The organism is Cytobacillus sp. MT66, assembly GCF_058792595.1.
On sequence record NZ_JBXAFB010000001.1, the window covers coordinates 280222 to 395564 of the forward strand.

At 40.2% G+C, this 115343-nt stretch carries 118 protein-coding genes, 1 pseudogene and 1 riboswitch (2 of these 120 only partly in view); of the genes and pseudogenes, 66 read left to right on the plus strand and 53 right to left on the minus strand.

The window, feature by feature from the left end:
- The 4 genes from pepF to AC1Q59_RS01375 all read left to right on the plus strand — a co-directional run.
- Positions 1-26, plus strand: the 3' end of a protein-coding gene (pepF, locus tag AC1Q59_RS01360) for an oligoendopeptidase F (protein ID WP_492363971.1). It extends 1762 nt beyond the left edge of the window; only the last 26 of its 1788 coding nucleotides appear in the window; the start codon falls outside the window, past its left edge; its stop codon occupies positions 24-26.
- 29 nt (positions 27-55) lie between these two features.
- Positions 56-1051, plus strand: a complete 996-nt coding sequence (locus AC1Q59_RS01365; RefSeq protein WP_492363972.1) for an LLM class flavin-dependent oxidoreductase — start codon at positions 56-58, stop codon at positions 1049-1051.
- A gap of 126 nt (positions 1052-1177) precedes the next feature.
- Positions 1178-2413: a DUF438 domain-containing protein gene (locus AC1Q59_RS01370; protein ID WP_492363973.1), complete on the plus strand. Its 1236-nt coding sequence runs from the start codon at positions 1178-1180 to the stop codon at positions 2411-2413.
- Positions 2414-2561: 148 nt separating this feature from the next.
- On the plus strand, positions 2562-3215 hold the full coding sequence (locus tag AC1Q59_RS01375) for an NUDIX hydrolase (RefSeq protein ID WP_492363974.1): 654 nt from the start codon (positions 2562-2564) through the stop codon (positions 3213-3215).
- 4 nt (positions 3216-3219) lie between these two features.
- Here AC1Q59_RS01375 and AC1Q59_RS01380 read toward each other — a convergent pair whose 3' ends face one another.
- Complete coding sequence (locus AC1Q59_RS01380; RefSeq protein ID WP_492363975.1) at positions 3220-4047, minus strand: MBL fold metallo-hydrolase; 828 nt, start codon at positions 4045-4047, stop codon at positions 3220-3222.
- 100 nt (positions 4048-4147) lie between these two features.
- Between AC1Q59_RS01380 and AC1Q59_RS01385 the strand changes: the two genes are divergently transcribed.
- The 32 genes from AC1Q59_RS01385 (at position 4148) to AC1Q59_RS01540 (ending at position 36343) form a co-directional block, all read left to right on the plus strand.
- Complete coding sequence (locus tag AC1Q59_RS01385; protein WP_492363976.1) at positions 4148-4792, plus strand: hypothetical protein; 645 nt, start codon at positions 4148-4150, stop codon at positions 4790-4792.
- Between the two features lie 118 nt (positions 4793-4910).
- On the plus strand, positions 4911-5714 hold the full coding sequence (locus AC1Q59_RS01390) for an IclR family transcriptional regulator (protein WP_492363977.1): 804 nt from the start codon (positions 4911-4913) through the stop codon (positions 5712-5714).
- 531 nt (positions 5715-6245) lie between these two features.
- Complete coding sequence (locus AC1Q59_RS01395; RefSeq protein WP_492363978.1) at positions 6246-6698, plus strand: MaoC/PaaZ C-terminal domain-containing protein; 453 nt, start codon at positions 6246-6248, stop codon at positions 6696-6698.
- Positions 6699-6743: 45 nt separating this feature from the next.
- Entirely contained in the window at positions 6744-7949 is a 1206-nt protein-coding gene (locus AC1Q59_RS01400) for an ABC transporter substrate-binding protein (RefSeq protein ID WP_492363979.1), read from the plus strand.
- A gap of 12 nt (positions 7950-7961) precedes the next feature.
- Positions 7962-8831, plus strand: a complete 870-nt coding sequence (locus tag AC1Q59_RS01405; RefSeq protein WP_492363980.1) for a branched-chain amino acid ABC transporter permease — start codon at positions 7962-7964, stop codon at positions 8829-8831.
- A 12-nt stretch (positions 8832-8843) separates the two neighbouring features.
- Positions 8844-9776, plus strand: coding sequence for a branched-chain amino acid ABC transporter permease (locus tag AC1Q59_RS01410; RefSeq protein WP_492363981.1), 933 nt, complete (start codon positions 8844-8846; stop codon positions 9774-9776).
- A complete protein-coding gene (locus tag AC1Q59_RS01415) occupies positions 9773-10525 on the plus strand; it encodes an ABC transporter ATP-binding protein (RefSeq protein WP_492363982.1) in 753 nt (250 codons plus the stop codon). Before AC1Q59_RS01410 ends, AC1Q59_RS01415 begins: the two co-directional genes overlap by 4 nt.
- Before the next feature lie 18 nt (positions 10526-10543).
- Complete coding sequence (locus AC1Q59_RS01420) at positions 10544-11233, plus strand: ABC transporter ATP-binding protein (protein WP_492363983.1); 690 nt, start codon at positions 10544-10546, stop codon at positions 11231-11233.
- A 12-nt stretch (positions 11234-11245) separates the two neighbouring features.
- A complete protein-coding gene (locus AC1Q59_RS01425) occupies positions 11246-11848 on the plus strand; it encodes a flavin reductase family protein (protein WP_492363984.1) in 603 nt (200 codons plus the stop codon).
- 6 nt (positions 11849-11854) lie between these two features.
- Positions 11855-13462, plus strand: coding sequence for a class I adenylate-forming enzyme family protein (locus AC1Q59_RS01430; protein WP_492363985.1), 1608 nt, complete (start codon positions 11855-11857; stop codon positions 13460-13462).
- A gap of 42 nt (positions 13463-13504) precedes the next feature.
- Positions 13505-14284 carry an enoyl-CoA hydratase/isomerase family protein gene (locus AC1Q59_RS01435; RefSeq protein ID WP_492363986.1) on the plus strand — a complete coding sequence of 260 codons (780 nt, stop codon included), beginning with the start codon at positions 13505-13507 and terminating at the stop codon, positions 14282-14284.
- Between the two features lie 61 nt (positions 14285-14345).
- Complete coding sequence (locus AC1Q59_RS01440) at positions 14346-15104, plus strand: SDR family NAD(P)-dependent oxidoreductase (protein WP_492363987.1); 759 nt, start codon at positions 14346-14348, stop codon at positions 15102-15104.
- Between the two features lie 91 nt (positions 15105-15195).
- Entirely contained in the window at positions 15196-16179 is a 984-nt protein-coding gene (locus AC1Q59_RS01445) for an NAD(P)H-dependent flavin oxidoreductase (protein WP_492363988.1), read from the plus strand.
- Positions 16180-16488: 309 nt separating this feature from the next.
- Positions 16489-17229 (plus strand): 3-oxoacyl-ACP reductase FabG, encoded by a 741-nt coding sequence (gene fabG / locus AC1Q59_RS01450; protein ID WP_492363989.1) that lies wholly within the window; start codon positions 16489-16491, stop codon positions 17227-17229.
- Between the two features lie 142 nt (positions 17230-17371).
- Positions 17372-17824, plus strand: a complete 453-nt coding sequence (locus AC1Q59_RS01455; protein WP_492363990.1) for a MaoC family dehydratase N-terminal domain-containing protein — start codon at positions 17372-17374, stop codon at positions 17822-17824.
- Positions 17825-17842: 18 nt separating this feature from the next.
- Positions 17843-18280 (plus strand): MaoC family dehydratase, encoded by a 438-nt coding sequence (locus AC1Q59_RS01460; protein ID WP_492363991.1) that lies wholly within the window; start codon positions 17843-17845, stop codon positions 18278-18280.
- On the plus strand, positions 18280-19443 hold the full coding sequence (locus AC1Q59_RS01465; RefSeq protein WP_492363992.1) for an acyl-CoA dehydrogenase family protein: 1164 nt from the start codon (positions 18280-18282) through the stop codon (positions 19441-19443). Before AC1Q59_RS01460 ends, AC1Q59_RS01465 begins: the two co-directional genes overlap by 1 nt.
- 1 nt (position 19444) lies before the next feature.
- Positions 19445-20620: an acyl-CoA dehydrogenase family protein gene (locus AC1Q59_RS01470; RefSeq protein WP_492363993.1), complete on the plus strand. Its 1176-nt coding sequence runs from the start codon at positions 19445-19447 to the stop codon at positions 20618-20620.
- 48 nt (positions 20621-20668) lie between these two features.
- A complete protein-coding gene (locus tag AC1Q59_RS01475) occupies positions 20669-21838 on the plus strand; it encodes an acetyl-CoA acetyltransferase (RefSeq protein ID WP_492363994.1) in 1170 nt (389 codons plus the stop codon).
- Positions 21838-22251 carry a Zn-ribbon domain-containing OB-fold protein gene (locus AC1Q59_RS01480; protein WP_492363995.1) on the plus strand — a complete coding sequence of 138 codons (414 nt, stop codon included), beginning with the start codon at positions 21838-21840 and terminating at the stop codon, positions 22249-22251. Before AC1Q59_RS01475 ends, AC1Q59_RS01480 begins: the two co-directional genes overlap by 1 nt.
- Positions 22252-22622: 371 nt before the next feature.
- Entirely contained in the window at positions 22623-23825 is a 1203-nt protein-coding gene (locus AC1Q59_RS01485) for a TAXI family TRAP transporter solute-binding subunit (RefSeq protein WP_492363996.1), read from the plus strand.
- Positions 23826-23934: 109 nt separating this feature from the next.
- Positions 23935-25845 carry a TRAP transporter permease gene (locus AC1Q59_RS01490; protein ID WP_492363997.1) on the plus strand — a complete coding sequence of 637 codons (1911 nt, stop codon included), beginning with the start codon at positions 23935-23937 and terminating at the stop codon, positions 25843-25845.
- 2 nt (positions 25846-25847) lie between these two features.
- The gene (locus AC1Q59_RS01495) at positions 25848-27995 is read left to right on the plus strand and encodes an acetate--CoA ligase family protein (protein ID WP_492363998.1); all 2148 of its coding nucleotides are present in this window, start codon (positions 25848-25850) and stop codon (positions 27993-27995) included.
- Between the two features lie 105 nt (positions 27996-28100).
- Positions 28101-28529 carry a PaaI family thioesterase gene (locus AC1Q59_RS01500; RefSeq protein ID WP_492363999.1) on the plus strand — a complete coding sequence of 143 codons (429 nt, stop codon included), beginning with the start codon at positions 28101-28103 and terminating at the stop codon, positions 28527-28529.
- Positions 28530-28564: 35 nt separating this feature from the next.
- The gene (locus AC1Q59_RS01505) at positions 28565-29338 is read left to right on the plus strand and encodes a citryl-CoA lyase (protein ID WP_492364000.1); all 774 of its coding nucleotides are present in this window, start codon (positions 28565-28567) and stop codon (positions 29336-29338) included.
- A 101-nt stretch (positions 29339-29439) separates the two neighbouring features.
- A complete protein-coding gene (locus AC1Q59_RS01510) occupies positions 29440-30219 on the plus strand; it encodes an enoyl-CoA hydratase/isomerase family protein (RefSeq protein ID WP_492364001.1) in 780 nt (259 codons plus the stop codon).
- 184 nt (positions 30220-30403) lie between these two features.
- Entirely contained in the window at positions 30404-31324 is a 921-nt protein-coding gene (locus AC1Q59_RS01515; protein WP_492364002.1) for a hydroxymethylglutaryl-CoA lyase, read from the plus strand.
- A gap of 22 nt (positions 31325-31346) precedes the next feature.
- Entirely contained in the window at positions 31347-32147 is an 801-nt protein-coding gene (locus AC1Q59_RS01520; RefSeq protein WP_492364003.1) for an enoyl-CoA hydratase/isomerase family protein, read from the plus strand.
- Between the two features lie 62 nt (positions 32148-32209).
- Positions 32210-33379 (plus strand): acyl-CoA dehydrogenase family protein, encoded by a 1170-nt coding sequence (locus AC1Q59_RS01525; protein ID WP_492364004.1) that lies wholly within the window; start codon positions 32210-32212, stop codon positions 33377-33379.
- A gap of 76 nt (positions 33380-33455) precedes the next feature.
- The gene (locus AC1Q59_RS01530; RefSeq protein ID WP_492364005.1) at positions 33456-34670 is read left to right on the plus strand and encodes a CaiB/BaiF CoA transferase family protein; all 1215 of its coding nucleotides are present in this window, start codon (positions 33456-33458) and stop codon (positions 34668-34670) included.
- Between the two features lie 107 nt (positions 34671-34777).
- Positions 34778-35485 (plus strand): MOSC domain-containing protein, encoded by a 708-nt coding sequence (locus AC1Q59_RS01535; protein WP_492364006.1) that lies wholly within the window; start codon positions 34778-34780, stop codon positions 35483-35485.
- A gap of 66 nt (positions 35486-35551) precedes the next feature.
- Positions 35552-36343 (plus strand): HAD family hydrolase, encoded by a 792-nt coding sequence (locus tag AC1Q59_RS01540; RefSeq protein WP_492364007.1) that lies wholly within the window; start codon positions 35552-35554, stop codon positions 36341-36343.
- 43 nt (positions 36344-36386) lie between these two features.
- Here AC1Q59_RS01540 and AC1Q59_RS01545 read toward each other — a convergent pair whose 3' ends face one another.
- Genes AC1Q59_RS01545 through AC1Q59_RS01555 form a run of 3 tightly spaced genes read right to left on the minus strand, consistent with a single transcriptional unit; the run spans position 36387 to position 40244 of the window.
- On the minus strand, positions 36387-37493 hold the full coding sequence (locus AC1Q59_RS01545; RefSeq protein WP_492364008.1) for a GerAB/ArcD/ProY family transporter: 1107 nt from the start codon (positions 37491-37493) through the stop codon (positions 36387-36389).
- The gene (locus AC1Q59_RS01550) at positions 37490-38671 is read right to left on the minus strand and encodes a Ger(x)C family spore germination protein (RefSeq protein ID WP_492364009.1); all 1182 of its coding nucleotides are present in this window, start codon (positions 38669-38671) and stop codon (positions 37490-37492) included. Before AC1Q59_RS01550 ends, AC1Q59_RS01545 begins: the two co-directional genes overlap by 4 nt.
- Positions 38658-40244, minus strand: a complete 1587-nt coding sequence (locus AC1Q59_RS01555) for a spore germination protein (protein WP_492364010.1) — start codon at positions 40242-40244, stop codon at positions 38658-38660. Before AC1Q59_RS01555 ends, AC1Q59_RS01550 begins: the two co-directional genes overlap by 14 nt.
- 198 nt (positions 40245-40442) lie before the next feature.
- On the opposite strand from AC1Q59_RS01555, the gene AC1Q59_RS01560 reads away from it, so the two are divergent.
- Both AC1Q59_RS01560 and AC1Q59_RS01565 read left to right on the plus strand, forming a co-directional pair.
- Positions 40443-40835, plus strand: coding sequence for a hypothetical protein (locus tag AC1Q59_RS01560; protein WP_492364011.1), 393 nt, complete (start codon positions 40443-40445; stop codon positions 40833-40835).
- Positions 40825-40977 carry a hypothetical protein gene (locus tag AC1Q59_RS01565; RefSeq protein WP_492364012.1) on the plus strand — a complete coding sequence of 51 codons (153 nt, stop codon included), beginning with the start codon at positions 40825-40827 and terminating at the stop codon, positions 40975-40977. The genes AC1Q59_RS01560 and AC1Q59_RS01565 overlap by 11 nt, the downstream gene beginning before the upstream one ends.
- A 35-nt stretch (positions 40978-41012) precedes the next feature.
- On the opposite strand, the gene AC1Q59_RS01570 is transcribed toward AC1Q59_RS01565, so the two are convergent.
- Positions 41013-42428: a LysM peptidoglycan-binding domain-containing protein gene (locus AC1Q59_RS01570; RefSeq protein ID WP_492364013.1), complete on the minus strand. Its 1416-nt coding sequence runs from the start codon at positions 42426-42428 to the stop codon at positions 41013-41015.
- A 129-nt stretch (positions 42429-42557) separates the two neighbouring features.
- A complete protein-coding gene (locus AC1Q59_RS01575; RefSeq protein WP_492364014.1) occupies positions 42558-44159 on the minus strand; it encodes an FMN-binding glutamate synthase family protein in 1602 nt (533 codons plus the stop codon).
- A gap of 170 nt (positions 44160-44329) precedes the next feature.
- Here AC1Q59_RS01575 and AC1Q59_RS01580 point away from each other — a divergent pair, with 170 nt between their 5' ends.
- The 7 genes from AC1Q59_RS01580 to AC1Q59_RS01610 all read left to right on the plus strand — a co-directional run bounded on the left by AC1Q59_RS01580 (position 44330) and on the right by AC1Q59_RS01610 (position 49897).
- Entirely contained in the window at positions 44330-44713 is a 384-nt protein-coding gene (locus AC1Q59_RS01580) for a VOC family protein (protein ID WP_492364015.1), read from the plus strand.
- Positions 44714-44728: 15 nt separating this feature from the next.
- Entirely contained in the window at positions 44729-45502 is a 774-nt protein-coding gene (gene hyi, locus AC1Q59_RS01585) for a hydroxypyruvate isomerase (RefSeq protein WP_492364016.1), read from the plus strand.
- A 4-nt stretch (positions 45503-45506) separates the two neighbouring features.
- The gene (locus AC1Q59_RS01590) at positions 45507-46403 is read left to right on the plus strand and encodes an NAD(P)-dependent oxidoreductase (protein WP_492364017.1); all 897 of its coding nucleotides are present in this window, start codon (positions 45507-45509) and stop codon (positions 46401-46403) included.
- 157 nt (positions 46404-46560) lie between these two features.
- Positions 46561-47499, plus strand: a complete 939-nt coding sequence (locus AC1Q59_RS01595) for a ring-cleaving dioxygenase (RefSeq protein ID WP_492364018.1) — start codon at positions 46561-46563, stop codon at positions 47497-47499.
- An 18-nt stretch (positions 47500-47517) separates the two neighbouring features.
- Entirely contained in the window at positions 47518-48135 is a 618-nt protein-coding gene (locus tag AC1Q59_RS01600) for an alpha/beta hydrolase (protein ID WP_492364019.1), read from the plus strand.
- A 129-nt stretch (positions 48136-48264) separates the two neighbouring features.
- Entirely contained in the window at positions 48265-48876 is a 612-nt protein-coding gene (gene wrbA / locus AC1Q59_RS01605) for an NAD(P)H:quinone oxidoreductase (protein WP_492364020.1), read from the plus strand.
- Positions 48877-48967: 91 nt separating this feature from the next.
- Positions 48968-49897: an LAGLIDADG family homing endonuclease gene (locus AC1Q59_RS01610; RefSeq protein ID WP_492364021.1), complete on the plus strand. Its 930-nt coding sequence runs from the start codon at positions 48968-48970 to the stop codon at positions 49895-49897.
- A 583-nt stretch (positions 49898-50480) separates the two neighbouring features.
- On the opposite strand, the gene AC1Q59_RS01615 is transcribed toward AC1Q59_RS01610, so the two are convergent.
- From AC1Q59_RS01615 to AC1Q59_RS01635, 5 genes are all read right to left on the minus strand, one after another.
- Positions 50481-50615 (minus strand): hypothetical protein, encoded by a 135-nt coding sequence (locus tag AC1Q59_RS01615; RefSeq protein WP_492364022.1) that lies wholly within the window; start codon positions 50613-50615, stop codon positions 50481-50483.
- Positions 50616-50707: 92 nt separating this feature from the next.
- The gene (locus tag AC1Q59_RS01620) at positions 50708-51187 is read right to left on the minus strand and encodes a staygreen family protein (RefSeq protein WP_492364023.1); all 480 of its coding nucleotides are present in this window, start codon (positions 51185-51187) and stop codon (positions 50708-50710) included.
- Between the two features lie 93 nt (positions 51188-51280).
- Complete coding sequence (locus AC1Q59_RS01625) at positions 51281-52048, minus strand: YybI family spore inner coat protein (protein ID WP_492364024.1); 768 nt, start codon at positions 52046-52048, stop codon at positions 51281-51283.
- A 120-nt stretch (positions 52049-52168) separates the two neighbouring features.
- Complete coding sequence (locus AC1Q59_RS01630; RefSeq protein ID WP_492364025.1) at positions 52169-53608, minus strand: alanine/glycine:cation symporter family protein; 1440 nt, start codon at positions 53606-53608, stop codon at positions 52169-52171.
- A gap of 197 nt (positions 53609-53805) precedes the next feature.
- Positions 53806-54651, minus strand: a complete 846-nt coding sequence (locus AC1Q59_RS01635) for a hypothetical protein (RefSeq protein ID WP_492364026.1) — start codon at positions 54649-54651, stop codon at positions 53806-53808.
- A 111-nt stretch (positions 54652-54762) separates the two neighbouring features.
- Between AC1Q59_RS01635 and AC1Q59_RS01640 the strand changes: the two genes are divergently transcribed.
- The gene (locus AC1Q59_RS01640; protein WP_492364027.1) at positions 54763-54930 is read left to right on the plus strand and encodes a hypothetical protein; all 168 of its coding nucleotides are present in this window, start codon (positions 54763-54765) and stop codon (positions 54928-54930) included.
- Positions 54931-54932: 2 nt separating this feature from the next.
- Here the strand turns inward: AC1Q59_RS01640 and AC1Q59_RS01645 are convergent, their stop codons facing one another.
- Positions 54933-55412, minus strand: coding sequence for an Hsp20/alpha crystallin family protein (locus AC1Q59_RS01645; protein WP_492364028.1), 480 nt, complete (start codon positions 55410-55412; stop codon positions 54933-54935).
- 73 nt (positions 55413-55485) lie between these two features.
- Here AC1Q59_RS01645 and AC1Q59_RS01650 point away from each other — a divergent pair, with 73 nt between their 5' ends.
- Positions 55486-55755 carry a hypothetical protein gene (locus AC1Q59_RS01650; RefSeq protein WP_492364029.1) on the plus strand — a complete coding sequence of 90 codons (270 nt, stop codon included), beginning with the start codon at positions 55486-55488 and terminating at the stop codon, positions 55753-55755.
- Between the two features lie 36 nt (positions 55756-55791).
- A complete protein-coding gene (locus tag AC1Q59_RS01655) occupies positions 55792-56028 on the plus strand; it encodes a hypothetical protein (protein ID WP_492364030.1) in 237 nt (78 codons plus the stop codon).
- 62 nt (positions 56029-56090) lie between these two features.
- Here AC1Q59_RS01655 and parC read toward each other — a convergent pair whose 3' ends face one another.
- The 20 genes from parC to AC1Q59_RS01755 form a co-directional block, all read right to left on the minus strand.
- Entirely contained in the window at positions 56091-58535 is a 2445-nt protein-coding gene (gene parC, locus AC1Q59_RS01660; protein ID WP_492364031.1) for a DNA topoisomerase IV subunit A, read from the minus strand.
- Positions 58532-60511 (minus strand): DNA topoisomerase IV subunit B, encoded by a 1980-nt coding sequence (parE, locus tag AC1Q59_RS01665; RefSeq protein WP_492364032.1) that lies wholly within the window; start codon positions 60509-60511, stop codon positions 58532-58534. Before parE ends, parC begins: the two co-directional genes overlap by 4 nt.
- Positions 60512-60827: 316 nt before the next feature.
- Positions 60828-61241 (minus strand): CoA-binding protein, encoded by a 414-nt coding sequence (locus AC1Q59_RS01670; RefSeq protein ID WP_492364033.1) that lies wholly within the window; start codon positions 61239-61241, stop codon positions 60828-60830.
- A gap of 108 nt (positions 61242-61349) precedes the next feature.
- Positions 61350-62687 (minus strand): 5'-deoxyadenosine deaminase, encoded by a 1338-nt coding sequence (locus AC1Q59_RS01675; protein WP_492364034.1) that lies wholly within the window; start codon positions 62685-62687, stop codon positions 61350-61352.
- The gene (locus AC1Q59_RS01680) at positions 62684-63859 is read right to left on the minus strand and encodes a M20 family metallopeptidase (protein ID WP_492364035.1); all 1176 of its coding nucleotides are present in this window, start codon (positions 63857-63859) and stop codon (positions 62684-62686) included. The genes AC1Q59_RS01675 and AC1Q59_RS01680 overlap by 4 nt, the downstream gene beginning before the upstream one ends.
- Complete coding sequence (locus AC1Q59_RS01685; RefSeq protein WP_492364036.1) at positions 63859-64482, minus strand: DUF1989 domain-containing protein; 624 nt, start codon at positions 64480-64482, stop codon at positions 63859-63861. Before AC1Q59_RS01685 ends, AC1Q59_RS01680 begins: the two co-directional genes overlap by 1 nt.
- A gap of 18 nt (positions 64483-64500) precedes the next feature.
- A complete protein-coding gene (locus tag AC1Q59_RS01690; RefSeq protein WP_492364037.1) occupies positions 64501-65184 on the minus strand; it encodes a cyclase family protein in 684 nt (227 codons plus the stop codon).
- Between the two features lie 101 nt (positions 65185-65285).
- Positions 65286-67094 (minus strand): adenine deaminase, encoded by a 1809-nt coding sequence (gene ade, locus AC1Q59_RS01695; RefSeq protein WP_492364038.1) that lies wholly within the window; start codon positions 67092-67094, stop codon positions 65286-65288.
- A gap of 3 nt (positions 67095-67097) precedes the next feature.
- The gene (locus AC1Q59_RS01700) at positions 67098-67376 is read right to left on the minus strand and encodes a EutN/CcmL family microcompartment protein (RefSeq protein WP_492364039.1); all 279 of its coding nucleotides are present in this window, start codon (positions 67374-67376) and stop codon (positions 67098-67100) included.
- Positions 67377-67390: 14 nt separating this feature from the next.
- Positions 67391-68131 (minus strand): hypothetical protein, encoded by a 741-nt coding sequence (locus tag AC1Q59_RS01705; RefSeq protein ID WP_492364040.1) that lies wholly within the window; start codon positions 68129-68131, stop codon positions 67391-67393.
- A 2-nt stretch (positions 68132-68133) separates the two neighbouring features.
- Positions 68134-68412 carry a BMC domain-containing protein gene (locus tag AC1Q59_RS01710; RefSeq protein ID WP_492364041.1) on the minus strand — a complete coding sequence of 93 codons (279 nt, stop codon included), beginning with the start codon at positions 68410-68412 and terminating at the stop codon, positions 68134-68136.
- A gap of 34 nt (positions 68413-68446) precedes the next feature.
- The gene (locus AC1Q59_RS01715; RefSeq protein WP_492364042.1) at positions 68447-68887 is read right to left on the minus strand and encodes a BMC domain-containing protein; all 441 of its coding nucleotides are present in this window, start codon (positions 68885-68887) and stop codon (positions 68447-68449) included.
- 24 nt (positions 68888-68911) lie between these two features.
- Positions 68912-69898 carry a hypothetical protein gene (locus tag AC1Q59_RS01720; RefSeq protein ID WP_492364043.1) on the minus strand — a complete coding sequence of 329 codons (987 nt, stop codon included), beginning with the start codon at positions 69896-69898 and terminating at the stop codon, positions 68912-68914.
- Positions 69899-69912: 14 nt separating this feature from the next.
- A complete protein-coding gene (locus tag AC1Q59_RS01725; protein WP_492364044.1) occupies positions 69913-70176 on the minus strand; it encodes a BMC domain-containing protein in 264 nt (87 codons plus the stop codon).
- 93 nt (positions 70177-70269) lie between these two features.
- Complete coding sequence (locus AC1Q59_RS01730; protein WP_492364045.1) at positions 70270-71610, minus strand: UbiD family decarboxylase; 1341 nt, start codon at positions 71608-71610, stop codon at positions 70270-70272.
- A complete protein-coding gene (locus AC1Q59_RS01735) occupies positions 71607-72185 on the minus strand; it encodes a UbiX family flavin prenyltransferase (protein WP_492364046.1) in 579 nt (192 codons plus the stop codon). Before AC1Q59_RS01735 ends, AC1Q59_RS01730 begins: the two co-directional genes overlap by 4 nt.
- Positions 72178-72768, minus strand: a complete 591-nt coding sequence (locus AC1Q59_RS01740; RefSeq protein WP_492364047.1) for a cysteine hydrolase family protein — start codon at positions 72766-72768, stop codon at positions 72178-72180. The genes AC1Q59_RS01735 and AC1Q59_RS01740 overlap by 8 nt, the downstream gene beginning before the upstream one ends.
- A gap of 84 nt (positions 72769-72852) precedes the next feature.
- A complete protein-coding gene (gene allB / locus AC1Q59_RS01745; RefSeq protein ID WP_492364048.1) occupies positions 72853-74316 on the minus strand; it encodes an allantoinase AllB in 1464 nt (487 codons plus the stop codon).
- Positions 74317-74402: 86 nt separating this feature from the next.
- Positions 74403-75728, minus strand: a complete 1326-nt coding sequence (locus AC1Q59_RS01750; RefSeq protein WP_492364049.1) for a nucleobase:cation symporter-2 family protein — start codon at positions 75726-75728, stop codon at positions 74403-74405.
- Positions 75729-75970: 242 nt separating this feature from the next.
- The gene (locus AC1Q59_RS01755; protein ID WP_492364050.1) at positions 75971-76318 is read right to left on the minus strand and encodes a Na-translocating system protein MpsC family protein; all 348 of its coding nucleotides are present in this window, start codon (positions 76316-76318) and stop codon (positions 75971-75973) included.
- A gap of 134 nt (positions 76319-76452) precedes the next feature.
- Positions 76453-76550: riboswitch (purine riboswitch) on the plus strand.
- A gap of 251 nt (positions 76551-76801) precedes the next feature.
- Between AC1Q59_RS01755 and AC1Q59_RS01760 the strand changes: the two genes are divergently transcribed.
- The 8 genes from AC1Q59_RS01760 (at position 76802) to ade (AC1Q59_RS01795) (ending at position 85439) form a co-directional block, all read left to right on the plus strand.
- Positions 76802-77293 carry a (2Fe-2S)-binding protein gene (locus AC1Q59_RS01760; RefSeq protein ID WP_492364051.1) on the plus strand — a complete coding sequence of 164 codons (492 nt, stop codon included), beginning with the start codon at positions 76802-76804 and terminating at the stop codon, positions 77291-77293.
- The gene (locus AC1Q59_RS01765; protein ID WP_492364052.1) at positions 77293-77904 is read left to right on the plus strand and encodes a nucleotidyltransferase family protein; all 612 of its coding nucleotides are present in this window, start codon (positions 77293-77295) and stop codon (positions 77902-77904) included. Before AC1Q59_RS01760 ends, AC1Q59_RS01765 begins: the two co-directional genes overlap by 1 nt.
- A gap of 11 nt (positions 77905-77915) precedes the next feature.
- Entirely contained in the window at positions 77916-78791 is an 876-nt protein-coding gene (locus tag AC1Q59_RS01770) for an FAD binding domain-containing protein (RefSeq protein WP_492364053.1), read from the plus strand.
- Positions 78788-81103 carry a xanthine dehydrogenase family protein molybdopterin-binding subunit gene (locus tag AC1Q59_RS01775; protein WP_492364054.1) on the plus strand — a complete coding sequence of 772 codons (2316 nt, stop codon included), beginning with the start codon at positions 78788-78790 and terminating at the stop codon, positions 81101-81103. Before AC1Q59_RS01770 ends, AC1Q59_RS01775 begins: the two co-directional genes overlap by 4 nt.
- 4 nt (positions 81104-81107) lie before the next feature.
- The gene (locus AC1Q59_RS01780) at positions 81108-81923 is read left to right on the plus strand and encodes an XdhC family protein (protein ID WP_492364055.1); all 816 of its coding nucleotides are present in this window, start codon (positions 81108-81110) and stop codon (positions 81921-81923) included.
- Positions 81920-82234, plus strand: coding sequence for an XdhC family protein (locus tag AC1Q59_RS01785; protein ID WP_492364056.1), 315 nt, complete (start codon positions 81920-81922; stop codon positions 82232-82234). The genes AC1Q59_RS01780 and AC1Q59_RS01785 overlap by 4 nt, the downstream gene beginning before the upstream one ends.
- Positions 82235-82298: 64 nt before the next feature.
- Positions 82299-83663 (plus strand): NCS2 family permease, encoded by a 1365-nt coding sequence (locus AC1Q59_RS01790; RefSeq protein ID WP_492364057.1) that lies wholly within the window; start codon positions 82299-82301, stop codon positions 83661-83663.
- 24 nt (positions 83664-83687) lie between these two features.
- Positions 83688-85439, plus strand: coding sequence for an adenine deaminase (ade, locus tag AC1Q59_RS01795; RefSeq protein ID WP_492364058.1), 1752 nt, complete (start codon positions 83688-83690; stop codon positions 85437-85439).
- 52 nt (positions 85440-85491) lie between these two features.
- Here ade (AC1Q59_RS01795) and AC1Q59_RS01800 read toward each other — a convergent pair whose 3' ends face one another.
- Entirely contained in the window at positions 85492-87213 is a 1722-nt protein-coding gene (locus AC1Q59_RS01800) for a glycosyl hydrolase family 18 protein (RefSeq protein WP_492364059.1), read from the minus strand.
- A gap of 223 nt (positions 87214-87436) precedes the next feature.
- On the opposite strand from AC1Q59_RS01800, the gene plsY reads away from it, so the two are divergent.
- From plsY to AC1Q59_RS01820, 4 genes are all read left to right on the plus strand, one after another.
- Positions 87437-88021: a glycerol-3-phosphate 1-O-acyltransferase PlsY gene (plsY, locus tag AC1Q59_RS01805; RefSeq protein ID WP_492364060.1), complete on the plus strand. Its 585-nt coding sequence runs from the start codon at positions 87437-87439 to the stop codon at positions 88019-88021.
- Between the two features lie 283 nt (positions 88022-88304).
- Positions 88305-89048 (plus strand): ATP-binding protein, encoded by a 744-nt coding sequence (locus AC1Q59_RS01810; protein WP_492364061.1) that lies wholly within the window; start codon positions 88305-88307, stop codon positions 89046-89048.
- 457 nt (positions 89049-89505) lie between these two features.
- The gene (locus AC1Q59_RS01815; RefSeq protein ID WP_492364062.1) at positions 89506-90663 is read left to right on the plus strand and encodes a CapA family protein; all 1158 of its coding nucleotides are present in this window, start codon (positions 89506-89508) and stop codon (positions 90661-90663) included.
- 48 nt (positions 90664-90711) lie between these two features.
- The gene (locus AC1Q59_RS01820; protein ID WP_492364319.1) at positions 90712-91518 is read left to right on the plus strand and encodes a CPBP family intramembrane glutamic endopeptidase; all 807 of its coding nucleotides are present in this window, start codon (positions 90712-90714) and stop codon (positions 91516-91518) included.
- A gap of 33 nt (positions 91519-91551) precedes the next feature.
- Here AC1Q59_RS01820 and AC1Q59_RS01825 read toward each other — a convergent pair whose 3' ends face one another.
- The 8 genes from AC1Q59_RS01825 to acnA all read right to left on the minus strand — a co-directional run bounded on the left by AC1Q59_RS01825 (position 91552) and on the right by acnA (position 99040).
- A complete protein-coding gene (locus AC1Q59_RS01825; protein WP_492364063.1) occupies positions 91552-91854 on the minus strand; it encodes a hypothetical protein in 303 nt (100 codons plus the stop codon).
- A 27-nt stretch (positions 91855-91881) separates the two neighbouring features.
- Entirely contained in the window at positions 91882-92313 is a 432-nt protein-coding gene (locus tag AC1Q59_RS01830; protein WP_492364064.1) for an acyl-CoA thioesterase, read from the minus strand.
- Positions 92307-94643 carry an AAA family ATPase gene (locus tag AC1Q59_RS01835; RefSeq protein WP_492364065.1) on the minus strand — a complete coding sequence of 779 codons (2337 nt, stop codon included), beginning with the start codon at positions 94641-94643 and terminating at the stop codon, positions 92307-92309. Before AC1Q59_RS01835 ends, AC1Q59_RS01830 begins: the two co-directional genes overlap by 7 nt.
- Before the next feature lie 117 nt (positions 94644-94760).
- A complete protein-coding gene (gene tlp / locus AC1Q59_RS01840; RefSeq protein WP_492364066.1) occupies positions 94761-95009 on the minus strand; it encodes a small acid-soluble spore protein Tlp in 249 nt (82 codons plus the stop codon).
- A gap of 152 nt (positions 95010-95161) precedes the next feature.
- The gene (locus AC1Q59_RS01845; RefSeq protein WP_492364067.1) at positions 95162-95305 is read right to left on the minus strand and encodes an acid-soluble spore protein N; all 144 of its coding nucleotides are present in this window, start codon (positions 95303-95305) and stop codon (positions 95162-95164) included.
- A gap of 64 nt (positions 95306-95369) precedes the next feature.
- Positions 95370-95501 (minus strand): FbpB family small basic protein, encoded by a 132-nt coding sequence (locus tag AC1Q59_RS01850; protein WP_492364068.1) that lies wholly within the window; start codon positions 95499-95501, stop codon positions 95370-95372.
- Between the two features lie 202 nt (positions 95502-95703).
- Positions 95704-96216 (minus strand): peroxiredoxin family protein, encoded by a 513-nt coding sequence (locus AC1Q59_RS01855; protein WP_492364069.1) that lies wholly within the window; start codon positions 96214-96216, stop codon positions 95704-95706.
- Between the two features lie 115 nt (positions 96217-96331).
- Positions 96332-99040, minus strand: coding sequence for an aconitate hydratase AcnA (gene acnA / locus AC1Q59_RS01860; protein ID WP_492364070.1), 2709 nt, complete (start codon positions 99038-99040; stop codon positions 96332-96334).
- 325 nt (positions 99041-99365) lie between these two features.
- On the opposite strand from acnA, the gene sspO reads away from it, so the two are divergent.
- The gene (gene sspO, locus AC1Q59_RS01865) at positions 99366-99515 is read left to right on the plus strand and encodes a small acid-soluble spore protein SspO (RefSeq protein ID WP_492364071.1); all 150 of its coding nucleotides are present in this window, start codon (positions 99366-99368) and stop codon (positions 99513-99515) included.
- A 115-nt stretch (positions 99516-99630) separates the two neighbouring features.
- Here sspO and AC1Q59_RS01870 read toward each other — a convergent pair whose 3' ends face one another.
- A complete protein-coding gene (locus tag AC1Q59_RS01870; protein WP_492364072.1) occupies positions 99631-99891 on the minus strand; it encodes a hypothetical protein in 261 nt (86 codons plus the stop codon).
- 110 nt (positions 99892-100001) lie between these two features.
- On the opposite strand from AC1Q59_RS01870, the gene AC1Q59_RS01875 reads away from it, so the two are divergent.
- Positions 100002-100145 (plus strand): small acid-soluble spore protein P, encoded by a 144-nt coding sequence (locus tag AC1Q59_RS01875; RefSeq protein ID WP_492364073.1) that lies wholly within the window; start codon positions 100002-100004, stop codon positions 100143-100145.
- A gap of 199 nt (positions 100146-100344) precedes the next feature.
- Here AC1Q59_RS01875 and selA read toward each other — a convergent pair whose 3' ends face one another.
- Positions 100345-101748 carry an L-seryl-tRNA(Sec) selenium transferase gene (selA, locus tag AC1Q59_RS01880; RefSeq protein WP_492364074.1) on the minus strand — a complete coding sequence of 468 codons (1404 nt, stop codon included), beginning with the start codon at positions 101746-101748 and terminating at the stop codon, positions 100345-100347.
- A gap of 151 nt (positions 101749-101899) precedes the next feature.
- Positions 101900-102091, minus strand: a pseudogene (locus AC1Q59_RS01885) (SelT/SelW/SelH family protein); the annotation flags it as partial.
- A gap of 260 nt (positions 102092-102351) precedes the next feature.
- On the opposite strand from AC1Q59_RS01885, the gene selD reads away from it, so the two are divergent.
- Positions 102352-103413 carry a selenide, water dikinase SelD gene (selD, locus tag AC1Q59_RS01890; RefSeq protein ID WP_492364075.1) on the plus strand — a complete coding sequence of 354 codons (1062 nt, stop codon included), beginning with the start codon at positions 102352-102354 and terminating at the stop codon, positions 103411-103413.
- Between the two features lie 18 nt (positions 103414-103431).
- Here selD and AC1Q59_RS01895 read toward each other — a convergent pair whose 3' ends face one another.
- A complete protein-coding gene (locus AC1Q59_RS01895; protein WP_492364076.1) occupies positions 103432-104373 on the minus strand; it encodes an L-threonine 3-dehydrogenase in 942 nt (313 codons plus the stop codon).
- Positions 104374-104416: 43 nt separating this feature from the next.
- On the minus strand, positions 104417-105607 hold the full coding sequence (locus AC1Q59_RS01900; protein WP_492364077.1) for a glycine C-acetyltransferase: 1191 nt from the start codon (positions 105605-105607) through the stop codon (positions 104417-104419).
- Positions 105608-106018: 411 nt separating this feature from the next.
- Between AC1Q59_RS01900 and katA the strand changes: the two genes are divergently transcribed.
- The 3 genes from katA (at position 106019) to AC1Q59_RS01915 (ending at position 110177) form a co-directional block, all read left to right on the plus strand.
- A complete protein-coding gene (gene katA, locus AC1Q59_RS01905; protein ID WP_492364078.1) occupies positions 106019-107476 on the plus strand; it encodes a catalase KatA in 1458 nt (485 codons plus the stop codon).
- A gap of 141 nt (positions 107477-107617) precedes the next feature.
- Positions 107618-109177 (plus strand): ABC-F family ATP-binding cassette domain-containing protein, encoded by a 1560-nt coding sequence (locus AC1Q59_RS01910; RefSeq protein WP_492364079.1) that lies wholly within the window; start codon positions 107618-107620, stop codon positions 109175-109177.
- Between the two features lie 148 nt (positions 109178-109325).
- Entirely contained in the window at positions 109326-110177 is an 852-nt protein-coding gene (locus AC1Q59_RS01915; RefSeq protein WP_492364080.1) for a DegV family protein, read from the plus strand.
- Positions 110178-110204: 27 nt separating this feature from the next.
- Here the strand turns inward: AC1Q59_RS01915 and AC1Q59_RS01920 are convergent, their stop codons facing one another.
- The 7 genes from AC1Q59_RS01920 to ltaS form a co-directional block, all read right to left on the minus strand.
- A complete protein-coding gene (locus AC1Q59_RS01920; protein WP_492364081.1) occupies positions 110205-110699 on the minus strand; it encodes a hypothetical protein in 495 nt (164 codons plus the stop codon).
- Positions 110700-110768: 69 nt separating this feature from the next.
- Entirely contained in the window at positions 110769-111137 is a 369-nt protein-coding gene (locus tag AC1Q59_RS01925) for a hypothetical protein (protein ID WP_492364082.1), read from the minus strand.
- Between the two features lie 175 nt (positions 111138-111312).
- Positions 111313-112185 (minus strand): L-serine ammonia-lyase, iron-sulfur-dependent, subunit alpha, encoded by an 873-nt coding sequence (gene sdaAA, locus AC1Q59_RS01930; RefSeq protein WP_492364320.1) that lies wholly within the window; start codon positions 112183-112185, stop codon positions 111313-111315.
- Positions 112186-112217: 32 nt separating this feature from the next.
- Positions 112218-112880 (minus strand): L-serine ammonia-lyase, iron-sulfur-dependent subunit beta, encoded by a 663-nt coding sequence (gene sdaAB, locus AC1Q59_RS01935; protein WP_492364083.1) that lies wholly within the window; start codon positions 112878-112880, stop codon positions 112218-112220.
- Between the two features lie 38 nt (positions 112881-112918).
- A complete protein-coding gene (locus tag AC1Q59_RS01940) occupies positions 112919-113602 on the minus strand; it encodes a helix-turn-helix transcriptional regulator (RefSeq protein WP_492364084.1) in 684 nt (227 codons plus the stop codon).
- Positions 113603-113831: 229 nt separating this feature from the next.
- Entirely contained in the window at positions 113832-114068 is a 237-nt protein-coding gene (locus tag AC1Q59_RS01945) for a hypothetical protein (RefSeq protein WP_492364085.1), read from the minus strand.
- A 123-nt stretch (positions 114069-114191) separates the two neighbouring features.
- Positions 114192-115343, minus strand: partial view of a lipoteichoic acid synthase gene (ltaS, locus tag AC1Q59_RS01950; RefSeq protein ID WP_492364321.1) — the 3' portion only. Its footprint extends 792 nt past the window's final position; the window shows 1152 of its 1944 coding nt (coding positions 793-1944); its start codon lies off the right edge, out of view; its stop codon occupies positions 114192-114194.

Here is a 115343-nt window from a genome sequence, read left to right on the forward strand (position 1 = left end):
TTGTTGAGGAATTTTCAAAGCTGTAAAGAGCCAGTATGGAAAGAAGGGCAGTACATTGAAAATTAGTATTTTAGATCAATCACCTATATCTTCTAACCAAACAGCCCAGGATGCCCTGTTACAATCCATGAAGCTTGCCCAGGCAGGTGAAAAGCTAGGGTACACAAGATATTGGATTGCAGAGCATCATGATTTGTCTGGTCTGGCATGCTCCGCACCAGAAGTTATGCTCAGCTATATTGGCGCACACACATCAACGATCCGCCTTGGGGCTGGGGCGGTTTTGCTGCCGCATTACAGTCCCTATAAGGTTGCTGAAGTTTACAACATGCTTGCCACTCTATTTCCAGGACGGATGGATCTTGGCATTGGCCGGGCACCTGGAGGTTCAGCGGAAGCAACCGAAGCGCTCTCGGGGAACTTTTTGCAAAGGGTATGGAAAATGCCTGAGCTTGTCAGCGATTTGCTTCATTTTTTAGAAAATGATTTTCCAGAGGGGCATTTATTTTCAAAGGTGCAAGCTTCTCCGCTGCCGCCTGTTCCTGCTGTTACGTGGCTCCTGGGCACGAGTAAAAAAAGTGCTATTCTTGCAGCGGAAAATGGGATGAACTATGCATTTGGGCAGTTTATGAGCGACAAAGACGGGGCAGAAATCATTGGCCAATATAGAGAAAACTTTAAACCAAGAAAAGATGGGCAAAAACCCCAGGTGATCATTACGATTTCTGCTTTCTGCGGGGAAACGCAAGAAAAAGCTGAAGAAATTGCCCTAAGCTCGCTTATCTGGTCTATCCAAAAAGGAAAAGGCGAGGGAAGCCGAGTGCCATCCTTTGAAGAAGCAAAAAACTATGTGTTAAACGATCTGGAGAAAGAAAAGATTTTAAAAATGAAAGAAAAAATACTGATTGGTAATCCACAACAAGTCAAGGAAAGACTCGTCCAGATTCAGGATGATTGCCATGCAGATGAAATCATGATTGTGACTATCACACATGATTTCAAAGACAAAATACAGTCGTACAAATTAATAGCAGAAGAAGTACTTTCTTAATGGAACAGCAATATAGCTGTTCCATTTTTTATATAACTCGTGATGGGCATCACAATCCCTTTTAGGATTACATGGTACTTTATGTATAAGTTATTTGGCCATTGGCAATTTGAAGGAGGATCCATTATGAGTGAAATCATTAATAATAGAGAGCATCAAACCTTTAGAAATACTGACCGTAGCGCGAAACTGAAACAGATTTTTCTTGATCTACATAATGGCAAAAACGTGCATGAGCTTAAGGCACATTTTGATGCCTTTATCGGAAAAGTAACCATTGATGAAATTACTCAGCTGCAGCATGATCTTTTTGAGGAGTTTGACATTCCGCTGGCAGAATTGCAGCGGACCTATTCAGCCCATACTGAAATATTTAGAGGATCGATTGAACAGCCAGAAAGACACCAAAGACCAGAAGATGAGCCAGGCCACCCGGTCCATACGTTCAAACTGGAAAATCGTGCACTGGAAAACCTTATTGATACCAAGGTAAAGGGTCATTTAGATGCATTTGTTAAAGAAGATTCTTCTGAAAATGTTCTTAAGCTCCTTGAAGATTGCAATCTTCTTCTTGATATCGATAAGCATTACAGCAGAAAGGAAAATCTGATTTTCCCATTTTTAGAGAAATACGGCATATATGGGCCAACAAACAATATGTGGAGAATTGATGATTTTATCCGCGATGCAATCAAAGAAGCTAAGCAGAAATTAACCAATTATCCAGATTCTGCTAACAAACAGGAAATCACACATATTATGAGTTTTGTCATGAATGAAGTGATTGACATGATTTACAGGGAGGAAAACATTCTTTTCCCAATGGCCTTGAAAAATTTGACAGAGGACGAATGGGTAAAAATTGCTCATGAAAGCGACGAAATCGGCTTTTGTCTCACAAGTCCAACAGAAGTATGGAAGCCTGAAAGAATGCCAATTGGCGAAAAAGCCATTTCTGAAGGTTTTATTAAAATGGAAACAGGAATTCTTTCCTTAAAGCAGCTGGAACTTGTCTTAAATCATCTGCCAGTCGATATAACCTTCATTGATCATGATGATGTTGTGCGCTATTTCTCTCACGGCAAGGAAAGAATCTTTGCCCGAACAAAAGCTGTAATTGGGCGTACTGTGCAAAACTGTCACCCGCCAAGAAGCGTGCATGTTGTCGAAGACCTATTAAACGACTTCAAATCAGGGAAAAAGGATAGCGAAGATTTCTGGATTCAGGTTCGCGGCAAATTTGTCTACATTCGCTATTTTGCTGTTCGTGATGAAAACGGCAAATACATCGGGACGATTGAATTTACGCAAAATATCGGTCCTATTAAAGAAATTACCGGTGAAAAAAGAATATTATCTTAATAATTATCAGGGCTGCCAATGCAGCCCTGTCTTTTTTTACCTCATCTTCGTTTTTCAAAATTAAAATTAAAGGATATCTGCGATCCATATTGAATAACTATTTAATAAAAATTTTTAGTATATGAAAAATCAAAAGGTGGGACATACAGTGCCAGTCATTCCAAAACCTGCGTCAACGGTAATTTTAATGGATCATCAATCAAAAGTGTACATGACGAAACGGCCAAAAACGATGAAGTTTTTAGGCGGTTTTTACGTTTTTCCCGGCGGACAAGTGGACGTATCAGATGAAATTAAAGATAGTTCCTATATTCATAACTGTCCAAAAGATATAGACTTTAGTATTGGTCATTATATTGCGGCAGCAAGAGAACTTTTTGAGGAGGTTGGTATATTGCTTGCCGAAAGCTATGATGGTTTCCCCGCTCAAATAAATCATGAGAAAGCATGGGAATACCGAAGCAAGCTTGTTCAAGGAAAAATTAGTTTTCTAGATTTACTAGCAGAGGAAGACATCTATCTAAATTTAGACAGCCTGAAATATTTTGGGCACCGGATTACACCTAAGGAAAGACCATATCGCTACGATACTCGCTTTTTTATCGCCACACTTCCCAAGGAACAAACACCGCTGCCAGACCCTAATGAAATAGACGAAGCCTTTTGGATTGAACCGCACGAGGCAATCACAGCCTTCGAAAATGGCGAAATGCCAATGGCCCGGCCGACGATTTTATCTCTAAGAACAATTGAACAAAACAAAAAAGGCTTCCCGCTAATGATGCCGGAAAGCAGCTGGTAATTCTTTATTTCAGAAGGTAATCTTCATCTTGTTTGTGTACCATGCCATCTTTCGCTAACTTTATCAGATGGGCCTCAGTCGTCTTTGCAGCAACAGGGAATACGCTAGGGTGAATGGTATCTTTATAAATCATTTCCGTCAGGCGGTCTGGCCCAAGTGGACCATGTTCTTTTAACAATGAAAGAATTTGCTTTTCTCTTTCATTGCGGCGATTTAGCACAAAATCAATGTGTTCATATGGGCTGTCCACCCAATCACCATGCCCTGGACCAATTTTTTTAAGCTTTAAGCTTTTTAAACGTTTTAATGTTGTCATATAGTCTGCCATATCTCCATCAGGCGGGCCAATCCATGTTGTACCCTTCGCAACGATATTATCGCCTGAAATCAGAATTTCCTCAGACGGGATATACAGGCTTAAATGGCCAGGCGTATGTCCAGGGGTGTGCATGCCAAGGATTTCTGTATCTGCTATTGTAATGGCTTCAAGATCTTGAAGATATGATAATTCCTGGAGAGGGGAGATAGCTGCCAAAATCCCATTTTTTTCTTCCTCATGACAATAAATGGCTGGTTTTGAATTCCAATCCACCAATTGACGGACGCCTGGTGCGTGGTCTCTATGTGAATGTGTTAGAATAATCAGTTTTGGAAGGGCAAGCTGATTTTCCCTTATGACACGATCCAATTCTGTTCTTGTTACCTGCTGATCATAGGCAGCATCCACAAGAATACTTTCATGCTCATTTCCTATTAAGTAGCTATTGGTTGTCGTATGCGGCCACAATGTAGGTGAAGGAATGGGCACACGTATTACCTTAATTGTTTTCAACAAACTCATCCTTTCATGTCGTAAAGAAATACTCGTTCTAAACTTATTCAGCATGATTCGGGAAAATCCTCTATAATTTTCTGAAAAAGGAGGCGTATCTATGAAAATAGCCTTAATTCACGCAATGACCGAGTCAGTTAAGCCCATCGAACACGCCTTTTTAAGGGTAGCGCCTGAGATTGAGCTGCTTCATTTTATGGATACTGGCTTATTAAAGATGGTACAGGAGGGCGGGGAGATTACACCGGCAATCATCAGGAGATTTTCAAAACTCCTCGGTACTGCTGCTGAATCAGATGCTGATATTATTCAGCTGACCTGTTCAGCTTTTAATGATTTGGCCAAAGTATTACAGCCTTTACATACGGCAAAAATTTTTCGCTCAGATGAAGCCATGCTGGATGAAGCACTAGTCTATAAAAATATCAGTCTTATTTCAACAGTTGAAGCTACTCCAATAGCCTTGCAAAATTATTTATTTGAAAAAAATAAGAATATCCAGGTAAAATCTTTTGTCAATACTCAAGCACTTCAACTTATGAAACAGGGCAAACAGTCTGAACACGATCAGCTCATTCAGGGAATGATCCGTGAGGCAGAGAGCGGGGGGGATGTGATTGTTTTATCGCAATACAGCATGGCTCATGTGGCTCAACAGGTGAACTGTTCTATTCCTATTTTGACTGGGCCTGAGTTAACAGCAAAAAGGTGCCAAAACTACCTATTAACTATTAAAAATACTTAAACCACAGGAAACTGTGGTTTTTTTACTGGTAAAAAATATTTTCATTGACAAAAATCATTTCCCTATATAAAATAAATTCAAATAATTCTAAAATAGCACATCTTTAAAGGAGGGGCAAATGGAAAATAAAGCAAAAGAGACTGAAGGCAAGGGAAAACGAAAATACAATGTTCCAGCCGTTGACAGTGCTTTTCGTATTTTAACTCTATTAAGTCGCAAGAAATTCAGTAAAAGCAACTTAACTGAAATAGCTAAAGCGCTTTCACTGACCCCGACTACCTGCTATCGGATCCTGCAAAAGTTAGAGGAGCTTTCCATTGTTCGTTTTGATAAAAGCTCCAAGCGCTACAGCCTTGGACCGTATCTTGTAGTCCTGGGAGAAAGAGCGAAGGAAAATCAGTTTGATATTTCGGTTATCATTCCTTATCTTGAAGCCCTATCAGAACAGACAGGCTTGACTTCATTTCTGGTCAGCAGGATTGGCCAAAGCCGCTCCACTATTATAGCCAAAGCCGAAGGCGAAGAGTTTGGGATCAATGTATCAGTTGGAAGACACTTTTCCGTTGTTGACGGTTCGTACGGAAAATGTTTATTGGCCTATATGAACGACGACGAAGCGGAAGAGCTCCTTCGAACACACCATAAATTACGTCCATTAACAGAAAAAGAAATCCAAGAGCTTCTTGAGGAATTTCCGCTGATCCGTGAGAAGGGATACTCAACAACCTTTGGTGAGTATATTGAAGGGGTCGTCGGGATTTCTGCACCGATCTTCAATAATGATGAAAGTGTGGATATGGTTATCTCTCTTATTGGCATGACCGCACAATTCGAGCAAAAGGACATCGATAAGCTAGGGGTTTTAATTAAAAATACGGCTAATGAAATAAGTTTAAAGCTAAACGGGGCGTATCCCAATTAACCTATTAAACAATACTCCTAAGAATCTCCTATTATTTTGGATAGACTATGCATTTCTCATCCAGAAAAGAGGGGATTTTTTTTATCGTCAGAAAAAAATCAACAAAGAAAATACATATATTTAATAATCTAAATTTTCATACTTTTTATTGACAAAATCTTTTTTCTTATATAAAATTTTACTCAGGTAAAAACGCTTTCAAAATTGATAACCTTAAAAGTATTTACAAGACTATTTAATGGGGGATACTGCTATGAGAAATGAATGATGATTATTTATAACGTAATAAAATGCCTCAATGATTTCTTTCAAAAAGGATATACCACTAAAAGATCTCATATTTCTAGCTCCGGGATTAACACCAATTTTTTAGAAGAATTGTTTTCACCTCATAAATATTTAGTGCTTTCACACACCGAACATAATATGAAAATGCAAAAATAAGAAAAGTATGTCGAAATTTATCAGAATTTTCAGATTTAGGTAAATTACAATAAGTCAATTTTGAATTAAACAATGGAGGGATCATTTATGGAAGGGCTGTATTACGAAGATTTTGAAGAAGGAATGACCTTTACTACACCTGGACGAACAATTACTGAAACCGATCTTGTTTTATTTACTGGGATATCAGGGGATTTAAGTGAACTTCATACCAATGAGGAATTTGCCAAAACAACGGTCTTTGGACAAAGGTTATGTCATGGGATGCTGGGTGTCTCTGTAGTTACAGGGTTAATGACACGCTCTGGTGTTTTTGAAAGGGTTATCGCCATGCTTGGAATTAATAACTGGAAATTTCTCAAACCGCTATTTGTAGGTGATACCGTTCATGTAAGGTTTCAAATAACAGAAAAGAGGCTTTCAAATTCTAATCCAAAAGCAGGAATTATCGGCCGTTATTATGAGCTTATTAACCAAAACAATGAAGTTATTCAAAAAGGAGAAATTCCTGCTATGGTCTTAAGGCGTAATACCCTGTAACCATACATTGTTTTACTAAAGCCATTAAATTTAGGAGGAACAAATATGAAAAGGAAAATTATTCCGATATTAGTAATTGTTTTGCTTATTATCCTTTCAGCTTGCGGTAACCAGCAATCTAGCAGCAATTCTAGCAGCAATAATAGCAATAGCAGCAATAGTAATAGCAACAATGAAGCTGAAAAGGCAGAAGATACAGGAAATAAAGATGACGGGGATTCTATTACAATTGGAGCCATACTGCCATTAACCGGACCTGGAGCAACTACTGGAGAAAATATGAAAATGGGAATTGATTTTGCTGTTGAAGATATCAATAATGCAGGCGGGGTTAACGGAAAACAGCTAGTAGTTGATTATCAGGATGGAAAAGGGGACCCGAAGGCATCTGTTTTGGCAGCACAGAACCTTACAGCAAAAGGATATAGCTTTGCCCTTACAACCTACAGCAGTGCGACGCTTGCTATTCTTCCTGTTGCAGAACGCGGCAAGATGACGTTAGTTAACGGCGGTGCACAAAGTGATGCGCTTGCAGGAGCGAGTCCCTATCTCTTTAATACGATTCCACTTTTAGGTCATGAAGTTGATGTACTCGCAAAGTATGCTGCTGAAGAAGGAAATATTAAAACGGCCTTTATTATCCACAATGATGAAGATGCCGGGCATTCAGGACTCGAAAAATTCACAGAGCAATTTGAAAGTAATGGAGGAAAAGTAGTTGGCAGTGCAACTCATAGAGTTGGAGAAACAAATTTCCGATCCATTATTTTAAAAGCTAAAAGCTCAAACGCAGATGCAATTTATATTGCTTCTTATGACCAAGATGCAAAGATGATTATTGACCAAATTCGTGAGCTTGGATTAAAACAACAAATTCTTGTTACATCGTGGGTTATTTTTGAGGACCTAATTAAGAGCCCGAATGGACAGGGAATCATTTACTCGCAATTAGCTTTAGATCCTGAAAAGGAATGGATGGACAGATTCAGTAAAAAATATAATACCGAAATGGCCCAGCTCTTCAATGTCACCTATTACGATTCTGTTATGGTCTTCAAAGAAGCCTATGAGTATGCAGTCGAAAAAGGATATGGAACAGATGGAGATGCGCTTAAAAAGGCCATTTCTGAAATTAAAAAGTTTGATAGTATCAGTGGTTCGATTGAGTTCAATGATGATGGAACATCAATAAGACCCGTCAATATTGCTGTTATTAAAGACCAGAGTACACAAATTATTAAAGAATATTAGGAGTGTGGATAAATGGACATTTTTTGGCAATTATTCCTCCAAGGTGTCATATTAACTGTAGAATATGCCTTGATTGCCACTGGGTTCGGAATAATTTTTAGCACTACTCGCCACTTCCATATTGCCCATGCCGGGGTTTTTACCCTGGCAGGGTATACCCTTTTTATATTTGTTAGCCTTCTTAATATACCTATAATAGGCAGTCTGATCCTTGCAGTGTTGATTGCTGCATTGGCAGGAATTGGCATTTATAGGGGGATTTATGATCAGGTACTTAAACGTGGCGGAACAATGATGACTCTGTTTATTGCAGCGCTAGGAACACTTGCAGTTATTGAAAATGGTTTTCAGGCAATTTTTTCAGCGACTCCACAAGCTGTAGAATCTGAAAGTATGTATAAAATTATTACAATTTTTAACGGAACTATTACCCTAGCACAATTAATCTTTGTCATCGTTGGAATTATCGTTTTATTAGGTCTTCAATTCTTTATGCTTAAAACGAAAACAGGAAGATTAATACGGGCGGTGGCAGTAAACCCATACCTTTCGCAAATTGTAGGGATCTCTATTAAAAAAATAAATATGATTTGCTATGCCGTTGGTTCTGCTCTTGTCGCCATTCCAGCTTGCTATATAACGATAGATGCTGGTGCACTATCAGGTAGAGGCCTGGAGTTAGTTATTATAAGTATGATGGCTGTAATAATGGGCGGAATTGGAAGTTTTGTCGGAGGCTGGATTGCTGCCCTTTTCGTAGGCATGTTCTTTAACCTATCAGTCCTTCACGTTGAGCCGCATTGGCAGTCTGCTGTTATTTTTGTCATTTTCCTAATAATGATTATGGTGAGACCAAGAGGCTTATTTGGTCAGCGAGCATAGGAGGGATATCATTTGGAAATCGTTATCGGGTTTGCGATTATTGCAAGTATCTATGTGATTTTAGCCGCTTCCCTTAACATCTTAATGGGATATACAGGTATATTTTCAATGGCACAAGGAGCGATATTTGGGGTTGGTGCCTACACTGCAGCCATCCTGCAAACCCAGTTCAACTTTAATTTTATCTTTGCATTAATTGGCGCAATTATCGTTGCGGGTATCGCAAGTGCAATAATGGCTATTCCATCGCTAGGTGTGTCAGGTGACTACTTTGTGGTCGCTTCATTTGGAATGCAAATGCTTTTGTTTTCCTTCTTTATGAATCTAACAGATATCACAAACGGATCTGCCGGAATCCAAAGGATCCCTCGGCCAGAGTTTTTCGGATTTGTTGTTGGCTCAGATATTGCCTATTTAATTTTATCAGTAGTTTTAACTGTATTGGTTTTATTATTTTTAATATCAGTAACAAAGACTGGATTCGGAAGAGTCCTCCGTGCGGTAAAAGAAGATGAGTCTGTTGTCATGTCCCTTGGAAAGGACCCGAAACGCGCAAAAATTGTAGCAACAGTTCTTTCTGGATGTGTTGCTGCAGTGGCTGGTTCCTTATATGCAGGATATGTAACCTATGTTAATCCAAACAGTTTTACTGTTCATGAATCTGTATTTATTACCACATTAGTTATCTTGGGCGGATTAGGCTCTTGGAAAGGTGTAACAGTCGGTACTATTATCCTATTGGGACTGCCGGAGCTATTAAAACTCCTGCCGATTTCAGATTCTCATGCCGCTCCCATTCGTCAAGTTTTATATGGATTATTAATGATTGTCTTTATGATCGTAAGACCTCAAGGAATTTTCGGAGCTACCCCAAAGTCAAGCATACAGGTAATACCAGATGAAAAGGATACAGCTGCCGTGATAGGAGAGGAGGAAAAGGCATGATACTTCAGCTAGATTCAATAGAAAAGCGTTTTGGCGGTTTACAGGCAGTCAAAAATTGTACCTTTAATGTTGAAAAGGGGAAAATAATTGGATTAATCGGACCAAATGGTGCAGGAAAAACGACTATATTTAATCTTATTACCGGAGCTTTAAAGTCTGACGGTGGTACCGTTCATTTTAAGGGTAAAGATGTTACAAAACTCCTTCCCCACCAGCGCGTTAAATTAGGGCTGGCTAGATCTTTTCAAGATGTAAGGGCTTTGTCGGAAATGACTATATTAGAAAATATTATTCTAGCTTGTCCAAGTAAATATGCAGAATCACCTCTTCTTTCTCTATTCAGACCAGATCAAGTAAGAAAAGAGGAGAAGGAGAACATACAAAAATCCCTGGATATTTTAAATTATGTCGGCCTTAAGGGGAAAGAGAACGAAATGGCAGGGAGTTTATCCTATGCTGAGCAAAAATTACTAATTATTGCCAGACTTCTTGCAACAGAAGCGGAATTACTCTTACTGGATGAGCCAACTTCTGGTCTAGACCCTACGTCATTGGCTAGGTTTATAGAACTTATTCGAGACTTAATTAATAAAGGGAAAACGATCCTAATAGTTGAACATAACGTTTCACTTATTAGTGAAATAGCCGATAAAATTATCTTTTTGCATCAAGGGGAGCCTATTGCAGAAGGACATCCAAAGGAATTAGCTAAAAACAAGGACCTGCGTAATATATATTTTGGAGGTTAGCTCATAGGGGGTATATTAATGCTGCAAATAGATGACTTACAAGTTTCTATTGGTTCTAAAAGTATTCTGCAGGGAGTCTCTCTTCAAGTAAATGAAGGGGAAATCATTGCACTTATTGGCCATAACGGAGCAGGTAAAAGTACAACATTAGAAACGGTTGTTGGCATTCGCCAGCCTAATGCTGGAACCGTTTCCTTTAACGGAGAAATTATTTCTAATAAGCCCACAACAGAAATTGTCAGCAAAGGAATATGTCTTGTACCACAGTCAAATAATGTATTTTCAAATCTTACTGTTGAAGAAAATCTTGAACTAGGTGCTGAAGTTGTTAAAGGGAATAGTAAGTTTACTAGGGAAGCCATTTTCGAACTATTCCCAATACTTTCAGAACGTAAAAAACAGCTGGTTGGAACGATGAGCGGCGGGCAGCGCCAGATGGTTGCCTTAGGAATTGGACTAATGTCTAATCCGAGTTACTTATTATTAGATGAACCATCCGTAGGAATTCAGCCTAATCTGGTTGATAAAATAATGGAACAAATTGTGACAATCAATCAGGAATTCGGCGTTAGCATTATTGTCGTTGAGCAAAACATAAATAAAGTATTAGAGATTGCAAATCGAACCTATGTTATGAGCAGAGGGGCGGTTATTAAAGAGTTTGCATCAGGCGAAGTTGATTCTGAAGAGCTATGGCATTTAATGTAAGGAGTGATGCGGGTGCAAATTAATCCTTCTGAGATTACGGAAAGGGAGGTTTATAAATTACTAACTGGGAGCGTCCTTCCAAGACCCCTTGGTTTTATCTCTACTGTAGGAAGGGAAGGACCTAATCTAGCCCCTTTTAGTTTTTTCAACTGTGTATCATCCAGTCCGCCAATGGTTGCCTTTAGTTTGCAGCCTGGTACAAACGGACCAAAAGATACCCTGCGAAATATCCAAGAAAATAGTGAATTTGTCGCAAATATCATATCACGCTCATTTCTTGAAAAAGTAAACATAACTGCGGAAGATTTTGCTCCAGAAGTGAATGAATTTAATGTATCCAGGTTAACTGAGACTCCTAGTAAAGTTGTTAAACCTCCAAGTGTAAATGAGTCCAAGATAAAACTGGAATGTAAGCTTCACACGATTCTTCCATTAGGCAAGGATACTCTCGTTATTGGTGAGGTTATTTTATTTAACGTAAATGACGATGTGTTACTGGAAAGATACCGGATTGATATAGATAAACTTGATCCAATTGGTCGCTTGGCAGGCAGTCTATATTCAACCTGTGAAAATAGGATCATTATTAAGAGACCAAAGAAAGGTGGTTTATAACAAATTATGGAAACGGTATATGATTTGTTGCTTCATCTCCAAAAAAATGAACATAGAACAGCAGTGATTCACAAGGATAAAACATACACATACGGAGATTTGATCAAAAAGACAAGTAAACTTGCAAGGGGGCTAAAAAGTCATATCTCTTACGGTGATAGGATTGCCGTCTGGGTTCCAAACTCTGTTGATTGGATTGTTATAGAACTGGCAGCAGGTTTAATTGGTGCAACCGTTGTAAATTTAAATATGCGCTATAAAGCCCATGAATTGAATTATATTCTCCAGCATTCAAAGAGCAAGATGATGATTTTTCAGCCTCAATTGGATTCCTATAATTATAAAGAAATTCTAGAAGGCGTAATTGGCAAAACAGAAATCGATCACACTGCATTCCCTTCCTTAGAGTATATTGTATCCACTACATCACTTCATGACGACTCAACAAGTTTTTATAAGACCTTAGATGACTTTTACGTAAATGAAGATGTTCGTTTAGAAGAGTTCAAAGGACTATCTTCCCCCGAATCCGTATTTAATATTTTATATACATCCGGTACCACTTCGAATCCAAAAGGCGTTATGCATTCGCAAAGAATGGCATTGTTACACGGATATAACGCTGGCAATCATATAAAAATAACAAAAGAGGATATTCTCATTGGCGGACTTCCTTTTTGTGGAATATTTGGGTATATTGCTTTATTTTCGGTATTAACACATCAAGCGAAAGTTATAGCAATGGAACGATACAATCCGCTAGAAACAATAAAAATCATCGATAAATATAAGGCAACCATTTTCTTTGGTCTAGATAATATGTGTATACCGTTTTTTGACATGGATTTATCAAATTACGATTTGTCCTCATTAAGAGTCGGGGTTGTCTCAACCATGATCATGGATACGTTAGAATTCGTTAAGGCCATGGAAAACCTATTTGAAAACGTTACTATGGTCCAAACATATGGAATGTCAGAGGTTGGATCATTCGCTTGTGTTGGGAGTATTGATGCACCTTTAGAAGAACGCGTACTTGCGGGTGGACCGCCCATACATCCTGACATTCATGTAGAAATTATTGATCCTGAAACAGAGGAAATCCTCCCTCCTGGAAATGAAGGTGAAATGATCATGAAAGGCTACAATGTGATGTTGGGTTATTTAGATGCTCCTGAAATTACAAGAGAGTCTTTTACAAAAAATGGGGAGTTCTTCAAAACAGGTGATTTAGCTATAAAACTGGAAAATAGATCTGTTATTTACTATTCAAGGATGAAAGACTCCCTTCGATTAAAAGGATTTTTAGTCTCTCCAAAGGAAATTGAAGATTATATCTTATTATTACCGGAAGTAGACATTGTTCAAATTGTTGGTGTGAAACATGATGGCCAGGAGACTCCTATTGCTTTTATGAGGCTGAAAGAAAATGAAAATCTTAAAAAAGAGGACATTATTGAGCATTGCAAAAATGGCCTGGCTGATTTCAAGGTACCAAAAGATGTTATCTTTATTGATTCATTCCCAACCACCCCTGGGCCTAATGGAGATAAAATTCAAAAAGCTAAATTAAGGGAAATGGCTGAAGAGTATATGACATTAAAAAAGCAATAGAAAATAGTTCATTTTATGAATATTAAGGGATGAGGTGATTGGATGAATTATGAAAATATTATTGTTAAAAGACATAATGGAATAGGCATTCTAATTATGAATAGGCCAGAGATCCGCAACGCATTTATTACGGAGATTAAAGAAGAATTATTATATGCACTTGAGGATATGGAAAAAGACAAAGATATAAAATGCATTGTCATAACCGGTGAAGGCCGTGCCTTTTCAGCCGGAGGGGATCTTAGTGCCTTAAGTGAAATTAAACCATTAGGCGGAAGAAAAAGATTAATAGATGGCGTTAAGCTATTGCACAAAGTACTAGAAATTGAAAAACCTATTATTGCTGCTGTCAATGGACCAGCTGCTGGATCTGGATGCAGTTTTGCGTTGGCCTGTGATATGGTGCTGGCATCTGATAAGGCTTTTTTTGTGCAAAGCTTTGTGAACGTAGGCTTAATTCCTGATTTCGGAGCTATTCATTTTCTTCCATTACTAATTGGGCCACAGCGTGCAAAAGAAATGATGTTTCTTGGGGAAAAGGTTTCCGCTGAAGAAGCTTTACAAATAGGGCTTATCAATAAAATCATTCCAAGCGATAAATTGATGGAAACAACCATCTCGATTGCAGAAAATTTGGCAAAGAAATCTCCGATATCGATAGGTTTAACAAAACGAATGATGAACCAGCATGTAAATGGTCAATTAAAAATGTTATTAGAGATAGAAGCAACGACTCAAGATATTTGTCTTCAAACAAAGGATTTTAAAGAAGGTGTCGCTTCTTTCTTTGAAAAAAGGCAGCCTATGTTTATTGGAAAATAATTTGATTTAAAAATTAATTTTAGAGTAATAGTATTTTCAATTACAATTGGGGGTTTGGCTTTTGAGGTTAAAAGATAGAGTATGCATTGTCACCGGAAGCGGTCAAGGAATTGGTGCTGAAGTTGCTAAACGATTCGCCGAAGAAGGCGGGAAAGTGGCCGTAGTTGATTTAAATGGCGAAAGAGCAGAGCAAGTGGCGAGAGAGATAACTGATAAAGGCGGAACAGCAATCCCAATCTGCTGTGATATATCGGATTACAATGCTGTTGAGAAAATGGCTGATATTACACGAGAAAAATTAGGACCAATAACTGTCTTAGTAAATAATGCAGGCATTACTAGACCAGCAATGATTCACAAAATGGAGGAAAGCCAATTTGATGAGGTCATCGCTGTTCACTTAAAAGGGGCTTGGAATTGTGTGAGACACGCCGTTGGAGATATGATTGAACAAAAATATGGGAAAATTATCAATGTCACGTCAGCAGCAGGTTTAATGGGTACCCTCGGGCAGGTTAATTATGCTGCCGCAAAAATGGGGTTAGTAGGAATGGTAAAAGCTTTGGCGACAGAGTTAGGTATATATAATATTACCGCAAACGCGATTGCTCCATTAGCCTCTACGCCTATGACAGAAAAAATACGTACGGATCCTAAAATGCTAGAGACTAATCTAAGAAGATATGTTATAAAGCGTTTCCCAGAACCAGATGAATTGGCAGGTACGTTTGTTTATCTTGCTTCTTCCGATTCAGATCTAGTAACTGGAGTAGTTATCAATGCTGATGCTGGATGTTCCTCTGCAACTGCAATGAGGTGAAACCGTAATTTTTGTTGAAATTCACCTTAATAATTTTTGCCCCAATTAATATGACCAGAGTGTTCAAACAGTATAGAAATTGGAGGGTATTATGGAATTAAAAACGGAGATCACCAAATTATTAGGAATTAAGTTTCCTATTATTCAAGGGGGATTACAAGGATTAGGTAAAGAACCACTTGTCTCAGCCGTCTCCGAAGCGGGGGGATTAGGTTTAATTACTGCCGGCTCATTTCCGAGCAAGAAGGAAATGCAGGAGGATATTGAAAGAGTACGAGCAAATACTGATAAACCTTTTGGTGTAAACATCGCTATCGGCATTAGGAAACCGATGGATGAGTATGTTGAGGGTGTTATTGAATCTGGAGTGAAAATTGTTTTTACTTCTGGATATAGCCCAGCTAAATATATGGATCAATTGAAAACAGCCGGAATAAAGGTTATTCATGTTGTACCTTCTGTGAAGTTCGCAAAAAAAGCGGAGGAATTGGGCTGTGACGGAGTTGTTATTGTCGGTTATGAATGCGGGGGTCATCCAGGGGTTGATGAAGTAACTTCTATGATTTTAATTCCTGAAGTTGTAAAAGCTGTCAAGATCCCTGTCATTGCTGCCGGGGGATTTAAAGATGGCCAAGGATTGCTTTCGGCCTTATCACTGGGGGCACAAGGTATCCAAATGGGAACAAGATTTGTTATGAGTAAGGAATCACCACTCCCAAACTTAATAAAAGAACAATTAATAAACGCGAAGCTTAACGATACAGTAATGGTTAAACGTTCAATTAATAAACCGAATAGAGTCTATAAAAATAAGGCTGCACTTCAAACATTAGAGTTAGAGAAAAGCGGAGCTTCCATTGATCAATTACTGCCTTTAATTGGAGGGGAAGCATATAAAAAATTGCTGGAAACCGCAGATATAGATGCGGGAATCTTATCTATTGGACAGGTAATTGGAAGAATTGATGATTGTCCAAGTGTAAAAGAAATAATTGATTCGATACTTAACGAGGCTGACCAAACTTTAAAAATAGTAAATTCATACTTTAAAAAAGAAGATGTGAGTATTATATAGGAAATAATTCAATAAAAACTCTGATTAAAAGGAATTCTCTAGTTTTTAAAAACCACAGTTTTCTGTGGTTTTTTACTGAAGAAAAAATTTTTATTTGGCGAGATCATATTGCTTTTCTTCTGTAAACTGCACTTCTGTGCAAGGAATATAGAGAAATCAAATAGCAAAACACAATAATTCAAATTTTCCGAATTTTTATTGACAAAAAAAGTTTTCTTATATAAAATTTAACCAGGCATTACTCTATAGCTATCACTAGAAGAACATAAAAATTAAATTAAAATTACCCAGTGAGGAGAGTTGTTTATTATGAACTTAAATGGAAAAATTGCTGTAGTAACTGGAGCGGGCCAAGGAATTGGCCGAGAGATTTCTTTATTATTAGCAAAACATGGAGCAAATGTCGTTGTGGGAGATCTTAACCTGGATGCGGCCCAAACTGTCGTCCATGAAATTGAAGAAATCGGAACGAAGGGCTTAGCTGTCCAAGTAGATGTCGCCAAAAAAGATAGTGCACATGGCTTAATTCAGGCTGCCATTGATTCATTCGGTGATATTGATATTTTAGTAAATAATGCGGGAATTACGAGAGACGCCATGCTTCATAAAATGACCGAAGAGCAGTTTGACCAGGTCATAAATGTTCATATGAAAGGAACGTTCTTCTGCATGCAGGCTGCTGCTGTACACATGCGCCAGCAGCAAAAAGGAAAAATCGTCAATATTTCTTCCATTGCCGGCAAGGTCGGAAATATGGGCCAGGTCAACTATGCAGGGGCAAAAGCAGGAATTGTCGGCATGACAAAGGCTGCAGCGAAAGAATTAGCGAAATTCCAAGTAAATGTAAACGCTATCCAGCCCGGCTTTATAGATACAGATATGACGCGTGCAGTACCAGAAAAGGTTCGCCAGATAAAAATTGCAGAGATCCCAATGCAAAGAGTAGGCCAGCCGCTCGATATCGCAAAGGCGGTTATTTTCCTAAGCTCAGAGTACTCTGACTATATGACTGGTAATATTTTAGAGGTTACTGGCGGACGGTTTATGTAATTTTGCAGGATTATAGAATTTATAAAGCGAATGAATAGGTAGAAAATATTCAAAAAATCTATATATAGTATTTTTGGAATATTTTAAATTTTATATTAAGTGTTATGATTGTATTGCAAAATGATAAAAAGCGGGTGAAAAAATGAGCGCAGTAAAGGAATTAGCAGGACTAAAGCTGGAACCATACAGCTTTTCCGTTGAAAAAGGAAAGATTAGAGAATTAGCAGCAGCCATCGGAGATCCAAACCCTATTTATTATGATGAAGAGGCTGCAAAAAAAGAAGGGTATGAGGGAATTCCAATTCCGATTACATTTCTTCAAGTAATTGATTTATGGGGCGGTTTCACCTTTGAAAAGAAATGCAAAATGCTAAACCTAAACCCTGTTATGGTTTTACACGGGGAACAAGGATACTCATTTTTCAAACCAATATATGCCAATGACACATTAACCGTATCTGGAGAAGTTGTCGATGTGCAAGTAAAAAAAGGCTCCACAGGCGGGATGAACCTGATTACTTTGGAGTTCGAATACCGAAATCAGCATAATGAACTTGTGGCAAAATCAAGAAATGTAACCATTGAAAGACACTAAAAAAGGCTGTGATAAAGAATGTGGGAATATTTTGAGGATCTAAATGTTGGCGATGTTTTTCCAACGGTAACAAAAGAACCAATCACAAGAGTTCAATTGGTCAAATTTGCCGGTGCTTCAGGAGATTTTAACCCGCTCCACACAGTTGAAGAGGTCGGTGAAAAGGCTGGAACCGGGGTGATTGCACACGGAATGCTGATTATGGGAATGGCGGCCCAAGGTGTAACGAGCTGGATTCCCCGCAAATATGTCAATTCCTTGCAGATCCGTTTTCGGAAAATGACCAAACCAGGCGAACAAATTCATGTGACTGGAAAGGTAATTGAAAAGAAGGAAAACAACTGCATTGTCTGTGAAGTTAAAGCTATGAATGATGAAGGAGAGATTAAAGTATCAGGGACGTTTGAAGCAGCATTACCTTCAAAAATAATGACTGGATCGGGAGGTAATCGTTAATGGATTTTACATATTCACAGGAGGCTGAGTCTTTCCGCAAGGATTTTCGATCCTGGCTGGAGGCTAATTATCCAGGCGAATGGAATCATGAAGTGACAGGTGACCAGCATGTACAAAGGAGAAAAGCCTGGGGCAAAATGCTTGGACAAGGGGGCTGGGTTGCACCAGCATGGCCAAAGGAATATGGCGGTCTAGGCCTTTCCATTGAACAGCAATTAGTCTATATCGAAGAGCTTGTCCGCATTAACGCACCGGAAGTCCTAAACTCAAATGGAATCGGCATCTTTGGCATGACCCTGATCCGCTATGGTACAGAAGAACAAAAAAGATACTATCTTCCAAGGATGCTAAATCATGATGACATTTGGTGCCAAGGTTTCTCTGAGCCAAACGCTGGATCCGACTTGGCTGGACTTCAGACAAAAGCTGAGGATAGAGGCGATCACTATGTTTTAAATGGACAGAAAGTTTGGACGTCCTATGGCCCCTATGCTAACAAATGCTATATCCTTGTTCGCACAGGCGAGTCACGATACAAAGGCATCAGCATGATGATTTTAGACTTAGATCAGCCCGGTGTTACGGTAAGACCTATTAAAAATATCGCCGGGGAATCCGAACTTGCTGAAATTTTCCTTGAAGATGCGGTCATTCCTAAAACCGATGTTGTTGGGGAAATCAACAATGGCTGGGAAATGGCAAACTATGCTCTTGCCCATGAACGCGGGATCCATTTTGCCCAGCGCGCGTTGAAAATGCAGCAAGAATTCCAGCAGCTTGCAGCTTTATTCCAGGAGCAAAGCAAAAATGACCATTCACCAGCAAATAGTCCAGTCATGCAAACCAAGCTTGTCGAAGCCTATTTAGCTTGTGAAGTATTAAAAAGCGTGTCTTTAAGAAACATTGCTCTTATTGCTCAAGGTGAGGACACAGGGCCGCTTCCAGCTATAGCCAAATTAGCTTGGAGTGAAAGTCACCAGGATCTGCTTAATGTTGGTGTTGAGGTTCTTGGGGATGAGGCATTAATCAAAGGCAATAACCGGGTTTGGATGGAGAAGTTCCTCTTATCCCGTGCTGAAACCATATATGCAGGAACCACACAAATCCAAAAGAATATTATCGCAAAATCGCTAGGACTGCCAAGTTCGAAGGGAGGAAGATAACATGGAATATCGCTTCTCGGAACAGCAGCAAATGCTAAAAAAAGGGCTTGAAGCCTTTCTAAAAAAGGAATTGCCCTTTGAAACTTTTACTAGTATTACAGAAAATGAGAATGGTTTCTCTAAAAAGCTATGGAAAAAGCTTGGTGAAAACGGCTGGCTCGGAGTACTAGCTAAAGGTGAATTGCAAGCTTTGGAAGATGCTGGGCCCCTGGATTTAATGTATCTGGGAGAATCGATCGGAGAAAAGATCTTCCCTGGTCCATATACTCTTACTGCCGGATTGATTGTTCCTTTTCTTAGCCAGCTAAAGCTATCCGAAAATCAGCTGGAACTTCTTAATGAGCTTATTGGCGGGGAAAAGCTTATTACTTGCGCCTTGCCTCTATTCGGCAAAGCTGATGGACAGTTTGATTTCATCTGGCCAGATTTAACCATCAATGAAGACAGCGAACAGCTTCAGTTATCTGGAACAATCCAAAACGTCCCATTTATTCAGCATGCCGACGCTGTTTTACTCCCATTTAAAAATCAGTCGGGCGCTATTTCTGCAGTTATTTTGCCAACTGATTCAAGAGGAATGAAGATTGAATCCGACCAAGCTATCAATTTAGCAAAACCGCAAGGAAGCATGATCTTAGACGAGGTTCCTGTACGCAAAAACGACTTAATCGAAGGAACAGCCAGTAATCATCAAGCTTTATTGAACGAACAGCTTATTAATTACTTCATTTCATTAAATGGCGAGATCATTGGCGGAGCTGATGAGGTACTTAAAAGAACGATTCATTATGTTAAAGAACGCAAGCAATTTGGCGTCCCAGTTGGTTCTTTCCAAGCTGTAAAGCATATGATTGCTGAAATGCATGTAGAGATTGAAAAAGCACGAAGCTATTGCGTGTATACTGCCGCCAAATTAAGCGATAATCCTTCTGAATCATTCATGCAGGCCATTTCAACCCGCCTGTTTACGGCAAATATGTATAAACAAGTATGCGAAACCGCCATCCAGCTTCACGGAGGGATGGGCTTTACTTGGGAGGAAAGTATTCATTATTGGTATAAGGAATCCATGTACCAGCTTGCCCATATTACCCATCCTTCCATGATGAATGATTTCCTTTTAACCCGATTGCTTTCTCAAGAGGAATTATCAAAAGAGCTGCAAAGCCATTTGTAATATATCTAGTCATTCTATCCACTTAATAATAAAAAGGTTGGTGAAACCATGTCTATAAATCGAGCTGCCGCCATCGTTGGAGTTGGTGATGTTGAACTCGAAAACGGAAAGGTAAGGGACGGTCTTTCCGTACTGCAAATTCAAGCCATTGCAGCAAAAAGAGCCTTGGAGGATGCTGGTCTGACAAAAGACGATGTAGATGGAATTTTTGTTGCAGGTCTCTGGGGATTACCGGGAGTGGGTTCTTTCCCTTCTGTGATTTTGTCAGAATACTTAGGAATCCAGCCGAAATTTTCAGACTCCACTCAAATTGGCGGCTCTGCATTTGAAGCCCATGTTGGACATGCCGCAGCAGCAATTCAATCAGGTCTTTGCGAGGTTGCCCTTATCCTTTATGGGAGTACACAGCGTTCGGAACGTTCACGGACGTTAGCGGGAAGACCCCCAGTTTTGACAGCACAATTTGAAACACCTTATGGCCTGCCATCTCCAGCCGGTTCCTATGCCATGGCTGCACACCGCCATATGCATCAATATGGAACCAAGCCCGAGCATTTGGCGGAAATTGCTGTTGCAACACGTAAGTGGGCTCAATTAAACCCGCATGCAACCATGAGAGATCCTTTAACAGTTGAGGATGTCTTAAATTCTCCAATGATTAGTGATCCACTGCATCTATTAGATTGCTGTCTGGTAACAGATGGAGCGGGAGCATTAGTTCTCGTATCTCCAGAAAGAGCAAAAGATTGCCGTAAAAAACCTGTATGGGTGTTAGGTCAAGGCGAATCACACAGCCATTGGTCTATTCAGGCAATGCCTGATTTAACGGTAACATCTGCAGCACAGTCTGGAAAAACCGCATTTGAAATGGCTGGTGTCACCCATAATGACATTGATGTTGTGCAAATCTATGATTCTTTCACTATTACTGTCCTGCTGACCCTTGAATCTCTTGGATTCTGTAAACCTGGTGAGGGAGGGGACTTTGTAGCCAATCAGCGCACAGCCCCTGGCGGAGATTTTCCGATGAACACCAACGGCGGAGGCTTGTCTTATGCACACCCTGGCATGTACGGAATCTTTTTATTGATTGAAGCCGTTCGTCAATTGAGAGGGGAATGCGATGAGCGTCAGGTGAAGGACGCGAAGCTCGCCCTAGTTAATGGGACAGGCGGAACCCTGTCATCCACATCCGTCGTAATTTTAGGGAGGGATTAATGATGTCTGACCAAATGAAGCCACTGCCAATACCAGATGGTGACTCCCGGATTTATTGGCAGGGATGCAAGGAAGAAAAACTCCTCATACAAAAATGCGGGGACTGCTCAAAGCATATTTTTTATCCGCGTGTTGTATGTCCGCACTGCCTTTCAGAACAAATAGAATGGGTGGAAGCCTCTGGAAAGGGGACCATTTACTCTTATACAATTGCACGCCGCGCCGGAGGCCCTGCCTTTAAAGAAGACGTGCCATATGCTGTCGCACTTGTTCAATTAGATGAGGGTGTGCGCATGTTTGCTAATATTATCAATACGGATATCGAGCAAATTTCATGTGACATGCCTGTTGAGGTTATATTTGAGGAAAGAGGCGACTTCAAACTGCCGATGTTTCAGCCGACTATAAAATAATGCCTTAATATTCTGATGGAGCATCAAGCGGTGTTCCATCCTCCTCTTAAAAATTTGTATTTTCACCTGCGTATTTGAAAGATTGTCATCACGTACATCCACCCTCTTAGAATTCCAGCATCCCGCCAAACAAAGAAAAACCCGATGATAAAATTGAAAAAATAAACGGACGATCTGCAGAAGTACACATCTAAAAAATTATAGTTGCAGAATATACAGAATTTTTTAATTTTTCATTGACGAAATTTTATTTTATATATAAAATAAAATTCAGACGAAGGATGTAAGCGATTTCCTTAGAAGGTGTGGAATTTTCTTGTTTTTCGTTTCTGCAAAATCTAGAAGCTTTACTTTAAAAGGAGGATTTAAAAATGCTGAAAAAACCGCTAAAAATCTTTGTTATGTTTTTCCTATTAGCCATTCTTTTAATTGGATGCAGCAGCAATAGCAGCACCAGCGGCAGCAATCAGGAACAGGGCAATGCCGGCAGCAGCGGAGCTTCTGAAGGAGGAGCTAAAAGCAGTGGAGATGGTCCGCTCCCAAAACAAATGACTTGGAGTGTATATGATGTCGGTTCTGGCGGTTATGCAGAAATGTCTGCCATCGCTAACACGCTGACAAGCAAATATGGTTCTCAAATCAGAATGCTTCCTTCAGCAAGCGGCGTTGGCCGAATGATTCCCCTTCGGGATAAAACAGCTTCTATCGGAAAACTAGGGGATGAAATCCAATTTTCCTTTGAAGCGATTGAAGAATTCTCACAGCAGGATTGGGGTCCGCAGGATGTTCGCGCGATTTGGGCACCAATTAGTCAATTCGGATTTGCTGTTCGTGCAGATTCCGATATTAAAACAATCGCAGATTTAAAAGGGAAAAAGATTCCTAAAGTTACAGGAAACGCTTCTGTAAATATCAAGAATGAAGCGATTTTAGCATTTGGCGGTCTTACATGGGATGATGTGGATGTCGTTGACATCACTTCCTATGGCGGTCAAGGTGATGCACTCATCCAGGGCCAAATAGATGCAGCAGGTATTAACCCAACCGCTTCAGCTATGTTTGAAGCTGACAGTAAAGGCGGTATCCGCTGGCTGGAAATGGATCCTAATGATGCTGAAGGCTGGAAGCGTGTCGAAGAGACAGCACCTTGGCTATTCCCATATACATTAGACAATGGTGCGGGTATGAAAGAAGCGACAGATGTCATGGGACATGGATATCTTGTTGGAGGCTATGCTGATCTTGATGCAGATTTGGTGTATGAACTAGTTAAGGCCATGCATGAAAACTTTAATGATTTTAAAGACGCCATGCCAAACCTAGCCCTTTATGCCATTGATCAAGTATTAACGGATCCTCGCGGTGTGCCATTCCATGAAGGTACCATTAAGTTTTTTAAAGAAAACAACCTTTGGGATGATGAAAAACAAGCGAAAAATGATGCTTTAGTAGAAAGATATGGAAAGCTTAAAGCTGCTTGGGATCAAGTAACAGAAGAAGCAAAAAAAGAAGGTATCTCTAAAGATGACTTCCCAGCCTACTGGCTAGAAAAGAAAGCAGAACTTGTTAAGTAAACAATCCTGGAATGTCAGCCGCATTAGCTGGCTGGCATTCTTCCTATGTTTATAGAAAGGAGCGCATTGTATAAGGTCAAAATAAAAAAAAGGCAGGGGAGAATTGTGTATGAAAACAGGAAGACTTAATTTATTCTGGAAAATTGTTGTCGTTTTATCTACACTCGTCGGGATTTTCCTATCGATAAACATGCTGTTTTACTTAGAGCTATTTGGCATCAATCCCATTCAAAATGCTTATCTTATCTACTTGCTGGCCTGCTTCTTGCCCATTGCATTTTTAATTTTCCCAGCAAGAAAAACACATACCACCTCAGTCAAATGGTTTGATATTTTATTTTTTGCCCTATCTTTAGTATTAACTGTCTATATCGGACTAAATGGAGAACGCATCATTATGGAAGGCTGGGATTGGAATGCTCCTCCCATTCCGACATATTTCAGTATTATTTTATGGGTACTTTTGCTTGAAGCCCTGCGGAGAACCGCTGGACTGGTTTTGGCCATTATTTGTTTAGTCATTTCTCTCTATCCAATGTTTGCTTCTGACATACCAATTAGTATTTTACAGGGTCAATCTTATGACTTTATGACATTAGCAAGAAACCATATCATGAGTTCAAATAGTGTATTTGGCATTGCTTATACAACAATCGGTAATTTGCTGCTTGGATTTCTTGTCTTTGGTGTTGTCATCACGCGCACTGGCGGAGGAGATTTCTTCTTCAAATTAGCGCTTTCACTGTTTGGGAAGTCACGCGGCGGTTCTGCAAAGGTTGCGGTAGTAGGAAGTGCCTTTTTCGGAATGTTAAGCGGAAGTGCTGTTTCAAATGCCGTAACCATTGGCGCAATGACAATTCCGGCGATGAAAAAGTCTGGCTATAAGCCGCACTATGCTGCAGCCATCGAAGCAACTGCATCAACTGGCGGAACAATTACCCCGCCAATTATGGGTTCAGCAGCCTTCATCATGGCCTCATTTTTAGCGACGCCATATTACCAAATTGCTTTAGCTGCCGCCGTTCCAGCAATTTTGTATTATATTGGTCTGTATGTGCAAATTGATGGGTATGCTGCGAGAAACAATTTAAAAGGCATGGATAAATCAGAAATCCCATCTTTCTGGGGTACATTGAAAAACGGCTGGTTTTACATTTTTGCCATCGTCCTTATGATTGTGTTTTTAGGATTCCTTAACTCTGAAGGGCAGGCACCATACTATGCGAGTTTGGCCTTAATCGTCATTGCGATGATTAAAAAAGAAACAAGAATGAACGGAAAACAGCTTTTTGACATGTTTGTCGAAATAGGAAAAGTTTTAGCAGACATTGTGGTCATCATTGCCGGGGTTGGATTTATTGTCGGAGCATTATCAGCAACAGGGGTTTCATTTTCTTTCTCAAGAGAATTAGTTGCTGCAGCCGGCGATAGTACTTTCCTCATACTTCTGGGCGGTGCATTAACCTGTTTTATTTTAGGAATGGGAATGACCGTATCTGCAGTCTATGTATTTTTGGCGATTATTATGGCCCCAGCCTTAGTAGCAGTGGGCATTGATCCGATTGCTGCACACCTTTATGTCGTCTACTGGGCTACGGTCTCCTATATCACACCGCCAGTGGCATTAGCCGCTTTTGCAACTGCAAGCATCGCTGGAGCTAGTCCAATGAAAACTGGTTTTCAGGCAGTACAGCTAGGTTCGGTTAAATTTATCGTGCCATTTTACATGATATATAATCCTGCCATTCTTATTGGCCGCGGGGAGCCAATGGACACGGTGGTTAGTATCGCTGTTTCCATCATCGGGATTTTCGTCATTGCCTCAGCACTTGAAGGCTATTTGTTAGGCTCCGGCACAATAAATGCTGTTGAACGGATTTTATTATTTGCAGCTGGAATTCTCATGTTCTTCCCGAATCTTTATATGCCAATTATCGGGTTTGTCATAACCGTACTCATTTATTTGTATAAAAGATTTGTACCTGTCCAGGTAGAAAAAGACCAACAACAGGAGGTATAAAAATGTCAAAGATAACTGCGATTGATCGATTATTGAACCCAAAATCTGTAGCCATTGTCGGTGTTTCAAAGGATTTCACATCTATTAGCGGTAAGCCATTTAAAAATCTGATTAACCATAAGTACCAAGGAAAAATTTATCCTGTTAACCCTAAATACGACGAAATTGAAGGAATCCCATGTTATTCAAGCCTTTTGGATATACCGGGACCTGTCGATGTTGCTCTAATCGCTGTTTCAGCCAAAAGAATGATGCAGATCCTTGATGATTGCGAAAAAAAGCAGGTTCATCATTTAGTTTTATTTAATTCGGGGTTTGCTGAAGTAGGCGAGGAAGGTAAAGAACTTCAGGAGAAAGTTTTAGAAAGAGCCAAGCAAGCTGGGATTTCCATTCTTGGTCCAAACTGTGTCGGACTCCTTAACGTGAAAGAAAGCATTCCACTAGGATTTGCAACATCATTTGAAACAGAAAAAGGGTTTAAAGCCGGACCAGTCGGCTTTTCCTCCCAGAGCGGCGCCATAGGCTTTTCACTATTCGGATTGGCCCAAGAAAGGGATATTGGCTTTTCCTACATTATAAACTCAGGGAATCAAATGGATATTCATTCTCTTGATATCATTGAATATATGCTTGAAGATCAGGATACAAAAGTTGTAGCAGGGTATCTTGAAGGAATCCCGGACGGAAAAATGCTGATAGATTTATCGAAATCTTCTAAATCCAAAGGGAAACCTATTATTCTATTAAAGGCTGGCCGTTCTGCAATCGGAAGACAGGCTGCATTATCCCATACCGCTTCCTTAACGGGGTCTGAGGAGACCTTCCGTGCAATCGCCAAACAATATGGGCTGATTACCGTAAACGATGTCGATGACATGATCGATTTGATGCAGGTCTTTTCTAGAGGCAAAAAAGCAAAAGGCAATAAGATTGTGACGATTTCCAATTCCGGTGCAGCTGGCATCGCCATGGCTGATTACAGTGAAGAATTAGGCCTGGATATGCTCCGCATGACAGCGGAAACATCTGAAAAAATCACATCAATTATTCCGCCTTACGGTTCAGCCTTAAATCCGATCGACGTTACCGCACAGGCTTTAAAAGAGCAGCACATTTTAACAGATACCTTAGAGGTTCTTATTAACGATGATCAGGTAGACGCCATTGTTTTCCAAACAACCTTTGGCGGAGAGCTTGGCAAAAATATCTGCCAAAAAATCGTTGATATTGACCGGAGAACAGATAAGCCAATTCTGGTCACCATCACGGGAACGGATGAATTAACAGGTCCAGGGCGCAGAATTTTACAGGAGGCAGGGGTCCCAGTTTACCCAACATCCTATAAAACAATGGCTGCACTTAAACATTTAGTAGATTTTTCGCTGTTCTGCAATAAGGAAGATGAGGCAGAACCTGCTATAACCAGCACTATTAATAATAGTGAGGAAAAGATCGGCGTTTGGACTGAAGAGCAGGTGAAACCACAGCTTTCCTCTTTAGGAATTCGTGTTCCAAACGGAGTGGTCATTAGAGATGACAGGCATTTGGCACAAGTAAAGAATGAACTTCAGTACCCGGTTGTATGTAAAGTTATTTCAAAGGATGTCCTTCATAAAACAGATGCTGGTGGAGTGAAAATCAACATTCATAACGCACAGCAATTGGAAACTGCTTTTGAAGAGATCCTGAAATCTGTTAAACAATATAACCCGCAAGCACATATTGAAGGGATTCTTGCCGAGGAAATGATTAAGGACGACAGTGTCGAAATGTTTATCGGCATTAAGGAAGATCCTCAATTTGGCTCATTAGTTGTTTGCGGACTTGGCGGCATTTTTATTGAAGTCTTAAAGGATGCTTCCATTCGCAGAGCACCGGTAAATCTTGCAGAAGCCAATGAAATGCTAAAAGAATTAAAAGGATTCCCGCTGTTAGAGGGTATAAGAGGCAGCAAACCTAGGGATATCAAGGCTCTTGCAGACGCCATTGTAAACGTTTCCCAATTTGCCGCTATGAATGATGGAAAAATTGCCGAAATGGATATCAATCCTATTTTGGTCTTCGAAGAGGGAAAAGGAGTTGCAGCCTTAGACGGAATTATTGTCTGGAAAGATGGAGAAAAGGCCGACGTTTCTATTGCATCAATTTAATATTCAAACTGTGTTAATGTTTCAAAATAAAGAACCTAATTAATTGGATTGAAATCAACGGCTTCGTTTAACAGAGCCAATTTTCAAGAAATAGGGGAGAAAAGGGTGAAAGAAACGAATTCAAACACATACTTGCAGTGGCTGCGAGAACAATTTGAAGACTCCCCATTTTGGCAGCATATGGGGATGTCCATCGAGAAGCTCGAGCCTGGAGATGTCATTGTAAAAATGCCAGTCAAAGGCGAACTGGTCAACTCTAATGGGATGCTGCACGGAGGGGCACTGACCTCCATTTTAGACACCATAGGAGCTGTGGTCATCCGCTCAGAAAGGGAAGTTAGAGTGGCAACCGTCTCTTTAACGACTCAGTTTGTTGCCCCTGTGACAGAAGGAGCGTTACATGCAAGCGCAAAAATCGTGAACCCAGGGCGACGCACCGTATTTGTCGAGGCAAAGGTTGTGAATGACAGCGGGGATATCATTAGCACAGCAATTGGCACATACGCCATTATTGGTAACTTAGAGTCTAAATGAAATGATCATCTATTATGAAAATTCGGAGGGATAACATGCAATTTCCAACTAAAATTGGCAAGTCTACACCTGATAAAATTTATATCCATGGCTACGATTTAACTGAAGATTTAATCGGCCATATTACTCTTGCAGACATGGCTTTTCTTGGTGCCATGCATAGGAAACCAACACAAAATGAATCAAAAATGCTTAATGCTTTATTAGTGGCTATTTGTGAACACGGGTATACACCAAGCTCGATTTCCACACGCTTAACATACCTTGGAGCCCCTGAATCTGTTCAATCTGCTGTTGCAGCGGGTCTTCTCGGGGCCGGAACCGTCTATCTAGGCGCAATGGAATACGTGGCTGAAATGCTGCAGAAGGCCTTTCAAAAATATGGGGATGACATGAACATCATTGAATTAGCATCCCTTATTATTCATGAGAGACAAGAAAACAAACAGCAGCTCCCTGGATTTGGACATCCTATTCATAAACCTGAAGATCCACGGACAACAAGATTGTTCCAAATCGCAAAAGAATTGGGCTTCTACGGAAATAATTCACAGCTGCTAGTCGAAATTCATAAACAATTCTGCGAGAAAAAGGGCAAGACTATCACTTTAAATGCCGTTGGTGCAATTGGTGCCATTATGGCAGATATGGGACTCGACTACCGTGTTGTAAAATCGCTTGCCGTTGCCTCTAGGGCAGTTGGTCTAGTTGCTCATATTGTTGAAGAAATAGAGGTTGGCAGAAAGGAAAGCTTCGGCCAGCAATTATATGAATTTGTAGAAGAAAATGCTGATTATCAGCCCAAATAGGCATCTTAAAGTTCATTCCCTTCTATAGGGAATGAACTCATTTTTTATCATTTAACGTTAAATGATCTAAATAGACTTATGAAAACGGGGGTGAGGTAAATATGAAATACGAATATCTATTAGAAGAAAAGATTGGCGGTACATACATCCTTTATCTCAATAAGCCGGAGGTACGAAATGCCTTAGTCATGGAAATGAGGCTTGAGCTTCTAGATGCACTTGAAAGGGCAGAAAAGGATGAGGATATTAAATGTATTGTTCTTACCGGCAACGGCAAAGCTTTTTCAGCCGGTGGAGACTTATCAGCCTTAAAGGAAATAGGCCTTATCGAGGGGAGAAAAAGACTGCAGCAGTCACATCCTCTTTTGATGAAAATGCTTGAAATTGAAAAGCCAATCATTGCTGCTGTTAATGGAGCTGCAGCAGGAGCGGGATTTAGCCTTACTTTATTGTGTGATTTAATTATCGCTTCTGATGAAGCATTTTTTGTGCAAAGCTTTGTTAATGTTGGCCTGATTCCCGATTTTGCTGCCATTCATTTTCTCCCGATGCTTATAGGCCCTCAGCGGGCAAAGGAACTGATGTTTTTAGGAGACAGGATCACAGCAGAAGAAGCCCACAAGCTCGGAATTGTTAATCAAGTTGTCCCTGCTGAATCCTTGCTTGAGGAATCAATTATCCTTGCTCAAAAACTAGCAAAGAAGTCACCGATTTCGATAGGTATGACGAAAAAAATAATGAATCAGCACGTGAATGCACAATTAAAAATTCTTTTAGAATTAGAAGCTCAAGCTCAGGGTATTTGTTTTCAAACAGAAGATTTTAAAGAAGGTGTCACAGCTTTCTTTGAAAAAAGGCCACCTGTTTTCACAGGAAAATAAAAGATTGCTAATATTAGTATAAAAACAAGAGCTGCATTCAATTTTAGCTCTTGTTTTTCAATGTCTTTAAAAAAAGCAGCAAAAAAGTTTTTCTAAAATTCATAATAATATTGATAATGCACTTTGGATACAGTATCCTATTTATAGAATATTAATTTTATTCCAACAATGGAGGAATGGGAAAATGCAACTACAAGATAAGGTGACCATTTATGAAGTGGGTTTAAGAGATGGTCTCCAATTGGAGGACAAGATCCTTACTGTTGATGAAAAACTTGAAATCTTTGGATTACTGCACAAGGCAAATGTAACCGAATATGAATTTGGTTCCTTTGTCCATCCAAGAGCGGTTCCGCAAATGGCGAACACAGCAGAATTCTTTTCCCAGATTGCAGATAATCAGGAATTAAACCTGACAGCTCTTATACCGAACCTAAAGGGTCTGGAAAATGCAAAAAAGAGCGGAGTAACATCTGTCAATTATGTGTTCTCAGCCAGCAACACACATAACCTGCAGAATGTCCGCCAGACAACTGACCAATCCCTTGAAAACTTAAATGTTTTATCCCAATTTGCTGCAGAAAATAATATAAACCTTAACGTGGCCATTGCAACCTCTTTCGGCTGTCCATTCGAAGGTGAAATCCCGGAAGACAGAGTATTAGGGATCATCGAAAAAGTCATGCAGCATGATATTAAAAGAATTACCCTAGCCGATACAACAGGAATGGCTAATCCAAAGCAAGTCTATAATTTGACAAGAAAAGTGGTAAATGAATGGAAAGACTTTGAATTTGGCTGCCATTTTCATAACACAAGAGGAATGGGACTAGCTAATATTATTGGCGGTATGGAAGCAGGCATCAGAATCTATGATGCTTCATTAGGCGGCATCGGCGGCTGTCCGTTTGCACCTGGTGCCACTGGGAATGTTTGTACTGAAGATGTAGTTCACATGCTTGAAGAAATGGGAGTACATACAGGGATCGACCTTGACCAGCTAATCGCAGCATCGAAAAAACTAAGTGATGTACTAGGTCACGAACTGCCTGGACAGGTGATGAAAGCAGGGAAAAGTTCCCGCAAATATCCAGTACCAAATTAATTAATAGAAAGGAGATTTTAATATGACGGTAAAAACATATGAAACTATTAAAGTTGAAAAAGCACCATCCCACAAAGGAATTACCATTGTTACTTTAGATCGCCCTCAATCGATGAATGCGTTAAACACAAAAATGGCGATCGAACTCATCGATGTGCTGACAGAACTAAAATATGATGAGGATATTAGAGTCCTTATTATCACTGGCTCTGGAACAAAGAGCTTATGTGTCGGCGCTGATTTAAAAGAGCGAAATGGCATGTCACAGAAGGACTGGAAAATCCAGCATGATTATTTCGAGAAGGTGACAGAGGGAATGCGCGAATTCCCATTCCCAGTAATCTGTGCTGTTAACGGTTACGCGCTTGGGGGCGGCATGGAAATCGCCCTTAGCTGCGACATCAGAACAGCTGCTGCACATGCTCAATTAGGCTTGCCTGAAGCAAAACTTGGCTTAATTCCGGGAATTGGCGGATCCCAGCTAATTGGCCGTTTAATCCCTGTAGGCATTGCAAAGGAGATCTTATTCTCCGGCAAAAGAATCACAGCAGATGAGGCACAAAAATGGGGATTAGTAAACCATGTCTATGATAGTGAAAATCTCTTAGAAGAAACAATTAGACTGGCAGAAACCATCGCCAGCAATGCACCACTTTCATTAAAGGCATTAAAGAAAGCGGTTAACAAAGGAACCGAAACAGATTTAGCAACAGGTATAGCTCTTGAATTGGAATCCTACTATACTTGTGCAAATTCAGAAGACCGCTTAGAGGGGATATATGCATTTAATGAAAAGCGGGCTCCTGAGTGGAAGGGTAAATAATAGTTTTTCTTATAAGCATTCTATAAAAAATAATAAACTAATATTTTTGGAGGTTATACCATATGTCAAATGCTAAAATGATGGAAAATACTGAACACGAAATGATTAGAAAAAGTGTGAGATCCCTTTGCGAGCGTTTTCCAGAGGAGTATTGGAGAGAAACAGACGAAAAAGAAGAATACCCAACAGCATTTGTTCAAGCTTTAACTCAAGAAGGATGGCTTTCCGTTCTGATTCCTGAAGAGTACGGCGGTGCAGGACTCGGCATGAAGGAAGCAGCTATTATTCTTGAAGAGATTAACCGTTCCGGCGGTAATGCTGGTGCATGCCACGCACAAATGTATACAATGGGTGCCGTATTGCGACACGGAAACGATGATCAAAAGCAAAGATATCTTCCTAAGATCGCCAGCGGCGAGCTACGTCTTCAAGCTTTCGGTATTACTGAGCCAACAGCAGGAAGTGATACAACAAGCATTCAGACTTTTGCTGAAAGAAAAGGAGACAAATATGTTGTTCATGGTCAAAAAATCTGGACATCTCGCGCAGAACATTCTGACTTAATGCTGCTTCTTGCCAGAACAACACCTAAAGACCAAGTAAAAAAGAAGACTGACGGCTTAAGCTTATTCCTCTTAGATATGAAGGAACAAGCTGATAAAATTGACATCCGCCCGATCGATACAATGGTTAACCATGCGACAACAGAAGTATTCTTCGAAGGTGCAGAAATTCCGGTAGAAAACCTGATCGGTGAAGAAGGAAAAGGCTTCCGTTATGTACTAAGCGGCATGAATGCAGAGCGTATTCTTATTGCTTCTGAATCTGTCGGTGATGGGTTGTATTTCACTGATAAATCTGTTCAATATGCTAATGAGCGTGTGGTATTTAACCGTCCAATCGGTCAAAACCAAGGGGTACAATTCCCGATTGCTAAAGCCTATATGGACATTCAGGCTGCTAAATTAATGAGAGATAAAGCTGCTGATTTATTCGAAGCCGGTTTAGATTGCGGTGCCGAAGCTAACATGGCTAAATACCTTTGTGCTGAAGCGACATGGCGTGCTGCGAATGCTGCAATGGACACATATGGCGGTTACGGATTTGCTAAAGAATATAATATTGAAAGAAAGTTCCGTGAAGCACGTCTGTTCATGGTAGCACCAATTGCCAATAATCTAGTTGCGAGCTTCGTTGGACAGCACGTACTGGGCATGCCAAGATCTTACTAAGAGGGAACCAGATTTTCACTAAAATGCATGGGGCTGTCATACGACAGCCTCTCTTAATAAAGAAGGAGGTTTTACCATGCCAGGACCACTAAGCGGTGTTAAGGTAGTGGATATAACAACAAATATTTCCGGTCCAAGCTTAACGATGATTCTTGCCGATCTTGGGGCAGAAATTATTAAAATAGAAAGACCAAATATCGGTGATGATTCAAGAGGAATGGGCCCATTCTGGGAAGGTGAAGGTGTATACTTCTTAGAAATAAACCGAAATAAAAAATCCATTGTCGTCGATTTAAAACAGGATAGCGGCAAACAAATCGTCTATGACCTGGTGAAATCAGCAGATGTATTTGTTGAAAACTTTCGCTTTCAAAAAGCAGAGAAAATGGGATTGGGCTATGAGAAATTAAAGGAGCTTAACCCCTCATTAGTATATTGTGCTTTATCTGCCTATGGACAAACCGGCCCGCTCCGCGAAAGACCAGGCTATGACGCGATTGCCCAGGCTGATGCAGGCATTATCGGCATCAATGGAGCAGAGGGTTCAGAAATTGCCCGTGTCCCAGTGTCTGTATTGGATCAGGGCAGTGCGATGTGGGGAGCGATTGGCATTATTTCTGCCTTGCTGCATAAACAAAAAACAGGTGAAGGACAGCTTGTAACGACCTCCTTATATGAAACAGGTGTTTTCTGGACGGGTTATCACATGCTTTCTTATCTGGCTACAGGCAATGAGCCGAAGAAAAATGGGGCTGGTCATACTGCATTTGCTCCTTATGGTGCTTTCCAAGCTGGTGATTCACATATCATGATCGGAATTTCAAACAACTCCCTGTTTAAACGTCTTTGTGGGGTTCTTGGAAAAGAAGATTGGATACAGGATCCAAGATTCGAAAACAATCCAAATCGCGTAGAGAATCGAGAAGAACTGAAGGAAGCCATCGAAAATATCCTGCAATCCAAATCTGGGGATGAATGGGTAAAGCTACTTGCTGATGCAGGGGTTCCAAGTTCTAAGATTAAGAAAATCTCTGAAGTTGTTCAGGACCCTCAAGCGCAAGCACTAAACATGTGGAAAGAGCTGCCTCATACCAATATTGAAAATTTCAAACTGCCGCGTTTGCCATTCGAATTAAGCGGGTCTCCAGCTGAGATCAGAACCGCTCCGCCAAAATTGGGGCAAAATACTGATGAGATATTATCAGCGCTTGGATATGACCAGGAAAAAATTGAACAGCTAAAGACTAGCGGAACGATTCAATCAGAAAATAAAAAACTAGAAACACGATAAAACATAAAACCAAGGGGAATTGAACTTATCAATTCCTCTTTTTTTCTGTGGGCCAATCCAAATTTTTGTTATAATGGGATTAAATTTAATACAGGGAGACGACAGCTATGAGTACTCCATTCATTGAGCAAATTTTAATTGGCAAACCTCAAAGTTTTGGGCAAAAGGATGCAAACCGGCCGATGGATCGCGAATGGGAAAGCGCTATTGTTAAGCAGCCCGTCAAAGGTGCTGTCTATGCTAGCAAAACAAATATACAGGGTGATGGACAAGCAGACCTTGTCAATCACGGTGGAACAGAAAAAGCGATCTTTGCTTATCCAGCGGTCCATTATGATTACTGGCAAAAAGAACTTGAACTAAAGAATTTCACTATTGGTGCTTTCGGCGAAAATTTTGCCATAGGCAGCATCAACGAATGGGATCTTTCCATCGGAGATATTTTTCAAGCCGGCGAAGCCATCATTCAAGTGTCCCAGCCTAGACAGCCTTGCTGGAAGCCTGCAAGAAGGTGGAAAGTGAAAGATCTCGCTCTAAGGGTGCAAAATACAGGGAAGACAGGCTGGTATTTTCGTGTCCTCAAAGAAGGAAACGTTCAAGCAGGGGATTCTCTCATACTGCAAGAACGCCCATATCCCGAATGGACTATAGCCAAGTGCAATGACATCATGCACTTCCAGAAGGATAACATGGAGCTATCTGCAAGACTGGCAAAATGTGAACTCCTTGCTCCAAGCTGGCAGAACACCCTGCAAAAACGGGTGAACGGAGAAGCATCCAACATCCGCAAACGGGTCATCGGGCCAAACGAATAAATAGATTAGGCTGAAATATCTTAAAGATTCATATATTTATAGAATAAATGAAAAGCGAGGCACACCATGATAAAAGCTATTTTTTTCGATTTAGATGATACCCTTTTATGGGACCAAAAAAGTGTGAAAGAGGCATTTTCAGCAACATGCAGGGCTGCACATGAGAGATACAGCAGCATTGATCCTTCTGAACTTGAAGTAGCTGTTCGCGAAGCAGCAAGAAATCTTTATTCCTCCTACGAAACCTATGCTTTTACGCAAATGATTGGCATTAATCCGTTTGAAGGATTATGGGGTAATTTTTTGGACGATCATGATGAGTTTAGAAAAATGAAGGAGATTGTTCCGAACTATCGCAGGGATGCATGGACATTGGGGCTTAAAAAAATAGGAATTGATGACCCTGATTTTGGCTGCGAATTAGGCGAGCGCTTTCCTGAGGAACGCAGAAAAGCACCTTTTATTTACGAAGATACCTTTGAGGTTTTGGATAAGCTTAAAGGTAAATATCAATTACTTCTATTAACCAACGGCTCACCCGATTTGCAAAATACGAAATTAACGATTACCCCTGAGCTTGTACCATATTTTGATCAAATCGTCATTTCAGGGTCATTCGGCAAAGGAAAACCGGATGCATCGATTTTTGAACATGCTTTGAAACTTATGTCCATTGAGAAAGACGATGCCATTATGGTTGGCGATAATCTAATGACGGATATACTCGGTGCTAACCGTGCTGGTATCAGGTCGGTTTGGATAAATCGTCATAACAAGGTAAGAAATGAAGTAGTCCCTGCTTATGAAATCCAGCATTTGGAACAAATTTTTACCATTTTAGATGAATTGAATAAATAATTGGAATAAGCCCTGGTATTTTTTATGCAAATACCGGGGCTATTTATGTACTAACAGATTTATTGCTGTTTTTCTTTTTGCGTATACTGCCAATGACCAGCATTAAAAGGGGAAGACCAATCATATTAATGGGCATCACATACGGTATCCAAAACCGATGAAGGAAGTTTGCGCCAAAATAAGCATATTGGGCATCAAGTATACTTAGAAAAGTGGTAGTACCTCCCACAACCCAAATGATTTTTCGCCAATCTTTCATTTTAAAAAATTTCGCCGTCCCATAGGAAGCAACAAAGACATATACGGATAGTTTGATAAATACACTGATGATCCAAATAAGCACAGCTAAAATCTCCAGATTCTGAATAAAGTCCATTAAAGAAATCACACTTGCCGCATCAAAAGCAGGGAATCGCAAATTTCCTGCCACTTGCCCGCCAAAAATAAATAAGACCGCTAGCGCCATAAACGTCACGAGCATCGAAGAGATAACCAAGGCGATAACAGCTATCTTTGGGCCTTTTTTGGGTTCTGCCATAAAGGAAATAAGCATCAGCACAACCACTGACTCACCAAAAAATGATAACGGCGTTAAGCCGCCATGAAAGATAGCCCCAAAATCTTTGTCCGATAATATTGGCATAATCCGATTAACGTCCATGTTTGAAATTGAGAGAACAAGCATACAAAGAATTGATAAAAATATGATTGGACCAAACACTTCACTGCAGCGGCTAATTCCTTCAATGCCGCCAATATAGCACCCATAAATAATGAGCAAGACCATTGTAATAATTAACACCCATGGCGGTGTAGATTCCAAAAGAATAATTTTGGTGAACTCGACAAATTCACCCATAATATTTGGAAGGACCAAATACCATTGAATAATGTAACATAGGACAATGGCTTTCCCGAGCCATTTGCCAAAAATCTTCTGACTGAATTCTATCAATGTATGATCTGAATAGAGGAGACCTGCTTTTGCTGCGACAAACACAATCATTATTCCTAAAACCGAAGCAAGGATAAAGGAAATCCATGCGTCATGTTTTGCCCTAAATATAGCTGGACTAATTGTAATTAAGATCGTATTGCCGGTTTCAAAGCAAAAAAGAAGCCAAAAAAGCTGCAGATTTGAAATTTTCATTTTGACTTCCCACTTTCATTGACAAATAAATTTGGCCCTGTCATCCCTTTTTCGTTAATCTTAATCTTTACTCTAATAGCGATTTCTGCTTCTGGGAAGACCTGATCCCATTCCTGTCGTATCGATTGCCACTCTTTTGGCTTTTTTCGAGAAAATACTTCACCAAAACCAAAGATATCAGCACCATATTCTTTTTGCACTTTTGTAATGGTTTTCATCACTTGCTTTTTTGCCTGTTTTTCAATTTTCCTCTCTATTAATATTTGATTTCCTAATTTACGCGTATCTAAATTCGTATTGTTTTCATAAATAATTCCTTCACCAGTTAGACTTATATTGATTTTTGCTTTCTTGCTTTTCTGAAGTTCAGGTTCAATCTTGCTATTGAGTTTTGTCAAAGTAACACTGACTTTCCCTTTTTTTAATGGAACAGAAATGTTCACTTTTTTTAAAAGCCCCACTACCCAAAGCTGATTGCGATTTTCCTGCACATTTAAGAATCCCTTAAGCTTCAAATCACGGTCAAGGATTCCGACACCGCCCATTTCTAATATTTCATCCGATTTTTTCCCGCCTTGACCTTCTTCAAGCGTTGTCTTTTTCACATATGGGCTTGTTGGCCAGAGGGATTCGCTGCTTACTGCCCTAAGGAGGCTTAAATATGTTTTGCCTGCTCGGCCGCTAAAATTCTCATGCTCTTTAAGTGTTGCCATGGAAGATATGTTCTCCAGGGGATAGGAGAAATTCAGCGCTTCTTGAGCGGTCATGTCTTTAACAATAAATATATCTGTACGCAAACTAACATCAGCGCTGCGGTTATTAGCATCGAATTTATATTTGAACCCATGTTTGGCAAACTCTTCACTTATAAATATCACCCTCCGCTGGCCAAAGAATGCGTTCCTTGAAAGCTTCGCCTGTAAATTTTGTAATGCGTCCCCTAAGTCATCCCCTTTTGCTGAAACAACAAATGAGTTTTGTTTTCCACCAGGACTGCTTTGTGTTTGTGCATTTGTCGGTGCTACGATTTGCCCGCTAATAATAATTTTCTCATCTTCTCCAAAATCCCAGCCTGTTGCCAGCCAGATCGCTCTGTCATTTAATTCTTCCCGGTCCCAGCAACCAGATAATACTAAAATGGATAATATTACAGGCAGGTATAAGTTAATTTTCATCATCACTCTTCCCTTGGCTTGGACTAGGCATTTGCCCTTTTGGAATACGTTTGTCGTTCTCCCCAGCTATCAACGCAGGACGTCTGTAAAACGACCACCTTGGCGCTCTGATTAACACATCCTTAAAACCTTGTGGTATTTGCGGAGCAATGGGGCTAAAATAAGGAACGCCAAAAGAACGAAGATTGACAAGATGGATGATAAGAGCAATAAAGCCAAGGACAATTCCATAAAGACCCAGAATACCCGCTAAAAGAAGCATGATAAATCTGATCATTCTAAAGGCTGTACCCAGGCTGTATCGCGGTACAGCAAACGATGCAATCCCTGTAGTCGCTACAACAATGACCATAGGAGCTGAAACAATGCCAGCCTGAACTGCAGCCTGTCCAATAACAAGGGCACCTACAATACTAACCGCTGAACCTACTGCTTGAGGGAGCCTAATTCCCGCTTCCCGCAGTCCCTCAAAAACAAACTCCATGATTAACGCCTCAATTGCTGCAGGAAATGGCACACCTTCTCTGGCAGAAGCAATGCTGATTAAAAGCGGAGTAGGGATCAGCTTCGGATGAAAGGTCGATAGAGCAACGTATAATGATGGCAAGAACAAAGCAATATTAAATAAGATATAGCGGACCCAGCGGATAAAGGTTGTATAGAATGGCCGCTCATAATAATCCTCTACAGCCTGCAAACCGCTCCAAAATGTGGTGGGGATAACGAGAGTAAAAGGGGTATTATCAACAAATATAGCCACCCTTCCTTCCATCAGATTCCCAGCAACAATATCTGGCCTTTCTGTATTTTGAATTTGCGGAAAAGGGGAAAGGGGAGCATCTTCAATAAATTCTTCAATAAATTCAGACCCCAAAGCCGCATCAATTCGAATCCTGCTGATTCTTTCACGTATTTCTTTTAGAAGTGATTCAGGGGCAATCCCTTCGATGTAGGCCATTTCTACTCTTGTTTTTGTGTATTCCCCAATTGAAAAAGCTTCAATTTTTAGTTTGGAGCTGCAGATTCTTCGGCGAACAAGTGTTGTATTGGTTCTTATCGATTCCGTAAAACTATCCTTAGGTCCGCGAATCGTCACTTCTGTTGTCGGGGCTTCGATCGACCTTTTTTCAAAACCCTTTAAATCAGCAAGTAAAGCATTATTCTCGCCGTCCACAATCATTCCAATCTGTGCCTGCAGAATGCCGGTAACGAGATCTTCCATATTTGAAGCAGTCTTAACCTGTGTGATGGACAGGAGCTCTTGTTCAATATGCCTGTATATCGATTCATGTTCATGATGACCTTTTGGAAACTGCTTTAAAACAAGAGGTTTTAGAATGAATTCATCAAGGGTTTTAATGTCCACTAAGCCATCAAAATAAAAAAGTCTTATGGTGCATTGGTCCGAAATATCAACCTGTTTAGCTACAAAATCTGAACAGTTTTGAAAAAGTTCTTTAATCTTCTCACCATTTGACTCGCCATTGGCAGTTAAAATTTCTGATTTTTTGTCAGAAGGGATTGGGTCTATTTTTTTTAATTCTTGCAGTCTTTTCGGTTTACGAAACTTGTACATGTCCAATCGCCTCCAGCCAATACATATATGTATATATTTCCAAATCACTGAACTTGTATGTACCTATTCTTTAACTATGGATAAAAAGCTTTGCCGAAACGAAAACTTTGCCAGGATGAACACTTTACTGCATGGGGAAAATACCTATGTGAAAGGGAGAACTCTCTTTCCAAAATTCTCTATAGAGGAAGTGCAAAAATGGACATGATCAAATCACTGATTGCGCTTTTGAATACAGGGAAATTGAAAGAAATGACCCAAATGATGGGTATGCAAAAGAAAAAGAAGAGCAGAAGTATGATTTGGACCCCGCTGATAGGGCTTGGTTTGAGTGCTGCTGCTGTAATGGTCAATAAGTTTTTAAGCAGCAAGGCAGCGGCCCCAGTTCAAAAAGCGATGCAGCCCGTTAAAAATGCAATGAATAAAGCTCCAACTACTGGGGCAGGCGGTCAAATTCCAGCGGCCTTACTAGCGGAGTTTGCCAGTGAGCTTGATCCGAAACAAAAACCTGGTGCCAATAAGAATAAAGCTCCAACCCCACAGGTGGACCAGCTAATGAATGCATTAGGAGATAAGAACAGTGGAAAATAAAATAGAAAATACGAAGCCAATTATAGCTCCAGGCATGGATGACCATGAAGAATTAGACATAGAGGCAACTAATGAAGAAGTTAAAAAAGGTGAATATACGAAGGTTGTTACATTATCTTATGATGAAGCAGACCCGAGCTAATAAGAGAAAGCAGCTTTTTGAGCTGCTTTCTCCATTTAAATCAATTTTTTCGCTGTGAAATTTTCGTCCTGAACGAGCCAAACTTGCGGGAATGGATTTCCTAGCACCCAATAGCTTACGCCGCGCAGTCCATATTGTTTAACCGTATCAAATTTAGCCTGAACACTTCTGGCATCTTCAAACCATACCTCATGCTGCTGTCCATTTTCATCAGTGTAGCGGAAGAATGGGGATTGATATGTTTCATTATATTGAATAGCTGCCCCATATTTAGCTGCCAGCCTTATGGCTGCTTGAGGACTAACGGTTTTTGCGAACGTGCCCTGAACCCATGGGATTTTCCAGTCACGGCCATATAATGGCATACCCATAACAATTTTCTCTCTAGGTATTACTGTCACCGCATAATCGAGTACCTTTTCTACCTCATTAATTGGGGCAATCGCCCATGGACGGCCGCCAGCCCAGCCCCATTCATAGGTCATTAGAACAATAAAGTCAACGATTTCTCCTTGAGCTTTATAATCATGTGCCTCATATAACAAGCCCTTTTGATCTGCAGTGATTTTAGGAGCCAGCGCCGTTGATACTAAAAGTCCTAATGGACGAAGCCTTGCCACAACCCGGCGCAAAAAAGCATTATAATTTTCGCGATCTTCCGGATAGACATACTCAAAGTCAATATTTAAGCCTAAATATCCCTTGGATCTCATTGTATTGATGATATTGGTAATAAGGGTTTCCTGCAAATCCGGATTGCGAAGAATCGATGCGGCGAGGTCTGAACTGAATTTGTTTCCGGAGAAATTAGTTAGACAGAGGAGAGGTGCTGCATGCTCCTGCCAAGCGGCTGCAATTAATTGCTCTTCCTTCATTACTGTAAGCGATCCATCCTCTTTAACAGCATGTGTAAAAGGGGAAAGGTAGGTTAAATGCTCGCCAATGCTCCGTACTTCATTGATTGCATCTTGGTCTGTCCCTGTTATATAAGCGTTTACATCGATAACAGGTTTTGTTATTTCCGGCACTGTAATAACCTGACCGACGATTAGGTTATTTGGATTGGTGATTCCATTCATTTGCATGATGGAAGCAACTGTCGTTCCGAATCTTTGGGCAATCTTCCAAAGCGTATCTCCTGATTGAATAGTATAAACTTGCACTGGTATTTTTAAAACCTGGCCTATATAAATCACTGACGCATTAGTCAGCCTATTAGCTTCTGCAAGACTCTGAACCGAAACCCCGTACTTTTGGGCAATTTGCCAAAGTGTGTCACCGCGCTGAACTACATATGTGGTCATTGGAGCGGGAATGACAAGTGCCTGCCCAACCACAAGTGTATTCGGATTCTCAAGCTGATTGGCTGCAGCAATCTGATTCATATCCGACTGATAGGAATTTGCTATTTTCCACAAACTATCGCCCCTCTGAACGATATGTATGTTCATATCCATCACTCCCACGAATAATTCAATCTTGTAGCAATATATTCGTTGGGCTGGACTTCGTGCTTGTACAGGCCGGATATGTGACCAGAAAAAAAGCAGCTGTGTGAGCTGCTTTTTAAAAGTTCCTTTTTAACTTGCTCCCAATTTATATTTAATCTCCTGAAGAATGGTTTCAAGTGAGGTAACCACACCTTTATCATCCTTGTACATGATATGTTTAGGCTGAAAATGAATAGGGGATTCCAACCCTGCAGAAGCTGCTATTCGAAACAAGCCCTTTCGTAAAGTAACAACATAATTAGCTACACGGTATTTCTTTTCATCAATCACCAATGCTTTTTGCAAGTCGGGATCAGTTGTCGCTACTCCTACCGGGCAAGCATTGGAATGGCACTTCATCGTCTGAATGCATCCTACAGTAATCATAAAGCCTCTTGCGATATTGACAAGATCTGCACCCATGGCCAAAGCAATGGCTATTCGGTCAGGAGTAAACAGTTTCCCGGAAGCAATGATTTTTACTTTGTCCCGGACGCCATACTTTTCAAGGGTAGACACAAGAATCGGCAGGGCCGATTTAATTGGCAGACCAACGCTGTCAACTAGTTCCTGATAGGATGCACCCGTGCCGCCTTCACCGCCGTCAACTGTAATGAAATCAGGGCCTTTTCCCGTTTCTTTCATATATTTGGCTAATTCTTCGACACTGTCGACGCCGCCAATGACCACCTTCAATCCAACAGGTTTCCCTGTATGATTCCTTATTTTTTCAATGAACTCGCACAAGGATGGAATATCAGCCAGATGACGGAAGCGGTTCGGGCTATCAATTGATTTAAAAGGTTCAACCTTGCGAATATCTGCGATCTCGGGTGTTACTTTTTCCGCATCAATATGCCCGCCGCGTGTTTTTGCACCTTGGGCTAATTTTAATTCAAAGGCTTTTATTTGCGGGATCTCACTTTTTCTTTTTAATTCATCCCAATCCATTTCTCCATTCTTATCTCGAACGCCAAACATCGCCGGACCAATCTGCATAATGATGTCAACATCACCTTTTAAATGATAAGGGGAGAGGCCGCCTTCACCGGTGTTCATCCAGGTGCCCTTTGCCATGCCGAGCCCTTCGGATAACGCTGTAATCGCATTGGGACCGAGTGCTCCATAGCTCATTGCAGACATGCCGATTAGTCCCTTAAGTTTGAATGGATATTTAATGTTTGGACCAATTACCACAGCATCCTCATCGCTTAATAAAAAAGCAGAGGTTTCTTTGTTTTCCCATTTTTCTTCGCGCTGAGAAAAAAGCGGGTCCTTTACTAGAAGATATCTCTTTGTGCGAACATTCGTATCCATATCCATCTTTAATTCCTCAGTTAATTTTGGAAACATATCATTTCGAACATAAAAACCTTCCTCATCAAAGTCTCGCTTCGAGCCAAAGCCTACTACATCACGGAGATATTTCGCGCTTTTGACAATATGCTCGTAATCATCCCTTGAAAAGGGCTTTCCCTCCGTATCATTATTAAACCAATATTGCCGCATTTCTGGGCCGATTTTTTCCAGAAAATAACGGACCCGCCCAAGAGCAGGGTAATTTCTTAGTATCGAATGCATCTTCTGATTACGGTCAAATAGCAGAATTCCTGAGAGAAATAATATAAGGCCAATTATTATGACTGCAAACAAAACAAACCCTATGATTATAAAAATATCTGCAATATTCACTAAACCCCTCCTATACACCATACATTCATTTGGTTTATTTTTCGCGTTTAAACTCAGCTTTATTCCGGAACTTAGGTTATTAGAAAAGTATGAGAGAAAAGGTTCACAAATATTCCACCTTTTCTGATAAAATAGTAAAAGAATCACACCATGCAAAAGGAGAGATAAAAATGATTTCGAAAATGGAACATACTGCAATTATTGTGAAGGATATGGATCAATCCATCAGTTTTTATAGCGAACTATTTGGCTTTAAGCTGAGAATAAGAGGGGAAAGTGCTGTACGAGAAATGGCCTTTTTGTATCTTGAACAGCAAAAAGATATGGAAATTGAACTAATTAGAGACAAAGAGCCAAAGGAATATTCTTCAAACAGTGTAGTAAACCATCTGGCTTTTACTGTCGAAAACATCGATGAAGCGATCTCCTATTATAAGAATAAGGGAATTACCTTTACTTCCGATGAGCCGAAGCCAACCATTGATGGCGGACGTATGATCCTTTTCTATGGTCCAAATGAAGAATTTTTGCAGTTTGTTGAAAAAGGTAAATAAAACTGGAGGCTTCCTATGAATCGATTTGCTGTGAATCTATCAACCATATTTACGGAAGTGCCATTTTTAGAAAGATTTAAAAAGGCCAGAGAGTGCGGCTTTTCGTTTGCTGAGTGCCAGTTTCCCTATGAATATGGCATTGATGAGATAGTAAGAGAACTTGAGGAGCAAAAGCTCACACTATTATTAATCAATTTGCCTCCTGGGGATTGGGACAATGGGGAGCGGGGCATTGCTATTTTCCCTGATCGGACAGAAGAATTTAAAGCATCAGTTGAAAAAGGCATAGCCTATGCTCAAGGGTTAAATATTTCTCTTATCCACTGCATGGCTGGAGTAATGTCTGCCGATATACATAAGGATGAAGCAAAGGAAACCTTTATGAAAAATATTAGGTATGCGGCAGAAAAAATGGCAGTACATAATATGACTTTATTAATTGAACCTATCAATCCTTTTGATATGCCAGGGTACTTTTTGTCTGATATCGACGAAGCAGTAAGTTTAATTACCGAATTAAATCTTCCAAATGTAAAGCTGCAATACGATTTTTATCATATGCAAAGAATCCAGGGCAATCTCCTTACCACATTCGAAAAATATAAGAATGTTATCGGACATGTTCAAATCGCTGATGTGCCTGGACGTCATCAGCCTGGAACTGGGGAAATCAATTATCGGAACGTCTTTCAATTTTTAGAAAAGAACAGCTATAACGGCTTTATAGGGTTAGAATATATCCCCAGCGGTAAAAGTGAAAATAGCTTTAACTGGCTAAGGGAGGGGTAGGCAAATGAATATTGGGTTCATCGGTACGGGTGTCATGGGGTCAAGAATGGTCAAAAGAATGCTGCAGGCGGGTTTCCAGGTGACGGTTTATAATCGCTCACCGGAAAAAGTAAAGCCTCTCATTGATCTTGGCGCTAATCGAGCAGAGACCATTCCATCCCTTTCAAGCCAGTGTGAAGTGATTTGTACTTGTCTATCCATGCCAGCAGACGTATTAGAGGTTTATCTCGGGGAAAATGGCATCATCCACCATGCGAAGCCTGGCATGATTTGCGCGGATTTTACAACAGTCGGACCAGATACGTCTAAAACTGTCTTTGCTGTGGCGAAGGAAAAAGGGATAACCTATCTGGATGCACCTGTAAGTGGCGGACCAGAAGGGATTGAACAAGGAACCTTGACAATTATGGTCGGTGGAGAGCAAAAAGGCTATGACGTGATCTTGCCAATGATTAAATCCTTTGGCAAAACCATCGAGTTTCTCGGCCCGTCAGGATCAGGAAGCATTGCCAAGCTAATTAATCAGTATCTTGTTGCTGTCCATTCCCTTGCAGCCTCAGAGGCCATGGTAACAGGTGCGGCATATGGTTTAGATTCGGAAAAGCTTTATCAGATCTTAAAGCAAAGCTATGGGCAAAGCCGTATACTGGAACGGCACATGGAACAATATGTTTTTCCGCGCCAATTTGAACCAGGCGGAGCGGTCAAATACGTACATAAAGATGTGAACCTAGCCAATCAATTAATGCAGGAAATTGGCATGAACAAGTTTACGGGACAGCTTGCAGAGGAAGCATTTGCAGGAGCGATCGGCCATGGCCTGGCAGATAACGATATGTCAGCAGTCATTCAGCCGCTCGAAAAGGATTGCGGGGTCATTATAAAAAAGAGCATGAATTGATTTTGTTTTGGCACTAATCCAATATTGGATTAGTGCTTTTTCTATGTGGAATAGTATGAGAAATAGCAGAAGTTGACACTAAAGAATAATAGGTTTATAATTATCTCGAATTCAAGATATTTTAATTAAGTTAATCCTTATAATAGGAGTGAAAATAATGAGCAAGAAAACAACTGGGATACACCATATTACAGCCATTGTCGGTCATCCACAGGAGAACGCCGATTTTTATGCTGGAGTTTTAGGCTTGCGTTTGGTTAAAAAAACGGTCAACTTTGATGATCCCGGCACCTACCATTTTTATTTTGGCACAGAGGACGGAAAGCCAGGCAGCATTATCACATTCTTCCCATGGGCTGGCGCCCGTCAAGGAATCATCGGGGACGGCCAGGTTGGGGTAACATCCTACGCTGTTCCAAAGGGCGCAGTGGGTTTCTGGGAAAAACGTCTCCAAAAATTCAGTATTCCTTTTACAAAGTCCGAACGCTTTGGGGAGCAGTACTTGCAATTCGATGATCCCCATGGCCTGCACTTGGAGATTGTTGAAAGGGAAGAAGGTGAACCTAATACGTGGTCATTTGGCGAAGTAACACCAGACGTTGCTATTAAAGGCTTCGCTGGAGCAATCCTTTTATCTGCGAAGCCAGTGGAGACAGCAGATCTGTTAGTAAATCTAATGGGACTTGAGAGGATCGGTCAGGAAGGTGACTTCATCCGCTTCCGATCTTCAGCAGATATCGGAAATATTGTTGATTTGAAAACAACAGCTGGACGTAGAGGTTCTATGGGTGTGGGAACTGTTCATCATATTGCTTGGCGTGCGAGTGATGATGAAGACCAGTTAGAATGGAAGCAATACATTGGGGAACATGGGTACGGTGTAACACCAGTTCAGGACCGAAACTATTTTAATTCTGTTTACTTTAGAGAGCATGGGGAAATCCTATTTGAAATTGCCACCGACCCTCCAGGATTTGCTATTGATGAAACACCCGAGAGGCTCGGAGAAAAATTAATGCTTCCCCCACAATATGAGAAATATCGGGAGCAGCTCAATCGCAGGCTGATTCCAATAGAAGTGAGAGAATTAGATTAATAAAAGGGAGATAAATAAATGAAACATATATTTAAGCAAGGGAAAGATCCATCCAGACCAACCTTACTGCTGCTTCACGGGACAGGCGGAAATGAAAACGACCTTCTGCCGCTTGCTGGCATGATTGATGATCAGGCCGCGGTATTAAGCGTGCGCGGTAATGTATTAGAAAATGGCATGCCGCGTTTCTTCCGGAGATTAGCAGAAGGTATTTTTGATGAAGAAGACCTTATTTTTCGCACAAAAGAACTGCATGAATTTTTAAATGAATCTGCTAACCAATATGGATTTGATCGAAACAATATAATCGCAATTGGCTATTCAAACGGGGCCAATATTGCAGCAAGCCTGCTATTTCACTATAAGCACTCATTAAAAGGTGCAATCCTTCACCATCCGATGGTGCCAAGAAGAGGGATTGATCTTCCGGATTTGAATGGAACAGACGTGTTCATTGCTGCTGGTACTAATGATCCGATTTGCTCACCTGAAGAATCAAACGAACTGAAATCATTGTTAGAGCATGCCAAGGCAAAGGTTGAGATACATTGGGAAAACCGTGGACATCAATTAACGATAGGTGAAGTTGAGTCGGCAGCTAAATGGTATATAAGTACTATTGTCAGTGAAAAATAAGCTATACTAACGTTCTCTCAAAGTCCAAAACAGCTATGAATAAATTCTAAGAAGAGAGGGATAATTTGTATGGCAGGTGGGTTTTGGTCCAAACTATTTGGAAATTCAAGTAAAGAGGAGACTGAAAAAATGACCAATGTAAATTTAGCCGTAATTTTTTACAGCATGGGCGGAACTAACGTTCAATTATCGAAGTGGGCCGAAGAAGGAGCAAAAGAAGCCGGCGCTAATGTGAAATTGTTTAAAGTAGAAGAGTTAGCACCTGAATCAGTTGTCCAGGGAAATGAGATATGGAAAGCAACAACTGAAGCAACAAAAGATATTCCAGTTGTCACTTCAGCAGATATTGAGTGGGCAGATGCCATTATCTTTAGCGTGCCAACCCGATTCGGAAACATGCCATCACAAATGAAACAATTCTTTGATACCCAAGGCGGATTATGGGCATCAGGCAAAACAGCGAACAAAGTGGTCAGCGCAATGAGTTCTGCTCAAAACTCACATGGCGGTCAGGAAGCGACCATTTTATCCTTGTACACAAGTATGATGCATTGGGGTGCTATCATTGTTCCTCCAGGATATACTGATCAGTCTGCATTTAGTTCAGGCGGCAACCCTTATGGAACGAGCGTAACTGTAGGACAAGATGGAAAAATGGTTGAAGATGTACAAGCTGCTGTTAAACATCAGGCTAAACGTACGGTAACGGTTGCTGAATGGGTGAAAAAGGCAAATCAATAACAGAAAAGCCAATCAAAATTATTTGATTGGCTTTTCTGTTATTGAATTTACGAACATATGTTTGTATAATGGAAATAGGGAGGGGATATGAATGCCAAGAAATCCTGGAATCACAAACGATTTTATCATTATGCTATACAAAAGCGGAACGCCATTTAAGAAAATGGCGGAAATCACTGGATTATCGGACCGTGCCATTCGCAATGTTTTATACAAGCATGGGACCGAAATGAACCGCGAAAAATCGTCCGGACAGCCGCGAAAGCATCAAGTTAATGAAAATTTCTTTAAGGTCTGGACACATGAAATGGCGTGGGTTTTGGGTTTATTTATTACCGATGGAAATGTCAACAGCAGCAATCACAGCATTACATTTTCTCAAAAAGATGAAAGAATCCTGCATCTAATTGCCAAGTATACGGAGGCGGATTATATCCTCGCACCATTTGGCCCGACCAAAACAACGCCAAGCTTACTCATTAACTCAAAGGAAATAAAAAAGGACCTGCAGTTGCTGGGAATCACAGCAAATAAATCTTTAACCGTTCCATTTCCAGATGTACCGGAAGAATTTCTGCCTTCTTTTGTGAGAGGGGTTATTGATGGGGATGGCTGGGTAGATAAAGAAGGATATACAATGAACGTCACCACTGGAAGCATTAAATTTGCACTTGGGCTAGTTAGTACATGTCAATCTTGGGGTATTAAAGCTGAATTAAATTCAATGGAAGGACATAAAAGTCACTGCCTATATAGAGTTTGGATTAAGGGGAAAAATCAACTCAAAGTTCTATCCTCCATTATTTATCAAAATATAAATAATGATAATTTTGTCATACATAAAAGAATTTATATGACACAGCATTCTGATCGTTTTTATTATCAAGATGATTATCTCAATATACCTAGGTGGAAATTAATGAATGGGAAGTTAATACATACAGACACATCTAGAATATCCTTTAGAACCAATATTAGCCTAGAAGTATTAAAAAACTTGATGAAAAAGCCGCTAAACTAAATGTTCCAAAAAATTTTTTAATCGAAAAAGGTTTAAACGACATAGTTTCACACGATCTGAATTTATTGCACTACACAAGACCAACCGACCGTATTCAATATAAAACTACTTTTGATAAAGAATTATTAGAGGAAGTTAAAAAAATTGCTAAGATGAATGGAGTCTTTATTAATGATTTAATCGAATTTAGTATAAAGTATATAGACAATTATGGATGGGATAAGAGGGGACAAAATTAAACATCCCTTTTCTTTTTTTAAACTTTTTAGTTTACATAATATATATTATAGGAAGTAATAAATCAAAAAGAAAGAACTGTCTCAATAGCTAAGTATACTTAAAATATTGAGACAGAATTTAATTTTTCATATCTATAGGATGATATCTTTTATTTACGTATTATCCTTTAATGATTCGTTCAACGGTCAACATTCAACAAAAAAATTTATTAGCAACTTTAACAATCAATTATTAACCAAACACAGCCAATTTAAGCTTTCCAGTCTAAATAACACTCTATCTAAAGGAAACAGGAACCATCTTCATTTCCCGTTTCCTTTTTTATTCTAGTTTACATAATGTATTATTCACTATTTTGTGTGCTGTTAAAAAACATTGCCGCACCTTCATTTTTATTGCCTTTTTGTATTATGCTTTTTCCCATTTTGCCATCAGACTCGTAACTTAACTTTTGCTTTCGCCTATTTTGTTTTTTCATGCTGTCACTCCCCTTTTGCTTATTATTGTGTGCCCGACAATGGATTAATATGATTTTACAGAAAAAAACACAGGTATTTGCCCCTGTGTTCATTAAGTATTAACAGTTTCTACAATAGAATTTAAATAGTGTCTAGGTGTACCAAAATATAGGATTTTATTGTACTCATCATAATTTGATTCAAACTGAATATAGATTGGTGAATCCAAAAGCCATGGGTAATTGACATAAAGATTACGATCACCATAAACAATAGCTGACAATGTCTTCTCGGCTTCTCTCTGAAAAATCATATATCGGATTTGTGCATACTGTTTGTCATAATCCTCATCACTCACAAAAATCTTCCCGCAAAGCACATACTGGCCCATTTGCGGAATCCATTCTGCAAGAATTTCATCACGATATTGTTTGTTTATCAATTGGTGGTCATACCGGTATCCTACAGTCAGCAGCAAATCACCCGTTGTTTTGGATTGTGCCAGTGTATACTTTCTTTGGTCAACAGCCCTGAATTCTGTAATGGGCGGCAAAAAAACCACATTTAATTTTGACGGATCCAATAGTTTCATGATAAGCAACCCCCTTAAGCGAATATTGCAGGAACCATGCTTACCATATTTTATGTTAAATATTACCGAATGTGACAACCGCCTACTTGGCCCTTATTTTTTGTATGGTTTAGCTAAAACGACCTTTGTGCCTTTTAATGTCCAATTTCCCTTTTCGTAAAACCATGTGGATTCAACATATGCAATCCCATCAGCGTGATAAGCACCGCTTATAGCCTGAATTCCTTTTAATCCGTATTGATCTCCATTAACCTTAATAGGCTTAAGAACAGAATAGGGATCGACCATTAATTCTGCAGGCTCACTTAATTTGCCATTTTGATATAGCCCCATTTGCTCATAATCTTTTGCTCTATCTTCTAAGTTAAATGTTAACGATTCTCCAGTTTGTTCTATAGTTATGCTTGCTTTATAACCATCAAGAAATTGGCTGTTAATAATAAGCGGGTCTGGAACAGTTAAATCAATAAGGTTAAAATCCTTTAATGAATATAAATAATGGTTTGTAATAGCTCCGCTGCCGCCTGTATTTACAGTCAGAAAAATGTCTTTCACTCCATCATGATTAAGGTCCAGAAACTTAGCTCTTGGTTCAAATCCTCCATCAGCCTCAATTTTATACTGTTTGTTATTAGAAGCAGCAATTTCTAGTTGGATTTCCTTCAAGAACTCTGTTCCCTCATCATATGGCAGACCTTTAATAGTAACTTTGTCCTCTATGCCATCCCCCGTTACATCAGCCTTTTCTTCGCAGATTTCAATAAATTTGTTTTTATCCTTTTCACCCGCATTTACACTATTCAAAGCTGACATCGAGAGAAAGAATAAGGCTGCTAAAGCAAAAATCATTTCTTTTTTCATTTACATTCCCTCCGCGAACAGTCTTACAAAATTAGCTTGCCCGTTTTTGGAAAATAAATGTAATACAGAGAATTTTCTTCCATTTAAAAAGCCCCCTGCCAAAAACAGGAGGCTAAAAAATTAATTTTGTTGTTTTAATGCTTCTTCTTTTGTTTCCCAAGACTCGATTCCCTTTAATCCAGGAATGGAATCTGCATAAAATACAGGGTCTTTCCCTTGATCCCGCTGTGCCTTATAATCCTTCAAGGCAGCATAAGCGACTTTTCCCAGCATCACAATCGCTACCAGGTTAATTAAAGCCATGATGCCCATAAATAAATCAGCTAAACTCCAGACAATCGCTAAATCAACAACAGCACCAAAAACCACCATGCCTACAACAGCTAAACGATAGATAAATAAAGCTGTTGGACTATTTTTAATAAACTCAATATTGGTTTCGCCATAGTAGTAATTTCCGATAACGGAACTGAATGCGAATAGGAAAATCGCTACAGCAACAAATATTGAAGCCCAAGAACCCATATGTTCTGTCATTGCAGCCTGTGTTAATTCAATGCCTGTTAAGCCTGATGTGGAGAAATTACTGTAAAGCAAGATCATAAAGGCAGTTGCAGAGCAGATTAAAATGGTATCAACAAAAACACCTAAGGTCTGAATTAATCCTTGTTTAACAGGATGGGAGACAGCTGCAGTAGCTGCTGCATTAGGAGCGCTTCCCATACCAGCTTCATTGGAGAACAAACCTCGTTTAATTCCCATCATAATCGCAGCTCCAAAGGTTCCGCCAACAGCCTGTTCTATTCCGAACGCGCCTTTAACAATCATCACAATCAATTGGGGAATCTCAGTAATATTTAATAGAACAACGATAATAGCAATGACTAGATAGATAACTGCCATAACAGGCACAATAATTTGTGATGCATGGGCAATGCGTTTGACTCCCCCAAAGATAATCACAGCCGTTAGCACGGCAAGGATTAATCCAATGGTAAGCCGACCAGTGCCAAATGCCTCGTTAAAGGCAATTGAGATTGTATTTGATTGTACCGAATTAAAGACAAGGCCAAAGCAGAACGTAATAATAACGGCAAAAATAATACCCATCCAGCGCATATTCAGACCCTTTTCCATGTAATAGGCAGGGCCGCCGCGGAATCCATCCTTATCCTTCACCTTGTAAATTTGCGCTAACGTACTTTCAACAAAACTGGATGCTGCGCCGAGGAAAGCAATGACCCACATCCAAAATACAGCCCCGGGACCGCCGGCAGCTATCGCAGTTGCTACACCAGCAATGTTTCCTGTACCGACTCGGGAGGCGGCACTAATACAAAAGGCTTGAAAAGAAGAGATTCCTCTCTTGCCCTCTGCGGTAATCATTGACTTATCGCCAAGGATCCTGAACATTTCGCCAAAATAACGAAATTGTACAAAATTATTTTTAATACTAAAATACAATCCCAGTACAATTAATACAGCAATTAGGATATAAGTCCAGACTAAATCATTCAAAAAAGTAACGCCAGATTCTAAACCTTTTAATACTAAATCCATAAAACTCCTCCCTTGATGTTTTTTTACCCGTATTGTAAAACTATATCAAAATAAAATTTATTATACTACCTATAATTTTATGTAAGGTAAAACTTTCCATACATATTAAAAACCAGCCATTCAAAAATAATGTCAGTAATAAAATTAACTAATTTTTGAATGGGCGATTCTCCAATATTACGTGTCTGTACTTAAATCTAATCTTGAAAGTCAATTGGGATCTCGGTAAATTCCTCTGGGTCAAACGGCTCTTCAGATGATGAAGACTCAGATTCATCTGTTTGTTTATTGTCCCCTTTTTCTGCTTTCAATGAAGTCATTTCCTGCAAATCTTCTTTAATCTGGTCTGACACCTCTTTTGGTATGGTATCTTTCCCGTAAGTGGCACCAATATTTAGAGCACCGCTTAGATCTTTTATCCCAAGCTGAGCAATATTGTTGTTTTGCTCATATTTATCTAAATAAAATTTATCAATGCGAACTTCATTAATAACAACTGGCTGTTCACTTACCTTTTCTTCACGTGAAGCTGCAGAAACTTTTTCCTCCAAGGACTCTAGGCGGGCAAGCATCGATTCTTCCCTTTGATTTTGTAATAAAATTTTATTTTCAAGTTCCTGTATATAAGTAATCAGCATGTTAATTTGCTCAAGGCTATTTGCCTCCTCTAATTCTTCTAAACGGTTAAAAATAGCAGAATCAGAGCTTTTATACACAGAGAACTGGTTTTCCAATGCGGCTATACTTGTGGCTAAAGTGTCAATCCTTTCAATAAGAGGATCAACTTTTCTATGGATGGAAGCATGAATCTTATCTTCTGGATATAAAGGTTTATTATCGAATTGTCTGTTTGCATTTAATTTATTCGCTTTGTTTTCGTCTTTCCATTTTAAAATGGAATACATTTTTCCCTCAAGCTTTTCAAGCTTATTTACCCTAACTTCAAGTGCATTTAGTTTCAAGTATTTTTTTTCAAGTTCAGCCATTTTCTCATTTATATTTTCATTATTTTGATTTTGCTTGAATAATCCTTTTATAGGCATATGAATTCCTCACATTTTTTCACTTTATAAATTTTTCGAAAGGGGGGCTTAATCATTAACAGCCTAACAAATATTTCTATTTTCAATGTGAAAATAAATAGCATTGACAGATTGGCTAAGCTTTCAGTAAGTTCAACCATGCAAATTGGAAATCATGTGAAAAATCGCCGTGTAGAGGGCTTTGGTGAACAGAATGGAGATTTTGTTGTATTACACAATCAAAAGTTAGCTATAGATGATTCAGACTTTATGGATGCACAATCAAGCAAACAAGGCTAGGCCTACTCGATTGGTACTCTCTCTTCCTGTATGTTCAGCCTTTTATATGTGAGCGTAAGCAAACCGTCTTTAAATGCAGCTTTAATCCTATTTGAATCTGTTGGTTCTGGCAGATCTACAGTCCGCTGAAACGGGCCTTGAAATCTTTCCTGAAGAATAGGCTGGATACCAGCTATAGGCGAAGCTGTTCCTTTTATCAATAGCTTATTTCCTGATACAGATACGTGCAGATCTTCTTTTTTAAATCCGGCCAAATCTGCAAGGATAATAATCTCAGAATCCGTCATATATATATCCACTTTAGGAAATGTTGGATTTTGGGAAAAAGGATTGGCTGAGCTCTCGGGTCCCGAAGTGCCCATGTCCATATTTTCCTTCATAAATTGATTTAAGGTGGATTGATCAAAAATCCCATTCCAAAAATCGCCTGTTTGATACTTCCTGGCCAGCTCAAGCCATTGCTTTAATTTATCGAAATCCATCCAGTTTCCTCCCTTCTTAAATCATAATATCGGTCATTTTGAATATAGTTCGTTAAGGAGGTGGCTCCATCAAATGGCAGGTGCATCTATTAACATTAATATTTTCCTATTAAAAATTAATTCCTTTGAAAATGCCTCAGCGGTGAATATTGGACAAAATTTATTAGCAGATTGGAATAACTCCGATAAAAAAACTCAAGGTTTTGGGCAAAATTTCGGCGATGAGAGCGGCTTTATTGGCACAAAAAGCTGTGTAGATGACAGGGATCAAATCGACAGCCCTGCTACCTTTCAAAAATTAAGCCGGGACATAGGGATAGACCCGCCGTCTCGGGAAAGTTAGCTGCCCCAGTGCGAAGACATATTTCGGAGGTGGAAGATGGTTTTTTTTGGACCAGTATTTGTCAATTTGCTTGTATTTAAGGTGAATGTAATGGATCGCGGTGCTTCAACAAGTCTTGGACCAAATCAGCATATAGATACCATGATGTCTAATAAACAAAATCAAGGTTTCGGAGAGGAAAACGGGGATTTTTGTTTTTCAAATGTACCAATGATTTTGCAAAACGACTCCGACATAAACGATACAAATTCAGCTAAGGCAAGTGCCATTTAACAGGAGTAAAAAACTTATAAAAAAAAAGATCCCTGCACTGCCATGCAGGGATCTTTTTGTTATTAATCTTGTGCTTGCTGACTGGAAGGGTCTTTTACTTTCCATATTGCATTAGCTTTGCCATTTTCTGTTTCATCAATAAAGAATGAACCATTAGAGTAGCGATCGTTAAATCGGATGTCTGCGGCATTAATTGATTCAACGACCCCTTTTTCAGTTTCAATAAAAATAATATCTGTTTCTTTAGAAATGACCATGCCAATAATCCGATGTGGATTCGATTTTAGTTCACGAAGCATAATCACTCCTCGTTTAGCCCTCGAAGAACACTCAAATTCAGAGAATTTCATTTTTTTAACCGCACCACGCTGTGTTCCAATAACAATTGACTCTTCTGCGATATTTTCGATGAGCTGGCCTCCGGTTACAAAGTCCCCATCTTTAAGGTTGATGCCCTTGACCCCAGCTGCCCTCGTTCCTACCACATTAACCTCTTCTTCATGGAACCATAGTCCATAGCCCAAATGGGTAGCTAAAAAGATGTCCTTGTTCCCATCTGTTTCATGTACATCAATCACTTCATCATCGTCTTTCAGATTAATCGCTACAAGAGGTTTTGTATAACGCTGTGCCTGATATTGTCTGAATTCTGACTTCTTCGCCATCCCATTCTTTGTGATAAACAATAGGAATCCATCCTTATCAAAATCTTTAACTGGCAGCGCTTTAATAATTGATTCATCACTGTCAATTGGAATAAGGTTGGCTACATGCTGACCTAAATCTTTCCAGCGAATATCCGGAAGTGTATGAACGGGGCAATACAAATAATTCCCTTTATTAGTAAACAAGAGCAAAACATCCGTCGTATTCATTTCCAGCTGTGCGAGCAGCCGGTCGGAATCTTTCATGCCGAAATCCTGGCCGTTTGATGCAGCAAAGGACCTAGGACTTGTCCGTTTGACATAACCCTCTTTTGTCACTGTTACGATAACATCCTCGCTGGCTATCAGGACTTCCAGATTAATTTTAATATCCTCAATTTCTGCTTCAATTCTGGTTCGGCGTTCATCAGAAAATCTCTTTCTAATGTCCTTTAATTCCTTTTGGATTACGGAATAAAGCTTCTTTTCACTATTTAAAATCGCGGTCAATTCATCTATTTGCTGCTTTAATTCTTCTGATTCCGCTTGCAGTGCAGTGATATCGGTATTTGTTAACCGATAAAGCTGCAAGGAGACAATTGCTTCAGCCTGTGGTTCAGTAAAGGTAAACTTAGCAATTAAATTATCCTTTGCATCCCGTTTATCCTTTGAAGCTCGAATAGTGGCAATTACCTCATCAAGAATAGATAGAGCTTTCATTAATCCATCAACGATATGCTGGCGTGCCCTGGCTTTTTCAAGATCAAATTGAGACCGTTTGGTAACTACATCCCTGCGATGTCCGATATAGGCATCCAGCAGCTCGCGAAGGCCCATAAGCTTTGGGTGCCTGTTGTGAATGGCAACCATATTAAAGTTGTAAGGAACCTGCAGGTCACTGTTTTTATAAAGGTAATTAAGCACACCCTCTGGATCTGCTTCTTTTTTTAATTCAATCACGATTCTTAGACCTGTGCGGTCTGTCTCATCACGCACTTCGGAAATGCCTTCTACTTTGCGGTCTAACCTGAACTCATCAATCCTTTTAACAAGGTTTGCTTTATTCACTTCAAATGGGATTTCTGTGACTACAATTTGTTTTTTCCCGCCGCGGATCGTCTCAAATTCAGCTTTTCCTCTAACAATAATTTTGCCTTTACCAGTTTCGTAAGCCTTTTTAATTCCATCGACGCCTTGAATAATCCCGCCAGTTGGAAAATCCGGACCTTTAATATATTGCATTAATTCATCCACCGAACAATTAGGGTTGTCCATCCGATAAATGACCCCATCAATCACTTCGTTCAAATGATGAGGCGGAATTTCAGTCGCATACCCTGCAGATATGCCTGTAGAGCCATTAACCAAAAGGTTTGGGAACATAGCCGGCAACACCGTTGGCTCATTTGATGTATCATCAAAATTTGGCACAAATTCGACGGTGCGCTTTTCAATATCCTTTAAAAGCTCTGAAGAGATAGCTGAAAGCCTTGCTTCTGTATAACGCATCGCAGCGGGCGGATCCCCATCATTACTGCCGTTATTCCCATGCATTTCGATTAAGGGATTTCTTATCTTCCAATCCTGACTCAGGCGGACCATAGCATCATAGACGGAGGTGTCACCATGAGGATGGTAATTGCCTATCACATTTCCGACGGTTTTTGCGGACTTTCTAAAGCCCTTCTCATGTGTATTTCCTTCGACATGCATGGCATACAAAATTCTCCGCTGAACCGGCTTTAACCCATCTCGGGCATCAGGCAGGGCACGGTCTTGAATAATATACTTACTATAGCGGCCAAACCTGTCACCGATGACATCTTCAAGAGGGAGATCACGAAATTTTTCAGGTGTGCTCATGAATCAATCTCCTCCTCTAACACAGATATATTTTCATTTTCAAGTATACTCGCATCTTCTTCCATGCCAAACGCTACATTTGATTCAATCCACTTGCGGCGCGGTTCTACCTTATCGCCCATAAGGGTAGTTACACGGCGTTCCGCTCTTGCTGCATCATCAATTCTTACACGGATCAATGTGCGGGTTTCTGGGTTCATCGTTGTATCCCATAGCTGATCGGCATTCATTTCGCCAAGACCTTTATATCGCTGGAGCATGTATCCTTTTCCAACTTTTTTAATCGCATCCTGGAGATCATCGTCACTCCAAGCATATTCGATTTTCTCCTTTTTTCCTGCCCCTTTGCTGACTTTATATAGAGGCGGCAGGGCGATGAACACTTTTCCGGCATCAAGAAGAGGTCTCATATAACGGTAGAAGAAAGTTAGAAGAAGGACCTGAATATGTGCACCATCAGTATCCGCATCTGTCATAATAATAATCTTATCGTAATTAACATCTTCTAGATTAAAATCGGCTCCAACTCCGGCTCCAACCGTATGGATAATCGTATTTATTTCTTCATTTTTGAATATGTCCTGCAGCTTTGCTTTTTCTGTATTAATGACTTTTCCCCGAAGAGGCAGCACAGCTTGAAATCGGCGGTCACGCCCCTGCTTTGCTGAGCCTCCTGCAGAGTCGCCCTCAACTAAATATAATTCGTTTTTCTGAGGATTTCGGGATTGCGCAGGTGTGAGCTTACCCGATAAAAGGGCTTCTGAACGTTTCTTTTTCTTCCCGCTCCTCGCATCCTCCCTTGCTTTTCTGGCAGCTTCCCTCGCTTGGTATGCTTTTATGGATTTTTTGATCAAAAGCGTACTGATATTTGGATTTTCCTCGAGAAAATAGGAAAGATGCTCTGAAACAACTGCATCCACAGCGGAACGAGCCTCACTTGTTCCAAGTTTCCCTTTGGTTTGCCCTTCAAATTGCAGCAAATCCTCAGGAACTCTTACAGAAATAATGGCGGTAAAGCCTTCTCTTATATCAGCGCCATCTAAATTCTTCTCTTTTTCCTTTAAAAGATTTACTTTTCTTGCATACTCATTAAACACGCGTGTCATAGCCGTTCTAGCCCCAGCTTCATGAGTGCCTCCGTCTTTCGTGCGAACATTGTTAACAAAAGAAAGGACATTTTCTGAATAACCGTCATTAAATTGAAAGGCAAAATCTACCTCAATCCCATTCTGCTCGCCCTCAAAGCTCACAACGGAATGAAGGACATCTTTTTCTTCATTTAAATATTCAACAAATGCCTCAATCCCATTTTCATAATGAAAAATTTCGTGCTTTCCTTCGCGTTCATCAATGATTTCAATTTTCATTCCTCTTAAAAGGAAAGCTGATTCCCGCAGCCGTTCACACAGTGTTTCATAGTTATATACAGTTACTGAAAAAATACTAGGGTCTGGCTTAAAATGAATGGTTGTTCCCGTTTGGTTTGTTTTACCGGTCTTTTCAAGCGTAGTAACAGGTTTTCCTCCATTTTCAAAACGCTGTTCATATACATTTCCGTCACGTTTAATTTTTACAACCAGCCACTGTGATAGTGCGTTAACAACAGAAGCACCGACACCGTGCAGACCGCCGCTTGTTTTATATCCGCCCTGGCCAAATTTACCGCCAGCATGTAAAACAGTTAATATTACTTCAGGTGTAGGCTTGCCTGTACGGTGCATTCCCGTTGGCATCCCCCGTCCCTTATCAGTTACACTGATCGAATTGTCTTTATGTATTTTAACAATGATTTGATCTCCATAACCTGCTAACGCTTCATCAACTGCATTATCTACGATTTCATATACAAGATGGTGCAAGCCCCTTGCATCCGTACTCCCAATATACATCCCGGGTCTTTTTCGAACTGCTTCTAAACCCTCGAGCACTTGTATGGCATCATCATTGTAGTCAAAAGCTTCCTGATTTCGTGCCACAAACATTCCCCTTTCATCAACTGCAAAAAGAATGGCTATGATGAATCAAAATAACCATTCAGTTACGTATTCGTCCTTTTATGAATTTATCCTTTAATTATCGAAGAAATATCGCATCATTCAAAACAAGAACGAATGTTCTGTATTGATATTTTACCATAAAGCAAATGGTCTACGCTTTATTTTATCTATTTATTTTGATTTGGCAAATCTGTTTTTCCAAATAGGTGTCAAGAACTAGTGAAAAGAAGAGCATTCTTCCGCCATCTTTTTCCAATAAAAAACATGAGACCTGATAAGATCTCATGCCGGAATATTATTTCGTTAATGCATGTTCAACCTTGATACAGCGGTCCATTACAACAGTGAAACCCTTTTCCTTTAGGAAGTTATAAGCTTCCTCATCTATGCATCCTAACTGAGCCCAATAAACATCAGCGTCGATTTCCACAAATTCTTTTGCTACTTCAAGCAAATGCTCTGAACGGCGAAAGACGTTAACGATATCAATATGTCCTTCGATTTCCTTTAAACTGGATACAGCCTTTACACCTAAGACCTCATCGACTGCTGGATTTACTGGAATAATCTCGTATCCTGCATCCTGCATGGCTTTTGATACCATATAAGATGTTCTCTCAGGGTTTCCGCTTAACCCCACAACTGCAATGCGTTTCGCTTTTTTTAATATTACACCGAGTTCTTCCCGGCTAGGAATTTCAATTGTCATTTATAACCCTCCCACATAATGTTTGCTTCCCTATCTTCATATTACCGAAATTTAACTGGATTTTCTAATCCTGGGAGAGAAAAATTTGAAAATCTTTGATTTTTTATATTAATAGGCGATTTTTTCAAGCTTTTTAACCAGTCTTTTGATAGCCTTATTTGACTCCTTCAGGACCATATTCTTATCAATGGTATTCATGCGTCTATTTTCCATCACTAGCTTTCCGTTAACGATGGTAGATTCAACATCTGCTCTTGTAGCTGAGTAGACAATTCTTGAGATTGGGTCAATGTCAAAGGAGGGGTATACATGGAAGTCATTTAAATTTAAAATAGCTAGATCAGCCTTTTTCCCTATTTCTAGGCTGCCGATTTCATTCTCCATTCCCACTGCTTTGGCTCCGCCTATGGTCGCCATTCTAAATACCGTTCTAGCATTCATAACCGTCGGTCCAGAAATAGGCTTTTGAATGATGGCAGCCAGCCGCATTTCATTAAACATATCAAGGTTGTTGTTGCAAGGCGCACCATCTGCACCAAGGCTTACATGTGAATGGGCATCAAGCATCGAAGGGATATCCGCAATGCCGGAAGCAAGCTTTAGGTTAGACCCTGGACAGTGGCTAACCTTAACCCCTCTTTCTTTAATAATTCTTTTTTCTTCCTCATCCAGCCATACACAGTGGGCAAGAATCAAGCGTTCATTTGCAAGGCCTATGCTGTCTAAATATACAACATTCCTCATGCCATGCTCTTGTTCGACAATTAAAATTTCATTTGCGTTTTCTGAAGCATGTGTATGAACCCGCACATTGTATTTCACAGAGAGATCTCTCACATTTGTCAATAATTCCTCCGTGCATGATACGACAAAGCGGGGGCAAAAAGCGTATTGAATCCTTCCCCCGTCATAGTTATGCCATTTTTCAAGGAGATCAACACTTTCTTGGATGGATGTCTTTGTATTTTCTCTTAATAAAACAGGAACTTCATCTCCTTTATCCATCATGACCTTTCCGGCTAGGGCGCGAATTCCCGTTTGAGCTATGGCTTGAAAGGCTGAATCCGTGTGGTGAACAGTTTCCATATCCACAACCGTGGTCGTCCCGCTCTGCAGCAGCTCGCCGATCCCAAGCATAGCCGAATAATAGATAGATTCTTCATCATGTGAAGCTTCCAGCGGCCATATCTTTTGTTTTAGCCAATCCATCAGTTCAAGATCATCTGCCTGGCCGCGGAATAATGTTTGACAGAGATGGATATGGGTTTGGATAAAGCCAGGAATTACTGTTTTTCCTGAAGCATCAATCACTTTGCTGGCTGCATAGGATAAATCTTTGCCAATATCAGTAATCCGATCATCAACAACATAAATATCCCCTTGAACGATTTCTTCTTTTTCATTCATGGTAATAATTTCTGCATTTTTTATCAGAATACTGCTCAATGGCTTCCCCCTCTTTCCTGGAGATGAATTGGCAGATCGTTTGTCGTTTTATCGTACGAAAGAATTAATTCTTTATAAAAATTAATTGATCTTTTATAGGCTGATAAGCTAACCCATTCATTTGGCTGGTGCGCAAGCTTCTCATCTCCTGGACCATAAATTAAGGTGGGAATTTCACTTCTAGGGTTAAGAACAGCGGCATCAGTATAATAGGAAACCCCAAAGCAATCCGAATTACCTTCATCCTTAATGGCTAAAGCGCATTGGATAATATCCGATGATTCTGCAGTTAAAATGGCGGGACGATCTAAAATTTTTGAGACTTTAAATTGATAGATCTCATTCTTTTCTGCAAGGTCATTTAATTTTTTCTCAAGTTCATCAATTAAATCATCATGGGATTGCGGAGGAACAGTACGAATATCAACACGAAGCGTGCATCTGTCTGGAACCACATTGGTTTGTATTCCACCCTCAATCATGGTCAATGCAAGACTGCTGCTTCCAAGTGGCTCCTTCACTGTCTTCCAATCCATTTTGAGAGAATCTAACACGTTCGTAATCTTAATCATATGGTCTACTGCATTGATTCCCTGGTCAGGCATTGAACCATGCGAGGTTTTTCCATATGTCGTAATTTCAAGCCAAAGCGCCCCTTTATGGCCTACAACTACCTTTTCATTAGTCGGCTCCCCAATGACAAGCGCATCAATTCTTTTCTCCTCATTTCCTTCAAGAAAAACTCGTGCACCACAGCTATCGACCTCTTCACCAGCTGTCGCTAAAAAGGTAATAGTGGCATTGGGTGTATACTTTTCCAAAATCAAAGATTCAAGAGCAAGAAACATAGCAGCAAGCCCGCTCTTCATATCGGAAGCGCCTCGGCCGTAAATCCTATCTCCCACAATCTCACCGGAAAACGGCCCATATTCCCATTCCGATACACCTGGAGAAACGGTATCCATATGACCGCAAAGGAAAAGATGCTTATCACCCTTTCCCTTCAATGTTACTTCGAAATTGCTGCGATTTTCTTCTAAGTATGTCATTTTAAATGACAGTCCTTGTTCTTTGCATCTTTCAATAAAGGCTTCTGTTACACGATGCTCATTGCCTGGAGGATTTGAACTGTTTATTTTTAGCAACTTTTGAAGAAATCTGATTTCATTCATTATTGCGCCTCCACAATTTGCATTTTTATTGAAGTAACCTTAAATCCGTTAACCGGTGCCATATCCTGTGAGCATGTAGTACAAGCGATAACAACATCATCTAATGCCTTGAGCCTTACGTAATCGCCAGGCTTTGAAAGCGGCTCTTCAATAACATAATCACCTGTTTCATCTAAAACATTATTCATAAATAGATTAATAGGATCTGGAATGACCGCTGGGTGAATGTGATATTTTTTTAGCGCATCTGCCAGATTATCGTGGCAGTTCGGATGATCTTCCTTGTCAAAGTCCATCTTATAGCGATAATAATCGCAGGCTGGAAAGAAAATATCATGGACGCCTACAGTATCCTCAATAAGCTGCATCAATGGACGTCTTCTATTGCTATATAATAAATCTCCTTTTTTCAGCCGGATACTGCTTAAAGAAGCTCGCATATGAACTGGGGAAACATGTTCTGTGGGATCCGAATGATTAAAACAGACAAAATCACCAACCTGCTTTCCTTCCATATCTATAATAATCAGCTCTTCACCTTTTCTTAAAAAAGCACTTCTTCCTTCGTATGGAGGAATAATAATTTCTTCACGAATTTTTTCTCTTTTAAAAACATCCCTCACAATGTCACCCTCCTATTTTTATTCTATAAAAACAGCCACTGCCCGAATGGGTGATCCCGTTCCTTTGCGAATGCGCAGCGGAAGACCAAAGTATAAAAATCTCATCCCGGCAATTTGATCAAGATTGCATAAATTTTCTGTATTAGTTATACCGTATTCCCGGCAAATTAGGTGACCGGAATAATTCGTATCATCTGGATGGTCAATCGCTGGAGCATCAATGCCAATATTGACAACACCCTTATCGGCCAGCCATTTTGCTGCCTTATAGTCAAGGCCCGTGTATGTGGTCAGCCACTCGTCTGTTCCATACGAGCGGTTATAATGTCCAGTGTACAGGAGAACAATATCACCTTTTTCAATCAATTGTCCTGAACGGTACAACGCCTCTTCCAGATCACGTTCTGTAATATACCGGTCAACGGGGATATGTGATAGATCCAGACATACCGCTGGCCCGTAAAAATACTCTAACGGCATTTCATCAATATATTTTCCGTTCGGGTCATATTCGTATGTAGCATCACTATGGGTTGGCCCATGCTCATTAATAATTAAATTATTGGTAGCGAAGGGGAAACCAATCTTTTTTTGTGTTTCTTCATGCGTCACGTTTGTGAAAATCATCGTTGTAGGATGAAGGGGAAATACCGGCATCCCATGAAAGATTTCCTGCGTTAAATCCACTAATTTGACTCCCATGTTTTCCTCCTTAACTAGTTTGATATTTACAAAAATGAGGGCTGCTTCCCAAGAGGGATTAACCCAATTGATGTAATGACAGCCCTTTTAAAGTCATATTTTTATAGTACGGTAGGAATAACCTCAAATTTATCTACGTCAATTAAGCCCATATCGGTAATTTTCCACTTTGGACTAGTTACAAGTGACCAGAAGGACAAATGCATGAAAGGAACTTCCATCCCGCATCCTAGCTCTTCTTTCGCAAGCCTGGATAATTCATCCACCTTTTCACTCATTTCTTTTCCTGTCAATTCATCTGTCATTAGTCCTCCTATGCGGAGCGGGAGATCGCCAACAACCTTTCCATCCTTAATCATTGCAATGCCGCCATCCATAGCTATCACACGATTGACCGCTGTAACCATGTCCTCATAATTCGTACCTGCGACAATAATATTATGAGTATCATGGGCCACACTCTCAGCAATTGCCCCGCTTTTTAGATCAAAGCCATGAATAAAGGTTTTTCCTATTTTCCCGGTTCTGCCGTGTCTTTCAACTACAAGCATTGGCAAAACGTCCTGCTGCAAGCAGGGCTGGACAATGCCTTCTTTTACATTTAGAGTATACTCACTCCCGCCTGTCAGGTTTTGAAACGGAATAGCTTCAATGGCACGCACTTTTACACGGCTTCCATTCGCTTTAATATAAAGTTCTTCTTTTTTCACTGGTTTGCGCTTTACAGATTTCTTTACACTTTCTGGATAAGTATAAGATGAAATTTCAATTGTCAATTCACCGTTTTCAGCAGCTTTTTTCCCGCCAAGGTAGACTTGATCAACCGTCATATTCATTAAATCGCTGATGACAGCAATGTCAGCTCTCTTGCCAGGTGCGATGACCCCAACATCTTTAAAACCAAAATGGGTTGCCGGATTAATTGTAGCCATTTGAATCGCCTCAACTGGATCAATTCCTTCGGCAATCGTCCGCCGTACAATATCATTCATGTGGCCGTACTTAAGAAGGTCCGCTGGAACCATGTCATCTGAAACTAAAATGGCTCGTCTTGAATCCATCCCCTCTTCTGTGATAGCGCGAATACATTCAGCCATATTTCTTTGCGAGGATCCTTCACGCATAAAAACACTAACCCCATAGCGAAGCTTTTCCATCATTTCTTCTTTCGTCGTTGTTTCATGGCAGGACACATGTGTACCACCGCTTATAATATGTGCTGCCAGCTCCTTGCCAAATAGGCCTGGGGCATTTCCCTCAACCGTTTTCCCAATGCTGTTTGCATAGGAAACTGCCGCAACTAGATCATCGATCAGTTCGGGAGCGTGCTGATAGACAGGCTGAATATTACTAAAGCTTTGGATTTCACCAATACCCTGTACGTACGGATCATTTAGCAATTCCTTCATGTCTTTTGCGGAAACATCATAGCCAGATGTTTCGAGTCCTGGAGCATCTGGTACCGCACAAGGTACCGTAAACAAAATTCTGTTAGGAAGTGTTTTTGCTTCCTCGATCATCGCTTTCATTCCATGTACACCAAGGACATTGCCGATTTCATGCGGATCCCCGATCAATGTGGTGGTGCCGGTAGGAATCGAGAGCTTTGAAAATTCCGTGCATGTTAGCATAGCGCTTTCAAAATGCATATGTGAATCAATAAAGCCCGGGCTAATGAATTTACCTCGAACATCTTCAATCGTTGTATTTGGACCAATTAAATCTTTGGCGTCCCCAACCATTAAAATATGCTGACCCTTAATGGCCACATCCGCTTCATAGATTTCTCTTGTAATGACATTGATAAAATACCCGCCTTTTAAAACGATATCGGCAAAAAGGTGAGGACTTAACAAGACATCAATGAGTTTTCTATATTGAATGGCTTCTTTTATTTTTAGAGCGTCCAATGTTTACCCCCCAAACGTTGTTCCTTCTAAACTATCAATAATTCCTATAATTGCTGCGTCAATGGGCGCATCTTTATTCCTGATTGCCCGCGAAGCCATACTGCCAGTAACATAGATTACTCTTTCACCGATTCCGGCTCCAACGGTATCAACGGTAATAATGGGGTTCGGTAATACACTGCCGTCAATTCCAATTGGTTGTGTGATTAATAATTTTGATCCTACAAGATTTTCATCTTTTCTTGTCGCAGTGACCCGGCCAACCACTATTCCCATTTGCATAAAAGATCGTCCCCTTAATGTTTAATCAATGATATATTCAACTCTCTTGCCGTATCGATGGCAAGGGGCGTTATGATCGTATTCTTTGAAACAATTAAGCTTGTTTTGTTTTGCTGCCGTGTAAAGCGTATCGTTTCCGCCGTGACAACCGATTTGCTCTTTGTTTCTGTCTCAACTTCAAAGGTTTCATGTTCATTCATTAATTTCATTCCCATTGACTTAATCTGAGATAATTGATCATATAATTTTCTTTTTAAGAGAGGATTCCCTTTATCCAGACCTATCATTTTCCATTGCTGATCAAAGGGATCTGCTCCCGTTCGTAAGCCATACACTTTTTTTCCAGACAAAAGAGCCTGGAGGATGAGCCTGACAAAGGGTCTTTGTTCATTAAATGATAAAATATCTGAGACAAGCGAGAATGAGAGAATTGGAACAAAAACGATATCTATATGGGTGAAATCCAGCTTTGAAAGTTCTTGCACAGCGATCCAGTCATCATTTTCTGTCGCCTCCGCCAATTCTGCCTTGGTAAATTCAGAAAAAACATTTTCCTCTGCGGATAATCGTACAATCCATTTCTCATTCCTAAGTCTTTTCAAAAAGAGAAGTCCTGGTTCCATTCCTATCAAATGAGAGGTAATAAGAGCCAGGACATATGGTTTTCTCTTAGGACCTCCCATATTACTTTGGTTTCGATGGTATAGCCCATGCAGAGTGTGTTCCACTAATGCACTCTGCCTAATTGAGCTCATTATTATTCACCTTTAGATAATAACGCTCTTTCTACTTCACTATGCGGTCTTGGAATGACATGAACAGAAACAAGCTCCCCTACACGGCTGGCAGCTTCGGCACCAGCATCAGTTGCCGCCTTTACAGCACCTACATCCCCTCTGACCATAACAGTCACAAGACCAAAGCCAATTTTTTCATAACCGCAAATCTCCACATTTGCAGCCTTTACCATTGCATCCGCTGCCTCAACCGCTCCAACCAACCCTTTTGTTTCTACTAAACCTAATGCTTCACCCATTGCATATTCCTCCTCAAGTTTTTATTTAATCAAGTTAGTGATCTTCATTTTGTTCCGAATTTGATGAATCAGCATCCGTCTTTTCTGATGGTTTCTTTTTAACTGATGGATTTGTGTTTTGCTTCATTTCCTGGGCTCCATCAGAATTTGCAGCAGAATCCTGATCTGCTATAAGAGATTTAGATTCTAATTTAAAGTTAGGCAAAAGTTTTGCGGAAACTTCACTGTGTGCCCGCGGGATTACATGTGAGGAAATAACCTTGCCGACCCGTTGTGCAGCAGCACTTCCGGCATCTACTGCGGATTTAACTGCAGCAACATCCCCGCCAAAATGCACGGTTACACCAAGATAACCACTTACCCCGATTACCTTTTCAATCCCAACAATTTCTACATTTGCCGCCTTTACCGCAGCATCCGCAGCTGAAACAGCCGTCAAATAACCAACTGTTTCGATTAATCCTAATGCTCGCAATTGTATTTCCTCCCATCAGGAAAATTATTTCATCCTTTCAGCCTTTTTTAACATCTCTTCGGCTGCTTTTGTAACAGCTGCATATTCTCCGTGCAGCAGCAAATAATTTGTTTCAGCAGCATAGCCAAAATTGGCACCTGGTGATTTTTTGAGGAACTTATCAAGAAGAAGAATAGCAGAATAGTAGTCGATTCCCTCAAGCACTGCAGCTCCTTCGACATAAGTCTTTAATCCCAGCTGTTTAGTCAGCCATGGACCGGGGGAGTGAGCTGTATACATCTGTAATGATTTATATGAATTTTGGGATAGCTTTTGAAAAATTGTCTTTACTGCTTTTGTCAGATTTTCCTTATGGTCATCGTATAATTCAAGCACAAAACCTTGTTTGCTTTCCCTGTCCCATGTCAGACAATATTTCATTGACGGAAATACCCGTAAAATCTCATTTAATAAGAATAATTGTCCTACTGTACATTTGTCTGAAGTAACGACACCGATATGATCGGATTTAATCGATCTTTGAAAAGATTCCAGCAGATTTAGGTGCAGACCGGAAAAAATCCAGGCTTTTACCCCATCCCTTGACTGGCCAATAAATTGGCTTTCCTCATTAGTCTTATTCAAGATTTCTCTGTGATGGGGCAATTTCTTCATAGGGTGATTCCCTTGAACAAGGGAAATAGTCTGAAGCTTGGAAAGGGAATCGTTCACCTTTCTATTGACAGGCTGACCGCTTGAATTCTTTTCCGGTACGGGCTTTGTCTGAAGATTGTCTGTTTTTACTGATGAAAGTACGGGAATGCCAGCTAATCTTTTCTGCAAATTTTTTTGCTGATAGTTTGGCCGGCTTATCCCTGGGATCGCAGCCTGATCTTGCTTGCTTTCAGATTGTTTATTCACAGCAGACTTTGAGTAAATAAACCGGCTTTCCCCGCCAAAGATAGGGTTATCCTTTGGTTTTTGGGTTGGCTTCAGTACTTCGGAAACAATGCTTTTCATAAATTCCGACAACCTTCAATCACCTCCTATAGTATTTTTGCAAGCTCAGCGTGCGGACGAGGAATGACATTAAAGGAAACTAGCTCACCGCCAGTCTTGTTATGAGCAGTTTTTCCAACTTCAACAGCTGCGGTTACAGCAGCAACATCTCCCTCAACAATGACGGTTATAAGTCCAGAACCGACCCGTTTTAAATCAACAAGACTGACATTTGCCGCTTTTGCCATTGAATCAAGCGCCTCTATGGCTGCAGTTAATCCTCTTGTTTCAACCATACCAATTGCCTTCATATAAAAATCCCTCCCTTTTTCAGGACAGATATTACTGCTCAATACATTTCTCAGATAAAATGAGCAGGCTATCTCTTATGCGATTATGAATAATTAAGAAAGGTAGTCTTCCAGATTGATCTCTATTGGAATGGAAGTCCTTTTAAACATTTCTTCTTGCCCGAGCGGATAGGTTGCATCAATCCCCATTTTGTCTGTTACTCCCCTTAAGTTATGGGATGCTTCGAGCGGTGAGCCTTTAGCTCCTGGAACAATAAAAACATCACTTGCAGCCTGAACCCTTGTGGCAATCGCCCATTCTACATCTTCTGGATTGAAAATATCAACATCATCATTCACTACTACAACATGTTTCAGGTCTTTGTCACTGGCAAAGGCGGCAAGTGCTGCCTGCTTTCCATCGCCTTCTGTTTTTTTCTCGATTTGGATAACAGCATGGTAGCGTGCAACTCCCCCCATCGGGATATGTACAGCTTTAATACCCGGCACAACCTGCCTTACTGTGCTTAATAAAACCGCCTCGCGCACAATAGCCATTGGAAGTCTTTCTTCATAGCTAGATGGAAAGATCGTTTGATTGATTGCATTATTTCTATAGGTGACTGCTGAGATTTCAACAATCGGCTGCGGTGAACGGAAACCGTAATAACCAGCCAATTCGCCGAAAGGCCCTTCCATTTCACGTTCATGAGGCAGCATCCGACCTTCAAAGACGATTTCTGCATCCGCAAGAACTTCCAAATCCACGGTTTTGCAACGAACAACGTCAAGGGATTGTCCTAATAATGCCCCCGCCACATTTAGCTTATCTGCATGATATAGGTGGGTGCTTATCTGTGAACTTAAAACAACGGCTGGAACGACTCCAAACATAACCGCGATTTCCATTGGCTGGTCAAGCTTTTCAAAATGGGCATATTGCTCAAGCAATTCTGGAGATGTAATCAAAATATTCGTTCTATTTCCTCCGAGATATTGCATCCGTCTTATGGACGTATATCTTTTTTGTCCGGATAAATCTTTTACCACTAGAATTCCTGCCACGTAGTAAGAGCCCGAATCCCCCTCATGGTATGTGGCAATTGGAAATAAATCAGCCAAATCAAAATCACCTGTCACCAAGTTTTCCTGAACAGGTCCAATTTCTTTTAAGGTTGTTGGAACGGGATTTACAATAGAATCAATGAGTTTTGGTATTAATTCCGAGGTCTCGACACCTATGCTATCGGCAACAAGATCACGGTCTCCGCCAAGACCCGCTGCCATGGCCGATTGATACCCTTTGATTTTTTCAAAGAGGAAGGGCTGCGTGCCATTTTTTGAATTAATTACAGCTCCTAATTCATAGCGGGGGTCAACTTCTTTTTTCACTCGATATAATATCCCTCTGTTTTCCCAATCATCTAATAAGGCCCTCATTGTTACTGGTATCATGTCTTTTCACCCCACCTTTCGAGTAAACGATGATCGATGTTTAACATATCCAATATGCGTGCAACCATGAAATTGGCCAGTTCCCAAATTTCAGTCGGCTTATGATAGAATCCTGGTGAAGCCGGCATGATGCAGGCACCCGCTTCCGCAAGAAGGGTCATATTCCGCAAATGGATTAAGTTAAATGGCGCTTCCCTTGGCACAATAATAAAATTCCTGTTTTCCTTTAAAACAACACTGGCAGCCCTGCTTAAAAGTGTATCACCGACACCATTTGCAATGGCACCAAGTGTATTCATTGAACATGGAACGATGACCATTCCATCTGTCAAATACGATCCGCTGGCAATTGAAGCAAAAAGGTTTTTGTTGTTATGAATAGTGGCATATTCCTTAAGGTCCTTCATCGAAATACCGCACTCAAATTGCATGACCTTTTCTCCCATTTCCGTAACAATTAAGTGCGTTTCAATCCCTAACTGATGAAGGGCACGGACCAATGTATAAGCATACAATGATCCGCTTGCCCCAGTAATACCCACTAAAATTCTTTTTTTTCTTTCTAAATTAGACAACCTTATTATCTTGGGAGAATTTTAATTTTGCAGCGTTAATATATTCTTCTGTTGACATGATATCTCCGAAAATATCTATGTCTCTTAATCCCGATACGTGCATTTCATCAGTTTGAGAATCTGTTGCGTCTGAAATACAGATCACATTATAACCATGATAAAGTGCATCAGATGCCGTGCTTCGAACACAGACATTCGTCCAAACACCAGTTAAAACAACTGTATCGATTTCTTCTTCTCTTAAAAACAAATCAAAATCTGTATAGCTAAAAGCACTATGTCTTCTCTTTTGAACGACATAATCTCCCTTATCTTCTTCAGGCTGAAGTTCTGGAATAAATTCTGATCCCCAAGTTCCCTTGATAGCGTGTACTGGTCTTACACGGAAATCACGGTCATTTTTCCGATGTGCTTCTTGCACATGAACAACCTGGATATTTTGATCATGAGCAAAATCAACTAGTTCTCTTATTTTCGGCACTATTCTTTGCCCATTTTTACAGAGAAGAGCTCCCTTTTCATCAATAAAGTCATTTAACATATCAATGATTACCACACAATGCTTTTTCCCTCTTAATTCCACTTCCCATTCATCCTTTCAAAATGTACTTAACAATAGTAATCTTGCAAACTTCTCATTAAATATCACGGAGCAATGAGTAAAAGGTTAGTTTTGAGTGACTGCCTCTTTGGAATCTACTGCGACTGCTTCATATTTTTCATATTTTAATGTTCTTTCAAGCCGCTGAATGCTTTGGCGAGGCACATATTGCCCGTAGCCAGCTTCTCCGACTATACCGCCATTTTCTTCGTCATAGACCATCTTTCCGCGGACAATCGTTTGGACAGGTTTCCCTTTCAGCTTCATTCCATGCAGCGGGTTATACTTTGCCATTGATTCTGTTTTCTTCTCATCAATAACATATTCTTTTTCAAGATCAATGATTGTGAAATCGGCATCTGCCCCAATTTCCATTGAACCTTTCTTCGGATAAATCCCGTAGTGAATCGCTGCATTTCTGCTTGTTACTTCTACAAAACGTGAAAGTGATAAACGTCCTTTATTTAACCCTTCACTGACTATGATTGGCACCATTGTTTCTACTCCAGGAATCCCTGGGAATGCATTCCAAATGGTAGACCCTGGATAATCCTTTTCTGTTGCAATTTCATATGGCGCATGGTCAGTACCGACAAAATCAATCGTTCCATCTGCAAGCGCCTGCCAGTGTGCCTCATTATCTTCCTTGCCACGTAAAGGCGGAGCTATTTTTGCGTAAGTTCCGCGTTCTGTCATCGCATCCTTGGCATTAAGGACTAAATAGTGTGGACATGTTTCAGCCGTTACCTTTACACCGCGCTTTTTCGCTGCCCTAACAAGTTCTACCCCTTCCTTTGTACTCATATGAACAACATGAACTCGGGCATCTGTTGCTTCGGCAAAACTAATGATTAATTCAATTGCTACTTTCTCAGCGAGGCTTGAGCGTGCTTCTGCCCATGCTGGCCCATCCAAACGGCCTTCTTTCTCAAGTTTTTGAGAGTTAAATGTGCAAATGTCGTAGTTTTCGGCATGTACACCAATTGGCAGACCTGTCTTTGACACATGTTTAAAGATTTCAAGCATTTCTGCATCTGAAACCTTAGGGAATGTAGGTACAGAAGGTGTCATATAAACCTTAAAGGCAACAACCCCTTCATCAATTTGCGGATAAATATTATCAATCCAGCCTTCACGAGCATCTTCCCCAGTCATTCCTCCCCAGAAGCAAAAATCGGTATAAGCCTGACCGCGAATGGGATCAAGTTTCTTTTTGAAGCTTTCTCCATCTCTTACCGATGGCTTACTGCAACAAGGCATATCAATTGTAGTTGTTAAGCCCCCTGCAGCTGCTGAACGGCTTCCTGTTGCAAAAGTCTCACGATGTGTAAACCCTGGATCCATAAAATGGGTATGCGGATCAATACAGCCTGGAACAACAAGCTTTCCACCGACATCTATCACCTTAGCTGCATTTAAAAAACTAATATCATTTGAATATCCGACAATCTTTCCATCATTTACTAATATATTCGTTAGAACCTGGCGATCTCCTTGCGGAATATTTGCATTTTTCAGAATTAAATCCATAAAACAATTCCTCCTATTATTAATATATTTTAGCTATTAATTACTTCCCTATTATTTATTTCTACTATTATATAAATATGACTAATCTACATTATTTCAATGGAATGTTCTCCGCTCTGCATGACCTCTTCAGTCTTGGCACTTTTTATATCATTAAAATTAAAAACTACATTAAGCACAATGGCCGTAAGACTTCCCAGTACAATACCATTTTCAGCCAAAAGCCGGATGCCAGAAGGCAGGCCGCCGTAAATAGCCGGAACAACAGCTGAACCCAATCCAATTCCAACAGAGCAGGCAATGATTAAAAGATTTTCATTATTAGTAAAATCTACTTTTGAAAGCATCCGGATACCTGAAGAAATAACCATGCCAAACATTGTGATCATTGCCCCGCCCAACACCGCTGTCGGGATAATCGTAGTTAGTGCAGCAACCTTCGGCAACAGGCCAAGTACCATAAGAATTACCCCTGCTGCTACAACAACGTTTCTCGTTTTTACCTTGGTTAATGCCACTAGACCAACATTCTGCGAAAATGAGGTATATGGAAATGAGTTAAAAACTCCTCCGATTACACAGGCAAGCCCTTCCGCACGAAGCCCTTTTTTAATATCTCTTGATTCTAGTTTTTTTTCACAAACATCACCAATTGCCAAAAATACCCCTGTGGATTCAATCATACTTACAATGGCAACCAGTGTCATTGTTAAAATGGCTGAAAAGTTAAAGGTCGGGATCCCGAAGTAAAATGGCTGAACAAGATGAAACCAATCAGCTTTTCCTACTTCTGCAAAGCTAACAAAGCCCATAAAAAAGGCAACAAGGGTCCCTGCTACTAAGGCTAATAAGACTGAAATCGCCTTCATATATCCTTTAAAAAAGCGATTCATTGCAATTATAAGTATAAATGTCAAAGCAGCTAAAAATAGATTTTGCAGACTGCCAAAACCTTCAGCTCCCTGACCCCCAGCAGCATTGTTCATGGCCACAGGTATAAGGGAAACTCCAATAATAGTGACAACAGACCCAGTTACAACTGGTGGGAAGAATCGCATAATTTTACTCATGAACTGTGACAAAATCATGACCACCACTCCGGATGCGATAATCGCACCGTAAATAGAGGTAATGCCCTGTAAATTCCCGATAGCAATCATAGGCCCAACTGCTGTGAAGGTACATCCTAAAATTACAGGCAATTTGATGCCAAAATGCTTACCGCCAATTACCTGCAAAAGCGTCGCAATTCCGCAGGTAAACAAATCAATTGAAATGAGATAGGCAAGCTGCTGAGCATTTAGGCCAATTGCCGGTCCCACGATCAAAGGAACAATCACAGCACCTGCATACATTGCCAATACATGCTGAAATCCTAAGGTACCTATCTTAATAGGATTTAAGCTATTCAAAGTTCACTCCCCCAATTAAAAAGATTCAGCTTATGACAGCACCGGGATGAAAAAGTTTTTTATCACCTCCAGAAAAGGATAATATATAAAAAACCGCAGTAATAAAGACACCTTTTTCATAAAAAGATGACTTATTACTGCGGTTTCATAAAACTTCCGTTAAACAAAAGTTAAAGGAACCGCTTTCAAAATTGGTTTAAGGGAGATGCGCTTGCACAGCTTCCTCAAACAATATTGAAAAGCTATTCAAAGTAAATTATTGTACATGCTTCTTCACTTACAGGATCGTAGTCTTTCAGAATGGTTTTTACTTTTAGATGTAAAGTTTCTTCAATTTGCCTCTTAAATAACGATTTAAATTCAACAATTAATGCTGAATCAACCGAAATGGTAAGATGCTGAAAGTTTGTACTTAGCATTTTCAATGCCTGGACACGCTTATGCTGAGCAAAAATGAGGATTCTGTCATCAAAGGTTTCAATTCTTTGTTTTTTTACACCGACACCATAGATTTCCTGATTAACGCGATTATACAGATGGGCAATATCTTTTTTAAAAGACGCCTGGAAATTTGTTGATATAATTGACATATTTCCCTCCTGTTATTCACTATATTAAACAAAACGAATTTTCTTGTCAACAATGTTTTCTGAAAATTAGCACTTGACAAAATATTGATTAGGCTATTACACTACAAAACAACTTGAAGTTTTTTAAAATTATAAAAAAATATAGCTGTTCTTTTCGTATAACCTCAAAAATTGGTTTGAGGGTTTCTACTAGGAACCGTAATTCCTGACTACGAAAAGGCTTCGTTATGATCAAAAAGAACAGAAGCCTTTTTTAATGTGCGGGATTTTTTTTCGTCCTTAGATGAACATCACCTAAATATTCCACCTACATCCATTGATGCTTCGCTAGATTTTGCTGCTCAATCATCCAGCTTACCAACTTCTATTACTATCTCAAGCAAATAACACACACATTTATTTCTTTTTTAAAACCTTATATCAATCTAATAAGTTCGTTCAAAAGGTAAATCCTTTTGTAAGTATACCAAGGAGGAAACTTATATGAAAACTTTTCATTTCACTGTTAATGGCTTACAGCGAACAGTCACTTGTCCCCCAGCTAAGACATTGCTTGATGTATTAAGAGAAGATTTATTTTTAACGGCCAGCAAAGAATGCTGCGGGAAGGGAGAATGCGGGTCCTGTTCGGTGCTTCTAAATGGTGAAGTTGTCTGTTCCTGCCTCATTCTCGCTGCACAGGCAGAGAATCAGGAAATTACTACATGCGAAGGCATCGGATTGACTTCAAATATGGATGTTGTTCAGGAATCCTTTGTTGTTGAAGGCGCAACACAGTGCGGCTATTGCACACCAGGCATTATTGTAGCTGCAAGGGCTTTTTTAAATGAGATCAATTATGTGCCATCGACAGATGAAATTAAAACGGCACTTGGCGGGAACCTTTGCAGGTGTACTGGCTATTCAAAAATAATCAAAGCGATTCAAACAGCAGCCGAAAAGGAATTTACTGATAAAGGAATGATTAAATCATAATGTATAGCAGCGCTATTCTGCTTGCAGCGGGCCAATCATCGAGAATGAAAGATGGTCCCTCCCCCTTAAAAGGAATGCTTCCATGGAATGGGAAAACATTGATCGAAGCACAGCTTGAAGCTTTAAAGAAATCGGACGTTTCCGAAATCATTACTGTCGTAGGCCATAAAGCTGAAGATTATGTACATTTAGCTAATAAACACCCTGCAAAAATCATTTATAACACAAACTTCCAAGAGGGAAAATGTTCTTCCATTATAGCAGGTCTTGAAGCCATTAATAAGCACTCTGAATTTATTCTGATTGCTGCGATCGATCAGCCTGCAGATTCAAAAGTAATTAATAGTCTGATTCATTCACTTTATAAAAGCAGGTGCAAAATTGCCATACCAGTTTTTAATGGCAAACGGGGACACCCTATTCTTTTTTCCGCAAAAATATTAACAGATTTATTTTCTATTAATGAAGACACCAAAGGACTAAGAAATATTATTCAAAAATATCATAATGACGTGTTAGAGGTCCCAAGCAGCAATCCTCTTGTCAGACTCAACATTAACACCCCAAGGGATTATCAAGAGGCTGTCCGAATCATCCAAAATGTAAAATAGGAGGTTAGTAGATGCTTATTTCAGAGATCGATGTTGTCTCCCCTTCCAGTTTAAATGAAGCCTTGAAAATCTTGGACATCCAAGGACAAAAGGCAAAAGTTATCGCAGGAGGCACTGACGCAGCCGTTCGTATGAAGGAAGGCAAATGGCTGCCAGAGAAATGGGTAAATATTAACGGGCTGAAGGAACTGCGCTACATAATAGAAAAAGACGGTGCAATCCATATTGGCCCATTAACAAGACATACAGATATTGTTCGCTCCAGATTGCTGAAAGAAAAAGCCGATGTCCTTACAGAGGCCTCACGTGAGGTTGGCGCAGCCCAAATGCAAAACATGGGTACAATCGGCGGAAATATCGGCACAGCCTCACCAGCTGGAGATACCATTCCTGCGCTTTATGTATTAAATGCAGTAATTGAGATAAGTTCATTAAATGGCAAACGCCTGATTCCAATTGAAGAGTTTTTTATTGGACCAGGCAGAACGGTCTTAAAACAAAATGAAATAATAACCAATATTATTATTCAGCCTCAGGATGAAAATGAAATAGGAATCTTTCAAAAGCTCGGTCCAAGAAAAGCACAGTCTATTTCAATCGTCAATGTAGCCATCTCATTGATAATGGGCAGCGACAGACAATGTCTCGGTGGAAAGATTGCCTTTGGATCAGTAGGGCCAACCATCATCCGGGCAAAAAAGTGTGAATCTATTCTTAAGCTGAGCCCTTTAACAGATGAAGCGATTCAAAATATTGCTAAAGTTGCCTGGAAGGAAGTAATGCCTATATCAGATGTGAGAGCTTCTGCAGAATACAGACGTGATATGGCAAGTTCTCTCCTTGAACGGGGGCTTTATCGGTTAATGCGGAGGTGGGAAAACAAATGAAAGACATTATAAATAATAACCAATCGTTAAAATGGGTAGGCAAAAGGGTTCAGAGAATTGATGGTCCAAAGAAAGTAACAGGTGAACTTAAATATATGACAGACTATCATTTCGAAAATATGGTATGGGGAAAAGTCCTTCGCTCAAAATACCCGTACGCCAGGATTAAATCTATCAATACTGAAAAGGCAGAACAGCTTGATGGAGTTGTCTGCGTCCTGACACATAAAGATATACCCGGATTTAATGGGTTTGGCATAGTTGTGCCAGATCAGCCTGTTCTTTGTTCAAATATTGTCCGATGTACTGGTGATGCTGTTGCCCTTGTTGCAGCAGAAACAGAAGAAATAGCCGAACTGGCAATTAATCTCATTGAAGTAGATTATGAGCCTCTTGATCCTGTTACCGATCCTGAAAAGGCCATGACAGAATCAGCACCAAGTCTCCATCCAGATGGAAATATCCATAGCCATGTTGCCATCAAAAATGGTGATATTGATCAAGCCTTTGCAGAAGCGGACATCATCGTCGAAAACACCTTCTACTCCCCTAGACAAATGCATGCTTTCATTGAAACAGAAGGCGGCTGGGGTGTGATGGATGATGACGGTTTCATCACAATAAGATGTCCTGGTCAATATGCCTATCGCGACCGTATGCAAATTGCCCGGGCACTTGCCTATAATCCTGAAAGAATCAGAGTAATTTCCAGCCCGCTCGGCGGTGCTTTCGGCGGAAAAGATGAAATCACGGTGCAAATTTACCTGGCTCTTTTAGCCATGAATACGAATGGGCGACCGGTAAAAATTCATTTAAGCCGTGAAGAATCGGTCATTGCTGGAATCAAGAGACATCCCTTTAAGGTTCATATGAAAACAGCAGCAAAAAAGGACGGCACCTTAATTGCCAACCAAGTCAGAGCTGTAGCCGACACAGGCGCCTATGCTTCGCTCGGCGGAGCCGTCATTGCCTTGGCCATTGAGCATGCCTGCGGACCATACAAAATACCAAATATTGATCTTGACGGATACTGTGTCTATACAAATAACGGCATTGCTGGCGCATTTCGCGGCTTTGGCGTTAATCAGGTGTGCATGGGGATTGAAACACATATGGATATGATTGCTGAAAAGCTCGGAATTGATCCCATCGAGCTAAGAAAGAAAAATGTCTACCACCAGGGGGAAGTTTCAAGTGTTGGCCATGTTGTTAAATCAAGTGTCGGAACATTCAAAACGCTTGAGACCGCAGAGAATTGCGATCTATGGGTTAACCGGGAAAAATATAAAGCTGATGTCAGCGAGCCATGGAAAAAACGCGGGGTAGCTCTAGCCACCTCTTTTCATGGAATTGGCATGGGTATTGGCCTGCCGGATTATGGTGCAGCGACTGTCGAACTTCTTAAGGATGGGACATTCCTTGTTGCTGTTGGCTGTGAGGAAATTGGCGGCGGAAATGGCACTGCCTATGCACAAGTAGCCGCGGAAATCCTTAACTGCGACATTAATAAAATTCAAGTGGTTCAAGGAGATACCTCGCTTACCATGGACAGCGGAACAGTCACAGCCTCCCGCTCCACCTATACAGGCGGAAGAGCTGTTGCAGCTGCCGCACCAAATATGGTCAACTTGCTGAGGAAAACAACGGCGGAAATATTAAAAGTGCCTATAACAGAGGTTTCACTTGCCGAAAATTGTCTAATAGCCAACGATACTACATTATCCTACGAATCAATTTATCAATATCTCTATGAACACCATGAGGACACAAAAGTTGAAGGACATTTTATCCTGCCGAAAGAAAAGACAGAAATCGAAGGATCCGGCGGTGCTCCCCATCATCTATATGGGTATTTAACCCATGTAGTCATGGTAGAAGTAGATACATTAACGGGAGAGACAGACGTTCTTCGTGTGGTATCGATTCCTGATGCAGGCAAGGTTATTAATCCTCAAGGACTCGAGGGTCAGACTGAGGGCGGTGCGATTATGGGCATTGGCTATACACTTTATGAGGACGTCCTTATTGAAAATGGCTACCATAAAACTCGTAATTTCACAGACTATATTATCCCTACCATTCGCGAAACACCGTTCATTGAAACCTTCCCTGTCGAGGATGCCCCCGAACAATCAGGACCGTTTGGCGCCAAGGGCATTGGCGAAGTGGTTATGATCCCGATTATTCCTGCGATCATGTCTGCCATTTATGATGCAACAGGGGCAAGAATTAAACATCTTCCTGCCACACCTGAAAGAATTTTTAATGCTCTCAAAGAGATTAAAAAAACAAAGATACACACATCAAGGTGAAATTATGATTACACAAAGCATGTTCGATAAATTAACAGATTCACTGAACCATAGAAAGGAATGCTTTTTAGTCACCATTTCCGCTCACCCTGACAAAGAGATGGTCGGCTTAAAAGCACTTCTATGGCCAAATGGGGATTTTTATTGCGAATCTCCCCTCTTCTCTGCTATAGCAAAACCAGTTTTTTCAAGCAGCCAAAGACTGATGCAGCGGAAAAAGTCCGGAACCTCCACTTTTCTATGGAATGGAAGAGAAGCTGAATTTTTTGCTGAATACTTCCCTGTTCCTATCCACCTCATTATCGCCGGAGCGGGTCATGTATGTGAACCCGTTGCAGAAATGGGAAAAATGCTTGACTTTTATGTCACCGTTTTAGATGACAGAAAGGAATTTGCTAATAGAGACCGTTTTCCATATGTCGATGAAGTCGTTTGCCAGCCCTACCTTGAGTACTTTAAGGAAGCTGAGCTTACGGAATATACCTATATCCTCCTGCTTACAAGAGGGCATAAATATGATGTTTTAAGCCTGCAAGAACTGCTTAATCGCAAGGAAAAACCTGCTTATATTGGCATGATTGGCAGCAGAAGACGCATTTCTGGCGTCTTTGAAGAATTAAAACAGGATTTCCCTGAAGAATCCTTTGATCAGCTATATACCCCTGTTGGTCTTGATATTGGCGCCGAAACCCCTGCAGAAATTGCCGTCAGCATTATGGCAGAAATATTAAAAATAAAAAACAACAAATCGGGCCATTCCTTAAGCAGCAAAATCAGGGATTATGCAAAATTAGGGTTTCGTGAGGGGGCAGTGAATTGAAACAGCTACAACTGTTCAAAAGGGCCATCGACATTCGGAAAGGAGGTGAAATGGCTGCCATTGCAACAATTATCCGAACCAAGGGGTCAACGCCAAGAAAAGCTGGAAGTAAAATGATCATCTATCCATGCGGAAAAATTGAGGGAACGATTGGAGGTGGATGCGGAGAAGCTGAGGTGATCGAAAAGGCCTTTGAAGTGATCCAAACCAGGGAACCTGCTAAACATATTGTTGATTTGACAAAAGGCCTTTTTTATGAGGATGGCGGTATATGCGGGGGGATTATGGATGTTTTTATTGAGCCTCTTTGAAAAAAATGACGGCAACACCTGTCTTTAAATTTTGGAAAATCAAATCTGATTGGAGTGGTCTTTCATGTCCATGATTGAAAAAGGTTTAGGATCCAACCTTCCACCCTCTAAGAATGGCCTGTTAGAACGGTTGTTTAAACTATCCGATAGGAATACCAATGTTCGTACAGAAGTACTTGCAGGGGTTACATCCTTTTTAACGATGAGCTATATCATTTTTGTTAATCCGGCAATATTAGCTGATGCGGGCATTCCAAAGGAAGCTGCATTAGCTGCAACTATTTATGCTAGTGTTTTCTGTACAATTTTAATGGCGCTTTGGGCGAACTATCCAGTTGCAGTTGCCCCTGGTATGGGCTTAAATGCCTTTTTTGCCTATACCGTTGTATTAGGTCAAGGACTTACATGGCAGACAGCTTTAGGAGCTGTATTTATTTCTGGTGTTGTCTTTTTAATTCTGACCATCACAGGAATACGGCAAAAGATTGTTGACGGAGTGCCACCTGTACTGAAATCGGCTATTGGGGTTGGGATAGGCCTGTTTATTGCGTTTATCGGCTTCCAAAATGCAGAGCTTGTAGTTGCAAGCGATGCAACTATTGTTACAATTGGAGATTTAACAAGCCTTGGGCCTATACTAGCCCTGCTCGGATTAATCATCGCCTCTTTCTTGATGGCGAAAAAAATGAAGGGTGCCCTGCTGGTAAGTATCCTTGCAACAAGTATAATTGCAATGATCACCGGATTTATTTCCTACCCAAAATCTATCAGCGATGTGGTTTCGTTTAATCTTCCTAGTTTATCCGAAACTTTTTTAGCCATGGATATTAAAGGAGCCATCGCGTACGGTATCATCTCAGTTATTTTCTCATTCACAATCGTCGAATTATTTGATAACCTGGCAACTTTAATTGGTTTGACAAAGAAAGCCGGGTTAATGGATGAAAATGGGAAAATCCAAAACCTTGACCGTGCACTGCAGGCTGATGCGATTGGGACAATGGCCAGTGCATCGTTTGGAAGCACAGCATTAAATGCCTATGTTGAGAATGCTACTGGTATACAAGAAGGCGGAAGAACGGGTTTAACCGCTCTGACAGCTGGCATCTTATTCTTTGCTGCACTAGTTTTTGCACCGCTGATTGTCTTCGTTCCTTCTGTTGCAACAGCACCAATTCTTATCCTTGTGGGTGCCTTGATGATCAGCGAAATTAAAAATATCAGTTTTGATGATTTTACAGATGTGATTCCAGTATTTCTAACAATCATATTAATGCCATTAACCTACAGTATCGCTACAGGTCTAGCCTTTGGGTTTATTTCCTATACCCTTTTGAAGCTGCTGACCGGAAAGACACAGCAGATTCACTGGATCATGTATGTGGTCAGCATCGCTTTCATCATCAACTTTATTATGGGTGGTCATTAATTTTAACAGAAAGAGGGGTATTGTTTGAGGGTAACAAAGGATGCTCTAAAAAAAAGAATTGATGTTGCGGCAAAAAGAATTCCCGCCGACCTGGTGATTAAAAACGGCAATGTTGTAAACGTTTTCACTAGAGAAATTTTAACAGAGGATATCGCGATTGCCGACGGTTATGTGGCTGGTCTTGGTGAATATGAAGGAATTGAGACTTTTGATGCGTCCGGCAAGTATGTGATTCCCGGCTTTATTGATGGGCATGTTCATATAGAATCTGCTATGGTAACTCCTGCGGAGTTTTCCAATGTAGTGATTCCGCATGGGGTAACAACCATTATCGCCGACCCCCATGAAATTGCCAATGTGACGGGTACAGATGGGATTGATTTCATGCTCCAAGCATCAGAAGATATTCCGCTGGATGTCCTGCTTATGCTGCCTTCTTGTGTTCCGGCAACACCCTTTGAGAATGCGGGAGCAACTCTTTTAGATTCACATCTGGAGCCCTTCTATTCTCATCCAAGGGTCATTGGTCTAGGCGAGGTCATGGATTATCCGTCTGTGTTTTATAAAGATGATATAATGCTGGCAAAGCTTTTGAGTGCCCGGGCAAAAGAAAAGCATATAGATGGCCATGCTGCGGGGATTGATGGGGACGGCATTAATGTTTATATGGCTGCAGGGATTAAAACAGACCATGAATGTGTTACTGCAGAAGAGGCACTCGATCGCCTTCGCAAAGGGATGTATGTCATGCTTCGTGAAGGTTCAGCCGCAAAAGACTTAGTTACGCTTTTGAAGGCTGTGAATGAAAACAACGCGCGCCGCTGTTTATTTGTAACAGATGATAAGCATCTGGATGAACTTATTGATGACGGGAGCATTAACTATAATGTAAAGACGGCAATCCGCCAAGGTCTTGACCCGCTCCTTGCCATTCAAATGGCGACATTAAATGCTGCAGAGTGCTTCGGACTTAAATCAAAAGGGGCAATTGCTCCGGGTTACGAGGCTGATCTCCTCATAGTAAATGACCTTGAAAGCATTGGGATTGAGCGAGTGTATAAGGGCGGAAAGCTTGCAGCTGAAAATGGCAAAGTCATCCTGTCCGCCAAATCCAAAATAGTTCCCTCGCCATCCATTATCGACAGTGTCAACATTAGTTCGATAACAGCTGAAAATTTGCAGATGAAAATGGATGACAGCAGCGAGGCAAATATCATTGGCATCATCCCGAATATGATTGTAACTGAACATTTAATTGAAAACGTTGATATTAAAAATGGGGCTTTTCAAATTAATCCGGAGAAGGATCAGCTGAAAATTGCTGTCATTGAGCGGCATAATAATACCGGCAATATTGGACTTGGGATTATTAAAGGTTTGGGAATAAAAAATGGCGCTGTTGCCTCAACAGTTGCACATGACTCGCATAATATTGTTGCAGCGGGAACATCTGATGAAGATATTTTAATGGCTATTGAATGCACTTCAGACATGAAAGGCGGCCTTGTTGTTGTTCAGGATGGGGAAATGATCGCCGGACTATCTCTGCCAATTGCCGGACTGATGTCAGATATGGGATCAGGAGCCATCTACGAAAATTTCTCAGAACTTAACCAGGCTCTAAGGCAGATTGGCTGCTCCATGACTTTTAATCCTTTTATCACTTTGTCTTTTCTTGCTCTGCCAGTTATCCCGGAATTAAAGCTAACAGATATTGGCCTATTCGATGTGAAGAAATTTAAGCATATTGATATACAAGTGATGATGAATAATTAAAATGAGGCGGCTCCTGTTTTGGAAGCCGCCTTTTAATCTATTAATCTTACATTCACTTTTTTGTCATTTGTTTATTTTCTAGTGACAATGCAAGCCATGCGGAATCATCAGCAAAATATCTGGACCAGCTTGCTACACCTGCTAAATTGTACCTAAAGGCAAGCTCTGCCCGCTTATTTAGAGAAAGCTCATCTTCCAGCCAGACTTTGTAGGTAAGTGCCTCCTCCTCGATGCGAAGCTCAGCGTAATTTTGTCCGCTCATCTCATCATAGACAGGAGCGATGCCATTTTCGTCCATCCATTGCTTCACTTTTACCATCGATAGCGCTTTTGATGAAACCTCTCCGGAATCCTTCACTTCCCATAGCCTTGTATAAAGCGGAACGCCAAGAATTAACCTTTCATTTGGCACAACCTCAAGAAGTTTCTGCAGATTCTTTTCGACCCACGGTAAACTGGCAACACTGCCGGCAACAGGCGACGTTCCCCAATGTTCGTCATACGCCATAACAGCCAAGTAATCTACAAGTCCAGCGAGCTTGTCTCTCTCGTAAAAAGCGGACCAATTACCGCTCGTGGAAATAAAGGTAATGTCCATAGAAACGATCAAGCCTGCTTCATGAAAATAGGGGACTGCTTCGCGAACGAACTGAGTAATAAGCGGGCCATCTTCTGGATTCACATTTTCAATATCGAGATTAATCCCGTTTAGATGATACATTTGGCTGTAATGAAGAAGCTGCCTGATCATCCTTTGTCTTGTCTCGAAATTTTTAAATGCTTCATGTGTCAATGCTGGATCAAAGGCATTGGAAAACAATCCCCATACCTGGTAGCCCTGGCCTTTCGCCCAATTCACATAGTCAAGCGAGCCAAGATTCTTAATCGAACCCTGCGCATCACCCAGCTCAAACCAGGTAGGTGAAACGACATTGACGCCAGGCATGTTTGGAATTTTTTCAGTGTCAGGATTTTGTGTATAGACAGCTTCCCATGTTAAATGAATTGGTCCGTCAATCTTTGGAGGCAAGACTGGCTCCTTTCCATGATAAATTGCGACTTGCTCTGTATCTCCTTCAATTACATGGTCCTTTTTAATATATCCTGCTGACCCGTTTTCTTTTCTAATGAAATAATAATCCTTTTTCTCGCCCTCGATATATACCTTTTCCGTATTTTTCAGCTGATCCGTATAAGGAGATTGTAAACTAGCATCCGTTCTTAATCGAAGCTTTTCCTCATGAACTTCATGATCGGTAATTTTTGCATGTTTGATTTTGTCTCCATCTTTTTGAATCCATATCGCATTGGAATCTGGCAGTTTTGTATAGGAAACTGGATAGTAAGCCAATAAAGGTTCTAAAGCCAAGTAGATTTCATCATCCTTCATTTTAGATACAGAAAAATGCAGCTCAACAGGCTTTTCATTAACAAAATACGTTAAGGATTCAGAAGGCATTTGTACAACTTTATTTTTCGTCGTAATGATGACTGAATTTGATTTCTCATCATACGCAATTCCGTCATCGAAGTTCTTTTTTAAAAAAGATATCGGAATATACACGCTATCACGTTCGATCAAAGCATTCCCGTTTTGGGCTCCTGCATATAATATCGGGTATTCCCCTTGAAAATAAGCGGTCTTTTTTGATGAAGCGAATGGATATAATAATAGTAGAATACTAGAAATAATCAATAAAAAAGCAAACAAAAGACCGGCAATAATCCATCCTTTTGCCAACTTTTTTGGTTTGCGGTATTCAATTTGCGGCATTCTTCGACCTCCCTATAGATATCCTAACGAACATGCCCTAATTTGAAAAGAAGAATTTCCTCTTAATATGACCGAATCATCATCCGTATTTTCGAAATACTTTAAATTGAGCATGGTGTGAAATATGTGGGACATGGTACAATAAAAACACATAAAATTGAGATTCACACCTTGGCAGAAAATACACTGTATTAAGGGTAACAAAGTTTGAAGGAGAGTTTTCATGGTAATATATGGCGTAATTATTATTTTAGCTTATTTACTGGGGTCGATCCCGTCTGGATTAATTGTAGGGAAAACCTTTTATGGAGTAGATATACGTGAACATGGGAGCGGCAACTTAGGCGGAACGAACACGTTTCGGACATTAGGTGTAAAAGCCGGGCTGACCGTTACCATTGCCGATATTTTAAAAGGAACTGCGGCTGTACTTCTCCCTGCTTTATTTGGATCAGACATGCACCCATTGATGGCTGGCATTTTTGCGGTTATTGGACATATGTATCCAGTTTTCGCAGGATTTAAAGGCGGCAAAGCTGTGGCTACCTCCGGCGGAATCCTTTTAGGTTATGTTTTTCCAATGTTCCTGCTTCTGATCGCCGCATTCTTTATTAGTTTGTATATTACAAAATATGTGTCGCTTTCATCAATGATTGCAGCCATTGTTGCTGTTATTTATTCAATAGTCGTATGGGATATCCCACTAATGATTGTTGTATCTCTTCTAGCCTTTTTTGTCTTTTACAGACACAGAGCAAATATTAAACGAATTATCGAAAAAACTGAGCCAAAGATTAAATGGCTTTAATAAAATACACATATTATTCTTAGAGCAGCAGGACATCGAATCCTCTGCTTTTTATTTTGTATAGAATGGCGTTCGTTCGAAAAACACAACGTTTTGTTCTCTATTTAAAATCTTTACTTTTTCTGTTATTATTATAGTAAGATTTACCTGTTTTTCTATTTCTCTGCTAAAATATTTTAAAATATAACAAAACCGAACATAAATTGCTTTTTTTCGTCATAGATTAAATCGAAGTTTTTAATTTCAATCGAATTTATGAATCAGTTTAAAGGATGGTAATAATATGGATACAGAAAAAAAGCAAAATAATCTTAATCATTCCCAAGCCAATTTGCAGCAAACAAAAAATGAGGAACTGCTTTCTTACAATCAATTAGCCGCAGGTATTGCCCATGAAATAAGAAACCCGCTAACAACAGTAAAGGGCTTTATGCAGCTGTTAAGGCCCTACCTTGAAGAAATCGGAAAAGAAATCTATGTAGATATTGCCATTGATGAATTAGATCGGGCAAACAAACTTATATTTGACTTTTTAAATGCATCGAAGCCCAGTCAAAATATGCAAACAGATGTAGCGCTAAATAAGCTGGTACAGGAAATGACTCTTTTATTTGAAAGTGAAGCTATTCTGAAAAAAATCGATCTTGGCTTTGCACTGTCTGTTGATGAACCCGTCGTGACCGGCGACGCAAATCAGCTAAAACAAGTCTTACATAATATTATCAAAAACGCTATCGAGGCAATTTTAACAAATCAACAAAAAGGAAAAATTCATTTGAACGTTACTGTGAATGGTGATAAAGCATACATTATGATTGAGGATAACGGATGCGGCATGGACGAGGAAACCCTTACAAGTATGTATATCCCTTTTTTCACAACAAAGCAATCCGGCACGGGGATCGGAATGTCTATATGCAAGAAAATTATTGATAATCACCATGGGCAAATAAATATCAGCAGTTTTCCTGGGAAAGGAACGGCTTTTACCATTGAACTCCCACTCAAAAACAAGCGGCAGAGCTAAATTGCCGCTTGTTTTATTAGATTTTTAGAAGTTTAAAATGCTTGTTCCCTAAAAGATCTGAAACATAGTCAAGCTTCGCATGATCAAAATAAACAAGATCTTTTTCGTGAATTAATATTTTGATTCCTTCTATTTCAAATTCTTTATCATCTGTTAATGGCCGCTCTTCCAGAGACAGCTTAAGTTTGGGACCACCTCAGCCAATTCCCATAGTCAGGCGGACATACAGCACTTCATCATCAGATTTTTGTTCCTTTGTAATTTCCTGTATAAGCTTCTGATGGGCACTCCCAGTTAGCTTTAACATTACATCACCCCGCTCTCGTTTTTTATTATATCCCCTGCCTGTTGAAAATTCACCAGATAAGAATTTTTCCGAACTTTTTAAAAAATTTAGCGAAAAATCAAGAAATTTGTATTATAGTAGGGTAAAAGTGATGCGAAGGTGAACGGGTCTATGAAAAAGATAAATAGTTTACTATTTTCCCTTCTTTTATGCATAGCATTGGTTATCATATCTGTCTTTTTAATGATTCAAATGTATCAAGAGGCTTCTGCTAAGGAAACAGCCCCTTTGCAAATTCATTTGCATGAGGCAAAGCAAACAGTTTCCCTCTCAAAGACTGTGATTGAGACAGTTACCATCGGAGGCATCGGTGATATTTTGATTCATGATTGGGTATATAACGATGCTAAAGCAGCCGCTGGATATAACTTCAAGCCAATGTTTGAACAGGTCAAACCTTTGCTGCAGCAGCCTGATGTTTTGCTTGCGAACCAAGAAACCATTCTTGGCGGAGAGACATTTGGAATTTCCAGCTATCCCTTATTTAACAGTCCACAGGAAGTTGGCGATGCTTTAATAGATGCCGGTGTTGATATTGTCTCAACTGCAAACAATCATTCACTCGATAAGGGCGAAAAGGGTCAGATTGCCTCGCTAAATTATATGGATCAGATTGGCCTTTCCCATGTTGGGACATATCGAAGTCATGAGGATAAGCAAAAACTTAAAGTCATCACCAAAAACGGGATTAAGATTGGTTTTCTCTCCTATACATATGGGACGAACGGAATCCCAGTTCCCGAAGGAAAAGAATATCTAGTAAATCTGATTGACAAAGAAGCGATAAAACAAGAAATTTACCGAGCAAAAGGTGTGGCGGACGTACTGATTATGAGCATTCATTGGGGGAATGAATACCAACGTCATCCTGTTGAGGCGCAAATAGAATTAGCACAATTTCTTGCGGACGAAGGGATTGATGTGATTTTTGGTCATCATCCCCATGTTCTTCAGCCAATGTCCTGGATTAAAGCAAAGGATGGCCGGGATGTGTTCGTTGTATACTCATTAGGAAACTTCCTTTCAGGACAATATCATGATTATAAAGATATTGGCGGAATGGCTACTGTTGAAATTACTAAAGAAGTCTATGATGGCGGAAAAAAGATTACAATCAATAATCCGCAATTTTACCCAACCTATGTTTCTAATAAGGGGTTAAAACAATACCGAATCGTCCCATTACAAAATGCTGCAAGCTATGGATTAAAAAATGCAGAAAATAAATATAAAGAAATCCAGCAGCATATGCTTGGAGGCCTGAAGTAATGGTAAAATAGCTAGAGGAATAATGAGAGGGTGAGACCGGTGACGAAAATGAAAAAGCAGACTGCACCGCTTATATATATGCAGCTTCTCCTATTCATTGCTATCATACTCTTAGCTCAATATCAGCTTTTTACCTTTGCCTTTATTTCGATTTTTTGTTTTATCCTTTATTTAATGATAAAAAGTGAACCAAATCGATTATTCATTTGGACAGCTGCTGCCTATTTACTGGGATATGTTTTTTATTTGTACGGGGATCGGCTAACAGAGGAATTGCCGTTTAGTTTCAGCACGATCATGATTGTTAAACGCTTTTTATTGCTATTTCCAATTCTGTTCATTTATTATGTATCAAAGAAATTTGGCAAAAGAGCAAATGACTTTTATGGCTTGCCCAATTGGAAGGAAAAGATCTCCTTCCCTTTTATTTGGAAAGGTTTCCATACGGTTTCTATTAAAACCTTTTTAATGATTGCTTTAAGTATCAATGTGATCGCCTTCATCCCATTGATACTTAAAGAAAACATGGTGCTGAGCCTTTCATTTCTTACATTCCTTATACTTTTTTCTGCTATTAATGCCATTATAGAAGAAGCTTTATGGAGAGGCTTATTGTTGACAAGAATGAAGGATCTGGCCGGAGAAAAGGCAGCTGTTATTTTTTCTGGACTCGCTTTTGGATTGTCCCATTTGGCGCTTGGCTACTCTTTGCCGATTTGCCTGGGATTTGCAGCAGGGGGAGTTTTTTATGCTGGTATAACTGTTCGTTCCAGGAGCCTATTTCCAGCAATGATCTGGCATTTTTTCTATAATGGTTTGATGATTGTCAGCGGAATCATTCCTTATCCCGGCTGACAAAACAAACAGGGTTAGAGTAGTCAGTATGCTCTAACCCTGTTCAAACCAAATATGGTTCTCTAAACCCTCACTTTTTAAGATCTTTGCTCCTTTTTCACCAATTAAATCAAAATGAGAATAACCGTCTTCCCGGTGATGGATCCACTCTTCCTTTAAGCAATACTTTTTTCCCCATTGGATTAATTTATTTAAATCACTGCACCCAACTTTTGTCACTGTCTTACTGCCTGGAAACCGATCATCAAGCCAATAATGGGTTAAAAATGCAATTTCCCCCTGGTCAATTTTTGCTTTCCACAATCTGATATCCTCTTTTTTTATTCCAAATGCCAAAACAAGCCCCCCTTTATTTCCATCAACTTAGCTCTGTACAGGCTGTTTTTTTGCCTTTTCATAGGCTTCATGCCAATCAGGAAAAGATCTTTTAATTGAAACTGGACGGAAACTCTCCCTTTTTACGCATGTGTGCTTGGACATACCAGTAACAGCCAGCTCACCTTCTGGTGTAAAAATCTCGTATCCATATACAATGCGAAGACCATCATATTCCTCAACCCATGTTTTTACAGTTGCTATTTGCCCATATCTTAGCGGTTTTTTATACGATGCCTGAATATCTAAAACAGGAGAGAGAATCCCCTCCTTTTCAAGCTGAGCATAGCTAAACCCTAATTCATTTATCAGCTGTGTTCGCCCTAATTCCATCCAGACAAGGTAGTTGGCATGGTAAACAACGCCCATCTGATCGGTTTCTGCATATCTAACTTCAATTTCCCTTTCAACAACTAGCATGATGATTCCCCTTTTCTCATACGATTAAGTGCCAATTCAAAGTCCGCTTTTTCAAGGAAGGATATTTCTTCTATTTGTTCCATTTCCTCATGTTCAGACATTAATCTGATCGCCTGGAACTGAATGGCTTCATCTGTTAAATTAGTAGCAAATCTCCCATTGCCATTATTCGGTGCAAGCTGCAAATGCTCTTTAAGATAATCAATAGCCTCTTCATTTAACCGATATTGAAAATTTGAGGCATAGGAAATGATAATCTGCAGCAATTCTCCAGCTGCATAATCAGGAAAATGGAAGAACTTTTTAAATCTGGACTTTAGCCCAGGATTGCTTTGGAGCAAGGATTCCATTTCCTTTGGATAGCCAGCAAGTATCACTACGAGATTTTCGTTATGCTTGGTCATTTCATCAACAAGCGTATCAACAGCCTCTTTGCCAAAGTCTCCTGGAGCAGCACGCAGCAGCGAATAGGCTTCATCTATAAATAGGACACCGCCTAGCGCTTCTTTAATTTTTCTTTTTGTTTTTATTGCTGTCTGTCCGACATACCCTGCCACGAAATCTGATCTGCTTGCGACGATTAAATGGCCTCTTTTTAATAGGCCGCACTCTTTTAGCAATTCGGCATAAATTTTTGCTACTGTCGTTTTCCCTGTCCCAGGGTTACCCGTAAATACGGAGTGCAGTTGGATGGGGACTGCAGGAAGCCCTTTACTTCTTCTCATCTGCTGTATTTTCACGAAGGAAATAAGCCTAGTGACTTCATGCTTTATTGTATCAAGACCAATAAGACCCGCTAGTTTTTCGCTGGGACCTGCTGATTTCTCCTCTTCCTTGATTTCAAAGTCTTCTTTTTCCAATAAGGTATAGCTAAGGATTTGCTCTTCCTGACTGGACTGAGCTCCTTTTTTGAAAATGGCATTCAGTACAATATTTTTGACAGTCCGTGCGTTACCAAATGTTTCGTCCACACGTTCATTCTCAATTTGATCCTCAAGAATATACTTTGCTTCTTCCGTTATCATATAATCATTTTCATAAGCAAATTTTTCTGCCATTTCAATGAGTTCTTCGTTTGAATAGCTTGGCAGGTGAATGTGGTTAGAATTTGGAAACCGGCTTCTCAATCCTGGATTGGCATCAAGAAATTGTCTCATTTCCTCAGGATAGCCTGCCAGGACTACAGCAAATTTACCCCCGAAGTCGGAACCCGTCATTAAAGAAACAAGTGTATCTATCACAGCCTGTCCGTAGTCATTTCCTGACTGACCAATTCTTTTCAAACTATAGGCTTCATCAATAAATAACACTCCACCGAGAGCCTTTTCCACGATGGAGCGGACATTCTCCTCAGTCTGCCCAACGTATGCACCGACAAGATGGGAGCGGTTCACTTCAACTACTTCTTCCTTTGGCAAAACACCCAACTCATGATAAATTTTCGCTAAAAGCCTTGCCAAGGTTGTTTTTCCTGTCCCCGGATCACCGGTTAAAATCATATTCAGGCTTAATTCATCCTTTGTTTTAAAGCCAAGCTGCTTGCGATTTTTTTGATAGGTAAGAAAGCGGTAAAAGTCATTCATTCTTTCTTTAACAGATTCTAGTCCAATCATATCTTGAAGCTCATCCAATGCACTAGCTTGGCTTGGCTGCCTTAAATCTTTGAAGATAAAAAGGTCCTTCCATTCCTTTTTCATGTCCTCGATTAAATCAAGATGATTTTTCATATCGCTATAATAGCCCGAATTATAAAACATACCAGAAACAGATTGGATAAATTCTTCCGAGGCCTTTAATAATAATTCCGTTTCATTAAGGATCTTTTCTAATATATCTATTAATTGTTGATATTGCTGATACGATGACTGTTCCTTTGATGATTCCATGGCATTATGGATGGTTTGCCGCTCCAACTCTGCCAATGGCAAAAATTGCTGGCAAAGATCTATAATTTGCTTGGCAGTGCCCATTTTTGCTTGTCTGCTGTCTGTTTCCCGTAACGCGGGGAAGGATAACACCTGCAGGAATCCTTTTTTATCGTTCCACTGTCGTTTTGATATGACATCAGCTGCCAGCTGATTATTTATATTTAATTGATGCGCTTTCTGAATCCAAGCAAGCCCAACCGAATCTTGCTCAAATTTCCCTAGCCGCGAAAGGCCGGCGATCGTCAATAATTCTGAAACAGTTTCACGATCCCTATCTTCCTGCAAGGATTTAATTGCGGCGATAACTGGCCGTTCATCCGTTAAAAAGCCATTATCGGTTAGCTCGGACTTCCATATTTGTATTTGTTCATTGAGATAGCTTTGATTTTTATGTTTTTCCATTATGTATCACTCTTCATATTAAGATCCTTTCTATCTTAACACATCCTCATCAGTTCCAAAAAAGAAAATGACCTGACCCAATAGATGGGGATCAGGTCTCGGTGATTCGTTTTCTAGTTACTGATAGTTATTTTGTCCGCCGTTCTGCTGTGCGTGTGCTTCATCCTTAATTTCAGAGCGCATAGCTTCAATACTTTCTCTGCGGCGTTCGTTTTTTGCCTCAATATTGGCACGGTCTTGGCCTTCAGCAAACTTTGCAGCAGCCTCGGCCTCGTGAATATTCTCAATCGTGTTTTGTACCATGGATTGCAGCTTTTCGACATTATCACTGCGGTCATCTGGCTTCGGTTTGTTGTTATAAGTCATTTCCAGTTCCTCCTTTGATCATTGGTGATGATACAAGGTTAGTTTGCGAAAACTCCTGAAATTTATCCAGGAGAAACATGGGCACCAAAGTCTTTTGCATTCATAAAAAAGCCCGCTTTCTCTCGTCTAGTGAAAGCGGGTTGAATATCTATTTATTCACCTTTTGTTTGCATAACCTGCGGCACACCGCCTGTATTGCTTTGCATTTTCTTGCCGTTATTTCCGCCATAGCCCTGTGGCTGTGTACCAATATGGTTTGGAGTATACTTTCGTGCATCTCTTTTTGGATTTCCCATAATGAATCCCTCCTCTATCTAAAGTATCTGCTAGTCAGTTAAGATTCATTTATGGAAATGTATGTCACTCCGCTTTATTTAGACGCTTTTCCTCTAAGCGTTCCTCAATTCTTTCCATGGCAGCTAGGTCGCGCATGATTTGACGCTTATTTTCCGAAACAAGTTCAGCGAATGAACGCTTTCTCGGTTTTCTCATTGATAGTCACCTTCCTTTAACCTATAGTACAAATATTATGGCCATTTTTAATTGTAATTATTACAACTTTTTGAAAATTTATAGATTTTTGCTTTTTGTGGTTAAGCACCTGCAGCGAAGATCAACTAAGCGACTAAAATCAACATTGAGCTTTAACACAGCCTTATTGTTGAAAAAAGAAAAACACCGGGATCGCCGGTGTTTACATTTCGGAAAGATATTCTTTCATTCGCTGGTATGACATGGTGCTGTAGTGTTTAAATTGGATAATGCCTTCTTCATTAATAAACAAAGTGGTTGGAATAGATAGGATCCTATATGTGGTGTTAGCCTCATCCTGTTTATCGAGCAAGATGGGAAAGTGCAGGCCTAATTTTTGGGCATAACCAGACACATCACTTTCAGGGTCAATATTGATGGCGAGTATCACAATGTCACCCTTATGTTCCTTATAGAATTTCTGCATGGCGGGCATTTCTTTTTTGCATGGCGGGCACCAGGTAGCCCAGAAGTTCACCATTACTTTTTTACCTCTAAAATCGGAAAGCTTGACTGTTTCACCGTCCAGGTTTTTTAGTTCAAATTCAGGCGCCTCCATCCCGATCTCTGGCCCAACTAATTTTGTTTTAGCAGGTTCCTCAGTTTCCATGGCATGTACGATTATAGCAGTCATAAAAGAAATGAAAAAAAAGGCAGCTATTGTCTTTTTAAACAACTTTATCGACATCCTTTTTGTCAATGTTACTAGTATTTTTGCCCAAATGCCTAGAAACATGAGGAAAAATAAAAAAGCGTGAGATTTCAAAGAGAAATCCCACGCTTTTTGAAAATTAGTTAGCTAATTTTTCACGAAGAACCATTTGTAAAATACCGCCATGACGATAGTAGTCAATTTCTACTTCTGAGTCGAAACGGACAACAACTTCGAATTCTTTCTTATTGCCTTCTTCATCAGTTGCAGTTACTTTTACAAGGTCATGAGGCTTGACGTTTTCATCGATTTGAACATCGATTGTCTCTTTGCCAGTTAAGCCAAGAGCTTCAGCATTTTCGCCTTGCTTGAATTGAAGTGGAAGAACACCCATTAATACAAGGTTAGAACGGTGAATACGCTCATAGCTTTCAGCAATGACTGTTTTGATGCCTAGAAGGTTTGTACCTTTAGCAGCCCAGTCACGTGAAGAACCCATTCCGTAATCTTTACCAGCAAGAACAACAAGGCCAGTTCCATTTTCTTTATACTTCATGCATGCATCGTAAATGGACATAACTTCACCTGTTGGCCAGTAAGTTGTATAACCGCCTTCTGTTCCAGGTGCTACTTGGTTACGGATACGAATGTTAGCAAATGTACCGCGCATCATGACTTCGTGGTTTCCGCGGCGTGAACCGTAGGAGTTGAAATCACGAACTTCTACACCATTCTCAAGCAGATATTTTCCAGCAGGTGTATTTTTGCCAATTGCACCAGCAGGAGAAATATGGTCAGTTGTTACGGAATCGCCGAATTTACCAACAACGCGTAAACCAGCTAATGGTTTTACTTCATCTGGATCCTTTGATAATCCTTCAAAGAATGGAGGATTTTGAATATATGTTGAATCATCATTAAATGCATATAATGCATCGTCATTTGTTTCAATCTTATTCCATAGAGCATTGTCTCCGAATACATTTTCGTATTCTCTGCGGAATAATTCTGGTGTAACAGTTTTCTTAACCACTTCATTAACTTCAGCAGTTGTTGGCCAAATGTCTTTAAAGAAAACGTCGTTTCCATCTTTATCTTTGCCAATGGCATCGTTCTTAAGATCGACATCCACAGTTCCAGCTAATGCATAAGCAACAACTAGCGGTGGAGAAGCTAGATAGTTAGCTTTTACAAGCGGATGGATACGTCCTTCAAAGTTACGGTTACCTGAAAGAACAGATGTAACAAGAAGGTCGCTTTCAGAAACAGCTTTTTCAATTTCTGGCAATAAAGGACCTGAGTTACCGATACAAGTAGTACATCCGTAACCAACAAGGTTAAATCCTAGCTGATCTAGGTATGGCTGTAGACCTGAATCACGAAGATAGCCTGTTACAACCTTAGACCCTGGAGCTAATGAAGTTTTCACATAAGCTGGCACCTTCATGCCAAGCTCTGCTGCTTTCTTAGCAACTAGACCCGCTGCAACTAGAACATATGGGTTAGAAGTGTTTGTACAGCTAGTGATAGCTGCAATAGCAACCGCACCAGTCTTCATTACAGTCTCATTGCCGTTTTCAAATTTAACTGTAGCTGTTTTATCAATTTCCTTCTCGTCAAAGCCAAAGCCTTGGTTGCCCTGTGGAGCAGTAACCGCTTTGTTGAATTCTTCCTTCATTGCTGAAAGAGGAATTAAATCCTGCGGACGCTTTGGACCAGAAAGGTTAGCTTCAATTTCATTAAGGTTAATTTCAACTACACTTGTATAAACTGGTTCAAGGCTTGGATCAAAGAATAAACCGTTCTCTTTGCTGTATGCTTCAACCAAATTAATTTGTTCTTCGCTGCGGCCAGTTAAACGCATGTAATTTAATGATTCAGCATCTACTGGGAAGAATCCGCAAGTTGCGCCATATTCTGGAGCCATGTTAGCAATCGTTGCACGGTCTGCAAGTGGAAGTGATACGACTCCAGGACCGTAGAACTCAACAAATTTGCCAACTACACCATGAGCACGAAGTACTTGAGTTACTTTCAAAGCAAGGTCTGTTGCAGTTGCTCCATCAGGAAGCTCGCCAACTAATTTAACCCCTACAACTTCCGGTACAGGGAAATATGAAGGCTGTCCAAGCATGCCTGCTTCAGCTTCAATACCGCCGACACCCCAGCCAAGAACACCGATACCGTTAATCATTGTAGTATGGGAGTCAGTTCCAACTAGTGTATCTGGGAATGCTTCTACTTCGCCGTCTTCGTTTTCAACAGCATGAACAACATTTGCAAGAAATTCTAAGTTTACTTGGTGAACGATACCTGTTGCAGGCGGAACTGCACGATAGTTATCAAATGCTTTTTGCGCCCAGCTTAGGAACTGATAACGCTCCTGGTTACGTTCAAACTCAAGCTGCATATTGAAGTTAAGCGCATCTTGGCTGCCGAATCTGTCAACTTGAACAGAGTGGTCAATAACAAGATCCACTGGTTTAAGCGGGTTGATTTTATCTGGATCTCCGCCCATGTCAGCCATTGCTTTTCGAAGAGAAGCAAGGTCAACAACTGCAGGAACGCCAGTGAAGTCTTGAAGGATAACACGGGAAGGTTTGAAAGGAACATCAATTTCCTTTACTTCGTCTGTTCCCCATTTTGCTAGATTTTCAACATGTTCTTTTTTAATAACGCGTCCGTCTAATTGACGAAGGACAGATTCTAATAGAACCTTGATAGAATAAGGCAATTTAGAAACATTACCCACCCCAGCCTGTTCTAGAGCAGCCAGGTTATAATAGTGATAAGTTTTCCCGTTAACTTCTAATGCTTTGCGGGAATTGAAAACATCATTTTTTGCCATCGGGTAATCCCCCTTCTTACATAAATATTCAATTGAAATGAAATAAATTGTCAAAAAGTTAGAATATTCGCCCCATCCAACTTTTCTCACAATTACTATCTTAATACAACCTTTAACATAAGTAAATAACAAGAAAGTTATTGTTTCCGATAAGTTTTTCTTATCTCAAAGGAAAATGAACAGATTTTTTTAATTATTAGCCCATCCCTTTAATTATTTCTCTTATTCATTATTGCTTTACAAACTGATTTTATTATAGCAAAAAAGCTTTTATTTAACATAAAATAACAGCTCCAAGGCAAACTATTATTTGGAGGTGAAGAAAATGGCAAAAAGAAAATCGAATCATGTCATCCCTGGCATGAATGCCGCTAAAGGACAAGGGATGGGTGCAGGATTTAATGAAGAATTTGCTAACGAACCATTGACAGAAGCGCAAAAGCAAAATAATAAGAAGCGGAAAAAGAACCAATAAATGAGAAAAGCCGAGGACACCCGCACAGCGGCGAGCTAGATTATCACTAGATGGAAAAATTAATCCATCTCTAACTAAAAAAAGAACCCAGCTAACGGGTTCTTCCTTTACTAACTTATTGAAATTGATTGACCTCAGTGACCATTTGGCCCAAATCTCTTTGAAATTGCTCTAACTGGCTGCGCTGTGTTTCAGAAGCGACCTCAAGGGCATTTTCAATTTGTTCATATGCTTCATTGACCTCTTGCTTTAAATGCTTCAGCTGATGGCCGTAGCTTGCCGAATCCTTGACTATTTCGTAATACAGTTCCTGTGCATCTCTAATTCCCTGCTGTGCAGCTTGGAATGCCTGCTGTTTATCTTTATTGTATGGCATTAATTTTCACTCCTTAATGATTTAGTAAGTTTAAATTGTGCAGGTGTGAAAAAAAATATTCCGTATATATTTGCAGAGATTTTCCATGCTAATGTTGAGGAGGGATAGATATGAACAAAAATGATAGCAAGGATATGAGAAGGAATGCTCCAAAAGGAGGAAACTCAGGCCAGCCTGAGCCGTTAAGCGGTTCAAAAAAAGTGAAGAACCGTAACCATACCAGACAAAAAAATAACTCTGGACATGATATGTAGGATAGGTCCAGGCGCCGGGGCTGCAAAAATACAACAGCCCCGATTTTTTTCTGTATGCAGGTCATTTAGCACCCTTTTATCTCGTGATTTGTCCTTCATCGACCTTATGAAGGACATCTAGCCTCATTTTTCCTCACGCCTTGTACTTCATCAATCTTATGAAGGACATTTAACTCCATTTTTCCCCGCGATTTGTCCTTCAGAAAGATTGCAAAGCCCCAACAATGATTTCCTCTTCTTCTTCGGAAACAGATCGCAAATCTATTAAGACCTCATCCTTTTGAATCCGGACAATGATGCTCGGCGAGCTGTCTTTCCTTAACTTTTCTGCAAGCTCTTGTGCTGTCAGGGTATGATGTTTTATTACTGCAGCATAGGATGGCAGTTCAACATCCGGCATTGTACCTCCACCAACCTGGCCAATACTTTCCGTGAAAGAAACTTCATATTGATCAGCAGCAGACTTTAATTGTGCAATAAAACCTTCTGTCCGTTGTTTCATTTCCTCCTGTGTAAGCAGCAGTTCGTGAATGATAGGAATATTTCTGACCCCTCTGTCTCCCTTTACATATTCATTTAAGGTACCCTCTAACGCAGCAAGTGTCATTTTATCGACCCGCAATACACGTGCAAGCTGATGCGTTTTTAATTGATCAATCAGCTCTTTTTTTCCAGCGATAATTCCCGCCTGCGGACCTCCTAATAGCTTGTCCCCGCTAAATGAAACAAGGTCAGCTCCCTTATTTAATACCTCCTTGACAACCGGTTCATCACCGATGCCATGTTTGGTGAAATTATATAAAGCTCCGCTGCCAAGGTCTTCGTAAAAAATGACTCCGCGCTGTTTTGCGAGCGTTGCGAGTTCCTCTGTTTCAACAGTTTTGGTAAAACCGATAACTTTATAGTTGCTTGTATGCACCTTGAGGACCATGGCTGTTTGCTCGGTAATTGCCTCTTCATAATCTTTCAGGTGCGTTTTATTGGTTGTGCCAATTTCAACAAGATGTGCCCCGCTTTCTTCCATAATAGAAGAGATCCTAAATGATCCGCCGATTTCCACAAGCTGACCTCTGGAGACAATAACCTCCTGATTAGCGGCTAAAGCCTTCAAAATTAAATAAACAGCAGCCGCATTATTATTAACAACCATGGCCGCTTCTGCACCTGTCAAAGTTTTAATTACCCCTTCTACATGACTATGCCTTGAACCCCTTTTTCCCTCCTCGATTTGATATTCAAGATTTGAATAATGAACAGCTGTTTCCAGCATATGTTGAGCGGCATCCTTGCTCAGCCTCGCGCGTCCCAAATTAGTATGAAGAATTGTACCCGTTGCATTTATTACTCTCTTAATGGTATAGCTGAATTCCTTTCCTGCTGCTTTTTCTAATTTTTGAAAAATGACATCATGAAAGGCGCTGCTGCCAGGTTCGGGCCCGTCCCACGCACCTTCAAGCATGTCAGTCCGAATGCCGCTGATAACAGCTTTTAAAAGATTGGTTATATGTATTAAATCAATGCTATTGTTATTCATTATTTGTAAAAAACGCTCGTCTTTTTGAAGCTCATGTATCGGCGGTATATATCTTAATAAATGTTTCATTCTGATCCCCTCCAATTTCCCACTTGATTATATCATCTTTTATGATGGGAAAAAATTGGACTTCAAAACCCTAAGCGCCTTAAGCTAGACATTCCATGAGCTTCTCTCTCAAAAAAACCTCCCCATATAAATATGAGAAGGCTTAATAGAATTAGTCTTGCAGCTCTTTCAATTTTTCTATAATCTGCGATGACTTTGGAAATAGCCCGGTGTCATCTTTAGAGTATATTTTTTCTCCGTTTACGGATACTTCAAATACTCCTCCTGAGCTAGGTATAAGCTCCATTTTTTCGATTTTATGTCTAAATTCAGTAAAGAGATCTTCCGCGAGACCCGCGGCTTTTGGTGCGTAGTTTCACATCATGCAAAATTCAACTTTTATAGTAAATGTCATGTTGGCCTGACCTCCTTTTTTAAAAAATTCAGCTTTTAATATATAGTCATTGTAGTACAAACCTTTTGTTATTCGCAAATAAAGCATACTTTTACCAACCTATCCATCGTACGATAGACGAGAGGGTCTTTTTGTTCGTTAAATAGGATAAACAATATGTGATTATTTTTCTCAGAGAAGGTATACTTAAATCTTGGAGGTGGATACACATGACAGAACATGAAAAAATCCGTTTAACATCAATGTCAACCAAAGCTGGCTGAGGATGCAAAATTGGTCCTGAAGACCTGGCGCAAGTTTTGCGTCAATTACCAAAACAAGATCCCATTCCAGAATTACTGGTGGGGAATGAAACATCAGATGATGCTGGTGTGTATAAATTAACAGACTCAATCGCCCTAATCCAAACCGTCGATTACTTCACACCAATCGTAGACGACCCTTATATGTTCGGACAAATTGCTGCGGCAAATGCTTTAAGTGATGTATATGCCATGGGAGGCCAGCCGAAAACAGTTATGAATATTGTCGGCTTTCCTGTTAAAAAACTTGGCGGAGACATGCTCGCTGAAATCCTTAAGGGTGCAGCAGATAAGGTAAAAGAAGCTGGAGCCATTACTGTCGGCGGACATTCAGTGGATGATCAGGAACCAAAATTCGGACTTTCCATTACCGGACTTGTTCATCCTGAGCATTTCTGGAGAAATGTCGGCGCAAAGCCAGGAGATGCCCTTGTCCTAACTAAGCCAATCGGAGTTGGCATCATGACTACCGGGATAAAACGCGGGGCGGTCACTAAAGAACAGGAAGCAACTGTAACAGATTTTATGGCCATGCTAAATAAAACAGCGGCCGAAATCTTAATGAATTACTCACCAAATGCTGTAACGGACGTAACTGGATTTGGCCTTGTAGGCCACGGAACGGAAATGGCTAAAGGGAGCAATGCAAGCTTTGAGCTCGATTATTCTAAGGTGCCGATCCTTGAAGGGACGGAAGAACTCGCTGCCGCTGGTATTATCCCTGGCGGAACGAAATCCAACCATACATGGGTGAAGGAAGATGTCTCTTATGAAAACCTTAGCCAGGAGGAACAATTTATTTTATGCGATGCGGTAACCTCTGGAGGGCTTCTTGTTTCCATCCCCGAAAAGGAAGCTAAAGCCTACGTGGAAAAACTGCATGACGCAGGACTTGGATATGCTGCCATTATCGGAAAAGTTACCGAGAAAAAAGACAAGCTCATTTACGCAAAAAAATCCCTTGATTAAAAAATCAAGGGATTTTCCTTATTTAGTCTGCAATTTATCCAGCATGTCTTTTGTCATTGCAGCTAGGTCATATTTGGCTTTAAAGCCCCATTCTTCTTTGGCCGCACTTGCATCAATTGAATTTGGCCAGCTTTCAGCAATTTCCTGGCGAACAGGATCCACTTGATAGGAAATTTCGAAACCTGGGACCGATTTGCGAATTTCAGCAGCAATTTCCTCTGGATCAAAGCTCATTGCTGTGACATTAAAAGCGTTGCGATGCTTAAGTTTGGCAGAATCCGCCTCCATTAAATCCATAATGGCATTTAACGCATCAGGCATATACATCATATCCATATACGTGCCTTTATCAATATAGGAAGTGTATCGGCCATTTTTAACCGCTTCATAATAAATTTCAACGGCATAATCGGTTGTTCCCCCTCCAGGAGGGGTTACGTATGAAATTAGGCCAGGGAATCTTAATCCCCTTGTATCTACGCCAAACTTATGAAAATAATAATCGCAAAGTAATTCGCCGGAAACCTTATTTACCCCGTACATAGTAGTTGGACGCATAATGGTATCCTGAGGAGTCTGGTCTTTTGGTGTTTGCGGACCAAAAGCGCCGATTGAGCTTGGTGTAAAAAATTGACAATTAAGCTCTCTTGCAGCCTCAAGAGCATTTAAAAGCCCGCCCATATTTAAATTCCAGGCAAAGACAGGATTTTTTTCTGCCGTAGCAGAAAGAAGTGCAGCCATATGAATAATTGTATCAGCCTTGTGTTTTCGCGCTGATTCAATTATTGTTTTTGTATCTGTTACATCAACGACTTCAAAAGGGCCGGACAAAGCTGCCTCAGAATCATTTTTGCGGATGTCTGTGGCAATGACATTATCTGCACCATAAATATCTCTTAATTTCATTGTCAGCTCTGAGCCAATTTGCCCTAAAGCGCCTGTAATAAAAATTCTTTTCATAATTTCCTCCCAGCCTTCCCTTGTTGAAAAATCCTCTATTTCTCTAAATAATTTCCAATTCTTTTCCAACCTTCTCGTATATGGAAATGGCCTGATCTAGCATTTCCTTCGTATGTGCCGCAGACGGCATATTTCTTACTCTTCCGGTACCTCTAGGAACTGTAGGAAAAACGATGGATTTAGCATAAACACCGTTATCATCCAGTTTCTTGCTGAATGCCTGGGTTTTAACCTCGTCACCGATGATACAAGGGGTAATCGGTGTTTCGCTATTGCCAATATTAAATCCTAGCTTTTTTAAGCCTTCTTTTAAATAATTGGCATTTTCCCATAGTTTTTCATTCAGCTCTGTACTTTCCATTAATATTTCAATCGCTTTTAGGCTGGCAGCCGTATCAGCAGGTGTTAAGGAAGTAGAAAATAGGAACGGACGGCTTCTGACCTTGAGCCAATCAATTAATTCGCTCTTCCCGGCAACATAACCTCCGACAACGCCGATCGCTTTTGAAAGTGTGCCAATTTGGAAATCAATTTTATCAGAAAGACCAAAATGCTTAACTGTTCCTGCACCCTTTCCTAAAACTCCAGATCCGTGTGCATCGTCGACATAAGTAATGAGATCAAATTCCTCGGCAATTTCAACGATTTCAGGCAATTTAGCAATATCGCCGTCCATTGAGAAAACCCCATCAGTAATGACCATAATTTTATTATATTGCCCAGATTCGGTTGCCTCTTTTGCTTTAGCCCGCAGATCATCCATATCGGAGTGGTTAACGCGGATTATCTTTGCTTTAGATAAACGGCATCCGTCAATAATGGATGCATGATTTAGTTCATCTGAAAGGATAGCATCATTTTTGTCCATCACAGCTGAAATGGCAGCCATATTACAGTTGAAGCCTGATTGATAAGCAATAGCAGCTTCCGTATGTTTAAATTCAGCCAGTTTCTTTTCAAGCTTTAAGTGGATATCCAATGTTCCATTGATTGTTCGGACGGCTCCCGCTCCTACCCCATATTTACCAATGGCCTCAACCGCTGCATCTTTTAAGCGCTGATCTGTCGCCAGGCCAAGATAATTATTAGAAGAAAGATTTATAAGCTCCCTTCCATTAATTTTTATAACAGGGCCATTAGGGCCTTCAACTGGGTCAATGACATTGTAAAGACCCTTCCCTTTTAAATCCTCAAGGTTTTCCTTTAAAAAAGCATCCAAAGTTTTGCTAGTCATAGTTCAATCCCCCATAGTAATGATTTCATCATGATGTCACTGTTCAAAACACATATGTCCTTCTGAAAAACACAGTGACAACCTTGATATATTAAGGATTATCACATATTACTTTACCATATATATTATTTTTGTACATATATCACGGACAGTTTTTTTGGCAAAAATTTTGCCTTTTTATAGTTTGCCCATTTTTATCATTTTGATGGGATGGCAGGCTTGACCTACTCCCGAGGATTTTTTGCACAAGATGTTCTTTTGTCCACTTTTTTTAATATATATATAACGAATGTGCTTGTTATAAAATTATATTAAATATTTATTTATAATAATTATAAATAGATATTGATTTTTAATTGAAAACTGTTATCATTGTGTTCAAGAAGTAAATTTTGCAATGAGGTGATTGGTATGAAAGAAAAAAATTATTTAACAACCAGCTGGGGCGCCCCTGTTGGAGACAACCAAAATTCGATGACAGCTGGTTCCCGAGGACCGACATTAATTCAGGATGTTCACTTACTGGAAAAATTAGCTCATTTCAACCGCGAGCGTGTGCCTGAACGTGTTGTTCACGCAAAAGGTGCGGGTGCACATGGCTATTTTGAAGTGACAAATGATTTAACTAAATACACAAAAGCTGCCTTTTTATCTGAAGTTGGCAAACGCACACCGATGTTTATCCGTTTTTCAACAGTCGCCGGCGAGCTTGGCTCTGCTGATACAGTGCGTGACCCGCGCGGATTTGCAGTAAAGTTTTACACAGAAGAAGGCAACTATGATTTAGTTGGGAATAATACACCTGTCTTCTTTATTCGTGATGCGATAAAGTTCCCAGATTTTATCCATACACAAAAGCGTGATCCAAAAACTCATCTGAAAAATCCAACGGCTATTTGGGATTTCTGGTCGCTATCGCCTGAATCTTTGCATCAGGTGACCATTCTTATGTCCGACCGCGGCATTCCAGCAACATTGAGACATATGCATGGGTATGGAAGCCACACCTTCAAATGGGTCAATGAAGACGGTGAAGCAGTATGGGTGAAGTATCATTTTAAAACAGAACAGGGCATAAAAAATCTCAGTGTAGAAACCGCAGCGAAATTGGCAGGTGAAAATCCTGACTACCATACAGAAGATTTATATAACGCGATTGAAAATGGCGATTATCCTTCTTGGAAATTAAGTGTGCAGATCATGCCATTAGAGGATGCCGACACATACCGCTTCGATCCATTCGATGTGACAAAGGTTTGGTCGCAAAAGGATTATCCATTAATTGAAGTTGGCCGAATGGTCCTAAACCGGAACCCGGAAAATTACTTTGCGGAGGTTGAACAGGCTACCTTCTCTCCAGGAACCTTTGTACCAGGTATTGAAGCTTCACCTGATAAAATGCTTCAGGGGCGTCTGTTTGCCTACCATGATGCGCACAGATACCGAGTAGGTACAAACCATCAGATGCTGCCGATCAACCGGCCGAAAAATGAAGTGAAAAACTACCAGCGCGATGGTCAAATGCGTTTTGACAATAATGGCGGAGGCTCTGTCTACTATGAGCCAAACAGCTTTGGCGGACCTGCTGAGGCTCACACGCACAAACAAACGCCATTCCCAGTTACGGGTACAGCCCAGAGCACGTCTTATGATCATAATGACCATTACACACAAGCTGGCGACCTATACCGCTTATTATCTGAAGAAGAGCGCAGCCGCCTTGTTGCTAACATTGTTGCCGCAATGAAGCCTGTTGAAAAAGAAGACATAAAGATCCGTCAGATTCAGCACTTTTATAAAGCAGATCCAGAATACGGCACACGCATTGCCAAAGGCTTAGGATTGGCTATTCCTCAGGAAGTAAAATAGAGATTCAAATGGATGAAGGATTCGTGATTCATACACGAATCCTTTTTTGCATTTGGAAGGAAGATAGTCTAGTCTAAAGCATAAAAATCGAGTATGATGAAAAAATGAATGATTTTTTATCTAAAGTGAGGATTTATTACAATGAGTTTATTAACTGTAGAACAATTAAGTCATACGTTCGGTGACAGGACCTTATTTAAGGACGTATCTTTTCGCCTGCTTGCCGAAGATCATGTTGGTTTAGTCGGCGCCAATGGTGTCGGCAAATCTACCTTAATGAATATTATTACTGGCCAGCTAATCCATGATTCCGGCCGTGTCGAGTGGACACCAAGCGTTCACTACGGATATCTTGATCAGCATACCGTATTAACGCCAGGAAAAACGATGCGCGACGTATTAAAAGACGCTTTTCTTCCGCTATTTGAACAAGAAATGGCACTGAATGAAGTCACTGCCAAAATGGCTGATGCAACGCCTGAAGAACTGGAAGAATTATTAGAAGAAATGGGCAAAATTCAAGACAGACTGGATGCCGGGGGCTTCTACTCACTTGATATCAAGATCGAAGAAGCTGCACGCGGATTGGGACTTGATGCGATTGGCCTGGATCGTGATGTTTCCGCACTCAGCGGAGGGCAGCGGACAAAAGTTCTTCTAGCCAAGCTTCTTTTGGAACAGCCGCAGGTTCTTCTTCTCGATGAGCCGACGAACTACTTAGATGTAGAGCACATCCGCTGGCTGACCAGCTATCTAAAAGACTACCCATATGCGTTTATTTTAATTTCCCATGATACAGAATTTATGAACCAGGTTTCCAACACCATTTTTCATTTGGAATTTTCCAAGCTGACCCGTTATACGGCAAGCTACGAAAAGTTCCTTGAATTAGCGGAAATTAATAAAAACCAGCATATTAATGCCTATGAAAAACAAAAGGAATTCATCAAGAAGCAAGAAGAATTTATCGCAAAAAACAAGGCCCGCTATTCCACAACAGGACGGGCTAAGAGCAGACAAAAGCAGCTTGACCGCATGGAGCGAATTGATCGTCCAGAAACAGCAATGAAGCCAACCTTTGAATTTAAAGAATCACGCGGCAGCAGCCGTTACGTGTTTGAAGGTGAGGAATTTGAGATTGGCTATACTCATCCGCTTTTGCCGAAAATGTCGATAACGATTGAACGCGGTGAAAAAATTGCTATTGTGGGCTGCAACGGTATCGGTAAATCTACCCTTTTAAAAACGATGCTTGGCAAAATTGAGCCAATCAGCGGAAAGGTAGAACGCGGTGACTTCCTCTTCCCTTCTTATTTTGAACAAGAGGTAAAAGCAGACAATATTACACCAATTGATGATGTATGGAATGATTTTCCTTCATTAGATCAGCATCAGGTTAGAGCAGCCCTTGCTAGATGCGGTTTGAAAAATGAACATATTTCACGTCCATTGAATCAATTAAGCGGCGGTGAGCAGGCAAAAGTTCGTCTATGCAAGCTTATGATGAATGAGAGCAACTGGCTGCTTTTTGACGAACCAACAAACCATTTGGATATTGATGCAAAAGCAGAATTAAAACGTGCCCTAAAAGCATATAAAGGCACCATTGTCCTTGTCTGCCACGAACCTGACTTTTATGAGGATTGGGTAACAAAGGTGTGGAATGTGGAAGAATGGTCGAATCAGCTTCAATCTAATTAAGATGATAAAGGTCCCCGAATTTTTAAGGGGATCTTTTTCTATAGGCCCATTTGTGAAATTTATGAAATTTCTATTACGCTCTTAAAATAGCCAATAAAAAGTGTATAATAAATTGACACAAAAAATATTTTATGAGGATAATAAATGAATGAATAAAAAGAAAATTGCCTGGATTACCGACAGCACTGCCTTTATTACAAAAGAATTAGCCGATCACCCTGATGTGTATATCGTTCCTTTAACGATAACTTTTGGAGATGAGTCCTTTGAGGATGGGGTTGAGCTTCAAACAAACGGGTTATATGAAAGAATTCGTTCCTATAAAGAAATACCGAAAACATCACAGCCAGCAGCCGGAAGATTCGCTAAATTGTTTGAAAATTTGAAAGAAACCTACGAATCCGCGATTGCCATTCACATTTCAGGCAAATTGAGCGGAACGATTAACAGCTGTTTAACAGGTGCCGAACTTGCTGGATTTGAAGTGAAAGCGGTTGATTCGCGATCGATGTCCTATGCAATCACAACCTTAATATATAAGGGGATGGAAATGGAAAGAAACGGGCATTCCAGCCAGGAGATTGCCGAAAAGCTTAGAGTGGAAGCAGAAAAATCTGAGAACTATATCTTGCTTGGAAGCCTTGATCAATTTTACAAAGGCGGCAGAATGTCAGGTACCGCCTACCTGCTAGGCAGTTTACTGCACATAAAGCCAATCATTCAAATAAATTCAAGCGGAGAGTTTGCCTTATTTGATAAAGTCCGTTCCGAAAAAAAGGCAATCAAGCGAATGCTCGAATTATTCGGAGAAGCTTATCAGAAACATTCCATCTCACAAGTGCAAATTCTTCACGGAAATATTCAGGATAAAGCCGAAAAGCTTGCTGAAGAGTTTCGCGTGCTTTTTCCAAATCTGGACATTTTTATTGGCGAAATTAGTTCAACAATCGCCGTTCACTCTGGAGAAGGTACATTAGCCACCATGTGGCACAATGAATAATAAAGAGCTTGCCGCTGGCAAGCTCTTTTAATTTCGTCCAAATCCAAAAAAGAAAGTTTTGCTTCGTAACATTTTTGCTGATCGATCAATTAAAAGCTGGTAACCATAAATAAAAATAGCAAAGGCATAGTACATGGTAAATATATAGATCGATTTAAAATTCTGCAGCTTATAGACGTTAGACTTTTGAAAAAAAGCATTCAATGGAAAGGCGAGCAACGCATCCATTACCCCGTTAAGCAACAGATACCGTTTAAATTTCCCAAAACAAAAGTGAAAAATCCATAGCGTCCCAGAAAAAAATGGCCCATAGATAAAACTTAAGTCCATTAAAGCTAACTTTGCTATGCCTCCTTTAACCGACCACCAGCGATATCTTAATGCAAATAAGGAGACAATAATCACCATGAAGGAACAAAAGATGGATACTGGCAAATATCTATGAAAGGATTTTTTAGGTAAAAATAATAGCGTAGACCATGAAATAAGAACAATGCATAAGCGAATTAAATTAGCTGCCAAAAGTCTTCCTCCTTCCCAAAACATATCTTTTGCAGTTTTTGGAAAAGTATGTGGAAGACAGCACTATTTTTAGCCTACTCTATTATGTTTCTCTTCCATCATCATGATTGCCTCTTCGTTCTTGGCAATTTTCTTAAGCTGAGCATTTAAACGCTGATTAATCTGGTTCAGCTCTTCATTGAAGATCTTAATGGATGTCCCCTTTAGAAAATCAAAAAAGTCTTTCATATGTTCCCTCTGAAAAGAATCCATATTTTCAACAAGTTCTTTGATATCCGTAATATCAATTTGATTGACCTCGACTCGATGCTCAATGCTATTAAGCTTCTCTATTCGATCCATTTTTTTCTCTAAAATCTTAACACTTTGGTCAATTTCAGATAGCTGGCTCTTTATGTCGTTCATACCATGCAAAATCTCCTTCAAGATTTCCTCCATGTGTATCGCTCCTTCCTTTCATTTTCTTTATCTTAACACCGTGTTTTCCGGGAGTCTGTGGATAATTGTTTACAATTGATTTTCAAAGTATGAATAATGTGTGAAAAGAATAAAAAAAGACAGCAGCTATTTAATCTGCCGTCCTTTATGGGTCCTCTTGTATTTTCCAATAAGATTACTTTTCCCCAAAGATTTCCGCTTGCAGTCTTCGGCCTGTTGGTGTTGCGGCAAGACCGCCTTCAGCCGTTTCTTTTAATGCAGTAGGCATTCTTTGGCCAATCGTATACATAGCATGAATGACTTCATCACATGGGATTCGGCTTGTTATTCCTGCCAATGCCATATCCGCCGCTGTCATCGCATTGGAGGCCCCCATAGCATTTCTTTTCACACATGGAACCTCTACGAGTCCTGCGACAGGATCACATACTAAACCAAGCATATTCTTCAGGGTAATAGCCATCGCTTCCGCTGCCTGGCTCGGCGTGCCGCCTGCCATCTCTACAATTGATGCCGCAGCCATTCCCGCGGCCGAACCAACCTCTGCCTGGCACCCCCCTGCAGCGCCTGAAATAAAGGCATTATTTGCTACCACAAAACCAAAGGCTGCAGATGTAAACAAGAATTCAATCATTTCCGTCCTTGTTGGCTTCAAGACTTCCTTGACAGCAAATAAAGTCCCAGGAACCACACCCGCAGATCCGGCAGTCGGCGTTGCACAAATCGTTCCCATAGCGGCGTTGACCTCATTTGTTGCAACCGCTTTACTAACAGCGTCCAATAAAATATTTCCAGACAGCGCTTTCCCGCTCTGAATATATTTTTGCAGAAGAACCGCATCGCCGCCAGTTAAACCAGAAACAGATGTTACACCTTTAAGCCCTCTTTCAACAGCTTGTTCCATGACAGTTAAATTGCGGTCCATTTTTGCAATAATCTCTTCTCTAGAAAGACCTGTCACTTCTATTTCCTGCTGAATCATAATTTCAGCAGTTTTTACTCCCTGGCTTTCCGCTAACTGGATAAGCTCAGCTACATTTCTAAACATCATAACAGTTACACCCCAATTCTTGCATTTTTCTAATCTACCATTCTAATCAATTGAGTGACATTGTGAACTTTTTCAATTTCCTCAATAACATCTTTTTTAATCTTCTGGTCTACCTCAATCACCATTAATGCCATTTTTCCTTTTTCTTTGCGGGAAACTTCCATATGGCCAATATTAATTTGGTGGTTAGCAAGAATCTTTGTTACACACGAAATCACACCGAACTGATCATTATGCACAACAAGAATCGCAGGATGTTCTCCAGACAGCTTAAGTTTAAATGAGTTAAGCTCAATAATCTCAATCGTTCCGCCGCCGATAGAAATCCCAACAACTTCAAGATCTCCTCGGTCATCATAGAGGTTAATTTTTACTGTATTCGGGTGTTCCGGCACCATTTCCTCAACGGAAAAGACAACCTCCATCCCAGCCTCTTCAGCAAGCTTTAATGACATCGGAATTCTTTCATCAAATGTATCAAAATCTAGAATGCCTCCGACAATGGCCACATCTGTTCCATGTCCTTTATACGTTTTTGCAAATGAACCATATAAAGAGATAACAGCCTTTTTCGGCATTCGGTTAAATAATGTTCTTGCTACCCGGCCAATCCTTGCTGCTCCCGCTGTATGTGAGCTTGAAGGGCCAATCATAACAGGACCGATAATATCAAAAGCGGATCTATATTTCATTTCTTGTACTCCTTTTTTAATATTTTATTAAGATATCTTTATTTCGGTTCGGCCATTTCATCAGAATAGAATTCATGTAATGTCCTAATTTTTTGCAAGTAATTGTAAATTGTAAATTTTGAAACTCCTAAAACAGAAGCAACATATTCAGTTGCTCCCTTGATTAAAAAGGTGCCTTTATCGTCAAGCTGTCTGACACATTCCACTTTTTCATCAAGCGTCATGAGTGATGGCGCTTTTTTAAAGCCGCTAAGAACTTGTTCAACCATTTCATGCGTAATATCCTGGATAGATGTATAGAAATTTTCGGATTTTTCCTGCTGCTCATCAAAATTGACTAATTCCTCAATTTCCCCGCCAAATTGCATTAATAGGCTGATATCGTAATTTATGCATAATGCTCCTATTACCTTATCAACTCGGTCACGAAGAAAAATCGTTGAGGACCTCATGATATTTCCCTTTTTGGATTGTGTTTTATAGTTCGGAATGTCATTTACTTGGTCTTTGTCTTTGGCTAGCTCCTTAAGTACTAAGTCAGTGACAGGTGAGCCGATCTCCCGTTCTGTCACATTTCCCGCGATATGAATAAGCGACTTCCTAAAGTTTGAGAAATCATGAACAGCTACCTCACAGCGTGAACCGAACATTTTAACAAGCATATTTGCCGTTCGAATAGCCAGATCAAATACGAGCTCTTTGTCCTCCTTCAACCTGCACACTTCCTTATCTTCTTTATTATGAGCTCATCATACCACAAAAACTTAGATAGTTAAAATAATATTTTAATAGCTACAAAAAAATTGTAATAGGACTTGTTGTGCTTTTTTAATAAGTGTTCTGGTTAAATCTAGCCGTTGATTTCCGCTCCAATCAACTAAGCAGTTATAATAAACATTAACTTATATCACGCATAATAAAAAAAATACCGCAGCGTATGCTGCAGCATTTTCAATTTACGTTATTTAATACGAGGTATAAACGATTATTTCGCTGGTCCTTCTCTTCTTCTGTGGCAAGATCATACTTTTTCAGCAAATGAAATACCTCATTCAGCAAATCCTGGCTATGCTCTTTCTGCAAAAACACCTCAAATAAATGTCCCATATCGCTTGGCAAAAAATCCTTTTGCGCTTCAAACTTCTGTTTTATATCGTCGTGGGAATGATCCAATTTACACTCGCTCAAACGACTTCCTCCTTCGTGGTCATCATTTATCACTACCCATTGTACATGGAGGAGACAAAATAATCCAATACGCAGTATTGCTGACAAAAAAGGAGCGAAGAAATTACTCTTCGCCCCACCTATTTATTCTTGTTCGCCAAACGTTTTTGTTTCCGGCTGAACAGGTACTTCTTTTTTCACATATCGATAATCGTTTCTGTTGATCGGCACGAATCCATCAGGCCTATAGAAGCGAAGCAGGTCCTTGTAGACAATGTTATCTGACATAAGGAGTTCCTCTTTCGCATTTTCTGCAGGCTGTTCGCATTTTGCCCCATCGATTAATTCACCAGTATCGGTTGCATAACATTTTTCATCAATTTGTGTAACCTCAGGTGATACGAAATCACCATTTCTGAATGGAACAATTTCACGATGGTCTTTAGACAATAAATCAGAACCAATTTCCAAGTAATCTTTTGTATCGATTCCCAACAGATGCAATAATGTTGGGCGAACGTCTACTTGACCGCCCCATTCGTGAACAACTCCGCCTTCTACACCTGGTACATGAATAAATACAGGCACTCTTTGAAGGTTGGCAGCATATTCGAAAGGTGTAATTTCCTTGCCGATAATTTCAGCCATCGCATCATTATGATTTTCGGAAATTCCGTAATGGTCACCATACATAACGACAACAGTATTATCATATAAACCTGATTTCTTAAGATCATTAAAGAACTGCTCTAAAGCCTGGTCCATATAGTGTGCTGATTGGAAATACTGATTGACAACCTTGTCATCTGTTTCGGCAGCTGGGAAGTCAGTATCCCACTCATCCATTTTGAACGGGAAGTGGTTAGACAGAGTAATAAACTTTGTATAGAAAGGCTGTGGCAGACTTTCCAGCATTGGCATAGATTCACTAAAGAACGGCTTGTCTTTTAATCCATAGTTCTTTGTATTCTCTTCAGTCATGTTGTAATACTCCGCGTCAAAGAATTTATCGTAGCCAATCGTACGATACATTTCATTACGATTCCAGAAAGTTTTATAGTTTCCATGGAATGCTGCTGAAGTATATCCGCGTGATTTTAAAATTGCTGGTGTTGCCTGAAGTGTATTTTGTGCCTTATTTACAAAGACTGAACCCTGGGACATAGGATATAAAGAGTTATCCATAATAAACTCTGCATCCGACGTTTTCCCCTGGCCAGTTTGATTAATAATGTGATCAAAATAGAAGGTCTTCCCATCATGTGCCAGAGAGTTCATGAAAGGTGTTACCTCTTG

Bases quoted from the DNA above. Each gene is read 5' to 3' on its own strand.
- AC1Q59_RS01370 (WP_492363973.1), top strand. From the start codon at position 1,178: ATGAGTGAAATCATTAATAATAGAGAGCATCAAACCTTTAGAAATACT.
- AC1Q59_RS01385 (WP_492363976.1), top strand. From the start codon at position 4,148: ATGAAAATAGCCTTAATTCACGCAATGACCGAGTCAGTTAAGCCCATC.
- AC1Q59_RS01390 (WP_492363977.1), top strand. From the start codon at position 4,911: ATGGAAAATAAAGCAAAAGAGACTGAAGGCAAGGGAAAACGAAAATAC.
- AC1Q59_RS01395 (WP_492363978.1), top strand. From the start codon at position 6,246: ATGGAAGGGCTGTATTACGAAGATTTTGAAGAAGGAATGACCTTTACT.
- AC1Q59_RS01400 (WP_492363979.1), top strand. From the start codon at position 6,744: ATGAAAAGGAAAATTATTCCGATATTAGTAATTGTTTTGCTTATTATC.
- AC1Q59_RS01405 (WP_492363980.1), top strand. From the start codon at position 7,962: ATGGACATTTTTTGGCAATTATTCCTCCAAGGTGTCATATTAACTGTA.
- AC1Q59_RS01415 (WP_492363982.1), top strand. From the start codon at position 9,773: ATGATACTTCAGCTAGATTCAATAGAAAAGCGTTTTGGCGGTTTACAG.
- AC1Q59_RS01420 (WP_492363983.1), top strand. From the start codon at position 10,544: ATGCTGCAAATAGATGACTTACAAGTTTCTATTGGTTCTAAAAGTATT.
- AC1Q59_RS01430 (WP_492363985.1), top strand. From the start codon at position 11,855: ATGGAAACGGTATATGATTTGTTGCTTCATCTCCAAAAAAATGAACAT.
- AC1Q59_RS01435 (WP_492363986.1), top strand. From the start codon at position 13,505: ATGAATTATGAAAATATTATTGTTAAAAGACATAATGGAATAGGCATT.
- AC1Q59_RS01445 (WP_492363988.1), top strand. From the start codon at position 15,196: ATGGAATTAAAAACGGAGATCACCAAATTATTAGGAATTAAGTTTCCT.
- fabG (WP_492363989.1), top strand. From the start codon at position 16,489: ATGAACTTAAATGGAAAAATTGCTGTAGTAACTGGAGCGGGCCAAGGA.
- AC1Q59_RS01455 (WP_492363990.1), top strand. From the start codon at position 17,372: ATGAGCGCAGTAAAGGAATTAGCAGGACTAAAGCTGGAACCATACAGC.
- AC1Q59_RS01460 (WP_492363991.1), top strand. From the start codon at position 17,843: ATGTGGGAATATTTTGAGGATCTAAATGTTGGCGATGTTTTTCCAACG.
- AC1Q59_RS01465 (WP_492363992.1), top strand. From the start codon at position 18,280: ATGGATTTTACATATTCACAGGAGGCTGAGTCTTTCCGCAAGGATTTT.
- AC1Q59_RS01470 (WP_492363993.1), top strand. From the start codon at position 19,445: ATGGAATATCGCTTCTCGGAACAGCAGCAAATGCTAAAAAAAGGGCTT.
- AC1Q59_RS01475 (WP_492363994.1), top strand. From the start codon at position 20,669: ATGTCTATAAATCGAGCTGCCGCCATCGTTGGAGTTGGTGATGTTGAA.
- AC1Q59_RS01480 (WP_492363995.1), top strand. From the start codon at position 21,838: ATGATGTCTGACCAAATGAAGCCACTGCCAATACCAGATGGTGACTCC.
- AC1Q59_RS01485 (WP_492363996.1), top strand. From the start codon at position 22,623: ATGCTGAAAAAACCGCTAAAAATCTTTGTTATGTTTTTCCTATTAGCC.
- AC1Q59_RS01490 (WP_492363997.1), top strand. From the start codon at position 23,935: ATGAAAACAGGAAGACTTAATTTATTCTGGAAAATTGTTGTCGTTTTA.
- AC1Q59_RS01495 (WP_492363998.1), top strand. From the start codon at position 25,848: ATGTCAAAGATAACTGCGATTGATCGATTATTGAACCCAAAATCTGTA.
- AC1Q59_RS01505 (WP_492364000.1), top strand. From the start codon at position 28,565: ATGCAATTTCCAACTAAAATTGGCAAGTCTACACCTGATAAAATTTAT.
- AC1Q59_RS01510 (WP_492364001.1), top strand. From the start codon at position 29,440: ATGAAATACGAATATCTATTAGAAGAAAAGATTGGCGGTACATACATC.
- AC1Q59_RS01515 (WP_492364002.1), top strand. From the start codon at position 30,404: ATGCAACTACAAGATAAGGTGACCATTTATGAAGTGGGTTTAAGAGAT.
- AC1Q59_RS01520 (WP_492364003.1), top strand. From the start codon at position 31,347: ATGACGGTAAAAACATATGAAACTATTAAAGTTGAAAAAGCACCATCC.
- AC1Q59_RS01525 (WP_492364004.1), top strand. From the start codon at position 32,210: ATGTCAAATGCTAAAATGATGGAAAATACTGAACACGAAATGATTAGA.
- AC1Q59_RS01530 (WP_492364005.1), top strand. From the start codon at position 33,456: ATGCCAGGACCACTAAGCGGTGTTAAGGTAGTGGATATAACAACAAAT.
- AC1Q59_RS01535 (WP_492364006.1), top strand. From the start codon at position 34,778: ATGAGTACTCCATTCATTGAGCAAATTTTAATTGGCAAACCTCAAAGT.
- AC1Q59_RS01540 (WP_492364007.1), top strand. From the start codon at position 35,552: ATGATAAAAGCTATTTTTTTCGATTTAGATGATACCCTTTTATGGGAC.
- AC1Q59_RS01545 (WP_492364008.1), bottom strand. From the start codon at position 37,493: ATGAAAATTTCAAATCTGCAGCTTTTTTGGCTTCTTTTTTGCTTTGAA.
- AC1Q59_RS01550 (WP_492364009.1), bottom strand. From the start codon at position 38,671: ATGATGAAAATTAACTTATACCTGCCTGTAATATTATCCATTTTAGTA.
- AC1Q59_RS01555 (WP_492364010.1), bottom strand. From the start codon at position 40,244: ATGTACAAGTTTCGTAAACCGAAAAGACTGCAAGAATTAAAAAAAATA.
- AC1Q59_RS01560 (WP_492364011.1), top strand. From the start codon at position 40,443: ATGGACATGATCAAATCACTGATTGCGCTTTTGAATACAGGGAAATTG.
- AC1Q59_RS01570 (WP_492364013.1), bottom strand. From the start codon at position 42,428: ATGAACATACATATCGTTCAGAGGGGCGATAGTTTGTGGAAAATAGCA.
- AC1Q59_RS01580 (WP_492364015.1), top strand. From the start codon at position 44,330: ATGATTTCGAAAATGGAACATACTGCAATTATTGTGAAGGATATGGAT.
- hyi (WP_492364016.1), top strand. From the start codon at position 44,729: ATGAATCGATTTGCTGTGAATCTATCAACCATATTTACGGAAGTGCCA.
- AC1Q59_RS01590 (WP_492364017.1), top strand. From the start codon at position 45,507: ATGAATATTGGGTTCATCGGTACGGGTGTCATGGGGTCAAGAATGGTC.
- AC1Q59_RS01595 (WP_492364018.1), top strand. From the start codon at position 46,561: ATGAGCAAGAAAACAACTGGGATACACCATATTACAGCCATTGTCGGT.
- AC1Q59_RS01600 (WP_492364019.1), top strand. From the start codon at position 47,518: ATGAAACATATATTTAAGCAAGGGAAAGATCCATCCAGACCAACCTTA.
- wrbA (WP_492364020.1), top strand. From the start codon at position 48,265: ATGACCAATGTAAATTTAGCCGTAATTTTTTACAGCATGGGCGGAACT.
- AC1Q59_RS01610 (WP_492364021.1), top strand. From the start codon at position 48,968: ATGCCAAGAAATCCTGGAATCACAAACGATTTTATCATTATGCTATAC.
- AC1Q59_RS01615 (WP_492364022.1), bottom strand. From the start codon at position 50,615: ATGAAAAAACAAAATAGGCGAAAGCAAAAGTTAAGTTACGAGTCTGAT.
- AC1Q59_RS01620 (WP_492364023.1), bottom strand. From the start codon at position 51,187: ATGAAACTATTGGATCCGTCAAAATTAAATGTGGTTTTTTTGCCGCCC.
- AC1Q59_RS01625 (WP_492364024.1), bottom strand. From the start codon at position 52,048: ATGAAAAAAGAAATGATTTTTGCTTTAGCAGCCTTATTCTTTCTCTCG.
- AC1Q59_RS01630 (WP_492364025.1), bottom strand. From the start codon at position 53,608: ATGGATTTAGTATTAAAAGGTTTAGAATCTGGCGTTACTTTTTTGAAT.
- AC1Q59_RS01635 (WP_492364026.1), bottom strand. From the start codon at position 54,651: ATGCCTATAAAAGGATTATTCAAGCAAAATCAAAATAATGAAAATATA.
- AC1Q59_RS01645 (WP_492364028.1), bottom strand. From the start codon at position 55,412: ATGGATTTCGATAAATTAAAGCAATGGCTTGAGCTGGCCAGGAAGTAT.
- AC1Q59_RS01650 (WP_492364029.1), top strand. From the start codon at position 55,486: ATGGCAGGTGCATCTATTAACATTAATATTTTCCTATTAAAAATTAAT.
- AC1Q59_RS01655 (WP_492364030.1), top strand. From the start codon at position 55,792: ATGGTTTTTTTTGGACCAGTATTTGTCAATTTGCTTGTATTTAAGGTG.
- parC (WP_492364031.1), bottom strand. From the start codon at position 58,535: ATGAGCACACCTGAAAAATTTCGTGATCTCCCTCTTGAAGATGTCATC.
- AC1Q59_RS01670 (WP_492364033.1), bottom strand. From the start codon at position 61,241: ATGACAATTGAAATTCCTAGCCGGGAAGAACTCGGTGTAATATTAAAA.
- AC1Q59_RS01680 (WP_492364035.1), bottom strand. From the start codon at position 63,859: ATGAATGAAATCAGATTTCTTCAAAAGTTGCTAAAAATAAACAGTTCA.
- AC1Q59_RS01690 (WP_492364037.1), bottom strand. From the start codon at position 65,184: ATGGGAGTCAAATTAGTGGATTTAACGCAGGAAATCTTTCATGGGATG.
- AC1Q59_RS01700 (WP_492364039.1), bottom strand. From the start codon at position 67,376: ATGCAAATGGGAATAGTGGTTGGCCGGGTCACTGCGACAAGAAAAGAT.
- AC1Q59_RS01705 (WP_492364040.1), bottom strand. From the start codon at position 68,131: ATGAGCTCAATTAGGCAGAGTGCATTAGTGGAACACACTCTGCATGGG.
- AC1Q59_RS01710 (WP_492364041.1), bottom strand. From the start codon at position 68,412: ATGGGTGAAGCATTAGGTTTAGTAGAAACAAAAGGGTTGGTTGGAGCG.
- AC1Q59_RS01725 (WP_492364044.1), bottom strand. From the start codon at position 70,176: ATGAAGGCAATTGGTATGGTTGAAACAAGAGGATTAACTGCAGCCATA.
- AC1Q59_RS01730 (WP_492364045.1), bottom strand. From the start codon at position 71,610: ATGATACCAGTAACAATGAGGGCCTTATTAGATGATTGGGAAAACAGA.
- allB (WP_492364048.1), bottom strand. From the start codon at position 74,316: ATGGATTTAATTCTGAAAAATGCAAATATTCCGCAAGGAGATCGCCAG.
- AC1Q59_RS01755 (WP_492364050.1), bottom strand. From the start codon at position 76,318: ATGTCAATTATATCAACAAATTTCCAGGCGTCTTTTAAAAAAGATATT.
- AC1Q59_RS01760 (WP_492364051.1), top strand. From the start codon at position 76,802: ATGAAAACTTTTCATTTCACTGTTAATGGCTTACAGCGAACAGTCACT.
- AC1Q59_RS01765 (WP_492364052.1), top strand. From the start codon at position 77,293: ATGTATAGCAGCGCTATTCTGCTTGCAGCGGGCCAATCATCGAGAATG.
- AC1Q59_RS01770 (WP_492364053.1), top strand. From the start codon at position 77,916: ATGCTTATTTCAGAGATCGATGTTGTCTCCCCTTCCAGTTTAAATGAA.
- AC1Q59_RS01775 (WP_492364054.1), top strand. From the start codon at position 78,788: ATGAAAGACATTATAAATAATAACCAATCGTTAAAATGGGTAGGCAAA.
- AC1Q59_RS01780 (WP_492364055.1), top strand. From the start codon at position 81,108: ATGATTACACAAAGCATGTTCGATAAATTAACAGATTCACTGAACCAT.
- AC1Q59_RS01790 (WP_492364057.1), top strand. From the start codon at position 82,299: ATGTCCATGATTGAAAAAGGTTTAGGATCCAACCTTCCACCCTCTAAG.
- AC1Q59_RS01800 (WP_492364059.1), bottom strand. From the start codon at position 87,213: ATGCCGCAAATTGAATACCGCAAACCAAAAAAGTTGGCAAAAGGATGG.
- plsY (WP_492364060.1), top strand. From the start codon at position 87,437: ATGGTAATATATGGCGTAATTATTATTTTAGCTTATTTACTGGGGTCG.
- AC1Q59_RS01810 (WP_492364061.1), top strand. From the start codon at position 88,305: ATGGATACAGAAAAAAAGCAAAATAATCTTAATCATTCCCAAGCCAAT.
- AC1Q59_RS01815 (WP_492364062.1), top strand. From the start codon at position 89,506: ATGAAAAAGATAAATAGTTTACTATTTTCCCTTCTTTTATGCATAGCA.
- AC1Q59_RS01820 (WP_492364319.1), top strand. From the start codon at position 90,712: ATGAAAAAGCAGACTGCACCGCTTATATATATGCAGCTTCTCCTATTC.
- AC1Q59_RS01830 (WP_492364064.1), bottom strand. From the start codon at position 92,313: ATGCTAGTTGTTGAAAGGGAAATTGAAGTTAGATATGCAGAAACCGAT.
- AC1Q59_RS01835 (WP_492364065.1), bottom strand. From the start codon at position 94,643: ATGGAAAAACATAAAAATCAAAGCTATCTCAATGAACAAATACAAATA.
- tlp (WP_492364066.1), bottom strand. From the start codon at position 95,009: ATGACTTATAACAACAAACCGAAGCCAGATGACCGCAGTGATAATGTC.
- AC1Q59_RS01845 (WP_492364067.1), bottom strand. From the start codon at position 95,305: ATGGGAAATCCAAAAAGAGATGCACGAAAGTATACTCCAAACCATATT.
- AC1Q59_RS01850 (WP_492364068.1), bottom strand. From the start codon at position 95,501: ATGAGAAAACCGAGAAAGCGTTCATTCGCTGAACTTGTTTCGGAAAAT.
- acnA (WP_492364070.1), bottom strand. From the start codon at position 99,040: ATGGCAAAAAATGATGTTTTCAATTCCCGCAAAGCATTAGAAGTTAAC.
- sspO (WP_492364071.1), top strand. From the start codon at position 99,366: ATGGCAAAAAGAAAATCGAATCATGTCATCCCTGGCATGAATGCCGCT.
- AC1Q59_RS01870 (WP_492364072.1), bottom strand. From the start codon at position 99,891: ATGCCATACAATAAAGATAAACAGCAGGCATTCCAAGCTGCACAGCAG.
- AC1Q59_RS01875 (WP_492364073.1), top strand. From the start codon at position 100,002: ATGAACAAAAATGATAGCAAGGATATGAGAAGGAATGCTCCAAAAGGA.
- selA (WP_492364074.1), bottom strand. From the start codon at position 101,748: ATGAAACATTTATTAAGATATATACCGCCGATACATGAGCTTCAAAAA.
- AC1Q59_RS01895 (WP_492364076.1), bottom strand. From the start codon at position 104,373: ATGAAAAGAATTTTTATTACAGGCGCTTTAGGGCAAATTGGCTCAGAG.
- AC1Q59_RS01900 (WP_492364077.1), bottom strand. From the start codon at position 105,607: ATGACTAGCAAAACTTTGGATGCTTTTTTAAAGGAAAACCTTGAGGAT.
- katA (WP_492364078.1), top strand. From the start codon at position 106,019: ATGAAAGAAAAAAATTATTTAACAACCAGCTGGGGCGCCCCTGTTGGA.
- AC1Q59_RS01910 (WP_492364079.1), top strand. From the start codon at position 107,618: ATGAGTTTATTAACTGTAGAACAATTAAGTCATACGTTCGGTGACAGG.
- AC1Q59_RS01915 (WP_492364080.1), top strand. From the start codon at position 109,326: ATGAATAAAAAGAAAATTGCCTGGATTACCGACAGCACTGCCTTTATT.
- AC1Q59_RS01925 (WP_492364082.1), bottom strand. From the start codon at position 111,137: ATGGAGGAAATCTTGAAGGAGATTTTGCATGGTATGAACGACATAAAG.
- sdaAA (WP_492364320.1), bottom strand. From the start codon at position 112,185: ATGTTTAGAAATGTAGCTGAGCTTATCCAGTTAGCGGAAAGCCAGGGA.
- sdaAB (WP_492364083.1), bottom strand. From the start codon at position 112,880: ATGAAATATAGATCCGCTTTTGATATTATCGGTCCTGTTATGATTGGC.